The sequence below is a fragment of the Paenibacillus sp. FSL H7-0442 genome (assembly GCF_038593105.1).
GTDB classification, from domain to species: Bacteria; Bacillota; Bacilli; order Paenibacillales; family Paenibacillaceae; genus Paenibacillus; species Paenibacillus polymyxa_D.
On sequence record NZ_CP151963.1, the window covers coordinates 4,315,001 to 4,430,343 of the forward strand.

The window sequence follows — 115,343 nt, forward strand, 5'->3', positions numbered from 1 at the left end:
AGACCAACCGAAGTCGGTTTATAGAAAGAGCGATAAGCTCATTTTGAAACTGACGAGATAAAAAATATCTCTTGTTTGCTTCCATTTTATACAGCCTGATGGCATGTACCAAAATCTCAGCGTTGGATTTTGCAAGCAAAATCCGCACTCACTCGTTGTTCAGTTTTCAAAGATCAAACCTACATCATATCTCACTTTGTTTCACCACCGCATCTCAGCGGCGACTTAAATAATATATCATGTTTTACGCGTCTTTGCAACACTTTTTTTTAAGAGGATTTTATAATCAACTCTGCTTTGTTTTCGTATTGCTAACTATCTTGTAAAAGACAGCTATAAGAATATACCACATATATAAGCTTAGTAGCAACACCTTTTTTTAAAAATTATTTTCTCATCTTTAAAATCACTGCATTTAAATAAAGAGACCATTATTCCCTCAAGCAGAATAACAGTCTCTTTAACATTCATTTCTTTCTCTTAATGACTAATAAAGCCGGGGCACTACTAGGAGTCTCTCTTCTTTTACTTTTTACTTTTAGCCACGTCAGTCCCTAATCCATGGATTTTTACGCGAACGAGCACTAAAGGATGAGGAACGAGTTTCTCCTCCAGTTGAATTACGGGATTTTTGCTTCTTATTAGTAGCATTTTTACTGGAAACCTTGACTTTGGACGTCTCTTCTTTGGATGTGCTGCCAGAGCTGTCTTTTGATTTACCTTTACTCACGCTACGATCCTTTGTTTTAGAAGAAGAATCAATTTCATTTTGGGATGCTATAGTCAGATTGTTACCTACCTCCTGCGTTCCTGGAATTGCTGGTGCCGACTGGACGTTCTCTTCCCGGCATCCACAGTCTGGCATAAACATATAGGGTGTTGTATATCCCTCTAATGGATACATAGGTGCATTCCCATGCGCAAACGGATGATAAGGGGAATTCGCAGATTGTTGCCCTTGTAGTTGGCTATAGTCGGATACGTGTCCAGCCGCAGGCAAACCATATGGAGGTCCTCCCCATGCCTGGCTCCATTGACTGCTCTGGACTGTACTCTCTGAATACTGCGGCGGATGCCCTTGATGGATAAATGGAGGATAGACAGGATAGGATGCATTTTCAGACGCTTCATGGCTCGGATAATATCCGGGGGCGCAGCAATCTGAATAGGCAGGATAAGGAGTTGGATAGGCATTTATAATTGGTGTCTGCACAGGCCCCCAGCACCATGGATGCTCACAGTCATGATGATAGCCCTGATCAGAAACTACAGTAGGAGAGGCATATTCTGCTAAGGAGGTATTTATAGGCGCTTGAGGAGACCCAATCCCCGGATACCACGAGTTCGGCATTGCATTTATTTGTGGGCTATAATCAGATGTCGGCTGTTGTATCGACCACTCGGAATTTACCATCGGCTCCGATTTTGTGCAGCCGCAAAACTTTTCAGCTACAGGTTGCTTCACAACAGTTGTAGGAAGCTGTGGCTTAGATGCAATCGGTTGGGTGACTATAGGTTGCATTTGAGGTGGAGCAGGTGGTGTAACTATGGGCTGCATTTGAGGTGGAGCGGGATTTACGGGTGCCATAGGAACTTCAGGCAGTTTTAATTCAGGAAGCTTAGGAGGATTCACTGTTTCTTTCGGCTGTGTCATCTCCTCTTTAGGGCTAGGCATATTCTCCGGCTCAGGCTGTGTCATCTCTGCCTTGGGCTGGGTAAGTTCTTGCTTAGTGGGGGATTCAGGTTTAGGCTGTGTCATCTCTTCTTTGACTGCGGTATTTTTTTTATTCTCAGTAAAATCAGAATTCTCTTCTTTGTAGTGTGGAATATTAACTGTTTCTCCAACCAGTAGTGCATTCGGGTTTTTAAGCTGGGAATTGGCATCAATAATTAGCTTGAGCGGTACATTCCACGCCTTGGACAATTTCCACAATGAATCTCCTTGCTTAACCTTGTGTTGATATACCGTTGACGGCTGTGTTTCCATCGTGACAGGCTCTGTCGGAATTTTAATTTTCTCTCCGATGCTCAACTGATTAGGGTCTGCCAATTGGGGATTGGCGGCAATAACTTTCTCCAGCGTCACATTATACTTCTGTGCCAGCAAGTATAGAGTGTCACCTTTTTTGACGATGTGTATTTTCACAGGTCACAAACCTCCTAGACTTTCGTTCGGGCGGGATAAACGCCCGGCTTCTGTTATTACATCCTATGCACCTACCGGGCGAATGACCCCATACAAACAAAAAAATCCTTTTAACTAAATACTCTCGCGAGCATTCAGTTAAAAGGATTCGGTTTTATTTTAGTCCTGCCACACTTTGTAGCCATCCTGATCCACGATCTTCCGGAATTCAGTCAGGAGCTCCAAAGTCACTGGGCCAGCAACGCCGGAGCCGATCGTACGACCATCCACCTCATAAGCTGCAATAACTTCTGCCGCAGTTCCTGTAAAAAACACCTCGTCCGCAACATATACATCATGCAGTGTAAAAGGTTGTTCCTTAAGGGAGTACCCAAGCTTAGCACACAAATCGATAATAGCATTACGAGTAATTCCTTCAAGCGCTCCCAAATAGCAAGGAGGTGTATACAACACTCCGTTTTTGACAATGAAAATGTTGTCTGCAGAGCCTTCCGTCACATATCCTTGGGAATTGAGCATAATAGCCTCACCTACACCAGCATAGTTAGACTGGATCTTCACGAGGATATTGTTGAGATAGTTCAATGATTTAATCTTCGGATTCAAAGCATCCGGGATGTTGCGACGCTGAGAGACAGAAATTGTCTTCAGGCCAGTCAAGTAAGCTTCTTCTGGGTAAATGGCGAGCTGCTCCACGATAATGATGACACTCGCCTTCGCACAACGAAGAGGGTCTAAACCTAGATTTCCTGCACCTCGGGATACAACTAGACGGATATATCCGTTACGCATTTCGTTAAGACGAATCGTTTCAGCCATTGCTTCCAACATTTCATCAGAAGACAACGGAATGTTTAATTGAATGGATTTCGCAGAATCATACAGGCGCTCCAAGTGCTCCTTACATTTAAAAATATTTCCGTTATAAATACGAATGCCTTCAAATATACCGTCTCCGTACAAGAATCCATGATCATATACGGAAACCTTTGCGTTTTCCTTAGTCACATGCTGCCCATCCAGATAGATCCATTGTTCTGCCATTAAAATCACACCTCCGATTAATGTTCCTTTAAAATAGGTTCGATCGCTGCTTCAACATACTTGTAGCTTGGATAAGAGCCAAGAACACGTACATGGCACCCCAAAGCCTCGATCTCTGCAAAGGCTGCCGGAAGTAGCACGGAATGCAGAGATTCCAAAACTTCAATGTAAAAATAATAATTCCCCAATTGCTTTTTGGTTGGACGCGATTCAATACGGGACAGATTTAACCTGCGCCATGCAAATGCGGATAAAACCTGATGCAGCGCTCCCGGGAAATCCTGCGGCGGCGTGACCAAAATACTGGTTCGCTGACCTTCAGGCGTACCCGGGAGACTTATAGGTTGATGACCGATCAAGACAAAGCGGGTAAAGTTGTTATCGTGATCCGTCACTTTGCTGGCCAAAATATCCAATCCGTGTTTGGCAGCCGCAAGCTTGGTTCCGAGAGCGGTCCAGCCTTTACCGGGGTTATGTTTAACAATTTCGACGGCTTCCGCCGTACTTCCTGCACTCTCCAACTCGGCCTGAGGAGCGGAAGCCTGTATGAATTCTTTACACTGGGGAAGCGCCACAGGATGAGACATAATTTTGACCACTTTGCTCAAATCTAGCTTGTCCAAATCCTTCGTAAATTCACTGCGATGACCAATAAGATTTTGAATTGAAGGATATACCCATTCCGCCTGCATTTGAATGTCTACTTCATGTACAAGCCAATCCATATGCAAACTTACAGAGCCATCAATCGTATTTTCAATGGGAATTACACTATAGTCTGCCTGACCCTTGTCTACTGCCTGAAATACGTCCGCGATATGTTTGTAAAAAAGTAATTCATGGGACGTATCTCCTAACAAATACTTAATCGCTTCATGAGAAACAGTCCCCTCAGGAAGAAGTGCAATTCGTTTCATATCGTAAGTTCCCCTTTAATCATATCCATAAAAGGGAGAGTATTCCCTTCTGTATATACTTTAACTCCTTCATTCTCAGGGCGCAATTTTAAAACAGAAGCAGTGATCCCCTCTTTGTTCATGGTATCCGTTAAATACTGCTCCAGCTCTGCTTTCCGATTTTCCCGCCGATCTGTCAATGCCAGCAACGTTGGTCCAGCCCCACTTAGAGCCACACCCAAAGCACCATAATGGTGCGCATCCTGCAAGATCTCTGTCATACCTGGCACAAGTGCCGCGCGGTAAGGCTGATGAAGCTGATCACGCATCGCTTCAGCGATTAAGTCGGTTCGCCCTGATGCCAATGCTGCTACCAACATGGAAGCATGACTTATATTATATACAGCATCCTTCAATGATACTTGTGCGGGTAGAACCTCTCTGGCTTTCGACGTGGACAGCTGAAAATCTGGAATAACTACCATAACCTCCAGATTGGTATCCGGTTCAAGTCGTAAATGCCTAGCACGCTCACCGTCCCACATCGCTGTAATAATACCGCCAAACAGAGAAGCTCCAACATTATCCGGATGTTTTTCAATGGCGCTTGCCATATCGAACAACTTGGAATCCGGCAGAGGCGAGCCAATCAACGTATTTGCAGCGACCAAGGCGCCCACAATGGCGGAAGCACTGCTGCCCAAACCACGAGTGAGTGGAATATCTGAGTACATCGAAATATCGAGCTCAGGAACTGATACACCCGCTTCCCGAAAAACCATTTGTGCTACCTTGAAAATCAGATTAGTTTTATCTTGGGGAACACCATTCATTTCATCTCCGTATAAATGAAAAGCCGTCTGTTCGGCCTCCTTCATTTCAATCCATGCATATAAGGACAACGCCATGCCCAATGTATCAAAGCCCGGACCCAAGTTGGCCGTACTCGCGGGCACACGCACTCTTACTGTTTTTAAAACGGTCATACAGACAATTCCTCCTGCTTTTATTGACTATCCCTCTACTCGATATACGCTCTTGATGCGACGGATGACGTCCAAAGTTTCAAAATGCTCCAAAACCTTTTTCATACTTGCTTTACTGGCTAAATGAGTCACGATAATAATTTCAGCATCGGGGTTAACCTCATTCGGTTGCTGCACAACAGATGCCAGACTGACATCAAATTCAGCAAATACTTGCGTAATCCGTGCCAACACCCCTGCTTTATCATCCACATGCAGAAGCACGAAGTTTTTGAAATACACATCTTCGTCGTTACTAATTTTTTTAGGGTTGTAAGGAACGATGGCTTTAAGCCCATTGACACCAAGTTTGAGATTTTTCACTACAGCAACTAAATCGGCTACAACTGATGTTGCCGTCGGCATTTCACCTGCACCCGCACCATAAAACATGGTTTCACCCACTGCTTCACCACATACATACACCGCGTTGAATACCCCGTTCACCGAAGCCAATGGATGTTGCTTGCGTACCATGGTCGGCTGAACGTTAATCGTAAATTCATCACCCTGGCGCTCTGCAATGCCTAGCAATTTCATTTCATATCCTAGTTTTTTAGCAAAAGCAATATCTTCACTGGTTACCTTTGAAATGCCGCTGACACTTACATCCTTGAGCTCTACATTAGAGCGGAAACCCAGCGTGCCGAGAATTGCCATTTTACGGGCTGCATCCAGTCCTTCCACATCTGAGGTCGGATCGGATTCAGCATACCCAAGCTCCTGTGCTTCCTTGAGAACTTCCTCGTACGAGGCCCCTTCCTGACTCATTTTGGTTAAAATAAAGTTTGTCGTACCGTTCACAATCCCCATAATGCGGGTAATGCGGTCGGAGGAGAAACCTTCAATTAGTGTACGAATGATCGGGATACCACCCGCTACACTCGCTTCATAAAAAATATCACACTGCTTTTCCTGCGCCTTTGCTAATACTTCAGAACCGTGCAAAGCCATTAAGTCCTTATTTGCCGTTACGATGTGTTTACCCCGCTCCAGCGCTTCAAGAATGTACTCCTTCGTCTGATCAACGCCGCCCATGACTTCGATAATTACATCAATTTCAGGGTCCCGAATAACTTCCCATGGGTCCTCAGTAAGTTTGCTCGTCTCCACTTCAATGGAACGATATTTTTCTATGTTTTTTACAGCTATTTTTTCAATGATGATCGGTGAACCGACTTGTCTGCTCAAGTCTTCCTGATTGCCTTCTACGATTCGAACGACCCCCGTTCCTACCGTCCCCAAACCTAACAATCCTACTTTGACCGGTTTCATCCATTCCCCTCCTGATAACTTTTATCTAATGAACTGTATTGCCTTAACCTTGCCCAATCAGGCGAACACGTTTGACTCCAGAGATATCTTCCAAGCCCTCCAGTAGAACACCCAACTCTTCACTGAGTCTGGACATTTCTACCGAGATGACTACGTTGGCTCTGCCTTGCAGTGGAATACTTTGCTGAATCGTCAGCACATTGCCTCCGAAATCTGCCACTCTGCCAAGTACCCTGGACAACATTCCGGATTGATGTTCCAAATCAATAGAGATATTAACAATTCGCTCACGCTCCAGCTGGTTAACCAAATGTATGCCATCCTTATATTTATAAAAGGCGCTTCGGCTTAGCCCAACTTGCTCCACGGCATCATGCACGGTTTTAACATCTCCTGAAGCCAGCAGCAGTTTCACCTGTATGGTCTTAACAATAGCTTCAGGCAAAATATCTTCCCGTACCAAGTAATAGCGCTCTTTCAAGAACGTCCTCTCCTCAAAGACTTATGTTTTTGTATAGAGGACATTATATCGAAACTCATGAAAATCGGCAAGCAAACAATGCAAAAAACGGCTACTGCCTTCTATAGAGTTTCCTATAGTACAGTAACCGTTCAGGTTTTAGACCTTTATTTGAAATTTAGTAGTAGCTGCTGCCTTCAACAAATTCGAACTCGAAATCAGCAATGCGTACAGATGTACCATCTTTGGCGCCACGCTTGCGTAACTCAGCATCCACACCCATGTGGCGTAACGTTCTTGCTAATTTCAAAATGGCATCATGCGAGTTCAACTGCATGCGCTTCATCATGCGCTCAATTTTAGGGCTCTGCACCACGAATGTATCGTTTTCACGTACAATTGTAAAGCCCTCGTCTTCTGCTGTATCCAGCTTAAATACCTTACGTTCATTAACTTCTGCTACTTCCTCAACAACCGGCTCGTCCGGTATTTGATCCAGCAAATCAGCAGCCCGGTAGAGCAGTTCCTTCACACCTTGACGTGTCAGTGAGGAAATAGGCATGATTTCAAGATCAGGACGTATAGAAGCAATCTGCTCTTTGAAGTGAGCCAGGTTTTCTTCAGCTTCCGGCATATCCATTTTATTGGCCGCCACAATTTGCGGACGCTCAGCCAATGCTGAATTATATTGCTTCAATTCGTCGTTAATTTTAGTCCAATCTTCAAACGGGTCACGTCCTTCGGAGCCCGCCATATCCACGACATGGATAATAATACGCGTCCGCTCAATGTGCCGCAGAAATTCATGTCCCAGCCCAATACCTTCATGAGCCCCTTCAATTAAACCAGGCAAATCCGCCATCACAAAATTACGATGATCACCCACATCCACAACACCCAAATTCGGAGTAATCGTTGTAAAGTGGTAGGCCCCAATTTTCGGTTTTGCGGAAGATACAACCGACAACAAGGTAGACTTCCCAACACTAGGAAACCCGACCAAGCCTACATCAGCCATTACTTTTAACTCAAGCGTGATATAACGTTCTTGTCCCTCTGCACCGTTCTCAGCCAACTCAGGCGCTGGATTACTCGGCGTAGCAAAACGGATGTTCCCGCGCCCTCCGCGTCCTCCTTTAGCTACGACGACTTGTTGACCATGACGTGTCATATCTGCTACTACTTCACCAGTATCATCATCTATGATGACCGTTCCCGGCGGTATACGTACGATCATGTGCTCCGCATTGGCTCCGTGTTGACTTTTGTTACGACCTTTCACTCCACGCTGGGCTTTAAAATGTCGTTGGTACCGAAAATCCATCAAGGTACGCAAACCCTCATCTACACGGAAAATTACATCTCCACCGTTCCCTCCGTCACCACCACCTGGGCCACCTTCAGGAACGTATTTCTCACGACGAAACGCAATTAATCCGTCTCCGCCGTCTCCGCCTTTAACAAAAATCTTCGCTTTATCTACAAACATGGTTACACCTTCCTTATGTCTGGCACTGCATCCGAATTTGAAACATTTCGCCCGTAGGGAGCTTCTCTGTTCGAATGCGTTCACTTCCGGGTACGGATCTGACCCGCTTAAGGATATTCAAATCCGCAGGTATGTCACTTCCTTCAAAACGGACGATAACATCATTCTGATCCATACCGAAATAAAGTGTCAATCTGCGCACTTCTCCCCAGGACGACCGGCCCCCGCCATATTGATACGCACGCACCGTTTCTATGACGGCCGAGGCAAGCGACTCGCCGTCTTCGGGAGACATGACAGCGTCTAACTTTAACTGCTCCTCAACCTGTACCGACAACTGTAAATTACCGGCGTTCACGCGAAAAGACTGTAAATAAAACACCAGTGAGGGAATACCCAACTTAGATATTTTACTGTCTTCCGCCACGCGCCCTTTTATTGTTTCCACATAAGCAACAGATTTATCATGCTTATTCATGCGAATATATCCATAAAGCACCTGCAAGTCATTCATCCAGTCATGCCGATGATGGTTAAGCATTGCAATCGCTGTACGCTCAAAAGAACGCAAAGCAGCTTTCCGCTCATACTCAACCTGTCTATTCGTATACCACATACCAAAACATGCAGCAACTACAGACCATACTGCTAATAAGATAATCGTTAATACTTCGGGATAGAGCAGTGAAAAAACCAAAGGAATCAGAATGGAACCCAACGCCAGATAAGGCGCTCTTATCCGCTGGAACATGGCTTCTCTCCGTTCTGCGATAATTAAATGGATTATTAAAGAACCTTAATCCAGTATAGCACAGACTAACTTTCCAGTTCATTACCATCATGCAAAAAAGCCTCCGACAAAAGTGCCGGAGGCTTTTCAGCGTGTCTAAGCCGCTATTAAGCTTCTACAGTAGCTGCTACTGGAGCAACGTCGATCGGGTAGATGCTCACCTTTTTGCGATCACGGCCCCAACGTTCGAACTTCACAACGCCGTCTACTTTCGCGAACAGGGTGTCGTCCTTACCGATGCCCACGTTCGTGCCCGGGTGAATTTTCGTTCCGCGTTGACGAACCAGGATGCTACCGCCGGTAACTGCTTGACCGTCAGCACGTTTCACTCCAAGACGTTTCGATTTACTGTCACGTCCGTTTTTTGTGGAACCTACACCTTTTTTCGATGCGAATAATTGAAGATCCAATGTCAATTTCAACATGATGTCTACCTCCTTCTTTGATTATTTTCTATTTGAATATACTTACCGTATGATTCAGCAATGCTTGTCAGCATAATCACCATGGACTCCAGCAACAGTTGAACCTGTGCGTTCGCATCATGATAACTTTCAGGAGAAAGATACGCGCTTAAAAAGCCGTTTTCCATTTCCGTTTCCATCTCAACGTCCGTAAGAGCTCCAATCGAATTGACAGTTCCTACTGTTACCGCCGAAACGCCAGCACATACGATATCCTCGCCAGATTTAGCGAAATTTGCATGTCCTTTAACGGAAAACCCCTGTATGCTGCCATCCTCCAGTCGTGTAATACGCACGATAATCACTTATCGCACCCTCTTACGCTTGGATTTTTTCAATCGTCACTTTCGTGTACGGTTGACGATGACCTTGCTTCACATGGTAGTTCTTTTTAGGTTTGTATTTGTATACGATGACCTTTTGACCTTGACCATGCTTCTCAACTTTAGCTGTTACAGAAGCTCCAGAAAGAAGCGGTGTACCTGCTGTCAAGCCATTGTCGCCGGACACTGCCAGAACACGATCGAACGTTACAGTTTCACCATCATTAGCTTCCAACTTCTCGATGAACAATACGTCGCCCTCTTGAACTTTGTATTGCTTACCACCTGTTTCGATAATTGCGTACATTTGCTTGCACCTCCTTATGTCTCAGACTCGCCTAATAGCAGGTGGCAGATTCCCTTAGGATACTGCACTTCAGTACCTGATTGGAGCGGTTACAGCATGTGCAGCCAATCTTACGCATCACACATACTAAATGATTGTAGCACAAGCTTTATACACATTCAACCTTTAGTTTTAAAATGATTTTGGGTTACGCATCGCTCTACACGAGCGTCTTTTCTTCACGCACTTTTTTGCGGGTCATTTCCAGCAAACCTAACCGCGTCCAACCGACAACATAAGATTTGGTCCGATCCTTCTTCAATCTTGCTTCCAGCACAGAGGATACTTCCCGACGGTTCTCCTCTTGTTCCATGTCAATAAAATCAATGATGATGATACCACCAATATCACGCACACGTACCAGGCGGGCAATCTCTTCAGCTGCTTCAATGTTAGTCCGGGTTACCGTTTCTTCCAGATTACTGCCTCCCGTAAACTTCCCGGTATTCACATCAATGACGGTTAGTGCCTCCGTATGATCAATGACAATGTATCCACCGCCCTGCAGCCATACCTTTCGCGCAAAATCGCGTTCCAGCTGCTCATGAATGCCATAAGCTTTAAAAATCGTTTCTTCTGCACCACGAAATATACTTACATGAGCTTTCGCAGGACAAATCTGTTGCAGCATGATTTCTGCATCCTTTGCTTGCTCTTCACTGTCAATAACCAGTTCATCCTGTTCAGGTGTAAACACATCCCGAATCAATCGCTGAACAATACTTAAATCCCGGTGTAATTCGCACGGAGCCGAGTGTTCACCAGCTTTACGCTGAATAGCCGCCCACTGCTTACGTAGTTGATTCAGATCATTTTCAATCGCCTCTATACTCATGTCCTCCGAAACGGTACGGATTATGAGTCCTTCCTCACTTGTGCGTAGCTGCTCTCCCATTGCTTTCAAACGGATGCGCTCGCCCTCACGTTCGATCTTCTTGGATACGGCCACATAATCAGCACGGGGCATATATACGATCCAGCGACCCGGAAGTGAAAAATGAGTGGTGACCCTGGCTCCTTTGCTACCAACTGCCTCTTTTAATACCTGTACTACAATTTCCTGCCCCACCTTTAACACTTCAGAAATGGATGGCTTTACCTCCGGCTGCTTGTCCAAATGAGCGTGAAGTACGTCATCTACGTACAAAAAGGCATTCTTTCGCTGTCCAATGTCAACAAAGGCGGCTTGCATACCTGGTAGCACATTGACCACCCTCGCTTTGAAAAAAGAACCTAGAATCCCCCGTTTTCGCGGTAGTTCAGCCGCATATTCAACCAATCGTCCCTCTTCCAACAGCGCCATTTGGGTCATCTGCTGCTGGCATTGTACAATCATTTGCTTCATGGTTTTTCAACCTCTCTGGATACAGCCTCTTTCTTACTCATAAAACATTATTTAGGCTTGGGTTCTCCACCATCTGGCGGGCGTGTCGCAAAATAAGAGCGAATAAGGCGTTGCTCCGGCAGTACGGCTACAATTCGTCCCTGTTCATTCATAACATAAACCATATGATACCGATCTCTTCTGAAAAGACGCAAAATAGGCTCCAAATGTTTCATTGGCAGGGATACAATAGGTAAGGCAATACTTCCCTTAGCTATTTCGCGGTAAAAAAGCTCGTCCCTCCCCAGCAAAAACCGTATAAAACGGTAAGGGATATTCCGATAATCCACAATATTAGAATAAAGCAAAAAAATCCCTACCGCCAGCAGATTTAAATGCATAGGCCCATTTTGCCTTAACAACGGTGAAATACCATACATACAAAATAGCAGACTCGTTACGATACTGGCCCTAAAGGTCCACACTAATGTGCGGTGATAAGAAAAGGATAAACTAATCATTGCCTGCAATATTTTCCCACCATCAAGTGGTAAAATGGGCAGCAAATTAAACAGTGCAATAACTGCATTCCCCTGAATTATATAATTTACATAATCATACTCCGGTCCACTCACATTTTTGAACCATAAAAGGATGATGATCATGATTCCGTTTTGCAGGGGCCCCGCTAGCGCAATGACAATCTCCTTCCACGCATTGAGCTTCCCCTGATCCTCAATGACCGCAACTCCTCCAAAGGGTAACATCTGTATGGAAAGCACCCGCGCGCCTAACAACGAAGCAGCTGTCGCATGACCTAGCTCATGAATAAACACCAATGTAAATAAAGTGATGATCTCGATAAAATGTCCCGTTATTATAGAGGTCAGCATAACCAATACAAACAGTGGATGTAGTGATAAGGTCACCCCTCGGACATTAATCAAGGGCTACCACTTCCGACGGGTCAATGTAGTGATCCCCTCTCTGAACTGCCAAAAATAAAGTTGCCGCCTCGCTGCCGCTGCGACTTGCTGGCAGTACACCGATCTCATCTCCCTCCTGAACCCAGTCGTTCACTTTTAAGGTAGAGCGGGAAAGCCTCCCGTAAGTTGCTGTGATACCGCCAGTGTGTCGAACTGTAACCGAAATCCCGCTTTTGGGATGATTTAATATGTCTAATACTCGTCCTGCATCTATACTTTTAACAACGATTGGCCCGTTGTCAGTGACATTCGGCGTAATTTCTACCCCTTTCAGGCTCAGTACAAAAGGCTGTGTTATAGTGCCTTCGATCGGTGGAGAGCCCTTTCGATTTGCGGCTACCTTGTGCGTTTCATGCTCCTCGCCAAAAATCGGCAAAAAGGAAGGAGCTCCGTCAAAATAAGTTTCATACCATTGTCCGACGGCTGCAAAATCCATATCCTTATTCAAGGCATCCGCAATAAACATTCTCAAATTCACTGCATAGGGAATATCCCAACGAAACATTCCCCATACCATTCCAAATAACACCGTTGCTATGACTGATCTTCGCCAAAAGGAAGTCCAAAAAGACGGAGCACGATTCGCCCCAAAAGATTGCTGCCAGTGTTGCCGCTCATTTTTCCACTCCGTTTCTGGGTCTCTGGACGAGTTGGCACTGACTATAGGCATCGACCTCATATCTTTATCCCCGTGCCTGTACTGATATATGCCAGAGGGATACGTCTCCGCTTTGCTTCCCGCGATTAGCTGCTGTATACGTTCTTCTCTGCGCTGCTTGATTCCGGAATTTTTATTCATCCTGTTCAGCCCCCTCAGCGAGGTATGTTTGATACATCTTATGAGGACGGGCTTCAACTTATGTTGTCCCGCTCGGGAATAAGTACCTAAAAATCAAAAAAACCGGCGCTAACGCACCGGATTTGTTTTGTGTTTATAATATTTATGTAGTGACCCTAAATTTTGTGAAGCCGTATTATAGGAATTTAAAAAGACAAACCAAAAACACTTAAATAAGATTATTACTTATTTAAGTGTCTAGTATTACAAATGAATACTACTACAGCTCCTACCTTAGAACCAATAGAAAATCACTTAGGAAGCGTGGAAGCAATTTACCAGCCATAACTTCCGGTTTTCCTCATCCACCCATACCAAAAAACTTCTTAAAACGTGTCATCACGCTTTTCTTCTGGTCTAGCTGCATGAGGGGCACTGTATCGCCCAAAATCCGTCTCGCAATGTTACGGTAAGCAATCGCGGCCTGTGAATCTGGATTCATAACGGTAGGCTCCCCTGTATTAGCTGCTTTAATTACCATTTCATCATCCGGCACAATCCCAATAAGGTCTATGCTAAGCACTTGTAAAATCCCATCAATATCCAACATATCTCCGGATTTAACCATGCTATTGCGAATGCGGTTAACCACCAACTTGGGTGATATCACATGTGAGCTTTCCAGTAAACCAATTACCCGGTCTGCATCGCGTACGGCTGCATTTTCCGGAGTAGTCACAACAATAGCCTGATCCGCCCCAGCAATGGCATTTTTAAAGCCTTGTTCAATACCCGCAGGGCAATCGATCAATATATATTCAAAATCCTTTTTAAGCTCCAAAATAATATCCTTAACCTGCTCCGGCGTAACAGCACTCTTGTCCTTGGTTTGAGCGGCTGGCAGCATATACAGCTCCTCAAAACGCTTGTCCTTAACCAGTGCCTGATTTAAACGGCAACGACCTTCCGCTACATCAACAAGGTCGTAAATAATTCGGTTTTCCAGACCCATCACAACGTCTAGATTACGCAAACCGATATCCGTATCCACCAAACATACCTTTTTGCCGAGCAGTGCAAGCGCTGTTCCTATATTGGCTGACGTCGTCGTTTTGCCGACGCCGCCTTTTCCTGAAGTGACGACGATAGCCTCTCCCATGTGCTACACCCCTTTGAACACGTTAAAATCGCGGCCCAGACGCACAATATTGCTCATTTTATCTATTTGCATAGCGCCATCCTTGAGATACGCAAATTCCATACCGGATTCACGTGTCTCCCATTCGTCTGGTGGACGGCTGATCATTTCAGAAATTCGCAACTGTGTCGGTGCAAAATAGGAAGCCGCTATAATCGCTTCACTATTTCCCTCCATCCCTGCATGCGCCATGCCTCGCAGAGCGCCGAGGACATAAATATCACCAGTACATGTTATAATTCCACCCGGGTTTACATCTCCCAAAAAGAGTAGGTTCCCATTGTGATGAAGCACTTGACCAGATCGGATAATCCCTGTCACCGTATGAATAGGAGGCTTTCCCTGCACTTCCACAGGCAGTCCAGGTGATTCTACAGACCTGATGAGCAGATTCCCCTTTTGCTTCAAAATCTCCAGAATACTTTCCTTCTGTTCCTCTGTCACTTCTCGGCTTCCCAGCTTAATATCCACATGAATGATCGGGCCTGTTAAAATATTTTGATGACTGTGCTCCAGCTTAAAACGCAGCTCACCCAGCAAATTCTCAAACTCGCATTGATCGTCCAGCAGGAATACCAGGCCATCTTTGATGCCTTTAATCGTGACATGATTCGATTTCACTGCCATTAGCCTGTCCCTCCTATCTCAATCATTTCGTCCCCGGGACGTCAAATCCCTGCTAACCCGGACAAAATGTGTGTAAAAAGACCTAGACAGCCTCTTCCTTTTTCACACGGGTACCCAAACGCTGCAACTGCTTGCGAACTGGGACATAAATGATGAGGGCGAACAGAAAATGGATAAATAAATCAGGAATTATATACTGAGCAAGTGCCCAATTGAAAGTCTGATGATTCAGCTGGAACAGCTGGTCAATGGCAAAAAGCATAGAATCCAAGAGGAAACTACCAATCAACACGGCTGCCATCATAATGGGCATCTGCGCACGTCGAGCTGTAAAAACAAGCCCCAATAAGTATGCAGACAACCCCATTGCAAAAGAATAAGGCCCAATGATAAACCCATAGAACACTACATCATGAATAAGTCCAAAAACAATACCTAGCACCAATGCTGTATGACGGCTATAATACACAGACACAAACAAGATCACGACATACACAAAATTCGGAACCATTCTTGAATGCCAACTATCCGGAAGAAGCCATGGAAGAATCGTCCCTTCAGCTATAAACAGTACAAACAGCAGCAGTATTAGAACCTGACCGCGCATCTTCATTATTCCGGTACCTCAGGAGTGTAGAGGATGAGCAGTTCTTTCCAATCCACAAAGCTGGCTGCCGGTTTAATAATCGCTGTCCGTGTTTTGCCAAACTCCCCAACCTGAATCTTCTCTACCGTTCCAACCATTAGGTTTTTGCGGAATTTACCACCTGCGCCAGATGTAATAATCTGATCACCCTTTGCGATTGGATCTTTTTCCTCAATGCGAGTCATTTGAAATCTGTTCGTACCCGGATCATAGCTTTCAATCATACCAAACGATTGATTTTCCTTGCCCAAGACTGTCGCTGCAATAGCATAAGAATTCGGATTTTTAGGATCCAATGTAGTCAATAGGGTAACGGTGGACGTAAAATTCCCCGTTTGACTAATGACTCCGACAAATCCTTCAAGCGAACTGACTTCCTGACCAACCTTCGCTCCGTCCTTCTCACCAATATCGATCACAAGCGTTTTGGAATCATTGCTGACGCTGTTCACTTGAGCAACACGATAATCATAATTATTTTTCGCCTTTTGCGTTTGGGTGAACTTCAGTTCATTCTGCAGTCTGGCATTTGTTTCAACATAATTATGGGTCTGAATTTGGTCACGAGTCAGCTTTGCCACAGCAATTTTTAACCGTTCATTTTCTTCGTAGATACTGCGCATATTCCCGATATCTTCAAAGAAGCCCGCTATTGCAGAAGCGGGCCTGTAAAAGATACCTTGCACAAAGCCAATCGAATCTCTGGCGAACTTCTCGGGCCAGGTTAAGGAATTCCTCTGTCCAAGTGTAATCCCCATAAGGGCAATAAACAGAACGATTCCTATCAATAGAACAAATAGTCTTTTATTGCCAAACAGCTTAAACAGTTCCTACACCCCCGATTCAACGTTTGGAACGGACGGCAGAACTGCTGCGCGATTTGAATAAATGAATATTTTCCAACGCTCTGCCTGTACCGATTGCCACACAATCTAGAGGATTTTCTGCTACGATCACCGGCATTCCGGTTTCACCTGCCAACAGCTTGTCCAGGTTACGTAGAAGTGCTCCACCGCCAGTAAGTACAATACCTCTATCCATGATATCCGCTGCCAATTCGGGAGGGCATTTTTCCAGTGTTACTTTAACCGCATCCACGATTGCATTGACTGTATCCGATAATGCTTCACTAATTTCATCAGAAGTAATCGTGATCGTCTTCGGCAAACCTGTTACCAGATCACGTCCGCGGATTTCCGAGGTTTCCACTTGCTCTAATGGCATAGCTGAACCCACTTCCATTTTCAGTTGCTCTGAAGTCCGTTCACCAATCATCAGATTGTATTGGCGCTTCACGTATTGGATGATGGACTCGTCCATTTCATCGCCAGCGACACGCACGGAGCGGCTTGTTACAATCCCACCCAGGGAAATGACTGCCACCTCGGTTGTACCTCCACCGATATCGACAACCATACTGCCTGTAGGCTCCCATACAGGAAGATCAGCGCCAATTGCTGCTGCAAACGGCTCCTCTATCGTATATGCCTCTCTTGCGCCTGCTTGCTTCGTCGCATCTTCAACAGCACGCTGCTCCACCGCAGTAATGCCCGAAGGCACACAAACCATCACGTTCGGATGGCGTGGAAACAAAGAGCGTTGGGCTTGCGCCTGACGGATAAAATATTTGATCATCGTTGCTGTCGTATCAAAATCAGCAATGACACCGTCCTTCATCGGACGAATCGCACGGATATTTCCCGGTGTGCGACCGATCATTTTTTTCGCAGATTCACCAACAGCCTCAATGGTTTTTGTATCTGTACGCAAAGCGACTACAGATGGTTCACGAACCACAATTCCTTTACCTCTTACGTATACAAGCGTGTTTGCCGTCCCCAAATCTATTCCCAAATCTTTTGTAAAGCCACCCAGCATGATGTAATCTCCTTTTCTCTTCCCTGAAATCTGTTATCCAATGTATAAGCGGTTTATTCAGGCCGGATTATCCGGTCGTGTTTAAATGTTTGATTTAAATATTATATTATATCAGACCTTGTTCCTTCAAACTTACAAAGGTCCCGTCCCCGATCACTATATGATCAAGCACGTCGATACCCACGATGTTGCCCGCTTCCATCAGGCGGCGAGTCAACTGGACATCTTCGGGGCTTGGCTTCGGATCACCGCTCGGATGGTTATGAGCGCAAATTATTGAAGCACTGCTGCATTTGATTGCTGCCCGAAATACTTCACGTGGATGCACGATGGCAGAATTCAGGCTACCCATAGATAGTGTTTCCTGAGCAATGACATGATTTTTAGTGTTAAGGAACAAGCATACAAAATGCTCTTTCTGCAAATAACGAAGCTGCTCAAACAACAGATCTGCCACATCCCGCGGGCAACTAATCACCGGGGTCTCCAAATGGCGAGACAAAGCTAATCGACGCCCCAGTTCGATACCCGCTTTTAGCTGTATCGCTTTAGCATCCCCAATGCCCTTAATCTGGGTCAACTCGTTCAAGCTCATATCCACCAGTTGACGCAAATTTCCTGCCTGCTGCAAAATACGCTGCGCTAAATGCACCGAAGACTCATTTTGCGTTCCTGTACGCAGCAATATTGCCAGCAACTCCGCGTTGCTTAAGGCATCCGCCCCATATGTCATCATGCGCTCTCTTGGTCGTTCTTCATGGGGGAGGTCGCGAAGCATCAGTATTGGCGACTCCAGCATATGTTTATCCCCTTTATGGACGCAACACATTCACTCCAAAATCGGACAGCATGTCCGACAGCAAGGAAAGCGGCAATCCTACGACATTAAAATAACAACCCTGAATAGATTCCACCAGCGTAGCACCCATGCCTTGAATGCCATACGCTCCTGCCTTGTCAGACGGTTCACCAGTATTCACGTATGCCACAATTTGCTCTTGACTCAGAGGCTTCATTGTAACCTCCGTTTGGCGATGTCTGACAAGCACTTCGCCGGTTCCGGTATGTATGCAGGCTACCCCGGTGTACACGCGGTGTGTCCTTCCCTGCAATGCAGTCAGCATGCGAACTGCGTCCGCATGGTCGGCTGGCTTGCCCAATACCGAACCATCCAGCACGACAATGGTATCACTGCCAATCACCAGTCCGGCTTCCTTCGACTGAGTGACGGTGTTCACGACCGCTTGGGCTTTGCGTGCCGCAAGGGTCTCCACGATTTGCTGAGGCGTCCAGCTCTCAGGCGTGCTCTCATCCGCATGACTTGGCACCACCTCAAAGGGGAGTCTCAAAAATGCGAGCAATTCCTTCCTTCTTGGTGAAGTCGATGCCAAAATAATGCGGGGCGTAATTTTCCCGTCCATAAGGGAAGCTCCTTTTCATCAGTTAGAGCCTGCGGTACAGCCAGAACGCGGCAATGATGCCGATCAGACTAAGCAGGCTCAATTCAAAATTTATTGTTATGTTGTAGCTGATAATATCCAGGTCCGCTCTCGGCGACCAAGATATCCTAGTGGGGTGGGTCAGAAAAGAAAGGAATTTGATCGATTGAAGGGCTTTGGCAATCCATGCACCCAAGAGCCAACCGAGCAATAAAAACAGTATAAGCATTCCTACATTTTTTTTCATCCTGATCTTCCCTCGCCATTTTTTGACACCTTCATTATTATACGGTGATTTGTACTGCAATACAAACAGAAATCCGGCATGGGGAACTATTTCCAGTTCCTTGCCGGAAAATATGGTTAGCCTATTGTTTTATGAATTGGATAAATTCCCTCTCACGCAAAACATATTCCATCATGGAGGACTGAATCTCCCAAATGTGTTCCTTGGCTGTATTCTTATTATATTCCCCAAGTGCAGAGATCGCGCTGTTCATCGCCTTTTCAAGTGAGGTTGCGGAGGCAACCGCTTCCTTCGGAAGACCACTGGGAAGTACAGTGATATTTTGTGTCCACTGCTGATGCAGATCGTTCAGCTCCTTCATGTCGGAGGCTGGCACCGTATTCGGACCTCCTTCTCCGAGCAAGTTTGAGGAAAGTCCGCTCAACTTACCCACCAATGAGCTACTTAACTGAAAAAAGCTAGTGAGTTTATCACCTTCGCCTCCGTAAGCCGCTTTTTCAAATCCAGGCAATTCAAGCTCACGAACATACAATTCGACTCCTTGTGTTTTCAACTGATTGCTGAGCAACTTGGCTTGCTCCCTATCCGGTGATATTCCTGCATATACCCGGTTTTGGTCCTCGGTATCCCCTCCTGCTGCAATACCTGCCTTTAATAGTTCTTCTTTTGCTTGTAAGGCCCGTTCTGGGGTGCTGAAAACCCCATATTGCAACAAATAGTAGGTTTGAGGTGGTACCTGAGCCTCTATGACAGTGACAGGGACAGAATTCTCTTTTGCAGATATTGCATCCACACCAACAGATTCTTTAAAGACCGGTACAGCCTCCTCTACTGAAGGATCTGATCCCGGAACCATGCTTCCTCCGTTAAACAGTAACAACATAATATATCCAAACATGCCTCCGGTCACCAGTGCGCTGGCTACAGAGCCAACCAGTTTCCATCTAGAAGGGTTGGGCGGACGTCTTCTGTACTCTTGGCCAGAATGATAAGCTTCCTCATCCTCTTCCAGGCTATCCGGTAGAACTTCCGCATCTGACCAGGAAGCCGCCGAACGACCAAAGGGGTCATCCCATCCCTCTTGTACTCTTAATGTCGGAGCAAAACGCCGACTTGAAATGCGTTTATTCCGATCCTCAGGCTCATTGATCTTTGATTCTTGTGTAGTTGCAGTATTTTTCTCCATTCCTCTGTTCCGTTCCGTTCCTTTATGCGGGTTATCAGTTTCACGCTGTTCGTTCGTAATCGACTCGTTTTTGTACGGAAGCACCTGTAGCTTATCCTCCCGGCTTGTCTCCGGCAACTGTTGGTCGAACCGGAATGTCATCTTGGTCTTGTTCATGGATGCACTCCCTCCTTGTCCCATACTTCCTCATAGTCTGTTGTATGAGTTAAGCTAAGAATATATGCCCCAGCATTACAAAAAAGGGTATCCCGAAACACAGTCGTGTTCGGAATACCCTTTTTTTGTAATTCATTGGTGCAACAGCTCATTTTTATACGGTTTACACTTGCTGTCCGCGAAGATGGCGCGCTAACGCGTCACCTGCTTTCCAGATATCTCCCGCTCCCATCGTCAGCACAAGATCACCCGGCTGTAATCGATCTTTCAACTCCTCGATCACAGCTTCTTTGGTCGGCAAATAGATTGCATTAGCATTGCTGTTTTGGACGATTAAATCCACGAGCTTGGAAGAATGCACGCCTTCAATCTGTTTTTCTCCCGCTGGTGAATAAATATCGGTAATGATGACTTCACTAGCCTCGCTAAACGCGCGGCTGAACGCATCGAGCAGGAAAAAGGTGCGGCTATAGCGTTGCGGCTGGAATACAGCAATAATACGCTTGCCAGTCGCTCTCGCTGCGCTAATCGTAGCCTCAATCTCTGTTGGGTGATGCGCATAGTCATCAATAATCAGTATGTCATTGCTTTCACCTAGTACTTGAAACCGACGCTTCGCTCCGTGAAATTCCACAATTGTAGCAGCGATTTGATCGAATGGAATCCCTGCTTCCAAACATGAAATTACAGTCGCCATCGCATTATACATGTTATGTTTACCCGGCACTGATAGTTCGATTGTTCCGAGTGCTGTTCCCTTACGGCTCATAGTGAAGCTTAATCGACGGTCACCTAATTGGATATCTGTCGCCATATAATCCGCTTCATGCTCCACTCCATAAGTAATGACCCGAGTCTGGAGTTGAGGCAGCATTTCCCGGATGTTCTGATCATCTGCGCATACAATAGCCGCTCCATCCGGTCGAATTTGACTCAAAAACTGTACATAAGCACTTTTCAGACGATTAAAGTCGCCATCGTAATTTTCCAAATGATCTGCTTCAATATTGGTTACGATGCCTTGCCAAGGATGATATTGCAGGAAAGAACCATCACTCTCATCCGCCTCAGCAACGACAAACTCGCTTTTACCTGCTTTGGCATTCGTCCCCAAATTCGTGATTTCGCCGCCAATAATATACGTTGGATCAACGTTACATCTCTCCATAACCAGAGCGATCATGGAAGAGGTTGTCGTTTTACCGTGCGCACCCGCAACAGCTATTCCCTTACGTTCGTTAAGCAAGCGAGCCAGCATCTGCGAACGGTGCAGAGTTGGAATATTCAATTCCTCCGCTGCCACCCGCTCCACATTGTCACGTGATAATGCTGTTGAATAGACGACGATATCCGCGCCTGCAATATGCTCAGGCGTGTGTCCAATATATATTTTTGCGCCTTTTGCCGCCAGTTTTTCTGTCAGCTCCTGTGATGCCACATCTGAGCCAGTCACGGTATAACCCATCTCCAGCATGACTCGAGCAATCGCGCTCATCCCGTAGCCGCCGATACCGATAAAATGAACATGTTCCGAAGTAATCAACAAATTTCACCAACCTTTTTCCGAATCGGTTTGATACATAAGGGTAGCCCGTACATCCGCAATAAGGTACAGCGTGCCGGACACCACCCCCAGATCTTCCGCTTCCGTATGTGATTGAAACAGGCCAAGAGCCTTTTTCCAGTCACCTTCTACAATTATTTTTAAATCCGTTTTGGCATAAGACGGCCGCAGCTTCTCCACGAGATGAGCCAATTCAGCGGCATTCATTTTGCGCCGAAAATCGGGCTCGGTCAGGATAAGCGTATCCACTAGTGGCAGTATATGCTGCAAGTATGCTTCATGATGCTTGTTTGACAGCATCCCCATCATTAAAACCAATTTTTTGTACGAATACACTTGAGGAAGACTCTTGGCCAGCGTCTGTGCTCCTTCTGGATTATGAGCCCCGTCAAGAACAATTCTCGGTGATGTACTGACTTGTTCGAGACGCCCTGCCCAGGCAGTTTGCCTAAAGCCCTCCAGCAGTTCTGCATCATCCAACACAAAAGCCATATACTGACGTAGGACCTCAAGTGCCATCATAGCTCCTGCCGCATTAGAACATTGGTGCTCGCCTAACAACGTGATGTCAATTTCCATATGTCGGAAGGGCCCCGCGAATGAAAAGGTTTGAGCTGTTTCATCTCCGTTTAGCCGTTCATACGTAAATTGTTCTCCTGCCAGGTACAAGGTAGCTCCTTGCTTTGTCGCCGTTTCACGTATGACCTGAATAGCCTCGGGTTGGGAAACACAACTGACGACAGGTACACCCGGTTTGATGATACCGGCTTTTTCCCTTGCAATCTGTTCGAGCGTATCTCCCAAAATATCCGTATGGTCATAGCCGACATTTGTAATAACCGAGAGGATTGGATTCACGATATTAGTTACATCCATCCTTCCCCCAAGACCTGTCTCCCATACCACAACATCTGGGAAAGATACCGTAGCATAGTATAAAATAGCCAACGCTGTCGATACCTCAAACATTGTAGGTGATCCCAATTCACTATCTGCGATTTCTTTCACCAACGGATACAAGCGATTGGCAAGCAAAACCAGCGTTTCATCGGGAATATCGGTCCCATTGAATTGAAAGCGGTTCGTAAATCGGGTGATGTACGGAGACGTAAAAGTCCCGACATCGTACCCACATTTAAGTAGCACAGAGGTCAGAAAGGCACAAGTCGAGCCTTTACCGTTGGTTCCCGCAATATGCACAAATTTCAGATGTCGTTGCGGATCACCCAATTTACTCATTAGTTGTTCAATTCGTTCCAGTCCAGGTCTGATACCAAACGGAATCAAGCCGTTAATCCATTCCACTGCCTCATCATAGCTTTGTAAAGGAGCCGTATCTCCGCCCCTGATCGTATCTGACATCCTCTTCACCTTCAGGTCATTTTATTGTGAGTGAAATTATCCCTTGAGTTCTTCAATACGTGCGATAACTTTAGCGCGCTTATCTGAGTAATCGGCTTGCTTGGCCTTCTCTTCCTCGATGACTTTAGCTGGTGCCTTCGCCACAAAGCCTTGGTTAGATAACTTTTTCTCCACGCGCTCCACTTCACTGTTCAAATGCTGAAGTTCTTTTTCCAGTCTGCTAATTTCCTGGGCAATATCAAGCAGTCCGGCCAGCGGCAGGTACAACTCTGCGCCGCTAACTATAGATGTCATCGCTTTATCTGGAACGGTGAACTCTAATCCCGCGTCGAATTCAGACGTATTACAGAATCTACGCACATATTCCCCATTGCGGTTAATGATATCGAGAACGGCTTGATCGCCGGGTTTTATGAGCAACTCAATTTTTTTACTCATCGGCACATTGACTTCAGCACGGATATTGCGCACAGCACGAATTACGTCGATCAGCAAATTCATTTCTGCAACTGCATCCTTATCCTCAAAAGCCGGATCATAAACAGGCCAAGCGGCCAGTGTAATCGTTTCTCCCTCATATGGAAGATGCTGCCATATTTCCTCAGAGATAAACGGCATGAACGGATGAATCATGCGCAGCGTCCGGTCCAATACATATGCAAGTACGGACTGCGTTTTCTTTTTCGCATCTGCGTTGTCGCCATATAGGGAAAGCTTCGCAAACTCAATGTACCAGTCGCACAAATCATCCCAAATAAAGTTATACAGAAGGCGGCCTGTCTCGCCAAATTCATAAGCATCTATTAGACGCGTGATGTCGCGTGAAGTTTCGTTTAGACGATGCAGAATCCAACGATCAGCGGTGCTCAGGTCACCAGTAATGTCTATATCTGCCGAAGTGACGCCTTCCAGATTCATCAGCGCAAAGCGTGACGCATTCCAGATTTTATTGGCAAAGTTGCGGGCCTGCTCCACCCGCTCCCAGCGGAAACGAAGGTCTTGCCCAGGCGTGCTACTGGTGGAAATCATATAACGCATGGCATCGGTACCATATTGGTCAATCACGTCGAGCGGATCAACACCGTTGCCGAGGGATTTGGACATTTTTCTACCGTCCGCATCACGAACCAACCCGTGCATAAGTACGTCCTTGAACGGAATCTCTTCCGTAAACTCGAGTGCTGTAAAAATCATACGCGATACCCAGAAATAAATAATGTCATAGCCTGTAACCAAGACATTAGTCGGATAGTAGCGTTTGAGGTCCTCTGTCTGCTCAGGCCAGCCCAGTGTCGAAAACGGCCACAAAGCCGAGCTGAACCAAGTATCCAGCACATCCTCATCCTGTTTTAGCTTTCTGCCAGCATACTCAGGCAAAGTTGTAGGGTCCTCCGCCGATACAATCACTTCTCCGGTATCCTCATCGTACCAAGCCGGAATACGGTGTCCCCACCATAATTGACGGGAAATACACCAGTCACGCACATTTTCAATCCAATGCAGATAAGTACGTTCAAAGCGATCCGGTACAAAGTTTACCCCGTTGCCAGCCTTCTGCACTTCAATGGCTTTAGCTGCCAGAGGCTTCATTTCCACAAACCATTGTGTGGACAGATAAGGTTCTACAACTACACCTGTACGCTCGCTGTGGCCTACTTGATGTACGTGCTCTTCAATACGAATCAGTACGCCCTGCTCTTTCAGATCAGCGACGATTTGCTTACGGCAATCGCTACGATCAAGGCCCTGATATTTGCCTGCTTCGGCATTCATCGTTCCCGTTTCGTCCATCACTGTAATTTGTGGCAGCTGGTGACGTTGTCCCATTTCAAAGTCATTCGGGTCGTGAGCCGGTGTAATTTTAACCGCGCCGCTACCGAAATCTTTATCAACATAATCATCCGCAATGACCGGAATTTCCCGTCCGATGATTGGGAGCACAAGCGTTTTGCCGATCATTTGCTTGTAGCGTTCATCTTCCGGGTGTACAGCTACAGCTGTATCGCCCAGCATCGTTTCAGGACGTGTAGTGGCTACCGTAATAAATCCGCTACCGTCTTTCAGTGGATATTGCAGGTGATACAGATTTCCGTTCACCTCTTTGTATTCCACCTCAATGTCCGATAATGCAGTACGTGCAGCAGGGTCCCAGTTTATGATGCGTTTACCGCGATAAATCAGACCCTTCTTGTACAGTTTAACGAATACCTCGCGTACCGCTTGGGACAGTCCCTCATCCAGCGTAAAACGCTCACGAGAATAATCGAGAGAAAAGCCCATCTTTTCCCATTGGTTATGGATATTATCTAGGTAAAGATCCTTCCACTCCCACACTTTCTCCAAAAACTTCTCGCGGCCCAAATCATAACGTGTCAGGCCTTCTTCACGCAGCTTTTGCTCTACCTTTGTTTGGGTAGCAATACCCGCATGGTCTGCCCCTGGCAGCCACAAGGCATCATAGCCCTGCATCCGCTTGGCGCGAATAATAATATCCTGCAAAGTAAAGTCAAGAGCATGTCCAATATGCAACATACCTGTAACATTCGGTGGTGGAATAACGATTGTAAAAGGCTCTGCCTCTGGATGTTGCCCAGCGCGGAAATAGCCCTTCTCCATCCACGTTTTGTACCATTTTTGTTCTGCTGATTTTGGATCGTACGTTGTTGGCATTTCCAAGGTTGTCTTGTTGTCTTGTTCTGACATATCAGGATACCTCCATGATTTTTCAATTGGCAAATAAAAAAAGCCCTTCATCCTCAAAGGACGAAAGGCTGTTCTCTCGCGGTACCACCTTTGTTTCACCCCTAGTGTATGTATCCACTGATCCATTACACATGGTGTGACACTTTATGCAGATAACGGTTGCGGACCGGCCTTATTCTACCGTGAACCTCTTATCTTCCGTAGGAATTAAATGAGGAACCGTTCAAACAGGCGACTCCCGGGTGACTTCGGCCAGTAGCTTCCTGCGGAACCTCACAGCGCTGCAATTCCACTCTCTGAAGGGCTTGCTGCCTACTCTTCCCGATCTCAGTCTTTCAATAACTATACCACATCATACATTTCCCATTGACTATAGTCAACACCCGCTGTGCATTTTTCAGCAACCGGATCAAGGGATGTACAATACCTGTCCTTCTTCCACATGATGCTCCGCCAATCTGTTATACAGTTGAAGCTCACGCGTGCTGAGCTGATAACGGTCAGCTATGGTTTCCAGTGTATCCTCGCGCTGTACTATGCATAACCGCACCTTACGAAAAGGTGTTTCATCTTGTGTATGAAAAAAAAGGTTCTTCCACTTGGCATTCTCCCGCTCTTCTTCGGCTTTCTGATCCTGCGGCTCCTGCTCCAATTGCTGCTGGTATTCCGCTTCTTTCACCGAACGGCTGGATTGGAGCAATGATGAGTAGACAACCGGGTCTGGCTCGTCTGCCTCTTCATCCTTTTTACTGTTAAGCGCCACACGCATCTCTGGCTTATCCTCAGTAAAAGTGTCATGGGCCTCGTGATTCACCTGTTCTGACGCTTCAGGCCTGAAGTCGAAGCTATCTACTTGACTCGCTTCCAACTGTGGCTCCAGATAGACCTCGGACTCCGTAGCAGGATGCGGTTCAGACAGCAAAGGGTCATAATTTACATTAGGAGATGCGGAAGATACTTTGGACTCATTTCCCCCTGCCCATGCTTCCTTTTGCTGAAATCCCCACACTTCCGGAGACCCATGCTCATGTTTGACCTCGGGAGAGTTATCTTCAACTGCTTTGCCCGTCCAAGGCTCATAGAATCGGTTAGGATCTACTGCTGGCTCATAAGCTTGCTGTTCCGACGATGATTGCTGTTCCCCTTGGTCCTCAGACAGCTGTTCCCAGGAAATGGACTCCTGTTGTACTGGCACACTGTAGGAGGTTTCAGGATCTGTAACGTAATCAGAGGTCGAGTCATTGGTAGAATAGGCCTCTGCCTGACGATACTCTTCATCGGCGGAAAGGGATTGAACCGGATGCTCAGGTGCATGCACTACGGTAAATTCTTCATCCAACCAGACCGCCGTCTCTTCCGCGTGCGAGCTTTCCACACCATGCAAAGAAAGAACGCCTGTAATGTTTAGACTACGTAAAGAAAGCAGGTCCACATCAAAATTTTCAATCTCGACAGAGATATCTTCCAATCTCCCTACGCGGTTTAGCGGAATGGTAATTTCCACAGGGATCAAATGATGAAGCTCGCTCGTGAACTGTTCAGGTGTGCGGTACACGCCCTCCAGCAGCAAATGCCCTCGCAAAGCGGCATGGTCGCCGTGGGTTACAACCTGAATGCGTGGCAGAAGCTCGATTTCCTCCAACTCAGCAATCCCGGCAGCTTCCTCCGTCAAATGAATGCGTTCATAAATATCAAAACGCAAGCCTTGCGGCTGATCATTCTGTTGTTTGTTCAAGGATGGCATCCTCCTTTGGGCAGTCTCCGCACATCCTCTGACTTCTGGTCAGGCGCACGGAAACTCCATATTGCAAACCGTTTCTAGGTTCAAGTATATGCGCCAAAATAGAAGGCATGCCATCTTTTATAGCTGTTTGTGCAGCTTTTGAAAATCATCCGGCCAAGCATCCTCCACAGTAATCGTTTCGCCACTCAGCGGATGACAGAAGGTAAGACGCTCTCCGTGTAGCGCCTGCCTGCCAAAATCAGTAGCACGCCCCCCGTATAATACATCCCCAAGCAACGGGTAGCCAGCATGACTAAGATGTACGCGAATCTGGTGCGTCCGTCCTGTCTCCAGCGTCAGATATACGAGACTCACTGCACTTGAACCGCTTCCCCATACTTCCCCGAGTTCAATATGGGTAACCGCCTTCTGCCCAGTCGGAGATACACGACGGCGCTGCTTATGATGCCTGTCCTTGCCAATCGGCCAATCCAACGTTCGCAGCGATGGAGGTACTTCCCCTCGTACCAAAGCTACATACCGGCGGTCGATATCCTTAGCTCTCATTTGCTCGTCCAGCTTGAGCAACGCAAACTCATTTTTGGCATATAGCACCGGGCCCGTCGTATCCACATCCAGACGATGTACATGCCGTACCACCGCATGAATGCCATTCATCTCATAGTAGGATGCGACAGCATGATCCAACGTCAGCGGACCATCCTGCACACCACCGTCCGGATGTACTGCCATACCTGCTGGTTTATGTACTACCAGACAAAAATCATCTTCATACAGTACCTTCAAATCATACCAGCGAGGGGTGATGCCAAGGTTCATTACAGGAAAAAGGGCCAGCCGCAGCCGGTCCCCTGTAAGTTCAATCTCTTTATCATGGCGCAGTCTGCGCCACAGCTTTTCCGGTAATTCCAAACGATTCAGCAACCACTGATCTACAGCATCAGCGCTGTTTTTTTCCCCGTCTGTGATTTCCCGTCCTGGCGTGACTTCCAGCCAGGGTCCTCTTCTTTTCCAGCCACCTTGCCAGCTCATAGACGTTTGAGCGCGCGATAGTTCGCCTCAATGGTGGCATCAATATCCTCTACCGTATGCACGCCCGATACAAACATACCCTCAAATTGAGATGGTGCTACACTGACTCCCTCATTCACCATTTCAGTAAAGTAACGACGGAAGTGGTCCTGATTACTCGTTTTAGCTGTATCAAAATTGACAACCTTTTCTTCTGTAAAAAATGGACAAACCATGGAACCCACGCGATTGATCGTGACAGGGATACCTAGCTCGTTCGCATTACGTTCGAATCCGGCTTGAAGTCGTGCTGCCCGCTCTTCCAAGCGATCGTATACTTCTGGCGTCAGCAATTTAAGTGTCGAATAACCTGCTGCCATAGCCAGTGGATTTCCGCTAAGCGTACCCGCTTGATAAATGGGCCCCGATGGAGCAATCCGCTCCAGAATATCACGACGTCCGCCGTAAGCACCTACAGGGAGTCCACCACCAATCACTTTACCCAAACAGGTAAGATCCGGTGTCACACCAAAGCGACCTTGAGCCGAATGAAGTCCAACCCGGAATCCAGTCATCACTTCATCAAAAATCAGCAGACTTCCGTACTGCTGGGTTACCTCACGCAAACCTTCCAAAAATCCAGGCTGTGGCGGTACAACTCCCATATTGCCTGCTACTGGCTCGACAATAATTGCGGCAATCTCTTCGCCAAATTTCTCAAAAGCTAGCTTCACCGAAGCTAGATCATTATAAGGGACAGTGATGGTATGGGTGGCCACAACTTCAGGCACACCGGGACTATCGGGCAAGCCTAATGTGGCAACACCAGAGCCTGCTTTAATCAGCAAGCTGTCCGCATGACCGTGATATGATCCCTCAAATTTAAGAATTTTACTACGGCTCGTAAATCCGCGTGCGAGTCGAATCGCACTCATAGTCGCCTCAGTACCGGAGTTAACCATACGTACAATGTCCATAGAAGGAACACGCTCACATACGAGCTTGGCCATTTCGGTTTCTGCCAACGTTGGTGCGCCGAAGCTGGTTCCTTTTACAACAGCAGCCTGTAAAGCTTTAACCACTTCGGGATGTGCATGGCCCATAATAAGCGGTCCCCATGAACATACATAGTCTAAATAGGATTGACCATCAATATCATATACGCGCGATCCTTCGCCATGGTCGATATACACAGGTGTAATTCCAACAGATTTAAAAGCCCGTACCGGGCTGTTTACGCCACCCGGAATGTATTGTTTTGCCTCATCAAAGGCTACTTTGGAGTTCGTATCCTTGCGCACTGTTCGTTGTTCGTCGATCATTCTGACCACTCCTATCTTCTGAAAATAGACTTATTGCTTCAACCATCTTGCCGCATCCTTGGCCGAATAGGTAATAATCATATCTGCACCCGCACGCTTCATACTTGTCAAAATCTCTAGCACCATTGCTTTTTCATCAATCCAGCCTTGAAGTGCCGCTGCCTTGACCATGGCATATTCACCACTAACGTTGTAAGCCACCATAGGCAGATCAAATTGATCCTTAATCGTGCGCATTACGTCAAGATAAGAAAGGGAAGGCTTCACCATCAGCATATCTGCCCCCTCCAGCACATCAGATTCTGCTTCTCGCAATGCTTCACGTGCATTAGCAGGATCCATCTGATAGGATTTGCGGTCACCAAACTGCGGCGCAGAATCTGCGGCCTCCCGGAAAGGACCGTAAAAAGCAGACGCATATTTGACGGAATACGACATAATTGGAATATGTGAAAAGCCTTCTAGATCCAACCCCTGCCGAATCGCCTGTACAAAACCGTCCATCATATTAGATGGCGCGATAATATCTGCACCAGCTCTGGCCTGAGATACAGCTGTACGTACCAGCACCTCCAGAGATTCATCATTCAATACCTCACCGCATACCTCACCATCATGCTCATGCATGTGCACCATACCGCAGTGTCCATGGTCCGTAAACTCACACAAACAAGTGTCAGCCACAACCAGCAGTTCGGGATAACGCGACTTGATCAGACGAGTAGCTTCCTGAACAATACCATCGTCCACAAAAGCCGAAGTCCCTACGCTGTCTTTGGTTTCTGGGATGCCAAATAGGAGCACAGCGGGAATGCCGAGCTCACTAATCTCTTTCAGTTCTTCCTCCAGCCGATCCAGAGAAAAACGGTATACACCTGGCATAGAGCTAATTTCCTGTTTCACCCCAGTGTCAAATGTAACGTAGATCGGTTGGATAAAATCAGCGGGATTCAATACGGTCTCACGCACCATACTGCGGATTGCAGCCGACTGGCGCAAACGGCGATGTCTGGTAAAAGGAACACTCATGATTACAAACCTCCATTTTTTATACATTCATTAGTAAAAACAAAAAAATTATAATGTCATAACAGTACTTGAACGTTTCCACTCACACAACGATTGGATCAGACTTTCAATGGTCGCCTTCTCTGACATAAAACTTACAGTCAAGCCGGCTTGGGTAGCTGTCTCACCGGTCAAAGGACCTATCACAGCAATCGTAACTCCCTCCAGCAGCGACACCGGATCATGGATCCCCATTTGTCTGAGGGCTTCTAAGAAAAAGGTTACAGTTGAGGAACTGGTAAACGTAATCGCATGAATGGCACGCTCCTCAAGCAGCTTGAGAAGTTCATCATCCTGTGTGTTGGCTGCTAGCACCGTTTGATACAAATCAGCCTCGGTCACATGAAGTCCCATCTCCCTCAGCTTTTCTGGCAGCCACGGCCGAGCTAGATCACCTCTTGGGAGAAATACGTTCTGCCCTGCCTGCAAATCCTGCTCAAATCCTTCGAGCAAGCCCTCTGCCTGAAATGGGCCCTCGATCTGTTCTGCCACAATTCCGTGTGTCCGAAGCGCGGCTGCTGTAGCCGGTCCGACTGCGGCAATACGCGCTTTGAACAGCATACGTACGTCCTTGCCCTGTTCCTTTAAGTGCGTGAAAAAGTATTCCACTCCATTAACGCTGGTAAAAAACACCCAATCATATTCTGGCAGTCGCGCAAATGCCTCTTTAATTTCCTGTTTGGTTGGCTCGTCCGAAGGGGCGACCGTCTGAATAACTGGAAATTCATAAGGCTCGCCACCAAGCTCTTCTATCCGATGGACCAGACTGCTGGCCTGCGCACGCGCGCGAGTAACCAAAATTCGCTTGCCAAACAAAGGCATGTCCTCAGCCCATTTTAACTGTTCACGTTGATTGACCACTTCTCCAACAACGATGACGGCGGGAGGCTGAAAATTCGCAGCCTTCACCTTAGCTTCAATATCCGCAAGCGTACCCACCAGCGTATCCTGCTCGGCACGGGTTCCCCAGCGGATCAAGGCAACAGGAGTATTTGATGGCTTGCCGTGTTTTATCAGCTGTTCACTGATATAGCCAATCTTTGCTACACCCATCATAAAGATCAGTGTGCCCGTTGCGTTCGTCACTTTATCCCAATGAATACTTTTGTCGAGTTTATCCGGACTTTCATGACCTGTAATGATAGATAGCGATGAGGCCATATCCCGGTGTGTGACTGGAATCCCCGCATAGGCGGGCACACTGATTGCTGATGTGATGCCGGGTATAATTTCATAGGAAATACCATGTTTACGCAGTAGCCCGGCTTCCTCGCCGACTCGTCCAAATATAGTAGGGTCTCCCCCTTTAAGACGAACAACTGTTTTTCCTTCCAAGGCCAAATCCACCAACAGCTGATTAATTTCCTCTTGCTTCATAGTGTGACGATCTGGCAACTTTCCAACATATATTTTTTGGGCCCCTGGCTTCATCAATCCCAAGAGGCGCGGGCTTGCCAGTCTGTCGTACACAATGACATCGCCCAATTGAATGCATTCCCAACCCTTGACCGTAATTAATCTTGCGTCTCCGGGTCCTGCACCTACCAAATATACTTTTCCTGCCATGCTATCATCCCCTCACCTGCGCCAGAATCTGTTCTGCTCCTTTGGCTATCAAACTGGCCGCCACCGCTTCTCCCAGCTTTTGCGGATCATTTCCCTGGAGCGTTTCCTTCAAAATAACCTCGCCATCTGGCGAGCCTACCATGCCCGTAAGGCTGATTTCTTGACCAGCCCAGACGGCATGAGCCCCGATCGGCACTTGGCACCCCCCATTTAACACGCCCAAAAAGGTTCGTTCTGCCGCAACGGTAGCCGAGGTATCCCGGTCGTTGTAAAGGCGCAGCAAGGCCAATAGCTCTTCATCACTCGCGCGACATTCAATACCCAGCGCTCCCTGCCCAACCGCCGGCAAACAGTCTTCTTCCGGTATATAGGATGTAATTCGATCTTTCCAGCCCATCCGATGCAAACCTGCTGCCGCCAAAATGATAGCGTCAAAACCTTCCGTCTCCAGCTTTTTCAGACGGGAATCAATATTCCCACGCACAGGCTCCAATTGTAGATCAGGTCGCATGGACTTGATTTGACTGGCTCTGCGCAGGCTACTCGTGCCCACCTTTGCCCCTTGAGGCAAATCCTCCAGGCTCTCGGCGCCCAATGTGATCAGGCAATCACGTGGATCCTCACGACGCGGTACAGCGCCGTTGACAAGCCCTTCCGGCAATTCGGAAGGCATATCCTTCATACTATGTACTGCCATATCAATCTCACCAGCCAGCATGGCCTGTTCAATCTCTTTGACAAAAAGCCCTTTGCCACCCACTTTGGACAAGGTTACATCCAATATTCGATCACCCTTGGTCAGGATTTTCTTTACGACAAATTGCAAATCCATTCCATGCTCCGCGCATAGCGCGTTCAAATCTTCAATGACATGCCCGGTCTGAGTTAACGCCAGCGCACTCTGTCTGCTGCCTACCACAATTGTTCGCATGTTATTCCTCCTGATTTTGCGCAATCCACAGGTCTATTTGTTGTTCGGTCCAAGCCATAAATTCATGACGGCGTATTTGATCCAAAATTCCGCTACTCGCCAAGCGCCTCAGTAGTTTAGTCCTTTGCTGTGGGGAACTTATCTTACGTTTGATGATCTGTCGCATATCGTGCATGAAATCCAGATATGGCTCGTATTCGCTACCAAACAACGTATCCAAGGCTGATGTAATATCAGCGGTCACAGCGGGGCCTGCCCCTTCTGTAGAGATACTAATCGTCAGTCTCCCTCGTCGGATGATGCCCGGCGTTATAAAATCTCCCTCTTCCGAGCGATCCGCCACATTTACCAGTATACCCCTTTGTCTGGCCTCATGCGCAACCTTATTATTCACTTCTCTCTGGTTCGTAGCGGCATATACAAGAAAGGCTCCCTGGAGGTCACCCTCGCGATATACGCGATTTACCCAGTGGAGCTGCTTGTGATCGGCCAGGACCTGTAAATCCGGCGTTATATTCGGGCTAATGAGGGTAATGGACGCCCCACTTTCCATCATCCCCTTAACCTTTCGTTCCGCAATCCTGCCGCCGCCTACAATACAACAGATCTTATTGTTACAATTCAACGAAATCGGGACAAAATGCTGCAAATGGCTTTTCACTCTCCCGTCCACTGATGAAATACAGACCAGGAATTCAGCAAAAAATTAAGAATCAATAGCGTGTAGCCCACCAATGCCCACTTTGCCATCACAAGCCCTGAACGCTGATTCAATCTTTTGCTCACTAAAAATATAATATACACACACAGGGCAATCGCTGTCATCAGCACCTTGGTATCTAGCAAGAGAAGCCAGCGTTCCTCAGCAATAATAGAAATAACGGCAACTACAATAGAGACTCCCAGCAAAGGAGTACCAATCAACAGCGCCATATGCGTATACCGATCCATCATTTCCAGACTCGGCAGGCGTCTGATCGTGTCATTCCATTTCTTTACTTTCAATTTACGATGCAAAAACAGATATAACCCCGAAAATACAGCTGCTACCGTCATCGCTACAAAACCAAGATTAGCCAGCGCAATATGAATCAGGAGCAGCCCATGCACGGTATGCCAATTTCCAAGTGGATTGTCGAGAGGCTCCATCCATATATTGTTGAGCACCAGCACTGCAAAACTAATAATATTAAGCAGCAATACCGCAAATTCGGAACGCTGATAACGTGTCAAAATCAAAGAAATCAGCACTAAAATAACTGAAAACAGAAATAGAAAATCGTAGGTCACGAAAATAGGAAGGTGCCCTTCATTCCAGGTTCTTATCCCCATATAAGCAAGCTGGAGCACCAGAACGACAACAAGAAGCCCTGTACCTGTCCGTTTAGCATTCGCATTGCGACGAATCCCATCCGAGAATACAAACAGAAGGCTCAGGGCAAAAACATAAATCATTGAATCATATATAAGCATGCCTGAAGCCACGTCTGTTCACCCACTTTTACAGGCTGGCCGGCGCAAACGACGCTGGCAAAGCCTGAGCCTGAACGGTTTTTTCATGAACACCGGCTTCCGGTTTTATTAACGCAGATGCATCGCTTTTATCTACTTTCTGAGCGGCGTCATCCAAACGATCCTCCAGAGCAAAAATGTGGCTAAACATGTCTAGGGCCTCATTTCCCTGTTTTTGGACAGCCAGTTCCTTTACCCGATTGATCGGATCATGCATCATCTGGTTCAGCATACTCTTCGTCAAACGGCTAATCACTTTGCGTTGCCGTTCATCCAGCTCGGGAAGCTTATTGAACAAGCTTTCCAACGTATCCTGATGTACAGACTCCGCTTTTTCCTGTAATGCACGAATCACCGGACGCACTCCCATCGTTTTCAACCATTGATAAAACTCGCTAAGCTCATCTTCGATCATATGCTCGATTTTTGTAGCTTCGGTACGGCGCATTTCCAAATTGCTCTCCACGATCCCTTCCAGATCATCAATATCGTACAAGAAAACATTCTGTAATTCACCAATAGCCGGGTCGAGATCACGCGGAACCGCAATATCAATCATAAACAAAGGACGGGACTGTCGACGTTTCATACTTGCTTCAACCCGAGTCCGATCCAGAATATACCCCTGGGCACCTGTCGAGCTAATAACAATATCCACGTCCGCCAACCGATTCATGCCTTCCTCCATCGTAACCGGCGTTCCATGGAACTTGGAGGCAAGGTCTTCCGCACGGGACAAGGTTCGGTTGGCTACAATAACCTCGGCTGCTCCGCCGCTGTACAAATGCTTAACCGTAAGTTCGCTCATTTTACCAGCACCGAGAATCAGTACCTTTTTATCGGTAAACATCCCGAAAATCCGTTTGCCTAGCTCAACTGCTGCATAGCTGACAGATACGGCACTTTCTCCAATAGATGTCTCTGAATGGGCACGCTTGCCCAATGTGACGGCCTGCTTAAACAACATATTAAACCACGTTGCCGTAATTTTCTGGGATTGAGCCTGAAGAAAAGCGTTCTTTACCTGTCCCAAAATTTGTGTTTCTCCGATTACCATAGAATCAAGACCACAAGTCACACGGAACAAATGCCGAATCGCCTGCTCGTCCTCATATATATATAAATGTTGTGTAAATTGATCACGCGGAATGCCAAACCATTGCTCCATAAAACTGCGTATAAAATAGCCGCACATGTGAAGGCGGTCCACTACAACATATATTTCAGTCCGATTGCAGGTTGCGACAACTACGCCCTCCAACACACTTTTGGTAAGTTTGAGTTGCTCCAGCGCTTTTGGCAAATCTTGTTCTGCAAATGTAAAACGCTCTCTGACTTCCACAGGCGCCGTACGATAATTCAACCCAACAACGACGATGTGCATTGCAAATTCACCTGCCTAAACTGTAATAAGAATAACCACTGTTATCATAAACTATGTTAATTATATCACAGAAGTCCGAATCTCCTCCGGCTGTTTTATGAATTGTTTATGAAAATTGAATAGCTTTCATGAAACCAGCACGTTCTGTATGATTTGATTTAGTGTAGACCACTTTTAAAACAAATAACCATGGAAATGTTCCATGGCTATAATATAGGACGCACAAATGGCTCCATAAAAAACGATTTACACTAACTCAGCCAGCTTGCACTCTGGTGATTCCACCTGAAGTTCTCCCAAGCCGCGAATCAGCTTTTTCGCATATGTTTTTTTCGGTTTTAGAACGGATACCAGGTAATCAATAGCCAGCTGCGGATCGACAGTCTCACCGCAAGTATAACAATCAATAGCGGCAAACCCTCTCTCAGGATACGTATGAATAGAGAGATGACTCTCCGACAACAGTACAAGCACGGTAGCTCCCTGTGGTTCGAACTGCTTGGATTGAACGGACATCACCGTTGCTCCGCAAGCTTCAGCTGCTTCAACTAATTGAGCCTCCAAAAACTGCGCATCATTCAGTAATTCAAACTCAACACCCCAAGTATCTACGGCAACGTGTCTTCCGAAAGTTGAGTACTCCAATTCCATCTTTCGGTTCCCCCTTCCTAGGAATAAAATGTTTGGAAAAATTTCATCCGCTAGGACCTACGTCATTCACTTCCCGAGGGAATAACCTCTCGCAACATTCAATGTCCTGAGTGAATCCTGGTTCCTATATTTCATTTTCAACGAGATTAAAAATAACATCTATGTGCAGCAAATGCAATCATTTTTTAAGAATAAAAAAGCCTATTTCGGTAAAGAAAGGGACTACATGGCATAACGATTCATTCCATATATTCATGCCTTATTAAGCTTCCAGTGCAAATAATTTTGAGCAACTCATTCGAAGCTTGTGGTCAATCTGTTCCAACTCCGAGAAAGTACGCGCCAAATTCCGCTGGTCAAGCAACGAATTAATGAGATGATATACGTCAGATATTTCATTTTCAACGTTCTGATGCTGAAAAAGCTGTTGCAATTCCTGCACCGTATTTTTATATTCGAATACCAGCCTGGAACCTCCGGCATTCTTCTCCATAATTTTACGAACCGTACCTTCATTATAAAAATACACCATAGTGAATCCTTGATACATTCGGTAAACGATGCCTTCGCCCTTAAAACGAACAAAAAGTTTGCGTATAAACAGGGTTAGTTGCGGATGAATTAAGCGACAAGTCAATTCACACACAAACGCTCCCTCTTTGGCTTCAAAAAACAAATGAACTTCCTCACCCGCACTATGCTCCAGAACGATTTCCTGTCTTCCGTTATCTAGAACTTTAATATAGTAATGCACCTGGGGATCATCCACTGCCCGCAAAAATTCGTCCATTTGGGTTTCCGACAAGGTCAAAGTGGTTTTAACATACTCTGTGGCTAACCGCTGAGCCATACCCATCTCCTCAATTCTTTCCTGAACCTATAAGTTTAAGCTTTAAATTTATTATACATCAGACCTAAAGTGCTTTTCTTGCACATCAAATCATAAATTCCCGCCATACATCGGAAATAAACGGAAAATGATGGGGTTGAGACTGCATTATCCCCCATATACTCACTTTTCGGCTTAAAATCCACGAGTTCTTTTTGTTATTATATATTATTCCCACCTATTTAGTAAGTTTATTTTTTTGAAGCCCGAACCATGAAAAAAGGACGTCCTCAAGGACGTCCCTAGCCTTACAATTCCGTCTGCTCTTCTTCGTCATTCTCTATATAGCTGGAGATGACAGACCACAGCTCTTCCTTGCCCATACCTTCTTCGGATGAAAAGGGGATAAGCAATCCCCCGGGAAGTATTCCGAGTTCCTGCTTGATTACCTTGTAATGCTTTTCTCGCCGCGTTTTAGGGATTTTATCTGCCTTCGTGCCTACAACACATACGGGAAGCCCGTTATGACGCAGCCAATCATACATCATGATATCGTCCTTGGACGGCGGATGGCGCAAATCTACCATTTGAAGCACCAGTTTGAGTGGCTCACGCTCCAGCAAATAAGACTCAATCATCTGCCCCCAAGCCTTGCGGGACGTTTTGGATACCTTGGCGTAACCGTAACCGGGAAAATCGACAAAATAGAGATCATCATTAATCCGGTAATAATTGAGTTGCTGGGTTTTACCTGGCGTAGAACTGGTACGCGCCAAATTTTTACGGTTAATCAACCGATTAATCAATGAAGACTTTCCTACATTGGAGCGCCCCGCCAGAGCAATCTCTGGCAAAGCGTCCACAGGAAACTGATCGGGACCAACCGCACTTATTATAAATTCTGCTTTTGTTACTTTCATTGTGTCCTTAATTCCTCTCTAATGTACCCTTGCCTGCTCAACCAAAGCATGCTTTAGCACCTGATCCATATGGGCAACGGGGACAAATTCAACATCCTGCCGGATACTGTCGGGAATATCCTTTAAATCCCGTTCATTATCTTTGGGAAGCAGAATTTTTTTGTAGCCTGCCCGGTGGGCAGCCAGCGACTTCTCTTTTAAACCACCAATCGGCAATACACGGCCGCGTAGAGTAATTTCGCCCGTCATAGCCACATCCTTGGATACATGACGGTTGGTCAAAGCTGAAATTAACGCGGTAGCAATAGTAATTCCCGCAGATGGACCATCCTTCGGAATCGCACCCTCAGGAATATGAATGTGGATATCATTTTTCTCATAAAAGTCTAGTTCAATGCCCAGATCAACTGCTTTGGAACGGGTGTAGCTGAATGCCGCCTGTGCAGATTCCTTCATAACGTCTCCCAGTTTACCCGTAAGAATCAGTTTACCACTACCAGGTACGACCGTCACTTCAATCATCAGTGTTTCACCACCGACCTCTGTCCATGCCAAGCCTGTAACCGTACCGATCTGATCCTCCAGTTCTGCAACACCGTAACGGAATTTAGCGATACCCAGATAATCCTTCAGATTATCCGGTGTGATTTGAATTGGTCCTTCGCCACCAGATACAACGGACTTCGCCGCCTTGCGGCACAGAGAAGCCATTTGCTGCTCAAGATTCCGCACACCAGATTCACGCGTATATTCGCGAATGACACGCAGTAGCGTATCCTCCCCGATAACCAGTTGTTCCTCGTCCAAGCCATGCTCTCTCTTCTGCTTGGGCAATAGGTACCGATTGGCGATTTCCAGCTTCTCCAGTTCGGTGTAGCCAGGAATATAGAGCGTCTCCATGCGGTCCATTAGCGGACGCGGGATGTTGTGTGCAGCATTGGCTGTCGTTACAAACATCACATTGGACAGGTCAAACGGCAGCTCAACAAAATGGTCACTGAACGTATTGTTTTGTTCAGGATCAAGCACTTCGAGCAATGCCGCCGATGGATCTCCTCGAAAATCGGAAGCCATTTTATCAATCTCATCCAGCAAAAATACTGGATTAGACGTTCCTGCGGTCTTCATCCCCTGAATGATCCGCCCTGGCATCGCACCAACATAAGTCCGACGGTGACCACGGATTTCCGCTTCATCCCGCACACCTCCGAGAGAGATGCGGACAAATTCCCGACCCATGGATTTGGCAATCGAACGGGCCAACGAGGTCTTGCCGACCCCTGGCGGACCCACGAGACACAGAATCGGTCCCTTAATGGTCTTCACCAGCTTGCGTACAGCCAAATACTCCAATACACGCTCCTTGGGTTTATCCAATCCGTAGTGGTCGTTATTAAGTACCTCTTCAGCTTTGACGATATCCAGATCATCATCGGTAAACTTGTTCCATGGCAAGCTTAACAACCAATCCACATAATTACGGATGACGCCACCCTCGGCAGAGCTTGCCGGCATTTTTTCCAGACGATCGATTTCCTTTTCGACCTTCTCCTTCACCGGAACAGGCAACTCTAGTTCACTTAGCTGGTTGCGCAGTTCTTCAACTTCTCCCGCGCGACCTTCCTTCTCGCCAAGTTCCTTCTGAATTGCCTTCATTTGTTCACGCAGATAATACTCCTTCTGCGTCTTTTCCATCTGCTTCTTCACACGCTGGTTGATTTTACGTTCCAGCTCCAGCACTTCACGCTCATTGTTCAAAATATCCAGAAGCTTCTCCAGACGCTGAGTAACGTCGATCGTCTCCAGTATATCCTGCTTTTCCTTAATTTTGAGCGTCAAATGACTTGTGATTACGTCTGCTAGCCGTCCCGGCTCCTCAATATCCGATACCGCAGCGAGAGTCTCCGGTGTTACCTTTTTGGACAAGTTGATATAATGCTCGAACTGAGTTAATACAGTGCGCATTAGCGCATCCGTCTCAGGCTGTACGTTTTCTGCCTCGTGCAGCTCCTTCGCCATTACCTCGTAATATTCTTCATTGTCCGTATATTGAATAATCTCGGCCCGTTCCAGCCCTTCCACCAATACTCGAATGGTTCCATTAGGAAGTTTGAGCATCTGGCGTACCTTGGCTACCGTGCCGACTCGAAAGATGTCCTCTTGTGTAGGTTCTTCAATATTTACTTCTGATTGAGAACACAGGAGAATCAAATTGTCTTCAACCATCGCTTTTTCCAAAGCCTTGACCGATTTTTCCCGGCCCACATCGAGATGCAGAACCATACTCGGGTAGACCAGAAGCCCTCTTAAAGGCAGCAAAGGAAAACGACGACCTTTTGTCTTGGTGGGTCCCATCGCTTTCGCACCTCCAGTGATTCTCAGGTTCCGGATTTTACAATCCTCAAGTTGTTATCTTTCATATTTTATCAAATGTTTTATGAAAAAACCAATGAAAGGGTGGTTCATCAGCAAGATCCTGTATCTGATATCGTCCCGTTATGCGTTCCATCAGCCTGTAACAAGGAAGATTGGGATGGGCGAAAAGTCTCAATTGGCGCATGTACAGGCGAATCCGACGTTATCTCTTCCCCGAACACATGTCGGAACACTTCGGTAACCGACTGTACGGGAATCACTTTTAAACCCTCAATGCTGTCAAAAAGAGCTTGCCAGTTGTCCTGCGGAATGATCACTTTTTTGGCTCCTGCCTGAAAAGCGGCTTCAACCTTGGCTAATACACCACCAATCGGTTTGACACGACCATGGATGCTAATTTCGCCAGTCATTGCAATTTCATGATCCACCGGAATTCCCCGCATCGCGGAAGCAATGGCTGTTGCCATCGCAATTCCTGCGGACGGGCCATCTACCGGCGTACCCCCAGGGAAATTGATATGCAAATCGTAATTCGACGGAGACAATCCGAGCGTACGCAAAACAGTTAGAACATTTTCTACAGAACCTTTAGCCATGCTCTTACGGCGCAGTGTACGGGACCCGCCTCCGATTTCTTCCTCATCCACAACCCCCGTAATATTATAGCTGCCCTTTCCCTCAGGAACCGGAACTGCTGTAACTTCAATTTCAAGCAGCATCCCCATGTTCGGGCCATATACAGCTAATCCGTTAACGAATCCGATTTGCGGCAAGCCTGGTATTTTTCGGTCAGGACGCGGTTGAATTTGACTACTGCCCGCTACCCATTCGACGTCGGAAGCATTGAGACATTCCCTTTTCTCGGTAAGTGCCAAACCAGCAGCCAGCTGGATCATATTGACCGCCTCCCGACCGTTCGTTGCGTAACGCTGTACAACTTCTACCGCCTCAGGACAAGGGCCAAAGCCTAGCTTGTGGACGGCATCCTCTGCAATACGAGCAATCTCCTGTGGCTGCAAGGCACGGAAATAAATCTCCATGCACCGGGAGCGAATCGCAGGTGGCAGTTCATGCGGCGAACGGGTCGTCGCACCCACCAAACGAAAATCGGCTGGCAAACCGTTTTGGAAAATATCGTGGATATAAGCAGGAGTATTCGAATCTTCCGAGTTGTAATACGCACTCTCCAAAAATACCTTGCGATCCTCCAGTACTTTCAAGAGTTTATTCATCTGCGTTGGATGCAGCTCACCAATCTCATCAATGAACAGCATCCCCCCATGCGCCTTCGTCACAGCTCCGGGTTTAGGTTGTGGGATACCCGCTACCCCCATCGCTCCTGCCCCTTGATAGATTGGATCATGCACTGAACCTATCAGCGGGTCCGCAATACCGCGCTCATCAAAGCGGGCCGTCGTAGCATCAATCTCCGTGAATTTGGCGTCTCCCTTGAACGGAGAGGACAGATTCTTCTTAGCCTCTTCCAGCACAACGCGTGCAGCAGCTGTCTTCCCTACACCCGGCGGGCCATAAATAATGACATGCTGCGGATTCGCACTACATAACGCAGCCTTGAGCGCGCGCAGTCCATCCTTCTGACCCACGATATCCTGTAATGTGGCAGGACGTGTGCGTTCAGCCAACGGCTTGGTAAGTGAAATAGAACGCAATTTGCGTAGCTTATCCAATTCCTTGCGGGATTCCCGATCCACCGCACTACGGTTCGTTTTCTGGCTCCGCAGGAGGTTCCAGAAATACAGACCAATAACAATCCCGAAAAACATTTGCACCAATAACAAAATCATAGTCAAGTCCATCGTATTTCCTCCGTTTCTCATCTCAGCAATTTTAAAAATGCCGCTCTATGAAAAACAGTATTTCCTTTTCCGCGATAGCTAAACGGCGGTCTTTCAAAAGATCAGAGAGAAATACAAAAACACCGCGAAGAACAGTTCTGTAGCAGAGCTGCTCTCCACGGCGTTTAAATGATGACAATAGATTATGACTATGCCTCTTTATAATAACTGCTTTTTGCCTACACCTTCTCGGCGGTATGACGTTCTTCACGTCCAGGTATTTTCCCTGTTTCCTCATATGCTTTGACGATGATATCAATTTCTTTTTTCAATTCGTCCACCATATCAGCCTCAGGTACTTTGCGAATCATTTTTCCATAACGGAACAAAAGGCCTTCACCGCGCGCTCCGGCAATTCCAATATCAGCTTCCTTCGCTTCACCCGGGCCATTTACTGCACAACCCAGTACTGATACTTTAATCGGTACCTTGAGTTTTGCAATGTAGTCTTCTACCTCGTTGGCAATAGAGAACAGATCAATATCCAGACGTCCGCAAGTCGGACAAGAAATCAATGTAGCTGCGTTTGTGATTAATCCAAACGTCTTGAGCAACTCACGGGCTACCTTCACTTCTTCCACCGGATCAGCACTAAGTGAAATACGCATTGTGGAGCCGATGCCTGATGCTAGCAAAGCGCCCATACCTGCCGCGCTTTTAACTGTACCCGTAAAGAGTGTACCCGCTTCGGTAATACCCAGATGGAGCGGATACTTAATAATTTCAGCGGCCTTCGTATAAGCAGCAATCGCCATAGGAACATCAGACGCCTTCAGTGACACGATAATGTCATGGAAATCAAGTTCTTCCAGTATCCCGATATGATACAGCGCACTTTCTACCATCGCTTCTGGCGTAGGGTAGCCATACTTATCAAGTAAATGCTGTTCCAATGACCCGGCATTCACACCAATTCGAATCGGAATCCCTTTTTCCTTACATGCCTTCACGACAGCTTCTACTTTTTCACGTCGTCCTATGTTACCTGGATTAATGCGAACTTTATCAATCCCATTTTCAATTGCCAGTAGAGCCAGCTTGTGATTAAAGTGAATATCTGCAACTAGCGGAATATGAATCCGTTTTTTAATTTCCTTAATGGCTGCGGCAGCTTCCTCATTGTTGACGGTAACCCGCACCAGTTGACATCCGGCTTCTTCCAAGCGAAGAATCTCGGCTACAGTTGCTTCCACATCTGCTGTTTTAGTTGTACACATGCTTTGGATGATGACTTCATTGCTGCCGCCAATCGTCAGATTCCCGACTTTAACGGGACGTGTGTCTTGTCTTAAGAACATGTACTTTTCTCTCCCATTAACGCCAAACCTCCACCCCTTAAAACCTCATACAGGTTTAGTGAAGTGGAGATCCGGCTTCTCATGTTTTAGAGATCGCGAAGTATCAATCCTTAGGCGCTCTCTTCTTGTTTTTTATCCTTATCTGTACCACCGAGTTCCGGTGCGATTTTGTCTTTTACAACCTGCTCATTGATGACGCAAGTAGTCACATCCTCACGGGAAGGAACCTCATACATTACGTCCAGCATAATACCTTCGATGATCGCACGAAGGCCACGGGCACCCGTGTTACGCTTGATCGCTTCACGAGCAATGGCTTCCAGAGCATCTTGCTTAAACTCCAGTTGCACATTATCCAGCTCAAGCAGCTTCTGGTATTGCTTGGTTAACGCATTTTTCGGTTCGGACAGAATACGAACCAATGTGTTCTCATCAAGCGGCTCCAGCGTAGAAATTACTGGCAAGCGTCCTACAAATTCCGGTATCAGACCGAATTTCAAAAGATCCTCAGGCAATACCATTGAAGTATATTCGCCTGGTTTCAGGTCTTTTTGTTCGCTGGTAGCGTTGAAGCCGATAACCTTTTTACCGATACGACGTTTGATCATTTGCTCCAGACCATCAAAGGCACCACCGCAAATGAACAGGATATTCGTGGTGTCAATTTGAATAAACTCTTGATGTGGATGCTTGCGACCGCCTTGAGGTGGTACAGAAGCAACCGTGCCTTCCAAAATTTTAAGCAACGCCTGCTGTACACCTTCACCCGAAACGTCACGCGTAATGGACGGGTTTTCGGATTTGCGGGCTACTTTATCAATTTCGTCAATGTAGATAATGCCGCGTTCGGCTTTTTCTACATCATAATCGGCAGCTTGAATCAGTTTCAGCAAAATATTTTCAACGTCTTCACCCACATAACCTGCTTCCGTAAGGGAAGTGGCATCTGCGATAGCAAAAGGAACGTTCAAAATTTTAGCCATGGTTTGCGCAAGCAACGTTTTACCCGAACCTGTAGGTCCAAGCATCAAGATGTTACTTTTTTGCAGTTCCACATCATCAATTTTGTTTTGAGTATTAATTCGTTTGTAGTGATTATATACCGCTACAGACAACGATTTTTTCGCTTGATCCTGACCAATAACATATTGGTCCAGAATGTCACGGATTTGCATTGGTTTCGGAATGTCTTTCAGATCTACTTCTTCTTCATGACCCAATTCCTCTTCTACAATCTCCGTACACAACTCAATGCATTCGTCACATATATATACGCCCGGTCCGGCAACAAGCTTGCGAACCTGATCCTGAGATTTACCGCAGAAAGAACATTTCAATTGTCCTTTTTCATCATTAAATTTAAACATAGAGCCACCCCTTTACAGATTAATCGGTTTAGACAGCACCTGGTCAATGATACCGTATGCTTTTGCCTCTTCCGCTTCCATGAAGAAATCCCGGTCAGTATCACGTTCGATTTTTTCGAGGGGCTGACCCGTACGCTCTACATAGATTTGATTCAGCTTAGCACGTGTTTTGATAATCCAGTCCGCATGAATCAGCATATCGGAGGCTTGCCCCTGAATGCCACCAAGTGGCTGATGAATCATGACTTCACTATTGGTAAGCGCGTATCTCTTACCTGGCGCACCCGCTGTTAGCAGCAACGAACCCATACTTGCAGCCATGCCTACACAGATCGTCGATACGTCCGGCTTAATGAATTGCATTGTATCATATATACCCATGCCCGCAGTTACAGAACCGCCTGGCGAGTTAATGTACAAATTAATATCCTTCTCTGGATCTTCCGCAGAAAGGAACAATAGCTGTGCAATGACGAGATTGGCGACATCGTCATCAATCGGGCCACTTAGGAAAATAATACGATCCTTAAGCAACCGCGAGTAAATATCGTAAGATCGTTCTCCTCGATTCGTTTGTTCCACAACCATAGGGACGAGACTCATCACGACCAACCTCTTTTCTTTATTAAAATGAACACCTGTATTCATCCGCTTCCTTATGTCCCATTAAAACGGAAGCAGCAAGCATGAAACGTGAACACCTTACAAAATATTTTAACATGTTCAGAGTCTCGTGTCATATTTGCATGCGCTCATATATGCAGTGCGGGCTATTTACAGTACACTCTGCCGAGACCTTCTCATATTTAACCATGTTTCGTATGTATGTGCAAATATACGGTAGTGACTTATGTAAAACAAGAAAACGCGACTCACAGCACTTTCCATAAACGACTAAAATTTGGGTTATCAAAGGTAAAAATAAGGCACGTAACTTTCACTACGTGCCTTATCCCTATCTAATTACTACGTTTCAGCTTGTTACAGCATACTCCGTATATTTTATCGTCTGAATTACTCAGCAGCTTCAACTGGCGCTTCTACTTCTTTGCTGTTTTCCACCAACAAAGCAATGGTTTTGCGCAGTGAAATTTCTTCTTTCAGGTTAGCGAACGAGCCGTTACCTTCCAGAATGCTACGGATTTCTTCAACTGAACGTTTGTAAGCTTCAGCCATGTTTTTCAGTTCTTCATCAATTTCCGCTTCGGAAACTTCGATGTTTTCTGCTTTAGCCACTTGCTCCAGCACGAGGTTGTTACGTACGCGCTTCTCAGCATCAGCTTTCATTTGCTCTTCCAGGTCTTCCTTGCTTTGACCAGAGAATCCAAGGAACATTTCAAGGTTCATACCTTGGCTACGCAAACGGTTGTCGAAATCGCGAACCATGTTTTGCACTTCGCTCTTCACCATTGCTTCAGGAATGTCGATTGTTGCATTCTCAGCAACCTTCTCCACTACAGCACCCTCGCGAGCTGCTTTAGCTTCGTTTTCCTTACGATCCAACAATTGCTTTTTCAAGTCTTCCTTGAATTCAGCCAGTGTGTCAAATTCGCTTACATCTTTAGCAAATTCATCGTCCAGCTCAGGAAGAACTTTGCGTTTCAGTTCGTGAACTTTCACTTTGAATACCGCTTGTTTGCCAGCGAGGTCAGCAGAATGGTAGTTCTCAGGGAACGTTACTTCAACGTCCTTGGAATCGCCAGTGTGCAAACCAACCACTTGCTCTTCAAAACCAGGGATGAATGTGTTAGATCCCAGTTCCAAAGAATACTTCTCAGCTTGTCCGCCTTCGAATGGTACACCGTCCACGGAACCGTCGAAGTCAATAATAGCTGTATCACCGGATTGAGCAGCATCTTCATCAACGACAACCAGTTCAGCATGACGTTGTTGCAGGCGCTCCAGTTCTTGAGCCAGTTCTTCGTCGCTTACTTCGAGTTTGCTTACAGGCACTTCTACGCCTTTGTAATCGCCCAAAGTCACTTCAGGTTTAACAGTAACCTTTGCTTTGAACTTGAAAGATTCGCCTTTAGCAAATTGATCAATTTCAACGTCAGGGCTGTCAACCGGGAAGATGTCCGTTTGCTCTACAGCTTGGCTGTAAGCTTCTGGCAACAGGATGTCAATTGCATCTTGGTACAGACTTTCAATACCATAGCGTTTTTCAAAGATAGGACGTGGTACTTTACCTTTACGGAATCCAGGTACACTTACTTGTTTTGCCACTTTATTAAAAGCTTTGTCGAGTGCAGCGGCTACACGATCCGCGTCAACCTCAACTTCAAGAACCCCAAGGTTCTTCTCTATTTTCTCCCAAGTTGCTTTCATTTTATGCTTTCCCCTCCAACAAAATCTTCACTTAGTTTTCATTACAATCAACGCACACAAAATAACCACTATAGTATATCTAACATTACTGTCTTTTTCAAGAGCAGCCCTTTGAATGCTTCACAGGTAAACGTTTCCGGTCACTAAGGAGTGTGCATTCCCGCCGCTACGAATAGTCGCATCGACCGATACGCCTGCTCAAAACGGAAGCGCAACGCATCTGTAATGCCATATATAGCACGGGTTTCTTCCTCATTATTATTACCGTTCAAACTTTCCGAAACGGTCTGATGGAGTGCTGCAGCCCAAATATCCGGCATTCCGTCCTCTTCCACCAACATGGATCTATAATCATTCGTACCGTATACTGCCATCACAAACTGTGACCACAACTCCTGTGCAAAATAGAATAGTGTAGGCTCGTGCACCTCAGTCTGATCAGCCACCCGTTCCAAAATACGCATAATCGACTCTGGAAAATCACCAGGCTGTAACGGAACCGTTTCAATGTCGATTTCCGCTTGTTCATCACCCCGTCTGATTTCTATCGTCCCTTCCATTCCGCGTCGTCGCATTGTCTGTAGAACACGGAATTGAAGTAAAGGATGGATTTCCCGGTCCATAATCCAGCGAAGCAAGGCATCGTCGATTTCTGGCAGTTCCAAATAGGACAACTGCTCCAACGCTAAAATCGTCTGTTCGGATAAGGGTTCATCCATAGCCATCCGCAACAGCTTGTTGCCGTAGCCCGCATCCTGCTCCTGCTTAAAGCGTGCATGACGGCGAGCTAACTCTACTTCACTGACCTCTTCTTCCACAGCGTCCGTTATCGCCCCGCTGTCAGCGTACTGTGGAAATGCAGCTTCCAGCCATTGTAATAGAGCGTTCCATTCATCGTATTGCTTCTGCTCCTGTCCCTGACACTGCATTAAAAAACGCAGCATCGCCATCGCCTCTCCGTAACGTTCGTTTTCAAGCATCACAGTAAGTTGGATTTGATAATAGTCCAGTGTCTTCGGAAACAATACAATATTATTTTCTTTTGTCGTCACCTTGGAGTCCTTTATTCAAGGCACCCCCTCTCCTTCACAAGCTCAAGTATTTGTAGATTATATGAGAAACAGTAGCCGAAGTCCAACCACTCGTCTTACACATATTCACCTGTATTCTAACATACCCTTTTATAAGGCAAAAAAAACTACGTCTACTCAGAATTTATGCTGTATAAAGCCTAAATAAGCGATATATGCAAAATAAGACTTGAATTTCTTTTATCCATATGATATATTAATATTCGCTTGAATTTTATGTCCCAGTAGCTCAGCTGGATAGAGCAACGGCCTTCTAAGCCGTCGGTCGGGGGTTCGAATCCCTCCTGGGACGTCATAACAAGAAGCTTCCATAATGGAGGCTTTTTTTGTTCTCATGAGATAACTCACAGGGTAACGTCGGCCCATCGGCATCGTTAGCCTATACTTCGCAGTCAACCATAGGGAGAGTATCTCTCTTGATAAATTACATCAAAAAAAAGCTTCCGCAAGGGAGCTTTTTTTGATGATAAATAATGTAGAAAGAATAGTCTGCCACGCTACTTTAGGCGCTGGTTTCAAGTCACTACTCTTTCAATAAAACGCAGATATTGCTATCATCTATCATGTTACACCATTTTGAAGTAAAGGAGGTTGGCTGACTCCCTTGACTACGAATAAACTCCAAAAGTCGCGGGAAATTCATCGTTTTGTTGCCACTTTGCTTTCTATATTAGGTACTGGATTGGGTATGTTTTATCTCGCCATTCCTTCCTATATGATTGGAGGAGCGGCTCTGATCATCACACAGGGAATTCTGATCTATTTTACATTATTTTCTCTCGGATACCTGCTTATTATTTCGGGACCGCTGGCCATTATTCTCCACATTTTAGGCATTATTTTTACAATACGATCTTTTCAAATTACAAGCAATGTGGGTAGCGCGCCGACAAGTGCATCGTTGCCTTCCAAATGGCGCATGTTGCTCAGTCTCACTGTGGGGGCTACACTTCTACTTCTTGCAGTCACAATGAAATACGTAGATATTATAGAACCTTTTACACAAACAGGTGAAAATAAACGCAACGTAGCCGCAGAATCAGAGCAATATCTGGAGCAGAAATACGGAGAGGACTTTCAAATTCAAAATATTAGCTATCATAGTATTCCCTTCACTGAATATACCATGGAGGCGATCTCTAATCGTCATCCTTCCGTCCTCTTTAACATGACCAAGCGTCCTTATGAGGATGTCCCATTTAGAGAAAAATATCTTAACGCCCTTTGGGAGAGCCAACTGGACATGAAGCTCAAACCTGTTATACAGAAGCTATACGATGATGCAGCCGCTGTTCATTCTGGGGTGCAAGAAGGGGAAACAGATAAAATGATCAAAGAATACGACGATTTTAAACTGAATCCCGAAGCGGTCGGCGATCAATATATTCGTATAATTGTATTCGAGGATCTAACTGACTCAGGATTGTCATTGGAAAAAGAACGGGTATTACAAACTGCAAAAGTTCTCAAAACAGTGTTGGCCGGAAATAAAGCCTCATTAGACATCGAATACTTCCCTTCGGCTATGAATACCAACCGAAACCTTAAGGCAATAGAACTAAACGATTATATGTTTGGTCAGGACCATTTTGATGAAAAGACCTATGAAGTCCAGATAGAAGACATTTATAAGCTTATGTCAACAAAGGATATACAAATCACATCGCTTGACCGCGTGAAGTAGCAAGGAGATTAATCAAATGAAATTAATATCTTGGAATGTAAATGGCTTAAGAGCCTGTGTGACCAAAGGGTTTTATACTTATTTAAAAGAAACGAATGCCGATATTTTTTGCGTACAGGAAACGAAGCTTCAAGAAGGGCAGATCCTCATGGAGAACATGGAGGAATACACACAATACTGGAATTATGCTGAGAAAAAAGGATATTCCGGCACGGCTATTTTCACCAAAATCAAGCCGCTCTCTGTGCATTATGGACTTGAAGAAAATGAAGAACCGGAGGGCCGAACCATCACTTTGGAATTCGAAAAATTTTATCTCGTCAATGTGTACACACCAAATACCAAACGGGACTTATCCCGACTGCCCTACAGACTGGAATGGGAAGACCGTTTTCGCAGCTACCTGCAACAACTGGATGCTTTGAAGCCTGTCATCGTGTGTGGAGACTTGAACGTAGCTCATCAGGAGATCGATCTCAAAAACGCCAAAGCTAACTACGGAAATGCCGGTTTTACGCCTGAGGAACGGGAACGCATGTCACAGCTGCTAGACGCCGGATTTATAGATACCTTCAGAACCTTTTATCCTGACCGGACGGATGTTTATTCCTGGTGGTCCTACATGCCAAAGGTGAGAGAAAGGAATATTGGCTGGCGGATCGATTACTTCCTCGTCTCGGAGAGACTTCGTTCGCTATTGATGGATGCGAACATTGATTGTCATATTACAGGCAGTGACCACTGTCCTGTGATATTGGAGTTGCAAGATATTTCAGCATAAGTCCCCTGCCCTGACACAAGGATTTATGAAACTTTAAAAAGCGGTCATGCTCTGTTATTGCAGCATGACCGCTTTAATGAATGGAGCTATGTCCCCAAATATACCTCGATACGGGAAATCAACCGCTCTCTCACATCTTGTGCCTCTTTATGATCTAATATAGCCTGTCTTATCGTCTTCTTTTCGCCACTAGCGTAATGCAGTACATACTGGGTCACTATGCATTCCGGTGGATAAGTATCCTTGCGATCCGTATTAAAATAAGTCACCTGACAGCTTCCGAGAAAACAGAAAGATAGCTCACCTGTAGCTGTGAACAGCCAGCCTGGCAGCTTGGGCTCCAGCTTCAAGGATAGGCCCCTATGATCATAGCCAAACGGCTGCCCGCCCGTCATCATCCATATCCACATATGAATAAATTCTGCCGTAGATCCGCTCAGCCTCGCGATATATCCCGTTCCATGCAAACTTGCATCAGGATTAGCACTGCTAGCAATAAAGGAGCTGTTCGGTTGGCCGGAAAAAACTCCATGATAGCTCCATTCTTATCCTCCACACCAAAGCTCGCAATTCCTTGTCCACAATTAACATAATACGCCCACAGAGGAATTCCCTGAACACCAGCAATACCGGGTAGAAAACTGGAAAAGGGCTTGGCCTGCGCAAAATTCTCAATCACAAAACGTCCTTGATCGTCAAAATAATACTGCTGCATCGTGCACCCCTTTTCTTTTTAAAACCCGTTATTCGCCATCATTTGCTTGAACCACAGCGCACTTTGTTTGGGTGTCCGTTCCTGCGTATCGTAATTGATGTGTATAATACCAAAACGTTTGCTGTATCCCCAGGCCCATTCGAAGTTATCGAGGAATGACCATACAAAATAGCCCTTAAGCTGACCTCCCTCCCCAATAAAGCGATGGCATGCCTTTAAATGTTCCTCAATGTAATGCTGACGCCCAATGTCTTCAATCTTTCCATTCACCAGTTCGTCCTTCATCGCTGCTCCGTTTTCTGTAATCAGGATGGGTAATCCTCTGGTAAAATCCTTCTCAATCCGTGTCAGCAGCTTATAAAAGGATTCAGGGTGAATCTCCCATCCCATATCCGTTACCGGTTCCTCTATGGAAATCTGCTCGACCTGAAGCAACGAAGCGTCTGTAGTCGCTCGAATGATACTGCGGGCGTAGTAGTTGATGCCCAAAAAATCCCCTGGCTGCTGAATCAGCTCCATATCACCAGGCTGTACAAAATCCAATCCGTTCAAATGCTCCCCGTACCATTCCACCATATCCTCAGGGTATTTCCCGTTAAACAATGGCTCGGCAAACCAACGATTAATAAAGCCATCCTGCCGGACAGCAGCGGCTACATCCTCGGAGTGTTCAGAGGCTGCATCGACATGCTCCATGTTCAGCGTAATACCGATATTGCCCGTCAGGCCCTTTTCCTTGTGTAAGTTCATGGCTATCCCGTGACACATCAGAATATGATGAGCGGCAGCAAGAGCTTCCCTCCAGTTCTCATGGCCGGGGGCATGCTCGCCTGTGCCATAGCCCAAAATAGAGGCGCAGTAGGGCTCATTTATCGTATTCCACCAGCTTATACGCTGTCCAAATCGATCCATGATTACAGAGGCATACGTTTTAAAATGTTGGATAGTCTCTCGCTGCGTCCAGCCACCCTCGTCCTCAATCCATTGCGGCAGATCCCAATGATACAGCGTCAGCATTGGAATTAGCCCAGCCGACTCAATCTCATCCAGCAGACGCTCATAGAAGAGTAGCCCCTGTTCGTTAACCACGCCAGGTGCGGGAATAATGCGCGGCCAGGCCACGGAAAAACGGTAATGTAAAAAGCCAAGTTGCTTCATTAATTGCACGTCTTCCTTAAAGCGGTGAAAATGGTCACAAGCCACATCTCCGCAGTCCCCTCCGATCACCTTCCCGGGTACTTGACAGAAAGTATCCCAAATAGAAGGCGTTCTTCCTTCCTCATCCACGCCACCTTCAATTTGATAAGAAGAGGTCGAAGTTCCCCACATAAACGTGGTGGGGAATGTATAGGTATTCTCATTCATACTTGGTATCATCCTTTCAGGAATCAAGACTTCACAGCTCCGGCTATCTTAGAATAAATGCACTTACCTTTACGAAAGCGGTTTAGTTAATTACAGCTACTATTATGTATCGGATAGCCTGTATTTGTAAATAGAGATTTGTAAATTATCAAATAAAATACAAATCACCGTTATTACTCCTTAAAATATTAGGAACCATCCTTTATTAGCACGGTTGACTCACTTCTATGAGGTAGCATAGAATACGAGTAATCATTAATTTTGAAAAACAAAGTCAATTTAACTAAATCAGTTTAGTTGCGGAGGATTCCATGAATATAAAAACAATAGCTAGCATGGCAGGCGTTTCAGTAGCAACGGTTTCGAAAATCATTAACAATTACACAGACATCAGTGAGGAAACCCGGCAGCGGGTACTTAAAATCATGGAGGAAACAGGCTATAGACCCTCCTCCTCGGCTAAAACACTTGCTACCAAAAAATCTAATCTGGTAGGCGTTATATTTGCTGGTAAGCTGAATGTTGATTTTAGTCATCCTTTTTTTGTAGATATCATTAATGTCTTCAAAAAACAGATTGGCTTGCTCGGTTACGATCTGCTGTTTTTTTCAAATGAGAAATTTCTGGATAATGGAGAGGACTATTTGGCACGCTCGAAATATTTTTCAGTGGACGGGTGCATTATTATCGCTGGAGATGAAGTGGAGAAGAGTGTTTTTGATCTCGACGCCAGCCCTATCCCCTGCATCGGTGTCGATATTGAGCTAACCGGAGCCAGCTCCTGCTACATTATGTCCGACAATCAGAAGATTTCAATGAAGGTTGTTGAGCACTTTTACATGAATGGATACCGCGACATGGGTTTTATAGGCATTGAACGCCCCTCCTTGGTTATTAAAGAGAGAGAGGAGGCCTTTATCGCTTCACTAAAACGGTTTAGTCTTGATGTCAGACCTGAATGGGTCGTATATGGTAAGGACTACGCGGCAGAAGATGGATACCAGGTCGCGAAGGCGTGGATACAGCAAGGAAATTTACCAAAAGCTATTTTTGCGGCTACCGACCTGCTTGCCTTTGGTGCCATACGTGCTTTCAAGGAAAGCGGCTTGAGGGTACCCGAGGATATTGCTGTAGTGGGATGTGATGATATAGAAGCCTGTCGTTATACCGAACCTCCACTGACAACTGTAAAACAAGACAAGCAAAAAATAGGCCGTCTAGCTGCTATGGTGCTGTTTGACCTGATGAATAAACAAATGGATACCAAATGTATTAAAGTCGAGCCGGAACTGGTCATTCGTAGTTCCTGCGGAGCCGGCCAACATTGGAACCATACGAAGGTCAAAGGTTAGCTCATGCCTTAAAAAAGATGACTCCTGATAAGATTCAGAAGTCATCTTTTTGCAGTTTAATATTCAGAGACCCAGCGCTTAATCATTACTTGTAGGCCATCGTCGCATTCACAGCCTTTTTCCAGCCTTCATACAAGTCTGCACGTCTTGATTCATCCATATTCGGGGCAAAAGAGGTTTCCACCCTCACCCGCTTACGAAGTTCATCCGTACTCTTCCAATATCCAATAGCCAAACCTGCCAGACATGCAGCCCCCAGTGCCGTCGTCTCATGGATCACTGGCCGCTCCACCGTTGCATCTAAAATATCGCTCTGGAATTGCATCAGAAAATTGTTCAATACAGCTCCTCCATCCACCCGCAGCGTCTTCACCGCAATACCTGAATCGATCTCCATGGCTGTAAGCACATCTTTGGTCTGATAAGCGAGTGACTCCAATGTGGCGCGGATAAAATGCTCCTTCGTGGTCCCTCGTGTTAGGCCGAACATCGCTCCGCGCACCTCGCTATCCCAGTAGGGGCTCCCCAGTCCGACAAAAGCGGGGACAAGATACACTCCTTCCGTAGACGAAACACGAGCGGCATAAGGCTCACTGTCCTTCGCTTCACGGAACATACGCAGCCCGTCTCGCAGCCACTGGATCGCCGACCCCGCTACAAACACACTCCCCTCGAGTGCGTATTGCACTTTGCCTTCCTCCAGTCCCCAAGCGATGGTCGTAATCAGGCCGTGTTTAGATTCAACAGGCTGATCCCCCGTATTCATTAGCATAAAGCAGCCTGTGCCGTAAGTATTTTTGATCATCCCTTTTTCGTAACATGCCTGACCGAACAAGGCTGCTTGCTGGTCACCTGCTGCACCGGCGATCGGTACATTCTGACCGAAGAAATGATAATCCACGGTGTGCGCATATACCTCAGAAGAAGGTCTTACCTCGGGCAGCATGATTTTCGGAACACCCAGAATGTCCAGCAGCTCTTCGTCCCACTTTAGCTCATAAATGTTGTACATGAGCGTCCTGGCTGCATTCGAGTAGTCCGTCACATGTGCCTTTCCGCCGGATAGTTTCCAGATCAGCCACGAGTCAATCGTACCGAATAACAGGTCACCTCGTTCCGCCTTTTCCCGCGCGCCCTCTACATGGTCCAGTATCCACTTTACTTTAGTGCCTGAAAAATACGGGTCGATCAGCAGCCCTGTTTTGCTGTGAAACAGTTCCTCGTGCCCTTGTCGCTTCAATTCTTCACAGATGTCCGAGGTTTGGCGTGATTGCCATACGAGTACATTATATACGGGCACTCCTGTATTTTTGTCCCACACAGCCACCGATTCTCGCTGATTGGTAATGCCGATGGCAGCCACTTGATTTGCTTTTACACCGGATTCGGAAAGACAGGAGGCAATGACTCCGAGAATAGAGCTCCAGATTTCATTCGCATTCTGCTCTACCCAGCCGGGATGAGGAAAATATTGCGGAAATTCTCGCTGAGCCGAGTACACTACATCTCCCTCGCTATTGAACAAAATCGCTCTTGAGCTTGTCGTTCCCTGATCTAGTGACAAAATATATTTTCCCATTGTTCATCTCTCCCCGTGTAAATCCATCGTTTTTACGCTGTAAGTTTGTGATCCGTTTTATGATTTTTATAAGTACGACTCATACGGAAGGTAATCAAGAGTACAATCACGATGATCCCTAGTAAAATCCAGAAAGCTGGAGTCACACTCCCCTTAAAAACAGCCTGATAAAATGGCCCTGCGAAAGATCCCCCCAATAGCGGTCCTATAATGGGCACCCATGCATATTTCCAGTTGGACGCCCCCTTACCGGGAATCGGTAGTAAATAATGCATCAGACGCGGCCCAAAATCCCTCGCTGGATTGATGGCATAGCCCGTTGTGCCTCCAAGGGATAAACCGATACTGACAACTAAAAAACCAACAATCAGCGGTTTCAGGCCGTCTGTAAATGAATTGGCACCAAACGACAGTAAAGCAAGCACAAAGATGAAAGTACCTATCATTTCACTAAGCACGTTGCCAAACGGATGATCAATAGCTGGTCCTGTCGCGAATACACTGAGTTTGGCTGCTGTGTCCTCCGTCTCTTTCCAGTGGGGCCAATAATGCAAAACGACGATGATCGCACCCGCCATGGCCCCGAGAAGCTGAGCCACAATATAGCCGGATACATCTTGCCATGGAAAACTACCCTGAAATGCCAACGCGAGTGTAACTGCCGGATTCAAATGCGCTCCGCTGATTTGACCCACTGCATACACCGCAATAGCTACCGCAAGCCCCCAACCCATTCCGACCACAATCCAGCCGGAAGCGTGGGCAAATGACTTTTTCAGGGACACCCCTGCGCACACTCCGCCACCTAGGGCAATAAGAATCATTGTCCCTATGAATTCGGCTGCGTATGGCGACATACAACCTACCTCCTCAATAGATCACCCGATTTTGATCGCTTTCATCGCACAAAAAAAAGAAAAGCCATCACAAATCAACCCTGTGCTGTACCATGGGATGTCTGCGTGGCTCTCTTGTCTCCGTCACGATTATTAACTTAAATTTGATACTATATAAGCATGTAAGCGATGTCAACTGCGGATTTACGTCATTTCATAGCTTAAAATAATCGTTGACCATGTTAGATCCCCCGATTTATGATGTAAAAAAATGGGCACAAGTAAGGATTTCAGGATGAATACGACACTCCCAAACTCGATGAAGAAGGGAAGAATGTTATGCTGAAATTTCTGCAAAAAATCGGCAAGTCGTTAATGCTTCCAGTAGCTACTCTACCCGCCGCAGGGATTTTGCAAGGATTAGCTCTGATTAATTATGAAACGGATATACCGTTTGGTCCCGTAGTTGGCGGATTTCTGAATCATTATGTCACTCCTTTTCTGAACGAGGGGGCGGGGGCTATCTTCGGTAACCTTGCGCTCATTTTCTCCATTGGTGTTGCCATTGGTCTGGCAGGCGACGCAGTAGCCGCATTATCGGCAGTCATTGCCTATATGGTGTTGACCCGTATTTTGGCGGCAGTGCCGGGTATATTTGCATATATTCCAGACGACGTCAAGCTGGACATGGGCGTATTGGGTGGTATTTTTATCGGTGGATGGTCTGCTTTTCTGTTTAAAAAATATCATAATATTCAGCTCCCGGATTGGCTTGGCTTCTTCTCAGGCAAACGTTTTGTCCCCATGATTACCGCCTTCACGACCATGATTCTGGCCATTCTGCTCGGAATGATCTGGAGTCCGGTACAAGATGGGATTGCAGCCTTCGGCAACTGGATTGTCGGGTTTGGCGGAATCGGATCAATGGTATTCATGATTGCCAATCGGCTGCTGATCCCGCTCGGTTTGCATCATGTACTAAACTCAATCGCGTGGTTTCAGATTGGTAACTATACGAATGCAGCTGGCGAAGTTGTTCATGGTGACCTGACCCGTTTCTTTGCAGGCGATAAATCAGCTGGTCTATTCATGTCCGGTTTCTTCCCTATTATGATGTTTGCTCTCCCGGCAGCCGCTCTCGCATTCATCCATACGGCTAAACCGGAAAAACGTAAAGCCGTCGCTTCCATTTTCATCGGTTCTGCGCTGGCATCGTTCCTGACCGGAATTACCGAGCCCCTCGAATTTTCGTTTATGTTCATTGCACCATTGCTTTACGGCGTTCATGCTCTGCTGACAGGCCTGAGCGGCCTGGTCGTATACCTATTGGATGTCAAACTGGGCTTTTCCTTTTCAGCAGGACTCATTGACTATTTGGTCAATATGAAGCTCTCCACTCACCCATTGCGAATGATCCCGGTCGGGCTTGTCTTCGCCCTCATCTATTACTTTCTGTTCCGATTTATCATTCTCAAATTCAACCTAAAAACTCCTGGGCGTGAAGATGATGGAGAAGACAGTCACCTGTCTGAGGCTAACGAATCTGTACCCATTGGAAAGGCAAGCGCCACATCCGACACTCCGTCCAGTCAGGCAGGCAGAATACTAACCTATCTCGGTGGTTCGGACAATATCCTAAGTATTGATGCCTGCATCACACGGCTGCGTCTTGTCGTCAAAGACGACAAAGCAGTTAACGATCAAGCTCTCAGGCGGCTCGGAGCGTCGGGAATCATCAGGCTTGGTAACGGTACCCTACAGGTTATTTTCGGGACTCGGTCCGAAATTCTGAAAGATGAAATACTGCGGTTGATGTCATGAGCTGAATCCCTAACTTAAGTACGTGCGTTCTTCATATAACAGACGCACGTGCTTTTTTTTATGGATAAACGTTTCAAATTTTTTGTTTTTGGTTAAGGCAATGCACATAAATGGGTAACAGCTTCATATGATGGAGCTAAACCATTTACAACTTGTTTAGCAGGCAGATTATCTCAGACAGCAAGGAGGGAAATGATGTGAAGACAGTACAATGGTTGGTATTATGTCTTGCTTTTCTCACTATGTTCAGTGCTTGTAGTGGACCCTCGTTCTCTGAAAGTCAATCATCTGAAACTAATTTGTCAAATGGAAAAAAGATAACGCTTACATTATGGTATTGGAACCGTTCCATTGATGATGAACTACTCGCCCAAGCGGAAAAACACTTTCCCAACATTGAATTAAAAACTCAAAAAATAGGTGGTGACTTCAAAGCTAAACTGAAGACAACGCTCGCAGCTCGTTCTGGTGAACCAGACATCGTAGCTCTGAACGACTGGATGGTGGAGCTATTTCCAAGTGCGGATCGTTTTTATGATTTAAGGGAGCTCGGAGCAGACCGCCTAAAAGATCAATATTTGGAATGGAAATGGAATCAGGGGATCACTCCTGATGGTAAAATGATTGCATTTCCCATGGATACTGGGCCTACTGCCCTCTTCTATCGAAGCGATCTATTTAAGCAAGCAGGCTTGCCTAGTGATCCTGAAAAGGTTAGTGCCTCGATCCGCACATGGGATGATTACATGGCAGCCGGAGAACAACTTCAGCAGAAATTCGGAAGCCGTTCGTTTTTGGCTGATAATATTGTAAACGTTTACAATCAAGTGCTCGCTCAGCATACAAACCTCTACTTCAAGCCGGATGGCAGCTATATTGGCAATCAATCTCCTGACATCCGTCTGGGCTGGAAAACCGCTGTCGATTTCCACAAGAAGCATCTGCTCGCCAATGCGGATGGCTGGACTCCCGAATGGAACGCTTCGGTCAATAACGGCAAAATTGCCTCTTTTGTAGGGGCTGTTTGGATGAAGCAAGTTCTCACAGAGGCCGCGCCGGATACAGCTGGCAAATGGAGAGTCGCCCGTGCTCCTGGAGGAGACGGCAACCTGGGTGGTTCGTTCATTTCTATCCTCAAATCCAGCAAACATCCCAAAGAAGCCTTTGAAGTCCTGACCTGGCTGCAAAACCCGGAACACCAGTTGGAAGCCTACCACAAAATCGGTCTGTTCCCGTCCACTCCCGGCGTCTATAACGATCCTATCATGGGGACACCCGAGCCTTTCTTTGGGGGTCAGGCCACCGGACTCATCTTCGCCGCCTCCGCACGTCATGTGAAAAGCAGCTATTTCGGCGAGCGCTACCCTGTCATCCACGGCATTGTGACCCGTCGCCTTGCTAATGTTGCCAAGCAGGATGCTAATCCTGATGCATTATGGACGGAAACCATGGAACGAATCGAACGGGAATTACAGCGATAAAAAAACAAAATTCAAAAAAGGCGTGTGGACAATATGCTGAGAGAAATCTGGAAGCACCGTGCCGTTTATGCTGCGATCTCGCCGTTTTATCTGCTGTTTGGCATCTTTGGACTGTTTCCGATTGGTTTTTCATTATACCTGGCGTTTCACAACTGGGACGGAATCGGAGACATGACCTACAACGGCTGGGGCAACTTTCGCTACCTTGTAACAGATCATGAATTTTGGCAGGCTGTAGGCAACACCTTTGTGATCTGGGTGTATGCAACAATTCCAATGCTATTCTTCGCACTGATTATTGCCTTTCTGCTTTATGCCCCATTTGTGAAAATGCGCACCTTATGGCGAGTTGGATTCTTCCTGCCCAATGTGACGTCTATTGTGGCTGTCGCCATCATATTTGGTGCCTTATTTGCCAACAATTTCGGATTTCTCAACTACCTTCTGCAACTCTTGGGACTGCCCATGGTTCAATGGCTGAATGTGCCATGGGGTATCCAAATTGCCATTTCTTCTATGGTCGTATGGAGATGGATGGGCTATAACGCAATCATCTATCTGGCCGGACTTCAGAGTATTCCGCATGTGCTGTATGAGGCCGCCAAAATAGACGGAGCAACCGGAGCGCAAGCTTTTTTCCGCATCACTATCCCCATGCTGCGCCCAGTCATTCTGTTTACGGTCATTACGTCCACCATCGGCGGTATGCAACTCTTCACCGAGCCACAGGTCCTGGTCGGTAATGACGGCGGTTCCGGGGCAAGTGGCATGACCATCGTTTTATACCTGTACCGCGAGTCGTTCATTAACAACTATTTTGGATATGGTGCAGCCGTCGGATGGGGCATGTTCCTCATCATTGCTCTATTCTCCATCATCAACTGGAAACTCGTTCAAGGTAAAAAATAACGATGGGAAGGAGCTTCACAACATGATGCAGACACGTGCAAAATCCTTTGTTTTATATGCCGGATTGTTGGTGGGAATCATCCTGTCGATGTTTCCATTTTACTGGCTGATCGTCATGGCAACCCGTACAACTTCAGACATCTATCGTTTTCCACCGCAATTGTGGTTTGGCGGCCACTTCTTGGATAACATAACGAGAGTATTGCAGCAGATTAATTTTGCCGGAGCCTTTTTTAATACCCTTTTTGTAGCCGGTTCTGTTACCTTATTGGTTCTGTTTTTCGATTCGCTGGCAGGTTTCGCATTCGCCAAGTTTGATTTTCCGGGCAAAAAAGTGCTATTTATCGTTCTGCTAGCTACAATGATGGTCCCTTCACAACTTTCGCTTGTCCCCTCCTTTGTCATGATGGCCACCTTTGGATGGGTAGGTACGTTCAAAGCGCTTATTATCCCGGGGATGGTAAATGCCTTCGGCATTTTCTGGATTCGTCAATATGCGGAAGAATCCATTCCAAAGGAGCTGCTGGATGCGGGGCGGATGGACGGATGCAGCTTTTTTCGGCTGTACTTGAATGTAGCACTGCCTATTCTACGTCCTGCGTTCGCTTTTCTCGGCGCGTTTACCTTTATAGGAGCCTGGAATGATTATTTATGGCCGTTAATCGTCTTAACGGATGAGCGTAAATTCACACTCCAGATTGCACTGTCCCAATTAAACGGGATATACAATACGGATTATGCGATGGTCATTGCGGGCACCCTGCTTGCTGTACTGCCACTTATAATTTTATTTCTTTTCATTAGCCGCCAGTTTATTTCCGATCTTGCCGCCGGAGCGGTCAAAGATTAGATTTATTTGAATTCCCTTATTCATTTCATGTATAATAGTTAATCGTCATTTCAAATAGCTTACATGGTAAAGTTAGGTATTCAACAGGCAATCAGGTTAAGCGATTTACGATTTGAACATGAACTATGAACTGAGGGGAACTTTCCAGATGAACAAATTCACATATTATAACCCCACCAAATTAATATTTGGAGACAATCAAATTGAAGAACTGCAGCAGGAGCTGCTGAATTACGGCAAAAATATTTTACTGATATACGGAGGCGGAAGTGTCAAGCGAAATGGTCTGTATGACCAGGTATTAAACGCGTTAGAGCCGCTACATCTTAACATTCATGAATTGTCCGGCGTAGAGCCGAATCCGCGCTTGTCCACCGTTAAGAAGGGCATCGACATTTGCCGAAATGAAAACATCGACTTCTTACTTGCAGTAGGCGGCGGAAGCGTTATTGATTGCACCAAAGCCATCGCAGCAGGGGCTGAATATGACGGCGATGTGTGGGATATTATCAATAAAAAGCACATGCCTACCCAGGCTCTGCCATTCGGTACCATCCTCACACTCGCCGCTACCGGTTCAGAAATGAATCCAGATTCTGTTATCACCAACTGGGAAACAAACGAAAAATACGTATGGGGCAGCGCGGTGACGCATCCGAAATTCTCGATTCTGGACCCAAAAAACACCTTCTCTGTGCCACGTGATCAGACGGTATATGGCATGGTGGATATGATGAGCCATGTATTTGAACAGTATTTTCACAATGTTAAAAATACACCGTTGCAAGATCGTATGTGCTTTTCCGTGCTGCAAACCGTAATCGAAACTGCACCTAAGCTGTTGGAGGATTTGCACAACTACGAGCATCGCGAAACGATTTTATATGCCGGAACGATTGCTCTTAACGGAACACTGCAAATGGGCTACTTCGGGGACTGGGCTTCGCATACGATTGAACATGCATTATCTGCTGTATATGATATTCCTCATGCTGGCGGTCTGGCGATCCTATTCCCCAACTGGATGAGACATACGGTGGATCAGGATGCTGCACGCATGAAACGGCTGATGCTCAGCATGTTTGACTTAGACACCGTAGATAAAACAGATAGAGAAATCGCTTTGGAGGGTATTGACCGTCTTAGTGCATTCTGGACAAGTCTCGGTGCCCCTTCCACCCTGGCCGGTTACAATATTAATGATGAGCAATTGGAAAAAATCGCAACCATTGCAGCCCGTGAAATGGAATATGGAGGCTTCGGTAATTATAAAAAGCTGAAACAGGAAGATATTTTAGCTATTTTGCGTGCATCGTTATAACATTCAAAAAGGAGTGTCCTCAAGCCTGTGATGGCTGAAGGCACTCCCTTTTGGAATTTATGAATTAACTGTTTGTCCCTTTTCTTCTACTTGAATAGCTGCCCCTACACTGGCACCTGCAAGAATGCCCTTTTTCTTACTAGAATTCAGAGAATCCATATAGGTTCGGGTTTCTGCAACGACAATGCCTGATAAGCCGAGCAGTGCAATCAGGTTCGGGAAAGCCATCATTGCGTTAAAGATATCTGCCAGCAGCCAAATCGCATCCAGTTTAATGAACGCGCCCCCGCCAACGAGTAGAATGAACAGATAACGGTATGGCTTAATCCACTTGACGCCAAGCAAGTATTCAACACAGCGTTCCCCGTAATAGTTCCAGCCGAGCATGGTGGTGAACGCGAACATAATCAGAATAATTGTGAGCAGTTCTGCCCCCAGCGGGAATGCGCTGGAAAATGCTTGCTGAGTCATCAGGCCCGCATCGGTAGGCCCGCTCCACACACCGCTAACCAGTAGCGTCAACCCGGTCATCACACAAATAACCATCGTATCAATAAACACGCCTGTCATGGAAATCAGCCCTTGTTCCGCAGGCCATTTGGTTTTGGCAGCTGCGGCTGCAATCGGTGCGCTTCCCAATCCGGCCTCATTGGCAAAAATACCTCTGGCTACCCCACTTCGCATCGCCAGCATAATCGTAGCTCCGGCAAATCCGCCCGTTGCCGATGTAGTTGAAAATGCCGAATGGAGCACCAGCGCAATTGCGGCAGGAAGCTGGTCAGCAAACCGAATCAGTACGATGAGACAGATCAGTACGTACAAGCCTGTTTTAAAAGGAACGACCTTCGTCGATACCTTGGCAATACTTTTGAGTCCTCCAATAGTAACCAGTCCTGTGAGGATAGCAATAATCAGTGCCGTTACAATGGGCGGAACACCAAAACTGTTTTCCGTCGAAGATACAATCGCTTTGACCTGTGGAAACGTTCCAATCCCGAACAACGCTACCAGCATGCCCGAAAAAGCAAACAGCATCGCCAGCGGTTTAAAACGGCGTCCCAGACCTTTCTCAATATAATACATCGGGCCGCCGGAAAATTGTCCATTCCGATCCTTCACCCGGTATTTTACCGCAAGTACACCTTCCGCATATTTCGTCGCCATCCCAAAAAAGGCTGCAACGACCATCCAGAACAAGGCACCCGGCCCGCCCAGCTTAATGGCTGTCGCTACGCCGACAATACTTCCTGTGCCAACTGTAGCCGCTAGCGCCGTACTCAAAGCCGCAAAACTACTTACATCCCCGCTGCCTTCATTCGGGGCCTTACCGATCAGCTTGATCGCCAGGGGCAGGCGGAATACCTGCAACATTTTCAGACGTATGGTCAGCCACAACCCCGTTCCCATGACAAGAATGATGAGAGGCGCCCCCCATATCCAACTGCTAATCGCTTCTAACACATGTACCAAATTCATTTCAACCCGCTCCTCCAGCATATTAGAAAACAAAAAAGAGTCAAATCAGCTGATTCGACTCCTGGAGAGGTTAAAGGCACGAAAAAATACAACCATCTTGTGCAGGTTTCTGCCTCTAATAGCTCATAAAAAAGCCTAGGGCATTCCCTGTCACAGGTTATTCGCGTCTCTGTCCTTTTGCCTGAGAGTTTAAGCAGATGTTCTCTGCGGTGCACCTTCGGCGCCCAATTAAGGGTCTCTCCAGAGTTCTGTCCGTTTACGGTCCCCGCTTGTGGCTGTAAACAGCCTAAGCACCTGAGAGTTTTGCCCCTTCGGTCGGAACTTTCGTTCCATCTCCCGCAAACATCAACCAGACATATGAAATTTTTATTCATTATACAGAAAACTTTCAGCTTATTACAAGTGAAAAGTTTGTGAAGCCCTCTGAAATATTATTATGTCTATCAAAAAAGCGGGTACAGCAGATTGCATCCTTAGGATGTCCTCTGCTATACCCGCCCGAGACGATATGAAATTACAATTCTTCACCATTGGTTGCTATCACATTTTTATACCAGTTAAAAGAGTCTTTTTTGGAGCGTTTGAGCGTTCCGTTACCGTCATCATCCAGATCAACGTAAATAAATCCGTAGCGCTTGGACATTTCGGAAGTAGACATGCTCACGAGGTCGATAGGGCCCCAGCTGGTGTAACCAATCAGATCAACACCGTCAGCAATCGCTTCCTTCATTTGGACAATATGCTGACGCAAGTAATCAATGCGATACGTGTCATGCACAGAGCCGTCCTCTTCCACCTTATCATATGCACCCAAGCCATTTTCCACGATGAACAGCGGCTTTTGATAGCGATCATAAAACGTATTCAGTGTAACACGCAGGCCGATCGGATCGATCTGCCATCCCCAGTCGGAGGACTGCAGATACGGATTTTTCACGCCGCCAATCAGGTTTCCTGCTGCTTTCTCGCCTTCTGGACCTGCCGATACGGTCAAGGTCATGTAGTAGCTAAATGAGATAAAATCAACCGTATTATTTTTCAAAATTTCGGCATCGCCGGGTTCTGTCTGGATCACAATATTATTTTCTACAAAATAACGATTCATATAGTTGGAATATTCCCCACGGGCATGCACATCCGTAAAGAATAGGTTCATCTGATTTTCATGCTGGGCTTTCAGTATATCCGCTGGGTTACACGTATGTGGATAGCTTTCTATACGTGCCAACATACAGCCGATCTGAGCACCCGGGATGATCTCATGTCCCCGTTTGGTTGCCAGTGCACTAGCTACAAATTGATGATGCAATGCTTGATATATCGCTTGTTGTTTGTTTTCTACACGGTCAATAACCACACCGCCACCGGTGAACGGACTCATGGTCATTACATTGATTTCATTAAAGGTCAGCCAGTATTTTACTTTATCCTTATAGCGTGTAAACACCGTTTCGGCATAATTGACGTAATGCTGTATGACTTCACGACCCAGCCAGCCATTATACTTCTGAGTCAGACCTAGCGGTGTTTCATAATGTGACAATGTTACCAAGGGCTCAATATTATATTTGCGCAGCTCATCAAATACATTGTCGTAGAATTGCAATCCTGCTTCATTCGGTTCGTGATCATAGCCATTCGGGAAAATCCGCGACCAGTGGATGGACATACGAAATACTTTAAAGCCCATTTCAGCGAACAATGCAATATCTTCTTTGTAGTGGTGGTAAAAGTCCACACCTTCACGTTTTGGGAAACGGGCATTGACTTTGCCTGCCAAAATGTCTTCGAGTCGCTCGGACGAAATCTCTATAGCGTGATCGTTCTTACGTTCCGCTTTGGGTACATAAGCAATCATGTCTGCGCTGGACAAGCCTTTTCCATCTACGTCAAAAGCACCTTCCAATTGGTTGGCTGCAGTTGCCCCGCCCCACAAGAAGTTTTTCGGAAATCCTTTTAGCATCTTCGTCATGGTATAAAGACCTCTTTCCGTATATAAGATTTTTACTTTGGCCTAAGTAATCCCATCAAATGCTGCAAATGTGAATCCATACCTAACGGTAACCGTTCTCCTTTGAAATGCATTGACAGATGCTTTAAAATAGATGTAATGCCCTCATAAGCATCCTAATTGTTGTAACGCGTTTCATGTCAAGTATTTTTTTCTTATGTGAGGAGAAGCACCATGTCGAATCTTGATCAAATTGCAAAACTGGCGGGCTTTTCCAAGGCTACGGTATCCAGAGTATTAAATCAGTCCCCCCATGTCAGTCATGAAACAAGAGCTAAGATTTTGAAAATCATGCAGGAATTAGATTATGTTCCTAATCGGAATGCCATTTCCCTATCCAAGGGTCAGACGCTTCAGATTGGTATCATCACTTCAACGATTAATGAAATTGTTCTTGCTTTTCTGGACAGCTTTGTAGAAATCGCCGGACAATATGAATTCCAGACCATTATTTATACTTCGGGAGAAGACAAAAAGAAAGAGCTTCAAGCTTTTGAAGATTTAAAAAGAAAAAGAGTCGACGCGCTGGTCATCATTTCCTGCGTGAATGACACTGATTTTTTGAGTACCTATTGTAAATATGGCCCGATCGTGGCCTGGCAACGAATGGAGCATACCGATATTCGCTCCGTGGCAATGGATCAATATGAAGGTTACATGCTAGCATTAAAGCATTTGATACAAAAAGGCTATACCCGTATAGCCAATGCTTTTGGTCGTCCGAGCAGCATCAATACCCATAGCAGACAACGAGCCTATGAACAGATCATGAGTGAGCACAATCTGTCAGTGTTGCAACACTGGAATCACTCTTCAATTTATAATATCCGTGATGGCGAACAGGTCGTACGGGATTTGTTACAGCATCGGGGGGAATTCCCAGAGGCTATTTTATGTGCTAACGATTATGTAGCTGTGGGCATTCTCTGCGAAGCACGCAGACAACGGCTGAACGTACCGGGAGATCTGGCGATTGTTGGGTTTGATAACACGGAGCTGTCGCATACGTTGGGGATTACAACCATTCAAAATCCCATCATGGCTCAAGCACAAAATGCTTTTTTCATGCTTTCCCCCCAGCTGATTGGACGCCAAATGGAGCTTCATTCGCTAGAGTACAGCCTCATTGAACGTACGACCACATAAGGTAACGCTTTACTTGCAAATTAGGCAAAAGGGTCTTGATATAAAATGTTTTTTGTCGAAACAGAATAAAAAATGTTGAAATCGCTTTTTTTTGTGCTACAATAGCACTATATCGAAGGATTGTGACCGGTGATGCGGGCAATGCCTGAGTTCAATTGAGTACTATTGCTAACAATAGTATTGAATTGTGCTTAGGCATTTTTTATTGGTAAAGGATGGGAGGGGGAACTTCAATGATTATTGAGAAGGTGCTCAATAACAACGTCCTATTGACTAAAAACGATAAAGGCAAAGAGGTCATCGTGATGGGAAGAGGTATTTCCTTCAAAAAGGTGGCTGGCGATCAAGTCGATGATGATAAAATAGATAAGATTTTCATGTTAAATGAAAACGAGTTCACGGCCAAACTAACCGAGCTGCTGAACGATATTCCTGTATCTCATCTGGAGGTCGTGAATGAAATCGTAACCCATGCAACAGAAGTGTTGGATACGGAGTTAAGCGATAATATTTATTTAACGTTGACCGACCATATTCATTTTGCCATACAACGGCAAGAAAAAGGACTGGCACTCCAAAACGCGATGCTGTATGAAATTAAACGCTTTTACAAAAAAGAATTTGCAGTTGGACTGGATGCTCTCCAAAAAATTGAAAATACGCTCGGAGTAAAATTGGGCGAAGATGAAGCGGGATTTATTGCATTGCATATGGTGAATGCACGGATTGACGGTAACGAAATGAAATCTACACTGAAAATGACTGAGATTGTCCAACATATATTGAACATTATTACGTACCATTACGGGATTGTGCTGGATGAGTCTTCTTTTAGCTATTCGAGATTTTTGACACATTTGCAATATTTTGCGATGCGAGTGATTCGTAAAGAAGTCATTCACAGTGGTGAAGAATTCTTGTACAACCAGGTGAAGCAGACGTATGCCGAAGCTTTTGCTTGCGCCCAAAAGATCAATGAGTATCTGGAAAAAACATACGATCAATATTTAAGCAAGGATGAATACGTATATCTAACTATCCATATTCATCGGGTAACTGAGCGTAATAACATATAAGACTAACAACTTCATACCCCTCATCGTTCATGGATTGTGACTGGTAAGGCAGGCAAAACCTAAACTGATGGTGAAATCGACGTTCCCTTATAGGAAGAGTGCGCAGTTTTCACCACGAGTTTAGGTTTTTCTTGTTTACAAGGTTAAAAAGATGCATGCCGGCGCATCTTAGCAACAAATGTAAACGGTAAACCCTATCAGTAGCAAGAATAACCCATAAGGAGTTCTAAATATGAGTGATAAAGAACTATCTAAAAAAATAGTGACTCTCGTTGGCGGCGAAGAGAATGTCAATTCCGTATTCCATTGCGCTACACGCTTGAGATTTAAATTAAAAGATCGCACAAAAGCAGACAAAGCTGCACTGGAAGCAACACCTGGTGTCATTACAGTGGTGGAAAGCAGCGGCCAGTTCCAAGTGGTCATCGGCAACAATGTAGGTCAAGTATTTGAGCATATGATGGCAGAAACGAATTTGCAGGATGCAGACAATCCTAATGCCAAAAAGGAAGAATCTTCCGAAAAAACAAATGTTCTCGGCAAAGCGGTCGATATCATTTCCAGCATTTTCTCACCTCTCTTGGGTGCTCTTGCCGGAGCAGGTTTGCTCAAAGGGATTATGGCCTTAATTGCGTCGCTTCATTGGATTGATACTACAAGCGGTACGTATCTCATTTTGAACGCCGCTTCGGACAGCGTATTTTATTTCTTGCCTATATTCCTGGCTATTACTTCGTCCCGTAAATTTAAGACAAATGCCTTTGTATCGGTCGCAGTTGCTGGAGCACTCGTGTACCCGGATGTTATTGCAGCGGTGGATCATCCGGCAAAACTGGCTTTTCTCGGGATTCCAATCATTCTGATAAAATACAGTTCCAGCGTAATCCCAATTATTCTCGCGGTATGGGTACAGTCCTATGTGGAACGTTGGTTTAATTCCTTTGTTCATCAATCGGTTAAAAACATTATCGTCCCTATGCTATCACTGCTAGTTGTTGTTCCGTTGACGTTTTTGGCCTTTGGTCCAGTCGGTAACCTGATCAGTCAAGGCTTGGCGAACGGTTTTACATGGGTATACAATTTAAGCCCATTGATCGCCGGAGCTGTGGCTGGTGCATTCTGGCAAGTGTTTGTTATTTTCGGTGTACATTGGGGCTTCGTTCCTATTATGCTGTCCAATATTCAAACATTGGGTTATGACACGATGCTTCCAATGCTTACAGCAGCCGTACTTTCTCAAGCCGGTGCAACACTGGGGGTATTCCTGAAATCACGAAATACTCAAATGAAGGCTTTGGCGGGTTCCTCTACACTGGCGGCTGTATTCGGGATTACAGAACCAACGATTTATGGTGTAACTTTGAAATTGAAAAAACCTTTCATTTATGCTTGCATATCCGGTGGTATTGGGGGCGCTATTATCGCTTCTGGCGGAGCGACTGCAAAATCCTTCTCCCTGCCTAGTTTACTGGCGCTGCCAACTTATTTTGGAGCTGGATTCTTGTGGGTAGTCATCGGTTTGCTCGTTGCCTTTGTACTCGCAGTTGTGTTGGTTATGATTTTGGGCTTTGATGATCCAAAAGAAGAAACTGCAAAAACAGAAGCTGCGCCTATAAAGAAAGAAGTGACAATCGAGAAAGAAATTCTCGTAAGCCCACTGCAAGGTAAAGTATTGCCTTTGGAACAATCTTCTGATGTTGCTTTTGCTTCAGGTGCTATGGGGAAAGGAATCCTTATTGATCCTACAGAGGGTGTGCTGACATCTCCTGTCAATGGAACGATTACGACCGTATTCCCAACCGGACATGCCATCGGTATTACTTCCAATGACGGAGCAGAAATTCTGATTCACGTTGGTGTGAATACAGTGAAGCTGAAAGGACAATTCTTTGACAAGCGCGTCAAAGAGGGTGATGTAGTGAAGCAAGGGCAATTGTTGCTCGAATTTGATATCGAACAAATTAAGGCGGCAGGCTATACAACGACTACGCCGATTATCGTAACAAATTCCGCTCAATACCTGGACGTATTGAACACAATGGAAACTGAAGTGAAGCGTGAGGATTACTTGTTGACTGTTGTGGTCTAACATTTAATTATCAGACTAGGGCATTTTGCATAAATCCCAGGAGCGTTTTCAAATCAGCAGTATATAGATCGAAATGCTTTAATTCGTCTATATACTGTACTTACAAGCGTTGGGAATCGAATTATGCAAAATGCTGACTAAAGAAGCTTTCCCTACGGGAAAGCTTCTTTTTTATACATAATGAGACAAGTGTTACAGTGAAAAACGAAAAAATCATTTATTGTAAGTTTGAGATTGTAAAAAAAGGAGGGTTTCTGTGAAAAAAGGATATATCGCCGGGTTAAGTGTCATTGTATTGCTTCTCATTGGTATCGCTATTTCAGCTGTAGTTAAATTTCAAGATCTGGAGCAGGTTGTTCAGCAGAAAGATAAAGAGATCCAAGCAAGCAAAAGCAATTATCCCGAAATATATGACCACTTGAATGCGGTTACACTAGATGGTTTTAAGCGTTTGATTCAGCAGGATCAAAGTGTGTTTGTCTATGTCGGCAGACCCAGTTGTGGAGACTGCAATCGGTTTGAGCCTAACTTTAACAAGATGATCGAACAGTATAATCTAGGCTCTAAAATTACTTTTTTGAACGTTCACAAAATCCATAAGGACAAGCCTCAATGGAATAAATTCAAAGAGGATTACAATGTTAAATACACCCCCACTATTGCAGAATTCAGAAACGGCAAGCTGGTTGATAAAATAGAATGGACGCCCAAAAGAGACCTCAGGACGGATGCTGTAAAAGAGTGGCTGACTTCCAAGAAAATTATTATTTTATAAGTCTCTTTTCTATTCAATTCATTACAAACACAGAGAACTGTTTATGCAAAAAAAAGGTATTCATTCGTATAACGCATGAATACCTTTTTAGGAATGCACAGGTCTTCCAAGCTCTAATAAAAAAGGGGCATTCGGATTTTATGGTGGAGACAAAATCAAAACATTTCACTTAAAAATCGGAGAATATGGTGGTATTTTTCTAAAGACTTGATTTGTAGCGATATCTTAGTACAATGGTTTTATGACTACTCAAAAAATAATAAATGATGAGCTCAGAGTCAAAATATTTAAGGCGTTAGCTGATGAAACAAGATTGGACATCATACGAGCTCTATACGCCAGCAAGAAGGAAATGAATTGTGGAGAAGTAGGACACATTCGCGATACTACGAAATCGAATACTTCGTATCACTTGCGTGCTTTAAAGGAGGCGAAATTGATCAAGGTACGAAAAGAAGCTCAAACGAAGTATATGAGCATCGATTTGGAGACATTTCAAACTTACTTACCTGGATTTCTGGATACATTGTAGAAAGAAATTCTTTTTTTATTCATTAGTTCAATAATCTTTGAACTATAGAACTAACTAAAAAGGGTGAATAAAATGATCAAATTAACTGCTTTATTTTTCCTCATCATGTTTGTTATCGGTACGGATACGTTTTTGATATCTCCGCTCATCCCCACTCTTCAGAGCTTGTTTCATATCCCAACTGAATATTCCGGTTGGATGGTAGGGTCTTATGCTTTAGGTTATGCCATTTTTGCACTGATTGCTGGACCGCTTTCCGATGGATGGGATCGCAAAAAAGTAATGCTTTCCGGCATGATCTGCTTCTCTGTTTCAACCATGTTATGCGGCTTTGCCACAGGTTTTTGGTCGATGTTCTTCTTCCGTTTTTTAGCCGGAGTCAGCGCAGCATTTACGGCGCCTCAAGTCTGGGCCTCGATCCCTACTCTGTTTCCAACGTCAAAAATCGCCAAAGTATCAGGATTCGTCATGGCAGGCTTGGCTGCTTCCCAAGCGTTCGGTATCCCTATTGGAAGTCTGCTTGCCTCAACCCATTGGTATTATCCTTTTTTTACAATCGGTGCATGTGCATTATTGGTAGCAGTATTCATCTTCTATGCTTTGCCCGAAATGAAACCAAATCAAGGCCAAAAAACCAGGACTCCGATTTTCAGTAGATACATCCCACTATTGAATAGCCGAATGGCAAGAAAGGCTTTCCTCGCTCATTTCTTATTTCAATGTGGATTCTTTGCTGCCTTTTCTTTCATTGGAAAATGGGTGACGGATCGCTTTCACCTTTCAATTGATCAAACGGGATACGTAATGTTTTTTCTAGGTCTTGGGAATATAGTCGGGAGCTTTGGCGGTGCCTATGTGATCAAAACGTTAAACCGTTTCAATACGCTGGTTGTAGGCTTTCTTGTCTCTATCATATGTTTTATTGTGTTGCCTCTCTTGCCGTCGGTTGCGGCTTTCGAAAGTGTTTACTTTTTCATATTCGTTAACATGGGGATCTCTTTTCCCCTAATATTGGGAATGCTGAATTCACTAAATCCGACCATCCGCGGCACGATCTCCAGCTTGGCCAATTCAAACATGTACGCTGCGACAACGCTCGGTTCTTGGATCGCAGGCCTGATTTACGCGACTTTTAACGGTTTTTCCGCCGTAGGCATGTTTGCGGCTATATGCTTTGCCGGTTCGTTGTTATCTTTTATATTCAGCGGTATTTTGACCAGTCACGCGAAAACAAAGAAGGAGTTTGCATCATAAATGCATAGAAGAAATTCATATGGATATTTTAAATCTTCCAAACTTCAACATATTAAGTATTAGTGAAAATGAATTTGATTTTCTAATACAAGTGGTGACGAACTCTCCACCTTTGGCTTGCCCTCATTGCGGATGCATAGCCAACCTCTACAAACACGACAGCAGGGAACAAGTTTATATGGACTTGCCCATTCATGGCAAGCGTGCAGGCCTTCTTATAAAGCGTCAGAGGTATCGCTGTAAAGATTGCAATCGAACCTTTTGGGAACACTTAGATCACACCATAGACGAAAAGCGAAACTGTACCAAACGATTATTGTCTTATATAGAGAAGCAAAGCCTTAAACGCACGTTTGTCAGCATATCCGAGGATGTTGGATTGCATGAAAAAACGATACGTAACATCTTTCGTGATTACCTCAATCGTCTTAAAGTAACGCTTCGTTTTGAAACTCCTAATTGGCTTGGGATTGACGAAATACACATTATTAAGCCAAGATGCGTTTTAACCAATATTGAGGAACATACGTTGTTAGACGTTTTGCCCAATCGTAACAAGGAAACCGTTATAGACTGCCTCTCACGCCTTCCAAATAGAGGACAAATACGATACGTCACAATGGATATGTGGCAACCATATAAGGACGCCGTGAGGGCTATCTTGCCAAAAGCTCTTATCATCGTCGATAAGTTTCATGTTCTCCGTATGGCAAACCAAGCGTTAGAAACCATTCGTAAGCAGCTCCGAGAAGGATTATCGCCAAAAGAACGCCGCGGGCTGAGGCACGACCGTTTTATCCTCCTAAAACGCCATATAGCGCTTACAGAGATGGATAAAATTACGCTTGACCTTTGGACAAAGAATCATCCTTCTCTCGGCACTGCTTATGACTTAAAGGAATCATATTTCGATATTTGGGAATGTGATAGCAGACAGACGGCATTCCTTAAATACAACGAATGGAAAGCTAAAATACCAACTGAACTGCAATCCGCTTTTGAACCACTTACAAAGGCTATGAAGAACTGGGAAGAGGAAATATTCGCCTACTTCGACCATCGCATTACAAACGCTTATACGGAGTCTCTAAACAGCCTTATTCGAGTCATTAATCGTTTAAGCAGGGGATACTCTTTTGAAGCCCTACGAGCCAAAATACTCTTTACAGAGGGACTTAAAAAGCAACGTAAGCCTAAGTACCAGAGGCGGTTTGATAGCTACGATCTACGGGAGGAAAACTTCCCGATGTTTAATATGCCACCTATTGAAGTTGTTCGTAAGCCAGAAGAAATAATCTTGCTGGGAATCGATTTTTCCACCTTGATCGAGAAATTGGAGAAGGGCCAGCTATAAACCCTTCTCCGCCATAAAATCCGAATACCCATAAAAAATAGTTCCTACTACTCTTCACTGCCTTCTGATAAACCTCGTTCGTATCTATCAGTCCCTATATTGTAGACACTTCATGAGTATGGTCGTCAATCGAATCAGGAAATTCATAACGGATAATATCCGTTTCGGATACGATATGTCCGATTTGTGACTCAATGAATTCTAAATCTCCTTCTACTGCCCCTATAAAATGCTTTGTACCGGGTTCAATGACGATGACCTCACCGGGGCTGACTGTCTGTATCACGCCATTGATAGAGACACTCCCGGTTCCAGAAACTATAGTCCAAACTTCTTTACGAAACTGATGCTCATGATAGCTGATAAATCTCCCGTTTGAAATGACCACGCGTTTGGTCACTGTCTGCAATCCACTTGCTGCCGCTTGATGGGATAACACCGTTTGCTTTCCCCAGAAGCGCTCCTCAAAACGTGGTCCGATTTCAATTTCCGCCACCATATCCTTAATTCCTGTGGATGACTGCCGATCCGTAACCAGCACGCCATCCGGCCCGGCAACGACGATAATGTCCGGGACATTCCAGATACTGACCGGAATCTCCAGTTCATTGATGATATGCGAGTCATGTGAAGCTTCTGAAATATATCCTGGACCACTCAGCTTCGAGCTTACTTCTCTCACCAACGAATCCCATGTGCCCAAGTCTCTCCACTCTCCATGATATGGAAGCACAGAGAGCTTATGAGTATGCTCTACTACCGCGATATCGAAGCTAGTTTTAGGCAAGTCTGCATAATTTGTCGAAAGAGATTCATAGTCGGCTGGTATACCCATTTGCTTCAGAATATCCAATAAAAAGCCCAGTCTAAAAGCAAACACCCCGCAATTCCATAAGGCCCCTTCACGGATCAACGCCTCTGAACGAATCAGATCCGGCTTTTCTACAAATGAACTAACCCTATAATATGGCTGGTCAAGTGAAGGAGAGGCTGAAGGCACAATATATCCGTATTTATCAGAGGGTTCCGTCGGAGCAGCCCCCATTAATGCGATATGGCTTCCTGATTGCTCTAATATGGAAGGAAGCCTGCGCAGATGCTCAAAAAATTCATCTCCCGTATACCCGTCCACAGGCATGACCCCTACGATCTCGTCGAGTGATGCGCCTGCAACGTCATGCAAGTAGGCCGTAGCCAGTGAAATGGCCGGGAAAGTATCTCGCTGAGTCGGCTCCTCAATCACTACAGCATCTCCGCCAATTTGTCCTCGAATCAGCTCGGCCTGAGTTCCACTCGTCGAAAAATAGGCCTCATCTGCCAAATTCGCCTCATCTAATTGCCTCCATATTCGTTGCAGCATACTTTCGGGCCGTTCGTCGTGACGTAGTATGGAAAGAAACTGCTTGGGACGGTTCACATTGGATAAGGGCCACAGACGTTTACCCGAACCTCCAGATAATAAAATCATTCGCAAAGATGCAACCTTCTTCCTGTAAATTAATATTTTTCTTACATTATAAGACTGTTCATTTTTCGCATTTCTGCCGAATACATAAGTATGTATTATCGTGGCAAATACATGATTATGCAATGCTATTGTATCTTTGTCTGTACAGGAGATGTCAGTCATGCCCATAAAAATACTCATCATTGAAGATCAAAAAGGTTTGGCAGATATGATTGCTCTTCACCTTCAGGAGGAAGGCTATCATACCGAGCTTATTTATGACTCTAAACTTGCAATTCCTACACTCATGCGTTTTAAGCCGGATATTATTGTGACTGCTCTAATGTTTTCCGGTAAAGTCGAATGTGCGCTGATCAGCCAAATCCGTCAATTTACCACAGTCCCTATGCTGGTCATCTCTAATAACACCGTGCTGAATATAAGAATAAAAGCTCTGGATGACGGAGCAGATGACTTCTTATGCAAGCCGTTCAGTCTGATAGAGTTAAATGCCCGCATCAAAGCCCTGCTGCGCCGCTGCGGCCGCAACATGCTCACTGAATCGCAAACGGTAACTCAAAAGAATAAAAAGGTAAGGGTATGGGTGAATGATTACCGTCATTGTCTGTTAGTCGATGACCAAGAAATAGAAGTCACTCAAATCGAATTTTCTATTATAAAAGAAATGTCCTGCAATCCAGGTAAAGTCTTTACCCGCAGCGAGCTGATGGATCGGATCAAAGGCGGAGATGGCGCTTATCTGGATCGCACTATCGACGTACATATTTCCAGCCTCCGCAAAAAAATAGAACGTGACCCTAAAAATCCTCAGCACATCCGTACCGTCTGGGGCAGAGGCTACAAATATGAGATGTAGCCGTATCATGGCTACCCATTTCCCCACTGAGCAGCTTGCTTTTTATGGAAGGTTTCGCTTCTTCCATCGCCGATAAGGAAGAAAACAAGCTGCTCCACCCAGTATCCCTATGAGGAACAATCCCCATCCAAAACGGTAGGCGGAAGCCAGAATAACGACGACTTTCCCGTTCCCGTTACCATTGGTAATGAATCCGGTAGTTACTCCATTCACAGACAGACGGGCTCGCTGATTTTCGCCACCCAGTCTGAACTCCCATAGTGGATTGGGTGATTCGGTCTCCCGGATCAGCACCTGCTGATGCGTCGGATTATATAGCGTAAAACTACGTTCCATGGAATTCTCACGAGTAGCCTGAATGCTTTCCGAAGCATGTGGTGCCATAAAAAAGGTATCCATATCCGTTCCCTCAAACAACGTAAATTGATCCACTGTAATCATGGCTTGATAAGGGATAATGGAATATTCCTTCATTTGAAATAAGCCTGACTGCTTCTTGTGCGCATGCGCTAAAATTTGAAACTGCATCATGGCGGTTCCTGCCGGTGCCTTCACAATTTGATCATAATGATTCCATTGTTCCTTATCTCTCTCCTCCACCTCATCAATATAGGAGGTTTGGAGAACCTGGGACACTTTATTCAAAAAAATGACCTTCATGTGCCGACTTCCAACTTGTTCGGATCGCGCATCCAACTGCACGGCATACTCTTGCAGCGGCTCGGCCTTCATTTTCTTGGACGCATAAATATTCCAGTCACAGGAATAGCTGGGTGCGTAACGGATAGAGAGTCCTTCGTCCATAAATGACAGGTTCGTCTGGCCAGGTCGTATATCCGCTACACATCCGACATCCGTGTCTAATGACTCCTTCGTGTTCTCCCCAGGCATTACCGTCACTTCCTGCCCGCCCATTCGATGAATATCTCCAAAACGGCTCAATGACGGTACTTGGCTGTCCAGCACAAGGGTTAAGTGATACTTTCCCTTGGTTAGGAACAGATTTTTGAATTCTATTCGGCCATAGTCGTTCAGCAGACCGGGAATTTGTATGATTTTCTTGGCAAAACCATCCTGATCGGGCACCGTTTCAATAACCTGCTTTTCAGATAAAGAGGTAGCGGGTAACCGCTTATACGACTCTTCCGTACGAATCGTTCTGGTCAGCACCTCTCCCGTCTCTTCATTCACCCACTTCATCGTTAATGACCCATGGTATCCTGCAGGTAGATTGGCCAAAATAGCTGTGGCATAGGTTCCCGTTTTGGCGACTTCCACATCCCTGCTTAACGTCCCCTTCTGATAGCTGATCCCTCGCCCCATACTAAGTCTTGGCAAAGCACGCTCCGTCTGCACATTCCCTTGGGCGTTAAAATCGTTCTCTGCCTCCAAGGTGAAAAAGAGCTTGCCCCGCTTCAATGCCTGCTCCACTGGAAAAGATAACTGATCTAGCTGATCCACAGGCACAATCGCAAATTGATTGACCGCATTAAAACCTTGCAGGTTATTAACCGTGACTGGAGTATCTCCTTTTGGAAAAACATGTTCTCCCAGATCGACCCATTGAAATTGGTTTAAACCATCATCCTGGGTCTTGATACTAACCACTTTGTCCGGTAACGTGACTTGTAATTTCCCGCCTGCCTTATTCATAAACACTCTGGCATATACATGCGAGGTTTGAGGTTGATCCAGTTTTTTGTGCATCGTAAACGTGTTAGGCTTACTGTATTGCCCCAAATCACGTAGCTGGATATCATGAATCCACCAGTAATTTTTTTGCTGTGGACGCTGCAGGGTTAACAAATCCATTCGCATCCAATAGCTGCCGGGCGGCGACACGTATTCCCCGTAAAATTTCACACTGTCAAAATTATATCCCTCCGAAGGCGCCACGACATAGCTAACCCCCAGTTCACGCATTTGCTTATCGTAAAATCTCATTTTCACATGCATTTTGTTCGTTCCGCGACCGGAAACAGTAATTTGGAACTGATACGGATTATTTTCCTTGGCTTCCAGCAAACCCGATCGAGCGACCTGCCATATATTACTCGGGTCACCCTTCATAATTTCGCCATGCAGAGTTGGCACATCATTCAATTCCTCACGGGGATTAGCCTGCACACTGAACAACTGCGGGTTATCCGGCTTGAAGAAGGTTTCGGTCCGCAACATGGAATCAAAGTCCACAACCGTCTTCCCTTCGATGCTGCTCATCTGATACGGGGCCACATCCAGCTTCTTACTGGCAAAGGTGACCGCAATCCCTGCATCCATTTCCATATCGAACGGAAAGTTCCGTATATTTTGGGAGGATAAATACCACAACCAATCGTTGGTCGAGGCAAAGGTTTTGGACCATTTTAAAAAGGCATTACCATCCTCAATGGCATCAAAAGGCCGTAAGTAATCCTCTGCTGGAAGCTGTGACAATAGCAAGTCATTAAAGGACGCCGCTTCCACATAATCCCCTTTGTTAATCGTCTGGATGGTTTTTAGCTCAGGCTTTAACGCACTGAACAGCACTCCAAAGCGGCTAAAATCAAAACCAGGCAGATGACTGTAGCTCTCTAGTCGGCTAAAACCGTAAGGTGTTACAATTTTACTGGCAAGGATGTTCATATAGGGCGGTGTCTGGTCGAGATTGAATATGGAAAATAGCCCGTTCTGGTACGTACGTTTCAGCCCGGTCTGACCTTCCAGCTGAGAGAGGTGGAAATCCTGACGCTTCTCCTGTCCCACATATTCATCATGGTAGACCAACTGGTTAACACCAAAGGTAGAGAACAGCCAACCTAATCGGGAGCTTAATCCGTTGTCCATGACATACTGTAGAAAATTCATATAGTATGTAATACCGGGATCATTGCCCTCATGATGAAAGATCGTATTTTTAGGAGAAGAGTATACCTGAAAATCTCCCGTTGCCTTTTCGTTTGCGGTCTTCCCTTTATTCCATTTGGGCGTGGCTACTCCGTTATAGCTCTGAATCATATTGTCAGCAATCGGAAAGTATAATGCCTTGCTATCGAAACGATCCGGATCAGTCAGCTTTTCAGCCATTTGAGCATAAGCCTCTGGCACTTGTACTGGCTTGTAGTACCCCTCAATGAACTGAGTGCGCAAGGGAGCAAAATATACCCCCAGGCACAAGACAACGATAACGACCGCCAGCTTTTTATATACACGCTGTAGCGGCGAGGATCCGAACCATTCCATAAATTGAATGACACCAAAGGTCAGCAACACCCCGAAGTTAAGGGCAATCAGTCCAATAAATTTGTTAGGATCACGGAAAACCGAACCAATCACAGGGGTTTTCGTAACCAGAATGACAAACCACTTGGCAATCGATGGGAACGTCGTCCCGGTAGCTGCAACCAGAAACAGCAGCGTAAGTAGCGAGAAGATCAGAATGATCGGATTTTTATGTGAACGTGTCACCATCGCATACCCGATCAATAGCAACAAAAATCCCCCTCCTACATAAAACATGACAGGCAGTGAGGACAAGGAAAACATGGGCCACCAATAGCTCAGTAAATAACCCACATTATTTAAACTGCTGTTGCGGCTGAACAGAGACAACGTATCCACGACATTGATATTATGCTGAGACGCTTGAGCGTCCATCAACATGCTACCGACATATAGAGACAACCAATAAAAACTGAGCAGACCGAAAAACATGCCAAAAATGATCCCTTTACGCAAAAAATTGCCGTATAACGGCTGCAAATAGGTGCGACCAGCCTTACGGTGGGTCCAGGTCAGCTTGATCAATAGCAACATGGTGAACAAGCCCAAATAAATCATGCCGAAGAAAAAATAGTGAATTGCCGCAGCACTAACGGTGAATACCGCAGCCAACAGAAACAGGTCGATCCAGTTCCGCTGATACAGCTTGTGGGAATGATAGTTTTTAATTTGTTGAATTTGAAACTTGGGGTCCACCGCACTGAAAAAGAACCGCAGCATTAACGGAAATAAACTATATCCACAGAGCAAATAAATATGCTGAATGCGGAAAATAACCCACGGATTCAACGCATAAAACAACGAGCCGACCATGATGGCAAAAATACGGGTCTTCGTAAAGCTTGGTGAATAATACACGCTAACCAATCGTTTGGCAAAGGCATACATCGAAAATGCCGAAACAAATAACAAGCCTGTAATAAACGACTTGAGCAAGACCGGTCCGCTTTCCTCAAATAAGAGTGACAGTCCATAGAAGGGCAAGATGTACAGGATACGTGGAGCATTGAACAAGGTCGAGGTAGACCATCGCTCGTTCCATACCCCGGTTATTTCCTCCAGATACCGATGAGAGGTGGCTCCAAAAGCAATGTCGCTAAACACAATTTGCCCTGGTCCATAGATGGGTGCAAGATATGCAACAATCGCAATCAGCATCAACATCATTGCCGCCATATCGTAACGATAGTGAAATACCCATTTTTTCATGCTTGTCCCCCTCTCTTGAACTTCTCGTATATCTGTCGGTTATCTTGGACCTATCTTCTCAAACGAACGATTGCCTGCAAGCCCTGATCGGTATTACGCAGCTTTAAACGGCCGCCTATGGTCTTCAGGTATGCATCCATATGGTACAAGCTGAATGCATGCTCCTGCGAGTTTTGGGAATAGTCTGGCTGGAAATAGCTCCAACGCATTTTATCATCAATCCCGCCGCCTGTGTCCTCAATGATAATAACAATTTCTCCTTCTTCCAGCCGTGAACTAACCTTAAGCACTTGAGATTGTCGCTTGGACCGCAGACCTGTTTGGCCCTGTTCTTGATCCTCAGGCTGTTCTCCGCCTTGGCGTCCCATGGCCTGCACTGCATTTTCCAGCAGTCCCTGAATCGTTTTGTACAGCATGGGTGCTTGTGCTGCAATCGATGGAACAGGCTCTTGCCGCAAGATCACTTGAATGTTCTTCATGTTCAATGAACGGTTCGCCCATTTCAGCGACTCAGACAATATTTCATTCATATCTGTAAAGCTAATTCCACTATTATCATGCATCTTCTCTTCCAGCTCATCGCGCAAGCTACGAACTCCCGTCAGTAACTCTCCCAGTGAGGATTCCTGTCTGAGGCGACCCTGGATAAAATTTTCATTCAACTCGCGAAAATACTCCAGTTCCTCATGAGAGGCTCCTTTTCCCTGACTGGAAGCCGCTTCAAAGCGGTTTGCTAGATCATGATAGAATCCCAGCAACTTCAAATCATCACCACCTGTGAGACGGCTAGTCTGCTCTTGCAGCTCTTGTAGCTGCTGCTCAATCGTCTGCATTAACGGCAAATAATACATGTCCTGCTGCTGTCGCATATCTTCATCTCGCCGTTGATCACGCACCTGGTTGTTCACGATGGCATCCTTCACAATCCTTTTGCGGAACTGTACGAGCATGGCCCACAGAATGAACAATATTAGAACCATGACCATCCACAACTGTTTGCCGAAGGAGCTGATTCGCTGTGCTGTATCCTCGCTGACATCCTTAACCGATATGTAAAGGGCTTCTTCCCCAATGCGGCTAAATCCTATCCCGTATTTTTCACCGTCATCTTCAATGACACCTGTATTGCCCTCCAGCAGCCTACGGGTGACGCCCGTGATGTCCGTTCGGTTAATATCCGGATTACTTCGGGAAGCTACAACTTTAAATTGACCATTATAAAATAAAGTCTCATACTGGTTAACCGGTTTACTTTTAATAATTCCGCTGAGCATATCAGCGTCAACCTTGCGCACCATAAAACCGCCCATCTGCGCTCCTTGAATCCTGCATGCGATATACTGGGCAGGCTGATGATCCTCTGTCACAAAAGAGCTTACTGCACAACCATTTTGCAGCCACTTAATCTGCTGGACCGCACTTTTCATCTCACGATTATCTCGTCCGACCATCACATGATACTGTTCATCCAGCACATAAAAGGCCCCGCTTTCACGCTTAAACCCCTCAGGATACTGGCGTGTTCCCTGATTCAGCATATCTCTGCCCAGACTGGACGACAGCTCCTTCAATTCAGCCTGCCATGCGGCATAACGCTCGGTTATGCTGCTAGAAAGTTCCTGTACCTCATACTGGAGCTGTTCATTCTGAATCTCCGCCAAGTGAACACTGAATTGTCGCACGACAAACCATTGAAGCACAGCGGCCAAAAACACGGTCACACCCAGTACGATCAGGTACAGGATCAGCTTTTGCCAACCTGGTTTCAACAAAGCCCATTGTTTCATGCTTCCCTGTCCCCTCCATTTTGTTCACGACGGCTCAAAATAGCCTGCATCAGGCATTCCAGCTCGTAGCTGACCAGCGGTAGCCGTGCGCACAGCAAACGGGGAGTGCGGCGCTGGAGGGCAGCAAACCTCGCAGCGGTTTCCGTTGCCCCGTCCGTCAGTAGGATCAACTCGCATGTTTTTGCGATATATAAGCGATCCAACTCTTCCTCGCCGTATTCCCGCAGATCAACAACGTAAATATCATGACGATCGTCCATATGCTGAAGTGCGCTGGAGACAACCAGGGTCACCCCTGTATGCCGTGCAGCATGATACTGATGAAGGAGACGCATACCTTTTTCCCAGAGGGCATGCTCAGCCGAATCAAATCGTTCACAAAAAAGACGCAACGCCCGTTCTGTATTGACATCTTTCAAAAATGCCAAAACGCTGATATTATACATGTAGTTCCTCATTTCTTACTTCCTGATTGGAGTTGCGCAGTTCTTATGACACCCCAAAACATTCTATTTGTTGACGACAGCCCTATGGTTCTGTCCCTGCTTGAACGGACCTTGACGCAAGAAGCATTCACCTTACATACCGCTCACACGCCCAAAGAAGCCCTACAAGTGCTGGAACAGCACCCGATTGATGTGGTCGTTTCCGATCTGCTCATGCCTGGTCTGGATGGGATTACCTTCCTTCGCATGATTAAGAAAGATTATCCACATATCGTACGAATCATTTTGTCTGGTCACCTGCATACGCAGTCCATTTTATCGGCGATTAATCAAGTCGGTGTGTTCCGTTTTTTGACGAAACCGCTGGAGCTGGATGATGATACGCTAAAAAAAATACTGTATGAGGCGCTTGATCAAGCCAAACTCAATCGAAACAGCCTGCATGCAGCAGACCAGAACGTAGCTTCCGACCTGTCAGTATTTATAGACAGCATTTTGAATGCCCCGTACCGACCCTATGTGCTGCTGAATGAACAAGATATCGTAACTGCTGTACACATTGCACTTGCTGAGCTGTATCCTGTTGGCCGCTCACTACGTCATCCTGACGGGGAAGGTATTCAGTTAACCACGCATTCATTATACATACCGTATGAGGAGTCGGAATCTTCCGATCCCGACCTGTACACGCTGGATACGCTGACCCTCGGACATTCATCGTTACGCCTTATCCGCCTTAGCGAGATCGCCTGAGTGACGGGTGCCGCCCTTTAACACGGCGGCTACCCCAATCACAGTTAGGCATACATACATCCACAACATTCCCATCGTCAGCAACGGGTGATGGATATAGTTTTTCAAATTCCCCCACGTATACAGCACCGGACGGAAGAAATACCAACGTTCCAGCGCCTTTCGTAATCCGCCCTCTTCAGATGACATCGTACGATCCATCACTGAAAAGTAGTAGGCTTTTTTACGTAATACATCGTGCAGATACACCTGTTTTTCATCATGATATACCCGTGTAAATACCGCCCGGCGAATGACTCCACCAGACTCTATATAACGTAAGGTCGGCTGTATTTCTTCAAAAGCAATCTGCTCCGCATTAAACCCGCCCGTCGATTCATAAGCGCTCATTCGCCAGAAGCGTGCCGCTTCAATGGAGCGTTTTCCCAAGGTCTCACCCGCATTGTTAATTACATTTCGCTCAAAAACTTTCACTTTGGAAAAAAAATTGTCCGCTTCCGAATACGCCTCCTCCGGAACGACCAAAGCGCCAATATCCTGATGATCATCAAAAAAGTCGATGCTCTGCTGAATCAGATGTTCGGCTAAAATCATATCGGAATCCAATACAAATATGTATTCGGCACCCAAGCGTTTCGCTTCCTCAACCGCTCTAACCCTAGCGACTCCCCGCTCCCCATGGGGAAGCTCCAATACCGTTACGGGTACTGCGCTCCCTGTCGACAGCATACGAATCGTCTCGACGGTCCGGTCATTGGAGCCATCATCAGCAATTACAATATGCAGATCCTTGTAATTTTGCCCCATACAGCTTCGCAAACAAGGCTCTATCGTCCGTTCATTGTTGTACGTGGAGAAGAGAATGACCACTTTGTCCACTCTGTTCCGCCTCCTCTACCCAATCTTCCATCAACTGCTCAAACGCAGCAGCCGTATGATCAAAATGGAATCTTAACGCATATTGATACGCCCGCTCACGGATGGCCATGTAATCTTCGCCGCCCTTCGCTGCTCTTTCCATTTGTTCAGATAATCCCCGGATGTCGCCGTGAAAGCATAGATATCCGCTCTTCCCAAAATCCGTTGCATCCACCAGACCCGGTGAATTGCTGACAATGCTGGGCGTTCCAACCGCTGCCGCTTCGGTAATTGTCAACCCCCAACCTTCACGCAAGGAAGGAAACACCAGCGCGTGGGCACGACTCATCAGCTCCAGCTTATGCTCTGCTGAAACAAATCCGTAAAAGGTAATATCAGCTTGCGATTGCCCCTGTTCATCCGGTTCTCCGTATGTTAATCCATACCGTTTCATAATCGGCAACAATTGTTCTGCCACATAGGTTTTATCGGTTTTTCCGGCAATCCATAACATAGCCTGAGGGAACTTTTCCTTGAGCTGCCCAAAGGCCTCAACGACCAGATCAATGCCTTTATATTTGACGAAGCGCCCAGCGTACATGAAGGTCGGATTAGGTTCCTTCGTTAAAAATTGTTCGCGCGGCCAATGATCAAACTCAATGCCTTCCGGTAAAAGATGAACACGATCCGGGTGAAAGCCCAGCTTAAGTAGATCATACCGAGTAGACGGAGATACCGTAAGCGTTCGATCCTTACGAGCCAGCTTAAGCATCAAGGGTTCCATATGAAACCCAATAACATTTAGCGGGAATTTGGCGTTCTCAAACCATATTTCCCTTGTTAGCTGATGTATGAAAAAAATCCGCTTGGATGCCTCCACCCAAAATCGGGTAAAGAATTGATGCGTATTCGCCTGGTTAATCACATAGTCGATCTTCCTTCGATGACGACGGTAATAGCGCATCGCATAATAAATAACACTGTATATGTTTCCTTTTCGAATATACGTAATACCGTCGATAATTTCATGCTCAGGCATCCCCTCAAATTGGGGTGAAAAATGAATGAACTGGAAGCGGCCTTGTTGTGAGCGTTTAAGCATTTCGTGGGTGAAAATTTCTGCTCCTCCGCTTTTAGGTGAACGTATGTCACGCCAGGACAGCAATAGAACTACGGTTTTACCGTCCTGTTCATGTATGGTATTCATGGGGTACATCCCCCTTTATCTTTATTTTGAACAAATGCACATAGGCGTCTATCACAAAGTAGAGAGCCATAGCTCCGTAAACCATGAACTCAGATAGCAAGAAATCTACCGGCTCTGTGTGGGCAATATGAAAGGCTACTAATAAAGCCGCGGCTCCTGCCATCAGACTGAACATAAATTTGCGTCTGCCCACCAATACGTGCACATGCACAAAAAACAGCACGATGGAAAATAACCAGTACACCCATCCCCCCCATGGAATATAGGCCTCGGCCGATTGGTAAGAGGCTCCGAATAATATGGGTATAGAGGATGGGAACACAAAGGTCGTGCCCACATATACACAGATCGCAGCTACAGCCATTAATCCGGCATAGACGGCAATCAACTTGCCCAAAGCTTGGCGGTCATGCCCCTGCGCACCGAGCTTTGGAATAAAGGCAGCAATCAGGCTATACGAAACGTAATAGACCAACTGGCTGTACTTCAGCGCAATGGCATAGCTGCTGGCCTGCTCGGGAAAGTAATGCTGTACATACAACATGTCGATAGAGATACAAAACAAAATGAATAAATTCGTCATAAGGCTATCGGTGAAATCCTGACCCAATGACTGCCATAGCCCAGAAGGGATATGTTCTCCACTGGTTGTGAATAAGGACAAGCCACGAGCCGAAACGATCCAGCCGTGGAGTAGCGACAGCAACATTCCCCCACAGCTCGCCAATAGTAGGGCTTCCAGCTTTAACCCCAGTGCAGCCAGAACAAAAAACAAGCTCAGCTTCCCTATTACTTCAATGTAATAGTTCACATTGAGCGCCAACATGCGTTCCCTACCCTGTAAATCTCCACGGCACGAACTCACCAAAATATGTAGGCCGATCAAGCCATACAGCATGAATAGCGGGGCGGAATCGACGCCTAAAAGCGAGCGCAATAACGGATGAATGATGAGTAAAATGATCATGGCAAGCACAGTTAGCACCAATGGTGCTTTTAGTAATAGAGAACCGAGCGGTAAGCTACGTAGCGCAAGCATCTTGCCACCCTTGGATACCAGCTTGGCGGTCAATAGCTGGATGGATAAGCCCAAAACGGACAACAGTGCAAAAAGGGCCAGCAGCGCATTCGCTTGACCATAGGCTTGTCCGGTAAGATACCAGCTCGCTGCAATGTGGAAGAAAAAATTAAATCCGTTAAGCAGCACATTAAAGAGAGGAAACATCAACGATCGCAATCGGTTGTTCACGTTGTTATCTCACCCTCCGATCCAGTCGCCAAATATCAATGATGGAGCGCAAAAAACGAATAGAATCCTTCCAGACATGGATGTGCGAGCCATCGCGGTCAATACATTTGACGGGTAATTGCAGTACACGGAGTTGGAGCCGCTTGGCAATAAACATCATTTCCAGATCCAGCGCCAATCCGAGCTGTTCCTTTAAATGTGGAAACATCCGCTTCACTGCAACCGAACTCATCACTTTAAGCCCAGTCTGCGAATCCACCACACCTGTGGGTAAAAAAGGACGTGAAATGACCCGTTTACCAAAGCTGACAACAGATCGCAATAAAGATCGATTCTCGGCGGTCATATCCTTGGTTCCGATCACGACATCATAATAGCCCTGCTGAACAACATTAATCATTCTGGCAATATCCTCAATAAAAAAAGAGTCGTCCGCGTCCACAAATACGTAGTAATCCGCACCAATGGTCCGCATCCCTTCCAGATACGTCCCTGCCTTACGTGTATTGCGTCCCAATTCCCTTGTTTGAAGCAGCGGACTAAGATTCTGATTAATCCGGTTTACGGACAAGTCCGTTGCTGCCTCCAGCGCTTTAATCAAGGCATGGGTGCCATCGTGGCTGCCATCATCAATGAGATAAATCGAACCTTCAATAATATGGCTGCGGATAAAGGCTTGCAGTCGTTCAGCAAAGGTTTTGACATGAACAAAACGTTGCTCTTCGTTATATACAGACAAGATAAATGCAATATGTTGGCTTTTGGTCGAATACTCGGGATAGAGCAAGCTTTGTATTTCCGAAAGCATTTCTTCGGTGTCATTGGCTTGCCAAAATAGCAGCCGCAAACGGCCTACTCCGGTGATTTGCACCATATGCTGATCACTGAACGGAAATGTTACATCCGTCACCAGTAACAATGGCATTTGCGGAAATTGGCTGCGGATCTGATTGGCTTTCCGCACCGCCTCCCCCGGCTCCCTATAATCAATCAAGCAGCAACATGCGTTCTCGTAGACTGAAGCTGCCTCCGTGTCCTTGCACTGTATATATTGGTAAAAACAAATTACATTGGGATAATCAATAGCCCTGTCATTATCGCTAAAAATGGCTATAGGTCCCTGCACACAAACCTCTCCTTTTCCTCCGAATAGTTCTATTTTGTTGAAAAAGAATTAAGAATGTTTGTTTATAGGGATTAAATTAATGTCCAAATACTTCATATTTCCTTAACAAAATAGCTGACACTCCATGATATATAAGAGAATAAGAGAAGAAAAACTGATTTTCATATTTGATAAAAACAGAGTATTTAGACCTGATTCATTAGAACCAAAATACTTAGTATTAGTTAGCGAATCCATATCGAAAGTTAGTCCTTTTAGATCAATAGAAAGAAATGAATATGGTTATTTTGTCATATATAAATAAACGAATAAAACAAATTGACACGTCCATACTATGGATAACATGTCATCTTTCGTTATGAATAGTTATGTAAATGAACAGAAGGAAGGTCTTTCTATGGAAGCATTTTATGTCAATCGCGATGGGTCATTATCTACTCCTTTACGGGGGAAGGATGTGTTGGCAAATCCCCTTTTGAACAAAGGCGTTGCTTTTACAGAAGAAGAACGCAAAGAACTGGGTTTGGATGGAATCCTTCCTCCCACCGTCCTTTCATTAGAGAAACAGAGCGTACGGGCATATCAGCAGTTTCTGGCACAACCCACCATGCTGCGTAAAAATGCTTCTCTCAACGACCTTCATAATCGAAATGTCGTACTCTACTACCGGCTGTTAACCGATCATTTGAGTGAAATGCTGCCCGTAGTCTACACGCCGACCGTAGGAACTGCGATTCAAGAATACAGTCACGAGTACAACCGTCCTGGGGGCGTATATTTGTCGATAGATAATCCGAACGGTATTGGACAAGCATTCTATAATTCCGGTTTGAGCGGCGAGGATGTGGACCTGATCGTCGTGACGGATTCCGAAAGTATTTTGGGGATTGGGGACTGGGGTGTCGGGGGGATTAACATTGCTATTGGCAAACTTGCAGTGTATACGGCTGCGGCAGGCATTCATCCCGGGCGGGTGCTGCCCATTGTACTGGATGTAGGTACGAATAATGAAAAGTTGCTGAATGATCCACTGTACATCGGAAACCGCCATAAACGGGTTCGCGGAGAAGCCTATAACCAGTTTATTGATACTTTTATCAGCAAAACGTTAGCGCAATTCCCGAAGGCGCTTTTACATTGGGAAGATGTGGGTAGCGTAAATGCACGCCATATTATAGGAAAATACGGTCAAAGTATACTCACCTTCAACGATGATATACAAGGTACAGGAGCGGTGACCTTGGCTGCAATTCTTTCGGCGGTGGGTGTCACCAAGACTCCGCTGCGTGAGCAAAAGGTACTTGTCTTCGGCCCAGGAGCAGCAGGGATCGGTAACGCTGACCAAATTCGGGGCGCTATGATCGCGGATGGTCTTTTGGAGGAGGATTCATTCAAGTCCTTTTGGGCTTTTGATTACCGCGGGCTGTTAACGGACGATATGGAAGATGTCCTGGATTATCAGAAACCGTATGTACGTAAAAAAGAGGAAGTCAGCTCATGGACGCGGTCGGATGACGGCAAAATACCGCTGCTGGAGGTCATCCGTCAGGTGAAGCCTACCATATTAATCGGAACTTCTGGAGTAGCCGGTGCCTTTTCTGAAGAGATCATCAAAGAGATGGCGAAGCATGTAGAACGCCCGATCATTATGCCCATGTCCAATCCTACAAATCTTGCAGAAGCTATACCTGAGGATCTAATACGGTGGACCGATGGCAAGGCATTAATTGCTACCGGAAGCCCCTTTGACCCCGTCACTTATAACGGTACGAAATTTGAAATTGGACAGGCGAACAATGCCTTTGTGTTCCCGGGACTGGGTCTGGGTGCGATTGTGGTTAAAGCCAAAAGGATTACCCCTGCGATGTTTACAGCCGCAGCAGATGCCGTTGCCAATGGCGTAGATTCGAATAAGCCTGGCGGTGCGTTGCTCCCTCATATCCAAAAATTACGTGATGTTTCGTACGTTGTTGCGGTTGCGGTAGCGAAAGCAGCGATTCAGGATCAGGTAGCTCAGGCACACATTTCAAATGTTGAACAAGCTATACGGGATGCAATGTGGAAACCGGAATATGTCAAGGTCAAAGCAGTGGAAAGCGTAATACATCACCCTCACTAATGCTCCATTTAAGAAAGAGATTGCCTTGTTCAGACAGGCAGAATACGTCAGTTCAAGCAAGGAGAATCAATCTATGAGTGTCGGACATATCTTGTATATTTTGGTGCCGATTTTTTTCGTTATTATTTTAGGGTGGTTAGCGGGGCATTACAAAAGCTTTGATGCCTCTTCCTCCAAAACCCTAAATGCGCTCGTTACCAAATTTGCACTACCTGCGCATCTATTCATCGGTATTACGACAACGGACAGGAAAGCGCTCATCGAGCAATGGCCATTCCTGCTGGCCCTGTTCATTGGCATTGTCGGCTTTTTTACCGTTCTCCTTCTACTGTCCCGCTTTGCGGGGAAGCAGTCGGTCAAGGATGCCGCCATGTTTGCTTTGAACTCGGCACAGCCGACCTTTGCTTTTATGGGCATTCCTGTGCTTGGAGCCATCTACGGTTCCGCTGCTGTCGCCATTCCGATTGCGCTTACCGGGATCGTAGTCAATGCCGTCCTTGACCCGGCGGCTACCATTATAGCTACCGTAGCCAGCAGGAATTCAGGCAAAGAACGGAACGGTCACCTCGGAAGGTTAATCTGGGACTCCATTCTTCATGGATTAAAAGAACCGCTGGCGCTGGTTCCACTGATTGGTGTAATTTTGACCTTGTTCGGCTTCCATTCACCGGATTTGTTGAACAAATCGTTGAATCAAATCGGAGACATTACGTCCGGGGCCGCTTTATTCGCTGTCGGAGTGACCATTGGCGTACGCAACATTAGTTTTAGTGTAAGTGCCTTTGCCATCGCACTGTTAAAAACAATTGTACAGCCTTTATTAATGCTGCTGATCGCCTACCTATGCGGTCTGTCGTCTGCAGATACTGTGAAGGCAGTTCTGCTCGTTTCCTTCCCGGGTTCAGCAGTCGCTGCTATGATCGCCACCCGTTTTGAAAGCCTGGAATCAGAAACAGCCTCCTCCTTTGTCATCAGTGCTGTCATATCGCTCGTTACACTCCCAGTACTGATTTCTCTATTGGTATAAATGCTGATTATTTAGACATTGGAGCCTGCCGCGAATTCCTTCGTGTAGACGGAACTGATCTTCTCCAGCGCCTTTTTCCCTCTCGGAAGCGAACTTCAGCTCTGTCGTTTGGCCCTTGACCAGATAGACATGTTTGACATAGCGTATGAACGTATGTACAGTAATAGTCAAAAGAATAGAAGTCCACTAGGGGAGCCGCTATGGCTGAGACAAGAACGTATCTTGGACCCTTTGAACCTGATCTAGTTCGTACTAGCGTAGGAAAGTGGAGCCTTCGTATATAAGGTTTCAAGCGTTTTTTGCGTATTGGGCCTATTGTTGAAGCCGCTCCATTTTTCTGGGGCGGCTTTTTAGCGTTGTTCCGGAATTATATTCTTACAGGACTTCTTGCTCTTCAATTTTATGGAGGTGGCGAAATTGAGTTTTACACAAGAACTCCGTCGGCAGGCGGACGGCATTTTTCAAGCGATTTTTGAGCATCCCTTTGTGAGAGGTATTGCTGAAGGAAGTTTGACAAGGGGACAGCTGATTCACTATGTAAAACAGGACTTTGAATATTTGAACGCCTACATGCGGATATACGGCATCGCAATCTCCAAATGCACGAATCGGGAGGACATGGATGTATTTAATGAACAAATCTCTTTTATTCTCCACAGCGAGGTTCATCCGCATCAAAATTTCTGTGCTGTCGCAGGGGTGACCTATGAAGAATTGCAGGGATATCCGCTCGCTCCGTCGGCTCATCACTATATCCGGCACATGCTGACGGTTGCGCATGAGGGCAACCTGGGCGAGATCTTGGCTGTGCTGCTGCCATGTATGTGGACGTATGCCGAGATTGGCCGCAGGCTGCTAGATGAAGTAAAGCCGGATAAGTCCCATCCGTTCTATGAATGGATTGGCTTTTATGGAGACCAGCTTGATGATACAACACTCAAGTTCCGAGAACGTGTAGATGCTTGGGCGGAAGGGGCAACGGCTGCTGAGCGGGAGCGGATGATTGAGCATTTTATACTGAGCTGCCAGCTGGAATATAAGTTCTGGGACATGGCTTATAAGCAGGAAGAATGGCCGGTCCAGATGCAGGCAGCGGTCTTGGAATAGTCAGCCTGTCAATTCGATGAGTGAAGTACGGTTAATGTCCTGTTAAACCACCAACTATAGAGAGGATAATCATGATGAGTACATGGGAAAAAAGTTATTCGGATCTCCTAACGAAGGTACAAAATAGCAAACCCCTCGTTCACAATATCACCAATGTGGTAGTCACCAACTTTACCGCCAACGGCCTGTATGCATTGGGTGCCTCCCCAGTGATGGCCTATGCACCCGAGGAAGTAGCAGACATGGCAAAAATAGCGGGAGCCGTCGTATTAAACATCGGTACGCTGAACCGCGAACTGGTGGATGCCATGATCATTGCTGGACAATCAGCAAATGCACACGGTGTTCCAGTCCTGCTAGATCCGGTCGGTGCGGGAGCAACAAGCTTTAGAACCGAGTCTGCACTGCGAATCCTGAATGAAGTCAAAATCTCCTTGGTACGAGGCAACGCGGCCGAAGTCGCGCATCTTGTTGGAGAAGCGCGTGAGATTAAAGGCGTAGATGCTGGTGACAGTGCTGACAGCGGCCATGTCGATCTGGCAATTCGGGCTGCTCGAGTGCTCAATACAATGGTTGTCATCACTGGAAAAGAAGACGTCATCACCGATGGGGCCGAAGCACGAATGATAAGCGGCGGAGACGTACTGCTCACGAAGGTAACCGGAGCAGGCTGCCTGCTGACCTCTGTGTTAGGTGCCTTTGCAGCTGTTGAACCCAACCTGCTGCTCGCAGGTACAGCAGGCTTGGCATTTTACAGTGCAGCAGCTTCCCGAGCCGCAGCACGTACCGCAGAGCTAGGGCCAGGCAGCTTCCAGATTGCCTTTCTCGACGAGCTCGCCAAACTACATACTGGTTCGCTAGAGGGGCATGTCACGATCCGTGAAGCTGGAACAACTACAGCAGGTGGTGCGCGATGACAGACACTCGTGTACCCAGAGCACTGACGATTGCCGGCTCAGACAGTGGCGGCGGGGCCGGAATTCAAGCCGATCTCAAAACCTTTCAAGAGCTTGGCGTATACGGCATGTCAGCTATTACGGCCATTACTGTACAGAACACCTTAGGGGTCCACGGCGTATATCCGCTGCCACAGGAAGCAACAGCGGAACAGATCGAAGCTGTAGGATTAGACCTTGGAGTGGATGCCCTGAAGACTGGCATGCTGTTTAATGCGGGTATCATCCGTCTTGTGAGTGAGCAGATCCGAAAGTTCGGCTGGAAAAAGGTCGTCGTCGATCCCGTGATGATTGCGAAGGGGGGCGCTGAACTGCTGCAATTGGAAGCGGTGCAGGCTTTGAAGGACGAACTGCTCCCCTTGGCCCTGGTCGTTACACCGAATATCCCGGAGGCGGAAGCCCTGACAGGGATCAGCATCCGTACGATGGAGGATCGCCGCGAGGCTGCAAGACATATTAGCAGTATGGGATCAGAATTCGTTGTGATCAAGGGTGGCCACGCTGACGAGAGCGAGAGCAGCGAACAGATTGTTGACCTGCTCTTTGACGGAACCGCCTTTACAGAGCTGAGCGGCAAGCGAGTACGGACTGTCCATACACACGGAACTGGGTGCACCTTCTCGGCAGCGATTACCGCGGAATTAGGGAAAGGGATGTCTGTACCGGAGGCTATCTCGAATGGCAAAGCCTTCATCCAGGCGGCGATTGAGGAATCTTTGCAGCTTGGACAGGGACATGGGCCCACCAATCATTGGGCCTTCCGTCGTCGTCAGGAGATGCTTCTATGAGCGGCAGAATGTTGTCAGAGGTGGTGCGCCGCCAGCTACAGATGTACCTGGTGCTTGGAAGCGTGAATTGCCTAGCGGAACCAGGCTGGGTCGTGCAGGAGGCTCTGGCTGGCGGGGCAACCATGGTCCAATTTCGGGAAAAAGGCCATGGCGCATTAACGGGTATCCCTATGTTCGAACTTGCGCGCCAGCTACAGGAACTGTGCCGCCACGATGGTGTCCCCTTCATCATCAATGACGATGTGGAGCTGGCTCTTGAAATCGATGCTGACGGTGTTCACATCGGTCAGGACGATGAATCTGCCGAAACCGTCCGCGAGCGAATCGGAAATCGAATTCTAGGCGTCTCTGCCCATACCATTGAGGAAGCACGTCGAGCCATTCTGCAAGGTGCTGATTATCTCGGCGTCGGGCCAATCTATCCCACCCTCTCGAAGGATGATGCCCATGCTGTACATGGGCCAGCAATTTTATATGAGATGCGTAAAGCGGGAATTGATGTGCCAATTGTTGGGATCGGAGGTATTACAGTCGACCGTGTTGAGGAAGTCGCACGTGCAGGTGCAGATGGTGTAGCGGTGATTTCAGCCGTGACACAGACAAAGCAGGTTAGAGGTACGGTCAAGGAATTAAAGAAAAAGGTAGTGCTAGGCATCAAAAATCGAGGGATGTATGGATCATAGCAAATTGTTTCGATTGACTAAATAATTTCTCGTTTCATACCCAGCAGAAGACGATATGATTAATCAGATCGTCTTCTTAGGTTGTCGAGACTTTATATAAGACCAGTATTATAACCGATACGATCGTAGAACTGATTATGTTTATGATCTTATTCGGAATTATCCTATTTTTATTTATCTCAAAAGAAACACGATGGCATAAGTCGCTTTTAATTAATACTTATGTTCAGACAGAGTCGTTTCAAAAATAGAAATAATACATTATTCTTCAATTCCGAGCAATTCGGATACTTGTTTTCTGTATCTTGTAGCCTTGCGTGTCCCATGAATGAGATTTGACAATCTGGAAGCTGGAATATGATATGTACTACAAAAAGTTTTCTGATCCATTCTTTTCTCGAGCAGTTTTTGCTTGATCTCCCATCCAAAAGGGGTTACAGAATTTCGATGATTCAACATCACTACCTCCAAGTTTTAGTTTTTGGAATCATGTATTACGCAACATGTAATACACCAGAGCTTAATGATTCGATCTGCATGTTTGGTAATGATTCAACAGGTAATCCAACCTTTTAGATTGCTCAATTACTTTGGGGTGTGTTAAAAATCCATACTTTTTCTGGACTTGGTACAGTTTCCTCCTAGCTCTCTCGACACGAAGTAAAGTCACACCTTGGTTCATCAGTATGATCCCCTCCTCTATGTCACATTTTAGAATAAAAAGACGTTTTTTGGTTTTTCGGATGATGCGCCTAACAAAAAGAGAATATCACAAAAGTTTTCATAAATAAGGGCGTCCCTAAAATATGCAAAAAACCTCCGTTTCCACTAATAAAGTGGAGCAGAGGCTCTAGTTTCTATTAATAATATTTACATACAGGATTTTAATCCTACATGAATAAAAGGATACTACTACCAATAATAAAACGATCTTTCTCTTTGCCCTTCGCTCACTAAACTTTCGTACTTCATATGAGCCTTAACATCTGCAAACGCTTTAAACTTCTCAAATAGTCTTATGCACCTAATGAAAAAAGCTTCTTTATTAATGGTTAATGATTTAGATAAAACGTCTAGCAAGTATTTAAAGCCATGCGAGTAGCTACCTCTATTCAAGTAATATTTAGCAAGTTCATATTTAAAAAGCGTTATGTGTTCTGGTACGACTTGATGTGTGTACATATCAGTAGATGCTGGATCAAAAGAATTAAACTCCACTTCAAAACGTGAGAGTACATCATCAACATCTATTGCATATCGGTTAGCCGCTATTATAATGTTCAACAGCTTTGAGAGCTTTTCATCTTCGTTAGTAATTGATGTGGCTACAATATATTCAACATAATCTGGAAGCACACTGGTATCCCCAGACAGAAGTTTATTTACAAAGATATTACCTACTGCCCAATGCTCGAACAAGTTGATCCAGTGTCGGGTTTCCTCGTCCGTCTCAATCACCCAATCTAAATTTGCGTAGGCGTATGTAAACTGTAAAGCTTGCTGATAATTGCCTTGGGCTTCACAGACACTAGCACACAGTAAATCAGCATAGGTAATGTAAACAAATATGGGACGACTTAGCCTCATATAAGACTCCTCACTCTTTTGCTTCTTCTGCCGTTGTTTCATAGAATAATAAATTTCCGCTTTATGTCTCATTTTTTGAGCTGTTTCATAAAGCATATCCCACTCGTGTAATGAACGATACACATTCGCTAGATCCTTCAACGCATCAAGTTGATCTATTTCATCCAGACGTTCGACAAAGGGCTCAAATCGAGTAGCCGCCTTGAGATTTCGGATCTGATCGTTCCCTACCTGAATCGTAAACAGACGATACTGACAGATAGCCAAGCGTTCAGAGTGCTGGTACTTCTCGCCTTCCGCAATCCCCTCATAGAGTAACAAAGCAGCATTACGCTGACCTTGTGCGAATAACTTTTCTGCCGCATCGAATAGCTTCGGGGAATAAAGGAGGTTGTCCATGATATGGGCCACTACAAGCTGGATCGCATGTAACTTGTCCAGTTCCGCACAGCGAAATAACAACGGCTCAATTCGCCGCCAATCTGGGGAACGCTCAATGATATAATTATCTATGTATAGTTCGTAAAAAAAACCTTCCGGTAATCCCATGGCTAGCGTGATTCGATCCAACTGATGTATAGCAACAGGACGATGCTTAGTAATCCAATTATTAAGTGTTCTTTGATGAACACCTGAATGTTCGGAAAATTGCGCCAAAGTCAAATTGTTTTGTTTTAAAAAATTCTCAAACTTATCTAAGATCGTAGGTGTATGTCCCAAGTCATAACCACCTTTCATATAAAAATACCAAATTTTTATAATCTCATCTCAAATTATTGTCCAAATTTTAACATACGTCAATGAGCATTAGTCAATATCCACATTATTAGTACCCCTTAAAAAGGTGAAAATACCACATTAATTCATATATTCATTAGCATTTAAATATTTGTAACAATGGATGGGTGAACACCTCCATCATTTTCATTGAGAAGCTTTGATACACAACCCTTTCAGAATTCAGGTGGTCGCTCGCTCTACTAATTTGAATTCCAGATGATGTATCGTTTCTTCCAGCCCTTCGAGGGCATTTCGAATCATAATGAACGCATTCTCAGCTTGCTTGTCTATCGGGTAATGAATCGTAGTTAAATCAAGCAAATGCGAGATTTCGGTGTTATCAAAGCCTACTACTGCAAAATCACTCGGGACAGAAACACCTAGCCTACGCGCTTCAGTCAAAAGACCTGCTGCCAAATAATCGGTAGAACAGGCGAAGGCGTCCGGCCTGTCTGTTGGTGCTCGTTCTGCCCACCAATGAGCTATTTGTTCACCAGCTTCTATTGAATTTAAATCATAAAAATGCGGGAAGGCCTCAGCGTCCAAATCATATTTTTCGCAAAAGTCATGATAAGCTCGAATGCGTTCTTTTGTATTCAATCCCCGCATGCTGCCGTACACATTCACAATTTTCCGATATCCTCGGGTGTACAAATGTTCCAATGCCAGCGTATAGCCCTGATACTGATCCATAAATACAGACGGGATTGCCTCAATGTTTACACGCTGCCAGGTCACAATCGGGCCATATTTTGTATAATGCTCAATCACACTCCACTCATTAACGCGAATCATACAGACCAAGGCGTCCAGTTGCTTTCTCCGCAACATTTCCAGCGCTTCAAGCTCCTGTTCCTTCTCCCCATTGGTAATAAACAGCGCTATATTAAAGCCATGCTCCTGGGCATACATTGTAAATCCGCGCACAAATAAACCCAATGAATCATTAAAAGAAAGTGAAATAATCCCTATGAGCTTGGTCATGCCTTTTTTTAAAGATACCGCATTAAGATTAGGAACATAATCCAGTCGATCTATGACCTCCTGCACACGCTGTCTTGTTGGTTCACTTACGTATGGATGGTTGTTAATGACACGGGACACCGTAGCCGAGGATACCCCCGCCAGCTTTGCAATTTCATGAATATTCGCCATTTTTTTCACCTCGTTCTTTCTATTTTAGCATGTTCGTGTTTAGCATGTTCGTGGTGTCCGCCCTATAATTGTCACCTTCCCAAAATAAGTTTTTTAAAAGCGCTTGACCTGTAATGCATTACAGGGATTACAGTGAGTTTGTGCTTAAGAAAGCGGTTTACAAAACATACTTAGGAGGCACTAACTATGAAAAAAGGCATAAAGATTGCAACCATTGGCGGAGGCTCCAGCTATACACCAGAACTAGTAGAAGGCTTCATTAAACGTTATACAGAGCTTCCCATTCGGGAATTATGGCTGGTAGATATTGAGGCAGGTCGTGAAAAACTGGAGATCGTAGGCGCCATGGCCAAACGGATGGTAAAGGCTGCAGGCATTGATTGTGAGGTACATTTGACCCTGGATCGCCGGGAAGCGTTGAAGGACGCTGATTTTGTAACGACCCAATTTCGGGTAGGCTTGCTGGAAGCCCGGATTAAGGATGAAAGTATTCCGTTAAAACACGGCATAATCGGTCAGGAGACCAATGGGGCCGGAGGAATGTTCAAAGCTTTTCGTACCATCCCCGTTATCCTCAGTATCGTCGAAGATATGAAAGAACTGTGTCCGAATGCATGGTTGATTAATTTTACCAACCCTGCGGGTATGGTCACCGAAGCCGTGCTTCGTTATGGTCAGTGGGATAAAGTCATCGGATTATGTAATGTTCCAATCGGCGCGATCAAGAGTGCATCGGCTGTGCTGGACAAACCGGAAGAAGAGCTATTCTTTAAATTTGCAGGGATTAACCACCTTCATTGGCACAAAGTTTATGACAAAACAGGGGTCGAATTAACAGAGCAAGTTATTGAAGGACTGTACGCTCCGGGCGCAAAGCCAGAGAAAGTCGTAGAAAATATTAAGAACATGCGCTTTCTGTATGATCAAGTTCGTCAACTGAAAATGCTGCCTTGTCCTTACCATCGGTATTACTATATGACGGATAACATGCTCAAGGAAGAATTAGAGGAAGCCAAAAACGAAGGAACTCGGGGCCAAGTGGTCAAACGTCTGGAAGAAAGTCTGTTTGAATTGTATAAAGATCCAAATCTGGATTACAAACCAGAGGAACTATCCAAACGCGGTGGTGCGCATTACAGCGATGCAGCCTGCGAAATCATTAATTCCATTTATAACAACAAAGGCACATTGATGGTGGTTAGTACACGTAACAATGGTGCGATTGATGATGTTCCCTATGATAGCGCCATCGAAGTGACCAGTGTCATTCGCGCTCATGGTGCCGAACCTGTCAACTTTGGCAAATTCCCACCTGCACAGCGGGGCTTGCTGCAAGTGATGAAGGCAATGGAAGAGCTGACGATAGAAGCAGCGGCCACCGGTGACTATGCAACCGCACTACAAGCCTTCACCCTGAATCCGCTCGTGCCAAGCGGGGATATTGCTCAAACCGTGCTGGATGAATTACTAGAAGCACACCAAGAGCATCTACCTCAATTCTTTGCTCATAAGGAGAAGGCGACGGTATAAAGCTAGCAGCAATCATCCTGCTGGAACACAAAAAGGCTTCCTACATGTAGGAAGCCAGATTGTCGAGAAACCCCGTCATTTTGAGACGTGGGTTTCTTTTTTACATCATAATGCTCTGGTCTCTGGAGAAGCAGGGGGGTTACCCCTGTTTCTCCAGGCGATCTAGGTGGATCGCCATCTTCTTCATGTTCTGCACGGCTGCCGTCATAAGGGCTTGTTCCCTGACGTTTGGAAGACCGCGCAAACGGCAATAGCGAAACCCATGGAGCTCTTTGGCATCCGCGAAGCTTCGCTCAATCGTCTCTTTTCGTTTGCGGTACAGCTTTTTACCAGATGGGCTCAGCCGGTTGCTCCGTACCCACTCTTTGCTGTCTTCCCAGACATGCCGAGTCACCACTTTGCGGTGGTTTCGAGACTGGGTACACTGACTTAGCAGTGGGCAATGCTGGCACTGAGCTGGGTCAGAGGCATACTGCCGGTATCCCTTACGGTCCGTCGTTCGGTAGGGCAGTTCCTGTTGGGCTGGGCATCTATACGCATTGCGTTTGGCATCGTATTCAAACTTCCATTTCGGAAACAGTCCTTGTCTGGGATGGAATCTTCGGTGAGCAATCACGGCAAAAATCTTTCGGTTCTGCAAACCTCGGCAAATCGGCGTTGTTAAATAACCTGAATCTAGTGCAACAGCTTCTACTTGAAAACCAAAACGTTCTCTTTGGCGATCCAAACGGGACAAATAGGGGACAGAATCATGTACATTCCCCGGTGTCACATGCACGTCCGTAATCAGATTGTACTTCATATCCACCGTGCGGTGGTCCAGATAGAAGAAGCCTTCGGGCTTGCCATCACGGATCATATAGCCGCTGTCCGGGTCTGTTTTGCTCACTTTAATTTCTTTTTCTTCATTCACTTCCTCTCGGGATTTTAAGGCTTTTTTCCGTGGTTTCTCCGGTCATCCTTCACCGCTTCGTTCAGCTCGTCCATATAGTCTTTAGTATTCTGCAACACTTGTTCTTTGGTGTACTGGTGCCTGTTAGCATTGGCTTTGACGTGTGTGGAATCGGTGACGAGAACACGCCCACCCACCATTCGGTGAGAGATCGCCTGCAGCACAATTTCATCGAAGATATCTTGAAAGATCGTGGTGTCTTTAAAGCGAGTGCGACGATTCCAGCTAATCGTCGTATGGTCCGGAACTTTATCCGTTAAGCCCAACCCCAGAAACCAACGATAAGCTAGGTTCGTCTGAATTTCTCGCTCGAGTTGCCGTTCTGAGCGAATGCCATAGAAATAACCGAGAAAGATCATTTTAAACAATACGGTAGGATCAATGGCAGGACGCCCGTTGTCTGCACAATACAGTGGTCGAACTTTATCATCGATAAACGAAAAATCGATATACTTATCTACTTTGCGGAGCAAGTGATCTTGAGGAACCAGATCTTCGATGGAAACAAATTCGTAGGATTGTTGTTTTTCGCGGTTGGAGCGTAGCATATCAACACCATCCGTTCTACAATAGTTACCTATATTATACAACATTAACGCGGTGTCGTCTTAAACAAAATTAACATAAAATAGGCTGTCGAGACTTTCTCGACAGCCTGGCTTCCTACATGTAGGAAGCTTTGCTATACGTCCCAGGAGTACTTGCTGGGACATTGGTGTTATTGGTTTGTACTTGGCTTGACAATCCGTCATTAAGCTTATTGATAATTTTGTTAGACTTTTTTAAAGTATCATCTCCGTTGAAAAAGCAATAACCGCTTTCCCCGTAATTTGAACTAATACGGGTTTTCCCTGTTCCTTTTTCACATGAACATGCATTGTTCCCTCCCTTTTGATTGCCTCACCTTGTAAAATATTAAAATCAAAAGACTGCTCATTCTCATTTTGCAAAATGTTATAGTGTACCAAATAGGCTCCAAGCGGTCCGTTTGCATTTCCTGTCACCGGGTCTTCAGCTATTCCAATTGCAGGAGCAAACATTCTTCCGTGAACCAATATATCCTCTTGTGGATTTAATGTAAAAACATAATATCCATTACATCCAATATGCTTGCTGATTTCTGTAAGCTTCTGCAAATCAGGTTTTAAACTATGTAGTATTTCATTGGAGTAAATCGGAACCATTACCTTAGAATGACCTGTTGAAGATATTGCAACTGGATATTCCATGCAAATATCTTTACAAGAAATACCTAACGCATTTGCAATCCGACTTCTTATTTCATCATTTAAAGGCTCTGATACAGAAGGTTCTCCCTGTGTCATTACAATAGAATAGTCATCTTCATACTTTATAACATCAACAGGCAATATACCTGCTTTTGTTTTTTGAATAATTCTTCCAGTTTCAGCTTTTTTCTCAATTGCATAAATATAATGCGCTGCTACTGTTGCATGACCACAAATTGGAACCTCTGTTGTTGGAGTAAAAAATCTTACTTCAACATCATAATTTGAAGAATCTGTTTCAAAAATAAATGCAGTTTCCGAATTATTTAATTCTCTTGCAATTCTCTGCATCTGCTCATCTGTAAGTCCATTTGCATTTGGAACAACCCCAGCAGGGTTACCATAAAATCTATTTTTTGTAAATGAGTCTACTTGATATATTCTATATTTTTTCATAATTTCGCCTCTATAAATACTAGTTTGTCTGTCTGTTAAATCTGATATTAACATACTTTTTAGGCAGTTTCACTTAAATTAAAAGATATAATATGGCCCTTTAATGAAAACGAACTGATCCTTATTATAGAATCGCGATCTTTTATGGAAGATTGTTATTAAACTAAAGCCGCAGTTAGCTGAAATGGTCTTCTCAATCCTTATCTAAAAATGGCAAAAATATTTTATGATTATAGATATTTTTAGATTCTGCCACGCCTGTTGAGTAACTCAATTCATAAAACAAGAGGTGTCTGCCATCAAGCCTTATTGATCTATTTCGACCCCCTGAAGGGGTTGCCCATTTTCTGCTCGTAAAGCGACATGAAGTTTAATAGCTGCACGCTCTCCGTGATATGGAACCCAATGGATCGATAGCTACCCCATTGTTCCAACGCAGCCATGCACCAGTATTGGAGTAAATGGTACACCGTAAACTTGCGGGCTTTGTCTTCATAACCTATTAACTTCACAACCCTTTGAACTTCTTCAGGAGTCAGCATGAATTGAAGATAGATGTAATCGTGATAGAATTTCTCATAAGATCGTCTTCTTTCGGATTCGTTTGGATGGTAATAACGATTCTGAAGAAAAGACGATCCTTTTTCTTCCATTTTTTGGTTATTCAACAGGCGTGCTACAATATAGGGGTATTAGTTTATATAGCGTGTAAAAATCGTGTGTAATTTGTGTAAACAGGTGTATTAATCACACCTTTTTCTAACGTTTTCTATCGTAAACCCCCATAAAATAAAAAACGCCCCAAACCCATATATATCAAGGATTTGAAGCATTTTAAATTTCGTTTAAACTTTACATATCTGAACTCTTCGACGTCCCAGGAGGGATTCGAACCCCCGACCGACGGCTTAGCTTACTACTACAGTTTTCACTACTTATATTAGGTACACCAAGCGTTTGAGACGTATTCAATTCGTACTAGGGGTTCGGTCAAATTACGTTCTAAGACCGAAAGTATCTTTAATCAATACAATAACTCTATTTGATATTTTAATCAATACTTATCATTTCGTTTTCAAAATCCACTTTCCATACGTGTATCAGGTACGACCATTCTTAGTATAGAAAACACTGATATATCGGAAAATACCGCCTGTGTATCTATTATCTAATCAACAACTATAACTTCTCTTGAAGAATTGACTTTAATAATTCAATTGCTGGTTCATCTGTTGGATCGTTTGTACCTAGTTCACCTTTGAAGGCTTTTGAGAGAACAGCAGACTTGATTTCATCGACATTTATATTCAATAATTCTTTAACTTGAATTTCCTTATTAAAGAATTCATCTAATAATTCTACAATTTTCAATTGTTCTTTTAAAGGAGGTAACGGTAATAGAAATTCACTAATCATAGTAGCACTTAAATTCTCTTGATTTCCACCCTTAGCAATACTCCTAAATCTATTATACCCCTCCATAAAGTAGTAATATAAGTATTCAGGTGTTATATAAGGAGAAGGTAATAATGCACAAACAGCTTGATTACATGTTGCTTCAATATCTAAAATAGCTGCTCGACCTCTGGTTAAACCTTGTCCATACATCGCCACTAATACCGATTTTTTGGGCAACCATTTAGCTGAACTTTTTTCTACACCTAATTGAGTGATATGTTCTTCTGCTTCTGAAATTCTATTCCATTTAATTTCACCTGTTTTTATCCATGGTACTTTACCATCTACATAATATTCTTTAAATGCCTTTTTTGGTGTACCACCAGAAGTTATTTTTAAAACATCACCTAACTTAACCCATTTCCATGTAGAAGGTATAGAATGTCTAATATCAGACTCAAGAATGTCAGGATTAATTTTCGCTTTAAAAGTAGCTTCTGATTTCAATTTTTTATATAGAATATGTGCATCTTCTACAACTTCATTTTTTCTAAATGAAGTTGTCAATTCACCTTTTAATGCTGCTTCTAAAACCCCTGCACGTCTAAGTCCAAAAGTTTCTTTCGCTTCATCAATCAGTTGTTTAGCTTCATCAATTTTAGCAAATAAAATTTCAATTTTACTAACATTTTTTTTCAATTCATATACTGGAGGTAATGGAACAGGTAACTCATTCATAACACTTGGTGATACTCGTGGTAAGTTTATCCCACTACTATTAGAATTAGCATATTCAATAACAAATGGCATGTTTAAATAATCATTTAAAAACTTTGTATAAATTTGCTCTGAAGTTCTATATACCAGTATATCTGTCGATGCCACTCCATCAAATTCTGCTATATAATGTTTATTTAAATAAGGACGCAATTTACCGTAAAGTAGATCACCTTTTTGAAATACAACTTTTTTACTTTTTAACTCTTTAGCATCACCTATCCCTAAAAGTCCTCCGCCTTTTTGTAGGTGTTCGAGACCAACATAATACTCACTGCCATCTGGATCTTTTTGCAATTTAACATGTTTAAATAATGTACCCAATCTTGTCCAAACCCACTTGTCAGGAACCTCAAAAGGTTGTTCATCTTCTGGCACTAACGCTTCCTCTAATAACTCATCCAAACTCTTTTTCTTCTTACTCATGCTCTTTCACCTCAAGCATTTTCAATTCAGCCACTACTTCATTTAATAAACCGATTGCTTGTTGTAATTTATCAACCGCTTCTTCTGCTGATTCAATAGGGTCTGGTAAATTGTCATAAGCTGATAATGATTCATCTGCAATTAAACCAATATCTAAGTTATCACCTTTAGCTGCAATCGCTTCACGTGTAAATAGATTCCATCTTTCATCTTGCACTTTTGTACGTTCTTCAGACATATAAGCTTCGATGAAACCATCAAAATGCTTTTCTGTTAAAGGTGTACGTTTACCGAATGTTGGCATATTTGTACGTAAATCATATACCCAAACTTCTTTTGTATTGCCTTCATCTTTTGTTCCACGTTCGAAGAATAGGACATTTGTTTTTACACCTTGCGCATAAAAAATCCCTGTTGGTAATCGAAGAATTGTGTGAAGATTACATTTGTTCATCAAGTCTTGACGAATTTTAGCACCTACACCATCTTCAAATAATACGTTATCAGGTAATACAACAGCTGCACGTCCTGTACCATCTGTTACAAGCGAATTATAAATAAGCTGTAAGAAGTTTAACTGCTTATTAGATGTTTCAAATGTTAAGTCATCACGTGTAGCACGTTCTCCACCTTTTTTTGTACCGAATGGTGGATTTGTTAGTACGACGTTAAAGTTCTTCATCCATTTACCATTTGTAGATAAAGTATCTCCTTGCTCTAAACGCCCTTCCATATCATGAAGTAATGCGTTCATTAAGGCTAAACGGTGGGTATCTTTTACAAGTTCCATTCCTGTGAAAGCCTCTTTCTTTTGGAACTCAGCCTCTTCTGGTGAAAGATCAAAATAATCATCAGTTTTTTCTTTTAAGTAACGGTCTGCTGCGATCATGAAACCAAATGTACCAGCTGCTGGGTCATTGCATCGCTCACCTACTTTAGGATCAATCAGTTTTACCATTACATCAATTAATACACGTGGTGTGAAGTATTGTCCTGCACCTGATTTTTTCTCACTCGCATTTTTTTCAAGTAAGCCCTCGTATAAATCGCCTAAACCTTCTTCTTTTGCGTTGTACCAATCTAACTCATTAATTGATTTCAGCAATTTCTCGAGGTTTTTTGGCTCATCAATACTTGTTGATGCACCGCTGTAAATTTGGCGTAAGCGTTCATTATTAACTTCTGATGATCCTAATTTTAATAATAATTCTTGATAAAATTCTTTTAGTTGAATTCCTTCTTTATTTAATAAGTCATCCCAACGATAAGCTTCTGGAATAACTGATTCACCTTTTCGTTCTCCACCATTATCATCTTGCTCTTTCATCATTTTTAAAAATAGAATATATGTTAATTCGGTTACATATTGCTGGTATGTAATCCCATCATCACGTAATACGTTTGCTAAGCCCCAAAGTTTTGAGACGATTTCTGTGTTATTCATGTTCTTCCTCCATGTTTCCTTTAATCTTTGTACATTATAACCTTTTTAGGTTAATCGCTCTATTAGAACTATCAAAAAAGGAGTTCCAATATAAGAACTCCTTCACACATTATTCAATAATTGTCCTTAATGTAAAAATAATCTATAAATTACCACAGCTTTTTAACTAGCATATAAATTCTCATTAATTAGCTTCACAATTTGATCGACTTCTTCACCTAGTTCTTTCTTCAAACGATTATATCCGCCCTGACTTTTAAATGGCTCTTCTGAAAAAGCATCTTGTGGATTCGGTGAAAGAACAGGCATTTCAATGAGTTGCTTCTCAATTCGTTCTAGCCATTTACGCTGTCTCGGTGTCCAATCATGCATAGAATATACTTTTTTCATTGCATTTTTCACACGTGATTCAGTAGACACTAAAGCTTCACCTAATGCTGCTTGACGAATGAAACTAATAATATCAGCTGCAATTTCTTCATTCTTCGCTTGTTTCCATGCTGTTTGTAAATGATCTTGCTTAAAGTGCTTTGTTGCTAAAATAACTTCAATTTCACGTAAGTCTTTACGAGTTAAGTCTTTCGGTCGTGTACACACAATTTGAAGTGCAGGGATTTCATTCATATTTTCTCGAATGAACTGTACAAAACCATCTAAATAATCGGTTGGTCGCTCGTTACCTTCCCCGTACCCACGTTTTACATCCGTCACTTCATCTTCATGATTTGCAATGACTTGTAGCTCTTTCTTCGTTTTATATGTCGCTACATAATCAAACAATACGCTATGATTCTGTGCTTGCTCAGGTGTGTAGGTTTGTAATTCTTTCGCCCATTCATCTACTGTTACACCTTTTGAAAGCTGCTCAAATTGTCGTTTTGCCTCATCATTGAATGTTTGTTTCTTACGTTGCACCTTTGCCACTAATTGATCTAAAAAGTGCTGTGCCTCATCTTGCGTCTCTGCTTGTATAAAGGATTCATGCAGCTCTGCTATTGTTACCTTTTGCTGCTTCACAACAGGCTTCATATCTGTATATTGCTGTAACTGATTATAGATTCCCACCGCATCAAAAATACGGAAATGAGATTTTTCAATCTCTGGACATAAACGAGTAGCACGCCCTAACATTTGATCGTATAGAATACGTGACTTTATACGGCGTAAGAAAACAATGTTTGTAATCTTCGGTACATCAATACCTGTCGTTAGTAAATCGACTGTTACGACGATATTTGGTAAGCGTTCATTTTTGAAACGTTTAATCATTTCATTTGGTTGATAAATCGAACCTGTAATTTTAACAATTGCATCATCTGATACATCATCACCGTTTTCTGCAAATGCTTCCTTTAGTAAACGAACGATTAAATCAGCGTGTTGATCTGTTGCTGCAAAAATTAATGTTTTTTCTTCGCTTTCTGGATCAATATAATCAATTAATTTTGTTAAAACTGCCCGGTTAAAGCCTTCTGTAATCACTCGTTTGTTAAAATGCTCTACTTCAAATTTCAGTTCATCCTCTAGCTGCTCTAAAATGATTTCGCCTTCTTCTGGATCATAAACCTCTACTTCTTCGCCTTTTTCAAACGAAATACCATGCTGTTGTAATTCCGTTTCGAATAAATAAGGTGGCTCATGGTCGACTAAATAGCCATCTAAAACCGCTTCTGTATAAGAATATTTATAAATCGGTGAACCAAAAATTTCTGTCGTATGAAGTGCTGGTGTAGCTGTCAGACCAAGAACTGCCGCATCGAAATAATCAATAACTCTACGGTATTGACTTACATAATCATTTTGATCTCGGAATAGTAGCTCATCATCTGTCATTTCTCGGTCACTTGTATAACCTCGGTGTGCTTCATCGACAATAATAAAATCATATTGTCCAACAGAAGGTAATTGCTCTTGATCGCTATAGAATAAGCGTCTTACCATGCCTTGAACTGTTGCAATTTGCAACTTTGTTTCCACATCTGGTGTCATATCTTCAAGTGATTTCACATCATAAATCGATGAAAACGGTAAACCATTTTCCATCTTAGAATCTTTTAAAGCATCTGCCGTTTGTTGACCTAGTGAATTACGATCGACTAAAAATAATATTCGACGACATTTCTTCGCTTTAATTAAACGATACATAAGAGCGATTGCTGTACGGGTTTTCCCTGTACCTGTTGCCATTGCAACAAGCATTTTTCTAGCTTCTTGCATTAATGCTTCTTCTGCTGCTAATACTGCTTTTTGTTGGTAGTCACGTAAACCAAACTTCGTAATATCCTCGTTTTTTAAGCTTTCATTTGCTTGTCTATCATCCACGTCTAATAGCATCTTTAAATCTGATGGTGAGTGCCAACCTTCTAAAGCATGGGATCGCTTCGTTTGATTACGTGCATCCCAAAACCAAATACCCGATTGATCTTCAAGCTGTCTTAAATACGGTCTACCATTAGAAGCAAAAATAAACGGCACTTTATATTCTCCATTTGATGGCAATAATTCAATACCTTCTATTGCTTGTACTTCACGTGCATATACTTTTGCTTGGCTTTCAAGTGCTGATGGAATATCACGATGCTTTGCTTTTGCTTCGACAATACCGACCAATTTCAGCCCAATGAATAAAGCATAATCCGCATATTTCGAACCAACTTTCCATTCTGCTATCGCCATATTTTTATTTTTTTCGGGCATCGTTTTATGTTTCTTTTGATTATATTTTTCTGTATCAACAAGCCAGTCAGCTGCACGTAATTTATCATCAATTAAAATACGTGTTTGAGCTTCTGATAAACGATGCTTTTGAATATGTAGCTTTGATTTTTCTTTACGTCTTACACGTACATCTTTTGTAATTTCATCCTTTGTAATTGTATCAAGCTGCGTTAGAAGTTCTTTTTCCTTTTTAGCAATTTCTTCTTCTAAAGCTTGCACCTTCAATTGAAGCTCCTTAGAACTCTCTTCTCTTTCTGGCTCTCTATATGTAGGTGCGACAAATTCCCAATCAATATATACTTCCATAAACCAAATCGAGATTTGATACGCCAATGCTAGTAACTGTTTTGCTTCTTCTGTCGTACCATAGGATGCTTCATGAGAAGCGGTATTCCCTTTTCTGCGTAACGTGTGGAATATATCTAACATTTCTGGCTCTGCTAATCCTTCTTTTTTCATTGTATTTAAACGGTCTACTTGCCTTGTATCATACGCTTCACGAATGTTATCAGATGCTAAAACAGCTTTTGCAATTGATTCACCTAATAAACGTAATTTCATAATGGAAGTATGCGGATCATTATATAAATTATGCTCGGCACTTTCTCCAAGCTTCGCTAATACTTCCCATTCTCCTTTAAAAAAAGAAAAGTTACTCATTATCATCATCCACCACTTTTCTAAGTATTTGATTTAATTGTACTATAATAGGAATTATTGGACTAGGAGAACAAACATTTCAATAAAGCTTATCGTTTCGAAGTTTTAGTCGTGGTATGTGTTCAGAGCGAGTCTGTAAAATATATTGCGTCAATCTGGATGCCACCCACTTCAAGGGCAAACAAGACGGGGCCATGATCAACAAGGCCGCCTACATGGTCATTGGCATCGATTTGGACGGAAACAAGGATGTGCTAGGCATGTGGATTGGTGAGAATGAGCCCTCAGTTCTGGCTGAGTGTGCTGAATGACTCAAGAATCGTGGAGTTCAAGACATTCTCATTATCTGCGTGGATAACTTGTTCGGGTTTCTCTCAGGCAATTGCAGTCTGCTATCCTAAACTGAAATCCAAAAGTGTGTCATTCACCAAATCCGTAGCTCCACTCGGTAGTTTCGTACAAGAATATTAAGAAAGTAACTGCCGACTTAAAGCCCATTTACAAGACAGCTACCGAAGAAGGCGCCATACTTGAACTCGACCGTTTTGAGGAGGTCTGTGGAGCCAAATATCCCCTTATAATCCGTTCTTGACGAACTATTGGGATGAGCTCGCTACCTTTTTTTTAAATACCCGCTAGAGATTCGCAGACTCATCTACACCACCAATAGGATTGAGCGTTACCATCGACGTCACTCGAAAATGGACAGGTCGTGTCCAAAACTGAGGCCAAATGTTGCTCCAGATGTCGGTCTTTTTCCCCGATCGGGTCGGTCAACACTTGCGATAAATCGCTACTTCCCCCTCGGGGGAATCTGTGCCTAAAAGAGTTTTCACAAAATTTTTGACAGACCCTCCTTTTCAGAGGAACTGTCCCACTTAGCTTGACAATCCGTAATATAAAAAAAAGGGATTCTGCATCAGTGACCGAAGCCCTGACCGAAGCCCTAATTTCTCACAAATCCATTATATCAACGGTTTGTGACTGATTAAATTACGTCCCAGGAGGGATTCGAACCCCCGACCGACGGCTTAGAAGGCCGTTGCTCTATCCAGCTGAGCTACTGGGACAAGATGGTGATCAATAAAACTTTATGTATTCAGCGCATTGATTATTATATCACATTTCGAGCAACTGTCAAAAGCATTTTTTTCATGATGTAGGGAAGCTGGCTGCAAAGGAATCATTTGGACGCTAACGGGGTATTATGTACAAAGAACCATGCATAAAGGAGGGGTTAATCCGTGAGAGGTCTTTTGTCGTCACTTTGTTATTTCAGCATTTTCTTCGCACCTTTTCTAGTGCCTGTCATTGTGTGGATTGCAGTACGGGACGAATATGTTCAGGGACATGCAAAAAAAGCTATTTTATCGCATATTTTCCCCATTATTGCGGCGATTCCGCTAGTGTATTTTATTATAACGGCGAATCATGCAGGTTCAGTGATCGGGTTTGTACTGCTATTCGTAGTGGTCTATCTCGGGGTTTTTGTGTATAACATCTACAAAGGAATTATGACGCTGCGTGAAGCGGCTTAGTTCAAAAGAAGCCTCCTATATTCCGCAAATTTGGCGGGATACAGAGGCTTCTTTAGGGTTATTTTTGATGAGTTGCTGTTGCTATTTAGTTCAATGGCTATGGCTACTTATTTATTCCCAAAGCGTTTAGGGCTTCTACGTACCTCATGTCTTACGTTTTTCTCCAGCACTTCTTCTGCAAACTCATTGTTATGAATATAACTGCTGCCTTTATTTTTCTTATAATTCGCTTTGCCGTCTATGATTTCCCCCTCCTTTCACGCTGATCCGGCGATGGCGCCGGGGCCCAAATCAACAAAAGCCGAGGCATAGCACACCATATCCTCATGCCCCGAACTCCTTGGCGAACTCTGTACTGAGTTGCCCATACGAGAGCAATTCTTTTTTGAACTTCTCTCGCTCCTCACCAGCAGTAATGTGTGTAGAATCGGTAAAAGCCTTGTCTGTCACTTCCTCAAATGCCGAATGCAGGTTATTGTCGTACCAATCCAGCTCCAGATCGGCGTCATTGCGGATGATCCGTACCATGTCGTAGTCATGCTGACCATCCGTCTGATCCTTGGCCGTGATATAGACCAGCAGTTCCGGGTCATCCGCGGCACCAGGCCGCACCTCTACCTCAGCGCAACGCACTCCGTCAAGTTCAGTGAAGCGGCGGATTTTGGCATCCTTGATGTAGTACATGGTCTTCCTCCTTCCTTGCGAGTAGACGGGTTGCCCCATCAGTAGTTTTCGGAACGGACAGACATTTTATGCTTCTTTTCGGCATATATACTGTTGAACTGGGGATTTAGTTTTTGATTCATTCCAACACTGGATGAACACGATAAAGAGAGGATGAACAGACATGTGCGGAATTACAGGTTTCATACAGTGGAACGGAGACTTAATGCATCAATCTGAGCTGCTGCTGAATATGACACAAACGCTCTCCGATCGCGGACCAGATGCTGCGGGTACCTGGATATCCAATCCGTGTGCCTTCGGACACCGAAGACTGAGCGTTATGGACCCGGAAAATGGCGCTCAACCCATGATCCGGCAGCTGGAGGATATCACTTATACGATTGTATATAACGGGGAAATATATAACGCGCCTGAGCTGAAAAAAGAGCTGCAACAGCGCGGGCATTTTTTCCGTACACAATGCGACACGGAGGTGCTGCTCGAATCCTATATCGAATGGGGCCCCGAATGTGTGGATCGGTTAAACGGCATTTTTGCGTTTGCAGTCTGGGATAGTGAGCGGGAGCAGGTATTTCTGGCACGGGATCGGCTGGGAGTGAAGCCGCTATTTTATAGCCAGACCGAAGAAGTATTCGTATTTGGCTCAGAACCCAAAGCACTGCTTCAGCATCCAGCGGTAGAAGCAGCAGTGGACGCCGAGGGATTGGCTGAAATTTTTATCATCGGGCCTGCACGTACCCCCGGACACGGCGTCTATTCGTCTATGAAGGAGCTACGCCCCGGGCATACGCTAACTTACAGCCGCGACGGCGTGCGCATTCAAGCCTACTGGACACTGGAAAGCATTGCGCATGAGGATAACACCGAAGAAACGGCGCTTAAGGTACGAGAACTGTTGCTGGATACGGCGGAGCGGCAGCTCATTTCGGATGTTCCGGTGTGCACCTTATTGTCTGGCGGGTTGGATTCAAGCGCTCTATCCGCATTAGCTGTCGATTATTACAAACGTACCGGGCAGGGACAAGTTCATACGTATTCGGTCGATTATGTGGATAACGACAAGCATTTTAAAGCCCATGCGTTTCAACCCGGA

General features: G+C 45.1%; 98 protein-coding genes, 2 tRNA genes, 3 riboswitches and 2 other annotated features (1 of these 105 cut by a window edge). Of the genes, 28 read left to right on the plus strand and 72 right to left on the minus strand.

The window, feature by feature from the left end:
- Window positions 1-547: 547 nt before the first annotated feature.
- The 45 genes from MHH57_RS18965 to MHH57_RS19185 all read right to left on the minus strand — a co-directional run bounded on the left by MHH57_RS18965 (window position 548) and on the right by MHH57_RS19185 (window position 49,567).
- On the minus strand, window positions 548-2,146 hold the full coding sequence (locus MHH57_RS18965) for a LysM peptidoglycan-binding domain-containing protein (protein ID WP_029518433.1): 1,599 nt from the start codon (window positions 2,144-2,146) through the stop codon (window positions 548-550).
- Window positions 2,147-2,305: 159 nt separating this feature from the next.
- Window positions 2,306-3,190 carry a branched-chain-amino-acid transaminase gene (gene ilvE / locus MHH57_RS18970; protein WP_165148833.1) on the minus strand — a complete coding sequence of 295 codons (885 nt, stop codon included), beginning with the start codon at window positions 3,188-3,190 and terminating at the stop codon, window positions 2,306-2,308.
- Window positions 3,191-3,207: 17 nt separating this feature from the next.
- Complete coding sequence (gene pheA, locus MHH57_RS18975; RefSeq protein ID WP_029518431.1) at window positions 3,208-4,107, minus strand: prephenate dehydratase; 900 nt, start codon at window positions 4,105-4,107, stop codon at window positions 3,208-3,210.
- Window positions 4,104-5,072 (minus strand): homoserine kinase, encoded by a 969-nt coding sequence (gene thrB / locus MHH57_RS18980; protein WP_342434401.1) that lies wholly within the window; start codon window positions 5,070-5,072, stop codon window positions 4,104-4,106. The genes pheA and thrB overlap by 4 nt, the downstream gene beginning before the upstream one ends.
- A 27-nt stretch (window positions 5,073-5,099) precedes the next feature.
- Window positions 5,100-6,386 carry a homoserine dehydrogenase gene (locus MHH57_RS18985; RefSeq protein ID WP_342434402.1) on the minus strand — a complete coding sequence of 429 codons (1,287 nt, stop codon included), beginning with the start codon at window positions 6,384-6,386 and terminating at the stop codon, window positions 5,100-5,102.
- Between the two features lie 43 nt (window positions 6,387-6,429).
- Window positions 6,430-6,867: an ACT domain-containing protein gene (locus tag MHH57_RS18990; RefSeq protein ID WP_013311587.1), complete on the minus strand. Its 438-nt coding sequence runs from the start codon at window positions 6,865-6,867 to the stop codon at window positions 6,430-6,432.
- A 157-nt stretch (window positions 6,868-7,024) separates the two neighbouring features.
- Window positions 7,025-8,335, minus strand: coding sequence for a GTPase ObgE (obgE, locus tag MHH57_RS18995; RefSeq protein WP_029518428.1), 1,311 nt, complete (start codon window positions 8,333-8,335; stop codon window positions 7,025-7,027).
- Between the two features lie 13 nt (window positions 8,336-8,348).
- A complete protein-coding gene (locus MHH57_RS19000) occupies window positions 8,349-9,086 on the minus strand; it encodes a Spo0B domain-containing protein (RefSeq protein WP_029518427.1) in 738 nt (245 codons plus the stop codon).
- 146 nt (window positions 9,087-9,232) lie between these two features.
- Window positions 9,233-9,550, minus strand: coding sequence for a 50S ribosomal protein L27 (rpmA, locus tag MHH57_RS19005; protein WP_039272574.1), 318 nt, complete (start codon window positions 9,548-9,550; stop codon window positions 9,233-9,235).
- Between the two features lie 5 nt (window positions 9,551-9,555).
- Complete coding sequence (locus tag MHH57_RS19010; protein WP_013311591.1) at window positions 9,556-9,894, minus strand: ribosomal-processing cysteine protease Prp; 339 nt, start codon at window positions 9,892-9,894, stop codon at window positions 9,556-9,558.
- A gap of 13 nt (window positions 9,895-9,907) precedes the next feature.
- Window positions 9,908-10,219, minus strand: a complete 312-nt coding sequence (rplU, locus tag MHH57_RS19015) for a 50S ribosomal protein L21 (RefSeq protein WP_013311592.1) — start codon at window positions 10,217-10,219, stop codon at window positions 9,908-9,910.
- Between the two features lie 13 nt (window positions 10,220-10,232).
- Window positions 10,233-10,320 (minus strand) — a sequence feature (ribosomal protein L21 leader region).
- 98 nt (window positions 10,321-10,418) lie between these two features.
- Entirely contained in the window at window positions 10,419-11,603 is a 1,185-nt protein-coding gene (locus MHH57_RS19020; protein WP_342434403.1) for an Rne/Rng family ribonuclease, read from the minus strand.
- A gap of 47 nt (window positions 11,604-11,650) precedes the next feature.
- The gene (locus MHH57_RS19025) at window positions 11,651-12,529 is read right to left on the minus strand and encodes a M50 family metallopeptidase (protein WP_029518424.1); all 879 of its coding nucleotides are present in this window, start codon (window positions 12,527-12,529) and stop codon (window positions 11,651-11,653) included.
- Window positions 12,522-13,367, minus strand: coding sequence for a peptidoglycan DD-metalloendopeptidase family protein (locus MHH57_RS19030; protein WP_069011268.1), 846 nt, complete (start codon window positions 13,365-13,367; stop codon window positions 12,522-12,524). Before MHH57_RS19030 ends, MHH57_RS19025 begins: the two co-directional genes overlap by 8 nt.
- Window positions 13,368-13,707: 340 nt before the next feature.
- Window positions 13,708-14,505: a septum site-determining protein MinD gene (gene minD, locus MHH57_RS19035; protein ID WP_013311596.1), complete on the minus strand. Its 798-nt coding sequence runs from the start codon at window positions 14,503-14,505 to the stop codon at window positions 13,708-13,710.
- Between the two features lie 3 nt (window positions 14,506-14,508).
- Entirely contained in the window at window positions 14,509-15,171 is a 663-nt protein-coding gene (locus MHH57_RS19040) for a septum site-determining protein MinC (protein WP_029518422.1), read from the minus strand.
- A gap of 82 nt (window positions 15,172-15,253) precedes the next feature.
- Window positions 15,254-15,784 (minus strand): rod shape-determining protein MreD, encoded by a 531-nt coding sequence (gene mreD, locus MHH57_RS19045; RefSeq protein WP_029518421.1) that lies wholly within the window; start codon window positions 15,782-15,784, stop codon window positions 15,254-15,256.
- Window positions 15,784-16,605, minus strand: a complete 822-nt coding sequence (mreC, locus tag MHH57_RS19050) for a rod shape-determining protein MreC (RefSeq protein ID WP_029518420.1) — start codon at window positions 16,603-16,605, stop codon at window positions 15,784-15,786. The genes mreD and mreC overlap by 1 nt, the downstream gene beginning before the upstream one ends.
- 55 nt (window positions 16,606-16,660) lie before the next feature.
- Window positions 16,661-17,695: a rod shape-determining protein gene (locus tag MHH57_RS19055; protein ID WP_013311600.1), complete on the minus strand. Its 1,035-nt coding sequence runs from the start codon at window positions 17,693-17,695 to the stop codon at window positions 16,661-16,663.
- Window positions 17,696-17,801: 106 nt separating this feature from the next.
- Window positions 17,802-18,494 carry a DNA repair protein RadC gene (radC, locus tag MHH57_RS19060; protein ID WP_103050169.1) on the minus strand — a complete coding sequence of 231 codons (693 nt, stop codon included), beginning with the start codon at window positions 18,492-18,494 and terminating at the stop codon, window positions 17,802-17,804.
- A gap of 13 nt (window positions 18,495-18,507) precedes the next feature.
- Window positions 18,508-19,116 carry a Maf family protein gene (locus tag MHH57_RS19065; protein ID WP_039272577.1) on the minus strand — a complete coding sequence of 203 codons (609 nt, stop codon included), beginning with the start codon at window positions 19,114-19,116 and terminating at the stop codon, window positions 18,508-18,510.
- Window positions 19,117-19,138: 22 nt separating this feature from the next.
- Window positions 19,139-19,381 (minus strand): DUF4321 domain-containing protein, encoded by a 243-nt coding sequence (locus tag MHH57_RS19070; RefSeq protein ID WP_023989955.1) that lies wholly within the window; start codon window positions 19,379-19,381, stop codon window positions 19,139-19,141.
- Window positions 19,382-19,502: 121 nt separating this feature from the next.
- Window positions 19,503-20,723 (minus strand): SPOR domain-containing protein, encoded by a 1,221-nt coding sequence (locus tag MHH57_RS19075; RefSeq protein ID WP_342434404.1) that lies wholly within the window; start codon window positions 20,721-20,723, stop codon window positions 19,503-19,505.
- A gap of 163 nt (window positions 20,724-20,886) precedes the next feature.
- Window positions 20,887-22,266, minus strand: coding sequence for a UDP-N-acetylmuramate--L-alanine ligase (murC, locus tag MHH57_RS19080; RefSeq protein ID WP_013311605.1), 1,380 nt, complete (start codon window positions 22,264-22,266; stop codon window positions 20,887-20,889).
- A 6-nt stretch (window positions 22,267-22,272) separates the two neighbouring features.
- Entirely contained in the window at window positions 22,273-23,649 is a 1,377-nt protein-coding gene (locus tag MHH57_RS19085) for a folylpolyglutamate synthase/dihydrofolate synthase family protein (protein WP_029518417.1), read from the minus strand.
- A 36-nt stretch (window positions 23,650-23,685) separates the two neighbouring features.
- Entirely contained in the window at window positions 23,686-26,352 is a 2,667-nt protein-coding gene (locus MHH57_RS19090; protein WP_342434405.1) for a valine--tRNA ligase, read from the minus strand.
- 53 nt (window positions 26,353-26,405) lie between these two features.
- Window positions 26,406-26,690 (minus strand) — a binding site (T-box leader).
- Window positions 26,691-26,761: 71 nt separating this feature from the next.
- Complete coding sequence (locus tag MHH57_RS19095) at window positions 26,762-28,087, minus strand: LysM peptidoglycan-binding domain-containing protein (protein WP_069011265.1); 1,326 nt, start codon at window positions 28,085-28,087, stop codon at window positions 26,762-26,764.
- 126 nt (window positions 28,088-28,213) lie between these two features.
- Complete coding sequence (locus tag MHH57_RS19100; RefSeq protein ID WP_165148795.1) at window positions 28,214-29,128, minus strand: RluA family pseudouridine synthase; 915 nt, start codon at window positions 29,126-29,128, stop codon at window positions 28,214-28,216.
- Window positions 29,125-30,429, minus strand: a complete 1,305-nt coding sequence (gene hemL, locus MHH57_RS19105; protein ID WP_069011263.1) for a glutamate-1-semialdehyde 2,1-aminomutase — start codon at window positions 30,427-30,429, stop codon at window positions 29,125-29,127. The genes MHH57_RS19100 and hemL overlap by 4 nt, the downstream gene beginning before the upstream one ends.
- Window positions 30,430-30,459: 30 nt before the next feature.
- Window positions 30,460-31,458 carry a porphobilinogen synthase gene (gene hemB / locus MHH57_RS19110; protein ID WP_342434406.1) on the minus strand — a complete coding sequence of 333 codons (999 nt, stop codon included), beginning with the start codon at window positions 31,456-31,458 and terminating at the stop codon, window positions 30,460-30,462.
- A gap of 48 nt (window positions 31,459-31,506) precedes the next feature.
- Window positions 31,507-33,063 (minus strand): uroporphyrinogen-III C-methyltransferase, encoded by a 1,557-nt coding sequence (gene cobA / locus MHH57_RS19115; RefSeq protein ID WP_342434407.1) that lies wholly within the window; start codon window positions 33,061-33,063, stop codon window positions 31,507-31,509.
- Window positions 33,064-33,067: 4 nt separating this feature from the next.
- Window positions 33,068-33,994, minus strand: a complete 927-nt coding sequence (gene hemC, locus MHH57_RS19120) for a hydroxymethylbilane synthase (protein WP_209950328.1) — start codon at window positions 33,992-33,994, stop codon at window positions 33,068-33,070.
- Window position 33,995: 1 nt separating this feature from the next.
- A complete protein-coding gene (locus MHH57_RS19125) occupies window positions 33,996-34,643 on the minus strand; it encodes an NAD(P)-dependent oxidoreductase (protein WP_069011260.1) in 648 nt (215 codons plus the stop codon).
- An 8-nt stretch (window positions 34,644-34,651) separates the two neighbouring features.
- Window positions 34,652-35,479: a cytochrome c biogenesis protein CcsA gene (gene ccsA / locus MHH57_RS19130; protein WP_029518408.1), complete on the minus strand. Its 828-nt coding sequence runs from the start codon at window positions 35,477-35,479 to the stop codon at window positions 34,652-34,654.
- Between the two features lie 16 nt (window positions 35,480-35,495).
- On the minus strand, window positions 35,496-36,890 hold the full coding sequence (gene hemA, locus MHH57_RS19135) for a glutamyl-tRNA reductase (RefSeq protein ID WP_029518407.1): 1,395 nt from the start codon (window positions 36,888-36,890) through the stop codon (window positions 35,496-35,498).
- Between the two features lie 246 nt (window positions 36,891-37,136).
- Window positions 37,137-37,535, minus strand: a complete 399-nt coding sequence (gene speD, locus MHH57_RS19140; RefSeq protein WP_025365654.1) for an adenosylmethionine decarboxylase — start codon at window positions 37,533-37,535, stop codon at window positions 37,137-37,139.
- Between the two features lie 268 nt (window positions 37,536-37,803).
- A complete protein-coding gene (locus MHH57_RS19145; RefSeq protein ID WP_029518406.1) occupies window positions 37,804-38,391 on the minus strand; it encodes a hypothetical protein in 588 nt (195 codons plus the stop codon).
- A gap of 287 nt (window positions 38,392-38,678) precedes the next feature.
- Window positions 38,679-39,290 (minus strand): ribosome biogenesis GTP-binding protein YihA/YsxC, encoded by a 612-nt coding sequence (gene yihA, locus MHH57_RS19150; RefSeq protein WP_342434408.1) that lies wholly within the window; start codon window positions 39,288-39,290, stop codon window positions 38,679-38,681.
- 18 nt (window positions 39,291-39,308) lie between these two features.
- Window positions 39,309-41,645 carry an endopeptidase La gene (gene lon / locus MHH57_RS19155; protein WP_023989969.1) on the minus strand — a complete coding sequence of 779 codons (2,337 nt, stop codon included), beginning with the start codon at window positions 41,643-41,645 and terminating at the stop codon, window positions 39,309-39,311.
- A 110-nt stretch (window positions 41,646-41,755) separates the two neighbouring features.
- The gene (lonB, locus tag MHH57_RS19160) at window positions 41,756-43,483 is read right to left on the minus strand and encodes an ATP-dependent protease LonB (RefSeq protein WP_029518404.1); all 1,728 of its coding nucleotides are present in this window, start codon (window positions 43,481-43,483) and stop codon (window positions 41,756-41,758) included.
- A 218-nt stretch (window positions 43,484-43,701) separates the two neighbouring features.
- Window positions 43,702-44,820 (minus strand): flavodoxin-dependent (E)-4-hydroxy-3-methylbut-2-enyl-diphosphate synthase, encoded by a 1,119-nt coding sequence (ispG, locus tag MHH57_RS19165; protein WP_025718670.1) that lies wholly within the window; start codon window positions 44,818-44,820, stop codon window positions 43,702-43,704.
- 110 nt (window positions 44,821-44,930) lie between these two features.
- Window positions 44,931-46,187, minus strand: coding sequence for an ATP-dependent protease ATP-binding subunit ClpX (clpX, locus tag MHH57_RS19170; RefSeq protein WP_013311623.1), 1,257 nt, complete (start codon window positions 46,185-46,187; stop codon window positions 44,931-44,933).
- A gap of 12 nt (window positions 46,188-46,199) precedes the next feature.
- Window positions 46,200-46,790, minus strand: coding sequence for an ATP-dependent Clp endopeptidase proteolytic subunit ClpP (gene clpP, locus MHH57_RS19175; protein ID WP_016324659.1), 591 nt, complete (start codon window positions 46,788-46,790; stop codon window positions 46,200-46,202).
- A 411-nt stretch (window positions 46,791-47,201) separates the two neighbouring features.
- A complete protein-coding gene (gene tig, locus MHH57_RS19180) occupies window positions 47,202-48,515 on the minus strand; it encodes a trigger factor (RefSeq protein WP_028541569.1) in 1,314 nt (437 codons plus the stop codon).
- Between the two features lie 143 nt (window positions 48,516-48,658).
- Complete coding sequence (locus MHH57_RS19185) at window positions 48,659-49,567, minus strand: hypothetical protein (RefSeq protein ID WP_318628059.1); 909 nt, start codon at window positions 49,565-49,567, stop codon at window positions 48,659-48,661.
- A 257-nt stretch (window positions 49,568-49,824) separates the two neighbouring features.
- Between MHH57_RS19185 and MHH57_RS19190 the strand changes: the two genes are divergently transcribed.
- From MHH57_RS19190 to MHH57_RS19200, 3 genes are all read left to right on the plus strand, one after another.
- A tRNA-Arg gene (locus tag MHH57_RS19190) sits at window positions 49,825-49,898 on the plus strand.
- Window positions 49,899-50,210: 312 nt separating this feature from the next.
- Window positions 50,211-51,290, plus strand: a complete 1,080-nt coding sequence (locus tag MHH57_RS19195) for a hypothetical protein (protein WP_342434409.1) — start codon at window positions 50,211-50,213, stop codon at window positions 51,288-51,290.
- A 16-nt stretch (window positions 51,291-51,306) separates the two neighbouring features.
- Entirely contained in the window at window positions 51,307-52,071 is a 765-nt protein-coding gene (locus MHH57_RS19200; RefSeq protein ID WP_029518401.1) for an exodeoxyribonuclease III, read from the plus strand.
- An 86-nt stretch (window positions 52,072-52,157) separates the two neighbouring features.
- Here the strand turns inward: MHH57_RS19200 and MHH57_RS19205 are convergent, their stop codons facing one another.
- From MHH57_RS19205 to MHH57_RS19215, 3 genes are read right to left on the minus strand one after another with little or no spacing between them, the layout of a single operon-like run.
- Entirely contained in the window at window positions 52,158-52,481 is a 324-nt protein-coding gene (locus MHH57_RS19205; RefSeq protein WP_230585102.1) for a hypothetical protein, read from the minus strand.
- Window positions 52,482-52,507: 26 nt separating this feature from the next.
- Window positions 52,508-52,786 (minus strand): hypothetical protein, encoded by a 279-nt coding sequence (locus tag MHH57_RS19210; RefSeq protein WP_342434410.1) that lies wholly within the window; start codon window positions 52,784-52,786, stop codon window positions 52,508-52,510.
- 18 nt (window positions 52,787-52,804) lie between these two features.
- Window positions 52,805-54,151 carry a GH1 family beta-glucosidase gene (locus MHH57_RS19215; RefSeq protein ID WP_342434411.1) on the minus strand — a complete coding sequence of 449 codons (1,347 nt, stop codon included), beginning with the start codon at window positions 54,149-54,151 and terminating at the stop codon, window positions 52,805-52,807.
- 311 nt (window positions 54,152-54,462) lie between these two features.
- Here MHH57_RS19215 and MHH57_RS19220 point away from each other — a divergent pair, with 311 nt between their 5' ends.
- A complete protein-coding gene (locus MHH57_RS19220; RefSeq protein WP_029518397.1) occupies window positions 54,463-55,503 on the plus strand; it encodes a LacI family DNA-binding transcriptional regulator in 1,041 nt (346 codons plus the stop codon).
- Between the two features lie 85 nt (window positions 55,504-55,588).
- On the opposite strand, the gene glpK is transcribed toward MHH57_RS19220, so the two are convergent.
- Window positions 55,589-57,082, minus strand: a complete 1,494-nt coding sequence (gene glpK / locus MHH57_RS19225; RefSeq protein WP_341071174.1) for a glycerol kinase GlpK — start codon at window positions 57,080-57,082, stop codon at window positions 55,589-55,591.
- Between the two features lie 32 nt (window positions 57,083-57,114).
- A complete protein-coding gene (locus tag MHH57_RS19230; protein WP_341071175.1) occupies window positions 57,115-57,939 on the minus strand; it encodes an MIP/aquaporin family protein in 825 nt (274 codons plus the stop codon).
- A gap of 318 nt (window positions 57,940-58,257) precedes the next feature.
- Here MHH57_RS19230 and MHH57_RS19235 point away from each other — a divergent pair, with 318 nt between their 5' ends.
- The 5 genes from MHH57_RS19235 (at window position 58,258) to MHH57_RS19255 (ending at window position 64,300) form a co-directional block, all read left to right on the plus strand.
- Entirely contained in the window at window positions 58,258-59,739 is a 1,482-nt protein-coding gene (locus MHH57_RS19235) for a PTS transporter subunit EIIC (RefSeq protein WP_342434412.1), read from the plus strand.
- A 197-nt stretch (window positions 59,740-59,936) separates the two neighbouring features.
- Complete coding sequence (locus tag MHH57_RS19240) at window positions 59,937-61,220, plus strand: ABC transporter substrate-binding protein (protein ID WP_029518393.1); 1,284 nt, start codon at window positions 59,937-59,939, stop codon at window positions 61,218-61,220.
- Between the two features lie 33 nt (window positions 61,221-61,253).
- Window positions 61,254-62,129 (plus strand): sugar ABC transporter permease, encoded by an 876-nt coding sequence (locus MHH57_RS19245; protein ID WP_342434413.1) that lies wholly within the window; start codon window positions 61,254-61,256, stop codon window positions 62,127-62,129.
- Window positions 62,130-62,151: 22 nt separating this feature from the next.
- Window positions 62,152-62,979 carry a carbohydrate ABC transporter permease gene (locus MHH57_RS19250; RefSeq protein WP_029518391.1) on the plus strand — a complete coding sequence of 276 codons (828 nt, stop codon included), beginning with the start codon at window positions 62,152-62,154 and terminating at the stop codon, window positions 62,977-62,979.
- Between the two features lie 148 nt (window positions 62,980-63,127).
- On the plus strand, window positions 63,128-64,300 hold the full coding sequence (locus MHH57_RS19255; RefSeq protein ID WP_342434414.1) for an iron-containing alcohol dehydrogenase: 1,173 nt from the start codon (window positions 63,128-63,130) through the stop codon (window positions 64,298-64,300).
- A gap of 57 nt (window positions 64,301-64,357) precedes the next feature.
- Here the strand turns inward: MHH57_RS19255 and MHH57_RS19260 are convergent, their stop codons facing one another.
- Entirely contained in the window at window positions 64,358-65,776 is a 1,419-nt protein-coding gene (locus MHH57_RS19260; RefSeq protein ID WP_029518389.1) for a sodium:alanine symporter family protein, read from the minus strand.
- Window positions 65,777-65,935: 159 nt separating this feature from the next.
- A riboswitch (glycine riboswitch) is annotated at window positions 65,936-66,030 on the minus strand.
- Between the two features lie 18 nt (window positions 66,031-66,048).
- Window positions 66,049-66,125, minus strand: a riboswitch (glycine riboswitch).
- Window positions 66,126-66,290: 165 nt separating this feature from the next.
- Window positions 66,291-67,748 carry a glycoside hydrolase family 1 protein gene (locus MHH57_RS19265; RefSeq protein WP_342434415.1) on the minus strand — a complete coding sequence of 486 codons (1,458 nt, stop codon included), beginning with the start codon at window positions 67,746-67,748 and terminating at the stop codon, window positions 66,291-66,293.
- A gap of 213 nt (window positions 67,749-67,961) precedes the next feature.
- On the opposite strand from MHH57_RS19265, the gene MHH57_RS19270 reads away from it, so the two are divergent.
- The 7 genes from MHH57_RS19270 (at window position 67,962) to MHH57_RS19300 (ending at window position 76,013) form a co-directional block, all read left to right on the plus strand.
- Window positions 67,962-68,933, plus strand: a complete 972-nt coding sequence (locus MHH57_RS19270; protein ID WP_069011250.1) for a LacI family DNA-binding transcriptional regulator — start codon at window positions 67,962-67,964, stop codon at window positions 68,931-68,933.
- Between the two features lie 233 nt (window positions 68,934-69,166).
- Window positions 69,167-70,009, plus strand: a complete 843-nt coding sequence (locus tag MHH57_RS19275) for a PRD domain-containing protein (RefSeq protein ID WP_341039889.1) — start codon at window positions 69,167-69,169, stop codon at window positions 70,007-70,009.
- Between the two features lie 232 nt (window positions 70,010-70,241).
- Window positions 70,242-72,098 carry a beta-glucoside-specific PTS transporter subunit IIABC gene (locus tag MHH57_RS19280; RefSeq protein WP_029518386.1) on the plus strand — a complete coding sequence of 619 codons (1,857 nt, stop codon included), beginning with the start codon at window positions 70,242-70,244 and terminating at the stop codon, window positions 72,096-72,098.
- Between the two features lie 256 nt (window positions 72,099-72,354).
- Window positions 72,355-72,873, plus strand: coding sequence for a thioredoxin family protein (locus MHH57_RS19285; RefSeq protein WP_342434416.1), 519 nt, complete (start codon window positions 72,355-72,357; stop codon window positions 72,871-72,873).
- A 241-nt stretch (window positions 72,874-73,114) separates the two neighbouring features.
- Window positions 73,115-73,405: a metalloregulator ArsR/SmtB family transcription factor gene (locus MHH57_RS19290; protein ID WP_058710457.1), complete on the plus strand. Its 291-nt coding sequence runs from the start codon at window positions 73,115-73,117 to the stop codon at window positions 73,403-73,405.
- A gap of 72 nt (window positions 73,406-73,477) precedes the next feature.
- Window positions 73,478-74,659, plus strand: a complete 1,182-nt coding sequence (locus MHH57_RS19295; protein WP_029518384.1) for an MFS transporter — start codon at window positions 73,478-73,480, stop codon at window positions 74,657-74,659.
- 19 nt (window positions 74,660-74,678) lie between these two features.
- A complete protein-coding gene (locus tag MHH57_RS19300; protein WP_341039891.1) occupies window positions 74,679-76,013 on the plus strand; it encodes an ISL3 family transposase in 1,335 nt (444 codons plus the stop codon).
- 94 nt (window positions 76,014-76,107) lie between these two features.
- Here MHH57_RS19300 and MHH57_RS19305 read toward each other — a convergent pair whose 3' ends face one another.
- Window positions 76,108-77,481, minus strand: coding sequence for a sugar phosphate nucleotidyltransferase (locus MHH57_RS19305; protein WP_049817031.1), 1,374 nt, complete (start codon window positions 77,479-77,481; stop codon window positions 76,108-76,110).
- Between the two features lie 160 nt (window positions 77,482-77,641).
- Here MHH57_RS19305 and MHH57_RS19310 point away from each other — a divergent pair, with 160 nt between their 5' ends.
- Window positions 77,642-78,337: a response regulator transcription factor gene (locus tag MHH57_RS19310; protein WP_165148762.1), complete on the plus strand. Its 696-nt coding sequence runs from the start codon at window positions 77,642-77,644 to the stop codon at window positions 78,335-78,337.
- A 42-nt stretch (window positions 78,338-78,379) separates the two neighbouring features.
- On the opposite strand, the gene MHH57_RS19315 is transcribed toward MHH57_RS19310, so the two are convergent.
- From MHH57_RS19315 to MHH57_RS19325, 3 genes are read right to left on the minus strand one after another with little or no spacing between them, the layout of a single operon-like run.
- Entirely contained in the window at window positions 78,380-82,807 is a 4,428-nt protein-coding gene (locus MHH57_RS19315; RefSeq protein ID WP_342434417.1) for a hypothetical protein, read from the minus strand.
- Window positions 82,808-82,857: 50 nt separating this feature from the next.
- Window positions 82,858-84,594 carry an ATP-binding protein gene (locus MHH57_RS19320; protein WP_342434418.1) on the minus strand — a complete coding sequence of 579 codons (1,737 nt, stop codon included), beginning with the start codon at window positions 84,592-84,594 and terminating at the stop codon, window positions 82,858-82,860.
- The gene (locus tag MHH57_RS19325) at window positions 84,591-85,040 is read right to left on the minus strand and encodes a hypothetical protein (protein ID WP_029518378.1); all 450 of its coding nucleotides are present in this window, start codon (window positions 85,038-85,040) and stop codon (window positions 84,591-84,593) included. Before MHH57_RS19325 ends, MHH57_RS19320 begins: the two co-directional genes overlap by 4 nt.
- Before the next feature lie 45 nt (window positions 85,041-85,085).
- Between MHH57_RS19325 and MHH57_RS19330 the strand changes: the two genes are divergently transcribed.
- Window positions 85,086-85,793: a response regulator gene (locus tag MHH57_RS19330; protein WP_069011050.1), complete on the plus strand. Its 708-nt coding sequence runs from the start codon at window positions 85,086-85,088 to the stop codon at window positions 85,791-85,793.
- On the opposite strand, the gene MHH57_RS19335 is transcribed toward MHH57_RS19330, so the two are convergent.
- From MHH57_RS19335 to MHH57_RS19350, 4 genes are read right to left on the minus strand one after another with little or no spacing between them, the layout of a single operon-like run.
- Window positions 85,761-86,672, minus strand: a complete 912-nt coding sequence (locus MHH57_RS19335) for a glycosyltransferase family 2 protein (protein WP_342434419.1) — start codon at window positions 86,670-86,672, stop codon at window positions 85,761-85,763. The two genes, MHH57_RS19330 and MHH57_RS19335, sit on opposite strands and share 33 nt — an antisense overlap.
- Entirely contained in the window at window positions 86,632-87,858 is a 1,227-nt protein-coding gene (locus MHH57_RS19340; RefSeq protein ID WP_341071183.1) for a glycosyltransferase family 4 protein, read from the minus strand. The genes MHH57_RS19335 and MHH57_RS19340 overlap by 41 nt, the downstream gene beginning before the upstream one ends.
- Window positions 87,842-89,107 (minus strand): hypothetical protein, encoded by a 1,266-nt coding sequence (locus MHH57_RS19345; RefSeq protein WP_029518374.1) that lies wholly within the window; start codon window positions 89,105-89,107, stop codon window positions 87,842-87,844. Before MHH57_RS19345 ends, MHH57_RS19340 begins: the two co-directional genes overlap by 17 nt.
- Before the next feature lie 4 nt (window positions 89,108-89,111).
- Window positions 89,112-90,233: a glycosyltransferase gene (locus MHH57_RS19350; protein WP_029518373.1), complete on the minus strand. Its 1,122-nt coding sequence runs from the start codon at window positions 90,231-90,233 to the stop codon at window positions 89,112-89,114.
- A 397-nt stretch (window positions 90,234-90,630) separates the two neighbouring features.
- Here MHH57_RS19350 and MHH57_RS19355 point away from each other — a divergent pair, with 397 nt between their 5' ends.
- The 6 genes from MHH57_RS19355 (at window position 90,631) to thiE (ending at window position 96,913) form a co-directional block, all read left to right on the plus strand.
- Window positions 90,631-92,352, plus strand: a complete 1,722-nt coding sequence (locus tag MHH57_RS19355) for an NAD-dependent malic enzyme (RefSeq protein WP_029518372.1) — start codon at window positions 90,631-90,633, stop codon at window positions 92,350-92,352.
- Window positions 92,353-92,425: 73 nt separating this feature from the next.
- Entirely contained in the window at window positions 92,426-93,379 is a 954-nt protein-coding gene (locus MHH57_RS19360) for an AEC family transporter (RefSeq protein ID WP_029518371.1), read from the plus strand.
- Between the two features lie 178 nt (window positions 93,380-93,557).
- Window positions 93,558-93,660, plus strand: a riboswitch (TPP riboswitch).
- 136 nt (window positions 93,661-93,796) lie between these two features.
- Window positions 93,797-94,486 (plus strand): thiaminase II, encoded by a 690-nt coding sequence (gene tenA, locus MHH57_RS19365; protein ID WP_029518370.1) that lies wholly within the window; start codon window positions 93,797-93,799, stop codon window positions 94,484-94,486.
- 74 nt (window positions 94,487-94,560) lie between these two features.
- Window positions 94,561-95,403 (plus strand): hydroxyethylthiazole kinase, encoded by an 843-nt coding sequence (thiM, locus tag MHH57_RS19370; RefSeq protein WP_029518369.1) that lies wholly within the window; start codon window positions 94,561-94,563, stop codon window positions 95,401-95,403.
- Window positions 95,400-96,230 (plus strand): bifunctional hydroxymethylpyrimidine kinase/phosphomethylpyrimidine kinase, encoded by an 831-nt coding sequence (gene thiD, locus MHH57_RS19375; RefSeq protein ID WP_069011045.1) that lies wholly within the window; start codon window positions 95,400-95,402, stop codon window positions 96,228-96,230. Before thiM ends, thiD begins: the two co-directional genes overlap by 4 nt.
- Window positions 96,227-96,913, plus strand: coding sequence for a thiamine phosphate synthase (thiE, locus tag MHH57_RS19380; protein WP_069011044.1), 687 nt, complete (start codon window positions 96,227-96,229; stop codon window positions 96,911-96,913). The genes thiD and thiE overlap by 4 nt, the downstream gene beginning before the upstream one ends.
- A gap of 261 nt (window positions 96,914-97,174) precedes the next feature.
- Here the strand turns inward: thiE and MHH57_RS19385 are convergent, their stop codons facing one another.
- From MHH57_RS19385 to MHH57_RS19400, 4 genes are all read right to left on the minus strand, one after another.
- The gene (locus MHH57_RS19385; RefSeq protein WP_069011055.1) at window positions 97,175-97,369 is read right to left on the minus strand and encodes a Rha family transcriptional regulator; all 195 of its coding nucleotides are present in this window, start codon (window positions 97,367-97,369) and stop codon (window positions 97,175-97,177) included.
- A 64-nt stretch (window positions 97,370-97,433) separates the two neighbouring features.
- Window positions 97,434-97,595 (minus strand): aspartyl-phosphate phosphatase Spo0E family protein, encoded by a 162-nt coding sequence (locus MHH57_RS19390; protein WP_176715706.1) that lies wholly within the window; start codon window positions 97,593-97,595, stop codon window positions 97,434-97,436.
- A 230-nt stretch (window positions 97,596-97,825) separates the two neighbouring features.
- Complete coding sequence (locus MHH57_RS19395) at window positions 97,826-99,238, minus strand: helix-turn-helix transcriptional regulator (protein ID WP_069011043.1); 1,413 nt, start codon at window positions 99,236-99,238, stop codon at window positions 97,826-97,828.
- 222 nt (window positions 99,239-99,460) lie between these two features.
- Window positions 99,461-100,435 carry a LacI family DNA-binding transcriptional regulator gene (locus MHH57_RS19400; RefSeq protein WP_318628047.1) on the minus strand — a complete coding sequence of 325 codons (975 nt, stop codon included), beginning with the start codon at window positions 100,433-100,435 and terminating at the stop codon, window positions 99,461-99,463.
- Between the two features lie 186 nt (window positions 100,436-100,621).
- Between MHH57_RS19400 and MHH57_RS19405 the strand changes: the two genes are divergently transcribed.
- Window positions 100,622-101,965, plus strand: a complete 1,344-nt coding sequence (locus MHH57_RS19405) for a 6-phospho-beta-glucosidase (RefSeq protein ID WP_342434420.1) — start codon at window positions 100,622-100,624, stop codon at window positions 101,963-101,965.
- Window positions 101,966-102,104: 139 nt separating this feature from the next.
- Here MHH57_RS19405 and MHH57_RS19410 read toward each other — a convergent pair.
- The 6 genes from MHH57_RS19410 to hsdR form a co-directional block, all read right to left on the minus strand.
- A protein-coding gene (locus tag MHH57_RS19410; RefSeq protein WP_241113430.1) for an IS1182 family transposase occupies window positions 102,105-103,465 on the minus strand; the annotation gives its coding sequence in 2 pieces (ribosomal slippage) (window positions 102,105-102,898 and window positions 102,898-103,465; 1,362 coding nt in all).
- A 234-nt stretch (window positions 103,466-103,699) separates the two neighbouring features.
- Window positions 103,700-104,602 (minus strand): PhzF family isomerase, encoded by a 903-nt coding sequence (locus MHH57_RS19415; protein ID WP_342434421.1) that lies wholly within the window; start codon window positions 104,600-104,602, stop codon window positions 103,700-103,702.
- Between the two features lie 314 nt (window positions 104,603-104,916).
- Complete coding sequence (locus MHH57_RS19420) at window positions 104,917-105,270, minus strand: hypothetical protein (protein WP_342434422.1); 354 nt, start codon at window positions 105,268-105,270, stop codon at window positions 104,917-104,919.
- 511 nt (window positions 105,271-105,781) lie between these two features.
- A complete protein-coding gene (locus MHH57_RS19425; protein WP_342434423.1) occupies window positions 105,782-107,203 on the minus strand; it encodes a restriction endonuclease subunit S in 1,422 nt (473 codons plus the stop codon).
- Window positions 107,196-108,647, minus strand: a complete 1,452-nt coding sequence (locus MHH57_RS19430; RefSeq protein WP_342434424.1) for an N-6 DNA methylase — start codon at window positions 108,645-108,647, stop codon at window positions 107,196-107,198. Before MHH57_RS19430 ends, MHH57_RS19425 begins: the two co-directional genes overlap by 8 nt.
- A 162-nt stretch (window positions 108,648-108,809) precedes the next feature.
- Window positions 108,810-112,031 carry a type I restriction-modification system endonuclease gene (gene hsdR / locus MHH57_RS19435; RefSeq protein ID WP_342434425.1) on the minus strand — a complete coding sequence of 1,074 codons (3,222 nt, stop codon included), beginning with the start codon at window positions 112,029-112,031 and terminating at the stop codon, window positions 108,810-108,812.
- Between the two features lie 110 nt (window positions 112,032-112,141).
- On the opposite strand from hsdR, the gene MHH57_RS19440 reads away from it, so the two are divergent.
- The gene (locus MHH57_RS19440; RefSeq protein ID WP_342434426.1) at window positions 112,142-112,336 is read left to right on the plus strand and encodes a transposase; all 195 of its coding nucleotides are present in this window, start codon (window positions 112,142-112,144) and stop codon (window positions 112,334-112,336) included.
- 685 nt (window positions 112,337-113,021) lie between these two features.
- Here MHH57_RS19440 and MHH57_RS19445 read toward each other — a convergent pair.
- Window positions 113,022-113,095: transfer RNA gene (locus tag MHH57_RS19445), tRNA-Arg, on the minus strand.
- Window positions 113,096-113,269: 174 nt separating this feature from the next.
- Between MHH57_RS19445 and MHH57_RS19450 the strand changes: the two genes are divergently transcribed.
- Entirely contained in the window at window positions 113,270-113,563 is a 294-nt protein-coding gene (locus MHH57_RS19450) for a DUF4870 domain-containing protein (protein WP_016324668.1), read from the plus strand.
- A 324-nt stretch (window positions 113,564-113,887) separates the two neighbouring features.
- Here MHH57_RS19450 and MHH57_RS19455 read toward each other — a convergent pair whose 3' ends face one another.
- Window positions 113,888-114,247, minus strand: coding sequence for a hypothetical protein (locus tag MHH57_RS19455; RefSeq protein ID WP_013311672.1), 360 nt, complete (start codon window positions 114,245-114,247; stop codon window positions 113,888-113,890).
- A gap of 163 nt (window positions 114,248-114,410) precedes the next feature.
- Here MHH57_RS19455 and asnB point away from each other — a divergent pair, with 163 nt between their 5' ends.
- Window positions 114,411-115,343 carry the 5' portion of an asparagine synthase (glutamine-hydrolyzing) gene (asnB, locus tag MHH57_RS19460; protein ID WP_342434427.1) on the plus strand. The gene runs 912 nt beyond the window's last position, so 933 of the gene's 1,845 nt are visible here — the first part of the coding sequence; it begins with the start codon at window positions 114,411-114,413; its stop codon lies beyond the right edge, outside the window.

Coding starts and splice junctions, on each gene's coding strand:
- ilvE (WP_165148833.1), bottom strand. CDS start 3,190: ATGGCAGAACAATGGATCTATCTGGATGGGCAGCATGTGACTAAGGAA.
- pheA (WP_029518431.1), bottom strand. CDS start 4,107: ATGAAACGAATTGCACTTCTTCCTGAGGGGACTGTTTCTCATGAAGCG.
- thrB (WP_342434401.1), bottom strand. CDS start 5,072: ATGACCGTTTTAAAAACAGTAAGAGTGCGTGTGCCCGCGAGTACGGCC.
- MHH57_RS18985 (WP_342434402.1), bottom strand. CDS start 6,386: ATGAAACCGGTCAAAGTAGGATTGTTAGGTTTGGGGACGGTAGGAACG.
- obgE (WP_029518428.1), bottom strand. CDS start 8,335: ATGTTTGTAGATAAAGCGAAGATTTTTGTTAAAGGCGGAGACGGCGGA.
- MHH57_RS19000 (WP_029518427.1), bottom strand. CDS start 9,086: ATGTTCCAGCGGATAAGAGCGCCTTATCTGGCGTTGGGTTCCATTCTG.
- rpmA (WP_039272574.1), bottom strand. CDS start 9,550: ATGTTGAAATTGACATTGGATCTTCAATTATTCGCATCGAAAAAAGGT.
- rplU (WP_013311592.1), bottom strand. CDS start 10,219: ATGTACGCAATTATCGAAACAGGTGGTAAGCAATACAAAGTTCAAGAG.
- MHH57_RS19020 (WP_342434403.1), bottom strand. CDS start 11,603: ATGAAGCAAATGATTGTACAATGCCAGCAGCAGATGACCCAAATGGCG.
- MHH57_RS19030 (WP_069011268.1), bottom strand. CDS start 13,367: ATGAATAAAAATTCCGGAATCAAGCAGCGCAGAGAAGAACGTATACAG.
- minD (WP_013311596.1), bottom strand. CDS start 14,505: ATGGGAGAGGCTATCGTCGTCACTTCAGGAAAAGGCGGCGTCGGCAAA.
- MHH57_RS19040 (WP_029518422.1), bottom strand. CDS start 15,171: ATGGCAGTGAAATCGAATCATGTCACGATTAAAGGCATCAAAGATGGC.
- mreD (WP_029518421.1), bottom strand. CDS start 15,784: ATGAAGATGCGCGGTCAGGTTCTAATACTGCTGCTGTTTGTACTGTTT.
- MHH57_RS19055 (WP_013311600.1), bottom strand. CDS start 17,695: ATGCTGGGTGGCTTTACAAAAGATTTGGGAATAGATTTGGGGACGGCA.
- radC (WP_103050169.1), bottom strand. CDS start 18,494: ATGCTGGAGTCGCCAATACTGATGCTTCGCGACCTCCCCCATGAAGAA.
- MHH57_RS19065 (WP_039272577.1), bottom strand. CDS start 19,116: ATGGACGGGAAAATTACGCCCCGCATTATTTTGGCATCGACTTCACCA.
- MHH57_RS19070 (WP_023989955.1), bottom strand. CDS start 19,381: ATGAAAAAAAATGTAGGAATGCTTATACTGTTTTTATTGCTCGGTTGG.
- MHH57_RS19075 (WP_342434404.1), bottom strand. CDS start 20,723: ATGAACAAGACCAAGATGACATTCCGGTTCGACCAACAGTTGCCGGAG.
- MHH57_RS19085 (WP_029518417.1), bottom strand. CDS start 23,649: ATGTCAGATACGATCAGGGGCGGAGATACGGCTCCTTTACAAAGCTAT.
- MHH57_RS19090 (WP_342434405.1), bottom strand. CDS start 26,352: ATGTCAGAACAAGACAACAAGACAACCTTGGAAATGCCAACAACGTAC.
- MHH57_RS19100 (WP_165148795.1), bottom strand. CDS start 29,128: ATGAGCTGGCAAGGTGGCTGGAAAAGAAGAGGACCCTGGCTGGAAGTC.
- hemL (WP_069011263.1), bottom strand. CDS start 30,429: ATGATCGACGAACAACGAACAGTGCGCAAGGATACGAACTCCAAAGTA.
- hemB (WP_342434406.1), bottom strand. CDS start 31,458: ATGAGTGTTCCTTTTACCAGACATCGCCGTTTGCGCCAGTCGGCTGCA.
- cobA (WP_342434407.1), bottom strand. CDS start 33,063: ATGGCAGGAAAAGTATATTTGGTAGGTGCAGGACCCGGAGACGCAAGA.
- hemC (WP_209950328.1), bottom strand. CDS start 33,994: ATGCGAACAATTGTGGTAGGCAGCAGACAGAGTGCGCTGGCGTTAACT.
- hemA (WP_029518407.1), bottom strand. CDS start 36,890: ATGCACATCGTCGTTGTTGGGTTGAATTATCGTACGGCGCCTGTGGAA.
- MHH57_RS19145 (WP_029518406.1), bottom strand. CDS start 38,391: ATGGCTCAGCGGTTAGCCACAGAGTATGTTAAAACCACTTTGACCTTG.
- yihA (WP_342434408.1), bottom strand. CDS start 39,290: ATGAAAGTAACAAAAGCAGAATTTATAATAAGTGCGGTTGGTCCCGAT.
- lon (WP_023989969.1), bottom strand. CDS start 41,645: ATGGGACCCACCAAGACAAAAGGTCGTCGTTTTCCTTTGCTGCCTTTA.
- lonB (WP_029518404.1), bottom strand. CDS start 43,483: ATGGACTTGACTATGATTTTGTTATTGGTGCAAATGTTTTTCGGGATT.
- ispG (WP_025718670.1), bottom strand. CDS start 44,820: ATGTTCTTAAGACAAGACACACGTCCCGTTAAAGTCGGGAATCTGACG.
- clpX (WP_013311623.1), bottom strand. CDS start 46,187: ATGTTTAAATTTAATGATGAAAAAGGACAATTGAAATGTTCTTTCTGC.
- clpP (WP_016324659.1), bottom strand. CDS start 46,790: ATGAGTCTCGTCCCTATGGTTGTGGAACAAACGAATCGAGGAGAACGA.
- tig (WP_028541569.1), bottom strand. CDS start 48,515: ATGAAAGCAACTTGGGAGAAAATAGAGAAGAACCTTGGGGTTCTTGAA.
- MHH57_RS19200 (WP_029518401.1), top strand. CDS start 51,307: ATGAAATTAATATCTTGGAATGTAAATGGCTTAAGAGCCTGTGTGACC.
- MHH57_RS19205 (WP_230585102.1), bottom strand. CDS start 52,481: ATGTGGATATGGATGATGACGGGCGGGCAGCCGTTTGGCTATGATCAT.
- MHH57_RS19210 (WP_342434410.1), bottom strand. CDS start 52,786: ATGCAGCAGTATTATTTTGACGATCAAGGACGTTTTGTGATTGAGAAT.
- MHH57_RS19215 (WP_342434411.1), bottom strand. CDS start 54,151: ATGAATGAGAATACCTATACATTCCCCACCACGTTTATGTGGGGAACT.
- MHH57_RS19220 (WP_029518397.1), top strand. CDS start 54,463: ATGAATATAAAAACAATAGCTAGCATGGCAGGCGTTTCAGTAGCAACG.
- glpK (WP_341071174.1), bottom strand. CDS start 57,082: ATGGGAAAATATATTTTGTCACTAGATCAGGGAACGACAAGCTCAAGA.
- MHH57_RS19230 (WP_341071175.1), bottom strand. CDS start 57,939: ATGTCGCCATACGCAGCCGAATTCATAGGGACAATGATTCTTATTGCC.
- MHH57_RS19235 (WP_342434412.1), top strand. CDS start 58,258: ATGCTGAAATTTCTGCAAAAAATCGGCAAGTCGTTAATGCTTCCAGTA.
- MHH57_RS19245 (WP_342434413.1), top strand. CDS start 61,254: ATGCTGAGAGAAATCTGGAAGCACCGTGCCGTTTATGCTGCGATCTCG.
- MHH57_RS19250 (WP_029518391.1), top strand. CDS start 62,152: ATGATGCAGACACGTGCAAAATCCTTTGTTTTATATGCCGGATTGTTG.
- MHH57_RS19255 (WP_342434414.1), top strand. CDS start 63,128: ATGAACAAATTCACATATTATAACCCCACCAAATTAATATTTGGAGAC.
- MHH57_RS19260 (WP_029518389.1), bottom strand. CDS start 65,776: ATGAATTTGGTACATGTGTTAGAAGCGATTAGCAGTTGGATATGGGGG.
- MHH57_RS19265 (WP_342434415.1), bottom strand. CDS start 67,748: ATGACGAAGATGCTAAAAGGATTTCCGAAAAACTTCTTGTGGGGCGGG.
- MHH57_RS19270 (WP_069011250.1), top strand. CDS start 67,962: ATGTCGAATCTTGATCAAATTGCAAAACTGGCGGGCTTTTCCAAGGCT.
- MHH57_RS19275 (WP_341039889.1), top strand. CDS start 69,167: ATGATTATTGAGAAGGTGCTCAATAACAACGTCCTATTGACTAAAAAC.
- MHH57_RS19280 (WP_029518386.1), top strand. CDS start 70,242: ATGAGTGATAAAGAACTATCTAAAAAAATAGTGACTCTCGTTGGCGGC.
- MHH57_RS19290 (WP_058710457.1), top strand. CDS start 73,115: ATGACTACTCAAAAAATAATAAATGATGAGCTCAGAGTCAAAATATTT.
- MHH57_RS19295 (WP_029518384.1), top strand. CDS start 73,478: ATGATCAAATTAACTGCTTTATTTTTCCTCATCATGTTTGTTATCGGT.
- MHH57_RS19300 (WP_341039891.1), top strand. CDS start 74,679: ATGGATATTTTAAATCTTCCAAACTTCAACATATTAAGTATTAGTGAA.
- MHH57_RS19305 (WP_049817031.1), bottom strand. CDS start 77,481: ATGATTTTATTATCTGGAGGTTCGGGTAAACGTCTGTGGCCCTTATCC.
- MHH57_RS19310 (WP_165148762.1), top strand. CDS start 77,642: ATGCCCATAAAAATACTCATCATTGAAGATCAAAAAGGTTTGGCAGAT.
- MHH57_RS19315 (WP_342434417.1), bottom strand. CDS start 82,807: ATGAAAAAATGGGTATTTCACTATCGTTACGATATGGCGGCAATGATG.
- MHH57_RS19320 (WP_342434418.1), bottom strand. CDS start 84,594: ATGAAACAATGGGCTTTGTTGAAACCAGGTTGGCAAAAGCTGATCCTG.
- MHH57_RS19325 (WP_029518378.1), bottom strand. CDS start 85,040: ATGTATAATATCAGCGTTTTGGCATTTTTGAAAGATGTCAATACAGAA.
- MHH57_RS19330 (WP_069011050.1), top strand. CDS start 85,086: ATGACACCCCAAAACATTCTATTTGTTGACGACAGCCCTATGGTTCTG.
- MHH57_RS19340 (WP_341071183.1), bottom strand. CDS start 87,858: ATGAATACCATACATGAACAGGACGGTAAAACCGTAGTTCTATTGCTG.
- MHH57_RS19355 (WP_029518372.1), top strand. CDS start 90,631: ATGGAAGCATTTTATGTCAATCGCGATGGGTCATTATCTACTCCTTTA.
- MHH57_RS19360 (WP_029518371.1), top strand. CDS start 92,426: ATGAGTGTCGGACATATCTTGTATATTTTGGTGCCGATTTTTTTCGTT.
- thiM (WP_029518369.1), top strand. CDS start 94,561: ATGAGTACATGGGAAAAAAGTTATTCGGATCTCCTAACGAAGGTACAA.
- thiD (WP_069011045.1), top strand. CDS start 95,400: ATGACAGACACTCGTGTACCCAGAGCACTGACGATTGCCGGCTCAGAC.
- thiE (WP_069011044.1), top strand. CDS start 96,227: ATGAGCGGCAGAATGTTGTCAGAGGTGGTGCGCCGCCAGCTACAGATG.
- MHH57_RS19390 (WP_176715706.1), bottom strand. CDS start 97,595: ATGAACCAAGGTGTGACTTTACTTCGTGTCGAGAGAGCTAGGAGGAAA.
- MHH57_RS19395 (WP_069011043.1), bottom strand. CDS start 99,238: ATGAAAGGTGGTTATGACTTGGGACATACACCTACGATCTTAGATAAG.
- MHH57_RS19400 (WP_318628047.1), bottom strand. CDS start 100,435: ATGGCGAATATTCATGAAATTGCAAAGCTGGCGGGGGTATCCTCGGCT.
- MHH57_RS19405 (WP_342434420.1), top strand. CDS start 100,622: ATGAAAAAAGGCATAAAGATTGCAACCATTGGCGGAGGCTCCAGCTAT.
- MHH57_RS19415 (WP_342434421.1), bottom strand. CDS start 104,602: ATGAAAAAATATAGAATATATCAAGTAGACTCATTTACAAAAAATAGA.
- MHH57_RS19425 (WP_342434423.1), bottom strand. CDS start 107,203: ATGAGTAAGAAGAAAAAGAGTTTGGATGAGTTATTAGAGGAAGCGTTA.
- MHH57_RS19430 (WP_342434424.1), bottom strand. CDS start 108,647: ATGAATAACACAGAAATCGTCTCAAAACTTTGGGGCTTAGCAAACGTA.
- hsdR (WP_342434425.1), bottom strand. CDS start 112,031: ATGATAATGAGTAACTTTTCTTTTTTTAAAGGAGAATGGGAAGTATTA.
- MHH57_RS19440 (WP_342434426.1), top strand. CDS start 112,142: ATGTGTTCAGAGCGAGTCTGTAAAATATATTGCGTCAATCTGGATGCC.
- MHH57_RS19455 (WP_013311672.1), bottom strand. CDS start 114,247: ATGTACTACATCAAGGATGCCAAAATCCGCCGCTTCACTGAACTTGAC.